This is a genomic window from Salinispora fenicalii (assembly GCF_000514815.1).
GTDB classification, from domain to species: domain Bacteria; phylum Actinomycetota; class Actinomycetes; order Mycobacteriales; family Micromonosporaceae; genus Micromonospora; species Micromonospora fenicalii.
In genome coordinates, this window is record NZ_AZWQ01000028.1 from 1 (window position 1) to 92,036 (window position 92,036).

Here is a 92,036-nt window from a genome sequence, read left to right on the forward strand (position 1 = left end):
GTCAAGGCCAGACCGGTCACCCCGGCCAACCCCACCGCCCACCACCGCCACCGCGACCTCCCCCGACCCCCAACCGGCCGCACCGGCCCCTGAGACTGGCCCTGGTCCTGATAACTCATCGTGAACCCGATGTCCTTCCCCCGTGAGCGACAAGGACCCGCCACCCGCACCACGGGGGCCGCCCTCGGCTACCAGACGGCGGTAGCAGCCACCCGCAACCTAAACCGACAGAAGACTTATAAAGACATGAACACGAAGAAAATGACTAAAACGGTCACACTTGCTTGATCATTAGGGGATGCAGCTCACAGCCCGGACCCGACCGGCGCCACCTCGCCGCGGCACCTTCCTGATGACCCGGCTCCCGGGCGACCGAGGGGATGCTGGGCCAAGGGGACCTAATTCCGGGTGCTTCAGCGACGCTTCGTTCGCTACTGTCCTGCCCTGTGGCAAGCACGAACCTCCGCACCGAACGCCTCGCACTTCGGCCGGTGCGCGACGAGGACATCGACCGCATCCTGGAGTACCGCAACCTGCCGGAGGTCAGCCGCTGGCTGCTGCGTACCGAGGTTGACCGTGCCGACTTCCGGGCGGCCTGGCGACGCGGCGCAGCAGACCCCAACGACCGCAGTGTTGCGGTGACCCTCGACAGCGTCGTCATCGGAACCGTCTCGCTCTACGTGCGGGACGGCATGGGGCAGCCCGGCATGCCGCCGGGGACAGAAGCTGAGATCGGCTACATCTTCGACCCGAATTACGGTGGCCACGGCTACGCGACCGAGGCGGTCAGCGCGATGCTCGCCTACTCGTTCGACCGGTTGGGCGTACGCCGGATCACCGCGGGCTGCTACGCGGACAACCTCCCCTCGGTCCGACTCCTCGAAAAGCTCGGCATGCGGCGGGAGCAGCACGGCGTCGGCGACTCCTGGCACGCCGAGTTGGGCTGGGTGGACGGCTACACGTACGCCCTGCTGGGCGACGAGTGGCGCCTCCGGCCGTAGCCCCTCCTACCCCATCGGCTGTTCGGAGCTCCGACGAATCGTCACCGGCACCTCACCGCGGCGGTAGTGGACGACCGCGAACGGCCACGCCGCTCGCAGCCACGCCCCCACGATCTCGGTCAGCGGACCATCCAGCTCCGCTCGCGCGGCGGACACCCAGGACGAGGCCGCCACCTCCTGCTCCCCCGTCGGCGATGGCTCGAAATACACGCAGCCGACCACGTCCCCAGTGGCGATCTCGATGACCGAGTAGGCGAAATCCACCCGCTGTCGCGACCGCTGCGCATGCCCCACCAGGTCCTCGCGGTTCTCGGCGAGCGTCATCCCGGCCGCTGGCGGCCAGCCCTGGTCGAATCCCGGCGTTGACCGGATATGCGCGATGCTCGACATCCAGGCAGCGTGATCGGCCTCGTTGTGCTGTGGCCCAAGCAACTCGAGCCGCAGCCCCTGGGAAACGAACACATCCGGTACCGCGAAGGAAGCCGCGACGAGCGGTAGGTCGGTCATCTCCGGAGCCTAGCGCTCCGCTCGCCGGCCGGCAGTGCAGCCGGCCGGCCGGCCGATCAGTCAAGGCAGGTTGGAACGTTCACGCAATTGTTTGGTCGGTTCTTGGCCACTGTGGTGCCGGTAGCGGTGGAGAGATCGACCGTGCCGCCCACCTCGTTGAAGATGCCGCCGCCGTCGGTGCCGGCGGCGTTCTCGACCACCTTCGTACGCAGCAGGGTGAGCGTGCCGGTTGCTGAGTTGTAGATTCCGCCACCGGACTCGGTGGCCTGATTACCGGTGACCTTGGTACGCAGTAGCGTCAACGTGCCGAAGTTGCGAACGCCGCCACCGTTTACTCCGACATTGTTCTTGATGACGCTGTCCTCGATGAGCACGGGCCCACCTTGCAGAAAGATCGCGCCCTGGCCACCGCCGGTTGCGGTGTTGTTGACGATGGCGACCCGGGACACCGTGAGCTGTACCGGCGCACCGGTGATGGCGGAGCCGCCCGCGCCCGTTGTCGTGTTCTTCTCGAAGCGCGTGTCGGCGATGGTGCCGGTCGTCCCACCAAGGATGAAGATGGCTCCACCTTCGGCGGCCTGGTGACCGACCAGCTCGCTCCGGGTAACGGTCAGGTGATTACTGGCGGTCAGAGCTCCGCCGGTCAGTGCGGTGTTCGCCTCGAACCGCGACTTGTCGATGAAGATTGCGCCGATACTGAAGATCCCGCCACCGATGTTGGCGGCGGTGTTCCTACTGACGACCGAGTGTTCGATGTGGAGAACGCCGCCGATATTCCCGATCCCGCCGGCGTCACCCTCACTGGACACATTTTCGATGATCTTGCTCTTCTTGATGGTGGCACCGCCACCTGGGTTGATGAGGATCCCGCCGCCGTCAGTGTCGCCGGATATCTTCCCACCGGTAACGGTGAGGTGGTTCAGGGTGAGCCGACCGTTGGCCTCGACGGTGAGGATTCTGAACTCCTCGGCTGCGGCGGAGCGCTTGAGGGTGGTGTTCTTACCGCCGTTGAGGGTGATGGGAGTGGTGATCGCGGGCAGACCGGCACCGTCGAGGTCAGCGGTGAGCAGATAGGTGCAGTCCGGGGCGAGGTCGAGCACGGCACCACCCTGGGCGTTAGCTTCGGTGATCTCGGCGATCAGCCGATCCGTGTCACAGGGCACCGGCGTACCCTTCGACTTTCCGAGCTGGCCATCGGCGACGGCGCGTCCGGCAGCGTCCACGCCGAGGAGGGGGATACCGGTGGTGACGGCGGCGGTAAGTGCCAGGCCGGCCGCTCCGGCCAGCCCGGCAATCCACCACCGTGACCTCGCCCGACCTTCGTTGGGATACTCCGAGCTGACTCCGGTCGTGTGGCACTGATGGTTCATCGCGGTGTTGACGCCCTTCCCCGTGAACGACGAGGAGCCCGAAGGCGCGGGTGTTCCTCGGCTACCAGGCCGGCGGTAGCAACCACCCGCACGCTAGACCGACATTGACCCCAAGCAGCCACAATTACGAAATACCTACTCAATCCGGGCAAAAGCACCTAGTCCGAGAACGGCGCTGCCGCGCACCCGCACAGAGCCGGGATGCAGACGGAACCACGCGGCGATGGTCACCGGCATCAGGAGGTAGCCGAACCGGGTGGCAGGCGCCAGGCAGATGGCCACAGCTAGGGCGAAGGCGAGCCGGTCGGCGGCGGCGAGCAGCGTCCGCGGTGGCCTCCCCACCAGCAGGACGGCGACAGCCACCGCGGCCGAGGCGAGCAGCACCAGGGCGATCAGGCGCCCGCCCGGCAGCAGCGTGGCGACAAGGTGCCCGGGCAACGGACTCCCGGCAGGCGAGGCGACCTGACCCGCTCCCAGCGGATAGCGCAGAACCTGCTCGACGAAGGCACCCGGCGAGACGAGGAAGCTCGGAACCGTCAGGACAGCGAGGACCGCAGCGGCCGCGGCGCCCGCGCCCGCCGCGGCCCGTCCGCCCCGCCGTACCGTGAGCAGGACCAGCACCACCGCCAGTACGGGCCAGGCCGTCCACTTCATCGCGGCTGCCGCACCGGCGGCCAGCCCGGTCGCCGCGGGACGGCCCGCGGCGGCGGTCGCGAGGGCGAGGCACATCAGCGCCGTGACCGGCAGGTCAATCCCCCCGGTGGCCAGTGGCAGAGCCAACAACGGAAATGCGGCCAGGAGGGCGAGGGCCCGGGGAGCGCAGTGACCGACGGTGATCCGGGCGGCCACCACCAGGGCGAGACCGAAGACCAAGGCGAAGCCCCAGCGGGCATCGGTCAACGGGCCGTCACCGAACAGGGCGTAGGGCAACCCGAACAGCGCCATCGCCGGCAGGTACGGGTTGTAGTCCTCAAGCTGGGATGGCTCGGGCAGGTACGGGCTGCCGGTGTGCAGCAGCAGCGCACCGGAGTGGTGCACAACATCGACCTCGAGCTGCCCCTGTCGATGCGTGACCAGCCACACCATGGGTACGACGGCCACACCCACCACCGCGACGAACGGCGCAACCCGGCGCAGCCCCCTCGAGGCACCGGCGGCCAGAGCCCCGGCCACGGCGTAGCCGATGGCCGCGCAGAGCCCCCAGACCCGGTGCGGCCCCTCGTCGGTGACCACGGCCAGGAGCAACGCCGCCACGGCGCACCCCGCCCACAGCAGCGGCCACGGCCCGGGTCCGGCCCGCCCGAGTGACCGCCGCCGGACCACGGGTGCGGGAAGCGGGTGCGGGAATAGCGGAGTTCCAGTCATTCACTGCGCCTTCCACATCGGAGTACCGCCAGTCTCGGAAGGCCACGGGATCGGGTCGTCACTCCAGAGTGCGATCTTCGGTCTCAACCCGGGGTTTGATGCCGGTGCCACAGATCAAACCCGACAGTGACGCGTCTGGTGCGGCGGCATCAGGAGAATCGGCGCATGTCCCGACCCCGCCGCCCCACACCTGGCGGACGTACCACGTCGGCCCTGGCACCCGGCCGCTAGCGCAAACATGATCGCTGCGGTGGCGGTCGGGCCTTTTGAGCGCCGACCTTTCACGCTCCGGGCCTTCTGACGGTCCGGGCCTTCTGACGGTCCGGGCCTTTTGACGCTCGGGGCCGGCAGTGCTCGACGCGGGCGCGGGATAGACGGAGCGCCTACGATGCGGGAATGACAGCGCCGACCGGACAGCCTGTGGACGAGTTTCTCGCCACCCTGCCGAACGAAGACCGGCAGGGTGACGCACGCCGGCTCATCGCGCTCATGCGCGAGGTCACCGGGGAGGAGCCGGCGATGTGGGGGCCGAGCATTATCGGCTTCGGTCGCTACCACTACCGATACGCCAGCGGCCGTACCGGCGACAGCGCTCTCGCCTGCTTCTCGCCGCGCAAGCAACACATCGTGGTCTACCTCATCGGTGGCTTCGAAGAACGACACGCATCAACGCTGGCACGGCTCGGCCCGCACAAGACCGGTAAGGGCTGCCTCTACCTGAAACGCCTCGACGACGTCGACCTGGCCGTCCTACGCGAGCTCGTTGACCGCTCCACCCGGGTACGCAGGGGCATCGACCGCGCTAGTTGCTGACCGTCCTACACATGCCCATGGGCTGGTAGTGAACCCCTGGGGGATACCGGGGCCGTTGAGCCGGGTTCGGGGCGGCGACCGCCGCCAGCACCACCGCAGCTACGGCAGGGGCCACGTACTGCGGCTTCGTCCTCACTTCCCCATCCCTGGATCCAGCATCACCACCCCGTTCGCGGTGTTCGTTCCCACCGTAGGCGCCGGCAGCCGTTGGCCCATCGGGTGTAAGTCAGTGGTATCCCTTACCAAAGTGGGATCACCGGGTCACTCAGGACAGCGTCAAGAGTGATCGATGCCTTCGAACAAGGCGACGGACGCGACTCCTTCGCATCGGGCAGCGGATGGCGGGCAGCACCCGACCCTAGAGCCTCATTCGAGTACATCCTTCGCGTTCTCACCAGATCATGTACTTTTGTCCGTTTAGCTCAGCCTGATTGCTACCGCCTACCTGGTAACCGAGGGCAGCCACCACACCGGCCTCAGCTGCACCTCGCCCACAACGAGGGAAGGACAACGACACCGCAATGATCAATCCACACCAAAAGCCAGACCAATCCGGCGTACGCCGGACCAGGTCACGATGGTGGTCTGCTGGGCTGGCGGGGGTGACTGGATTGGCCCTGACCACCGTCGGCATCGCCGCCACCCCCGCCGCCGGACGCAGCCTCCCCGTCCCCGACGACCTCCCCTCCACCGACCGCCACCACGCCGATAGGGGCAGCAGGGGCGCCCCCGTCCCCTGCGACGCCGACGCCCTGATCGCCGCCATCACCCTCGCCAACGCCCGCGGCGGCGCCACCCTCGACCTCGCCACAGACTGCACCTACCTCCTCACCGCCGACATCGACGGCGCCGGACTCCCCGCCATCGCCACCCCCATCACCCTCAACGGCAACAAACACACCACCATCGAACGCGCCGCCGCCACCGACCAATTCAGGATCCTCACCGTCAACACCGGCGGCAACCTCACCCTCAACAAACTCACCATCACCGGCGGACACACCCCCGACGACGGCGACGGCGGCGCAGTCCTCGTGGATGCCGGTGGCACCCTCACCACCAACCACAGCACTATCACCCGCAACATCGCCGAAAACGACGGCGGCGCCATCGCCAACAACGGCACCACCCGCGTGAAGCAATCCACCATCGAACGGAACGCCGCTAGCGGAGTCGGCGGAGGTATCGTCAGCGCCGGCCTCCTCGACGTCAACAAGTCCCGCCTAAACGCCAACACCGCATTCGTCGGAGCTGGAGTCTCCAGCGTGGGCACAGCCCACATCGAGCACAGCGGCATCACCGCCAATCACGCCGCGGGCTCAGTCGGCGGCCTCCTTATGAGCGGTGGAACCGTCACGAATACTAAAATTACCGATAACACAGCGCTAGAGGTTGGCGGCGTTCTCGCAAACACCGACACACAGCTCACCCTCACCTCGGTAACCCTCGCCGGAAACACCGCCACCGGTGGCCGTGGTGGCGGCCTAGCAATAAACTCGGGCGCCTCCGTTGTCATTGCGGAAAGCGTCGTCGCAAACAACACCGCCGATCGCGACGGCGGCGGCATCTACAACCTCGCCGAGATAGTAGTGCGCAACACCAAGGTCACCGGCAATCAGAGCGGCGACCAGGGTGGTGGCATCTACTCCGACGAATCGGCCACCCTTTTCGACACGAAGGTTGTCAAGAACATCGCCATCACCGAAGGCGGCGGCATCTTCAACGAGGGGGGCGGGACGGTCGAATTGAACACCGCCACCGGCACCATCGTCATCAAGAATCGACCGGACAACTGCGTCAATGTTCCCGGCTGCGCCGGATAGAACACAATGCCGGAGCGGGGGAAGGAAAGCGACACCGCGATGACCAATCCACACCACAAGCCCGAACCAGTCCACCCCAGCCCACGCCGGGCCAAGTCACGATGGTGGTCTGCCGGACTCGCCGGAGTGACCGGCCTAGCCCTCACCACCACCGTCGGCATCGCCGCCACCCCCGCCGCCGATGCCGTCGGACCCGCCCCCACCTCCGCCGACCGCCAGCACAACGAAGGCAAGAACGACAACAAAGAAGAGAAGGGAAAGACACCCGAGGGCACCCCCGTCCCCTGCAACACCGACGCCCTGATCGCCGCGATCACCCTCGCCAACGCCCGCGGCGGCGCGGTACTCGACCTCGCCAAAGACTGCACCTACCTACTCACCACCGACATCGACGGCGCCGGCCTCCCCGCCATCACCACCCCCATCACCCTCAACGGCGGCAAACACACCACCATCGAACGCGCCGCCGCCACCGACCAATTCAGAATCCTCACCGTCAACACCGGCGGCGACCTCACCCTCAACAAACTCACCATCACCGGCGGACAAACCGCTCCTGGCGCCCCAGGGGGTGGCATCCTCGTAAACCCGGGCGGTGAGCTAACCGCCAAACACAGTGAATTCGTCCGCAACATCGCCACCTTCAGCAACGGCGGCGGCATCGCCAACCTCGGCACCACCACAGTCAAGGACTCCACCGTAAGCCGTAACACCGCCGCAGCGGGTGGCGGCATCTTCAACAGCGGGCTCCTCACCGGCGAGGAAGTTCAATTCACCGACAACGGCGTCACCGGCTTCGGTGGTGGAATTAGCACCCAAGGCGGGACCACCGAGGTACGGGAAAGCACCTTCATCCGAAACCGCGCACTTGGCGGGGCGGGAGTTGGCGATTCCGGTGGCGCCCATACCACCATCGCCCGGTCCACCTTCACTAACAACAGTGCCAGCGCCCTCGGTGGTGGCATATTCATTGACGGGCAGCTGATCCTACGAGAGGCCACCATTACTAACAATAACGCTCCTACCCAGGGCGGCGGCGTCGTGATTCAGGACATCGCGGGAGAATCTTCTGCTGTGATCGAGGACACCAAGATCAGCAATAATACCACCGCAGGTGGTGGCGGAGGAATCATTAATGTCTTCGCACCGCTGGTCCTACGAGACTCCACGATAGAAGGCAATCAAGCCGACACAGGCGGTGGCCTTCTCAACCTCTTCAACAGCACGTCCACGCTCTTCAACACCGCCGTCGTCAAGAACATCGCCGTCACCGACGGTGGCGGGATCTTCAACGACCCCACCGGCATGGTCATTCTGAACAGCTTCACCGGCACGGTCGTCATCAAGAACCGGCCGAACAACTGCGTCGATGTTCCTGGCTGCCCGGGCTGACCCACCTCCGAGCATCACGAGGCTTCCGCCCCCGCCATCCACCCCTGGATAGCGGGGGCGGAGCCCTGCACCACCCCCGGGCGTGACCTGCACGGGAAGGGCGAAACACGAAGCCCATTTAGGGGGCTTGCTCACGTTTGTGCCTGATCAAACCTCTTTGTCCGTTTGACTGGGCGTGGGTTGCTACCGCCTGCCTGGTAGCCGAGGACAGCCACACCGGCCTCAGCTGGCACCTCGCCCACGACGGGGGAAGGACAACGACACCGCGATGACCAATCCACACCACAACCCCGAACCAGAGAACCCTGGCACCAGACTATGCCCGCTGGGAGACCCAGGCCGCCGGAGCAGGTCACGATGGTGGTCTGCTGGGCTGGTCGGGATGACCGGCCTAGCCCTCACCACCACCGTCGGCCTCACCGCCACCCCCGCCGCCGAGGCCGTCGGACCCGCTCCCACCTCCGCCGACCGCCAGCACGACGAAGGCAAGAACGACAACAAAGGGAAGGAGAAGACACCCGAGGGCACCCCGGTGCCCTGCGACACCGACGCCCTCATCGCCGCGATCACCCTCGCCAACGCCCGCGGCGGCGCTGTGCTCGACCTCGCCAAGAACTGCACCTACCTCCTCACCGCCGACATCGACGGCACCGGCCTACCCACCATCACCACCCCCATCACCCTCAACGGCAACAAACACACCACCATCGAACGCGCCGCCGCCGCAGACCCGTTCCGCATCCTCACCGTCAACACCGGCGGCGACCTCACCCTCAACAAACTCAAAATCACCGGCGGTCAATCCCGCCCTGGCTTTTCGGGGGGCGGCATCCTCGTCAACCCGGGCGGTGAGTTAACCACCAAACACAGTGAAATCGTTCGCAACATCGCCACCTTCAGCAACGGCGGCGGCGTCTCCAACCTCGGCACCACCACCATCAAGGACTCCACCGTAAGCCGCAATGCTGCCGCCCAGGCTGGGGGCATCAACAACACCGGACTACTGAACATAAAGAGGTCCGCGATCACCCACAACACCGCCACCTCACTCGGCGGTGGACTTTTAAGCAGGAACGGCACCGTCGATATCTCCGAAAGCACGATCGCCGCCAACCAGGCCGAAACAGGTGGGCTGCTTCTGATCGACGGCACCAGCACCGTAACCGACACCCACATCACCAAGAACACGGCGAGGTTAGTCGGAGGTGTCGGCGTATCAGCGGGGCAGCACACACTCCGGAAGGTCACAATTGACTACAACACCGCGACCGCCGACGGCGGTGGAGTGTTTGTCGATGTCGGCACCCCCCTTGTCATCGACGACAGCATCATCGCCAACAACACCTCCGACAGTAACGGCGGCGGAATTGAAAACGTCGGTGAGACCGTGCTACGTCGCACGAAGATCGTTAACAACCGGGCGGGCAATAACGGTGGGGGCATCTTCAACCAAACCTTTGGCACGCTCACTCTCTATGCGACCAAGGTGGTCAAGAACACCGCCGCCAATAACGGTGGGGGGATCTTCAACCAAGCGGGGGTGGTGGAGCTGAACACGGCCACCGGCACCGTTGTGATCAAAAATCGGCCCAACAACTGCGTCGACGTTCCCGGGTGCGCCGGGTAGCGACCCGATCGCACCGGCCCAGCTGGGCCCGTTCCTACCACTTCGGCAGGAACGGGCCCGCTGCTCCTGGTCACGCTGGACTGACCGAGGGGAGACTTTGACAGGCCGATGCGGGTCACCCGCCAACCCGACTGTGCACCCAACTTCGCCGGCACCGCCTTGGCGAGAGCAGTGGTGTGGTCTGGCTCGGGTGGCCATCACCGACGGTTTCGTCCGTTGCCGAGACAACGGGGTCATCAACCGCCGGCGATCTAAAGTGATCATCGGCTGGTTGTACAGCGAGGAGTGAGTCGGGAGCACCACCACCGAGGGCGTTCGCAACTTGGCCGTGCCGGCTGCACGGAAGGTCGCCTGAGGGAGATTCCCGTATCGGGCGCTGACCGGCGAGCGTTGACTATATGTTCCCTTAAGGGTGTTTTTCCACATCTATGCGAGGTCGTTGGTTGACAATCATGCTGTCCAAACAGCGGTCTTTGTCGGCGTGGGGGTGGAAACGATGCAGAGACTCTGCCGTTGGGCCGGCCGTCGAGCGGGCCGAGTGGGTCAAGTCCTCGTCGGCTGGTGCATTTTGATGCTGGCGGTGACAGTCACGCCGGCGGTCGCCGCGTCGCCCGTAGCCGCGCAGAACGCTCCAGCACCAGCCGCCGTCGGCTCGGACACCGTCCTCACCTGGGGCGAAAACTCCTTCGGTCAGCTGGGTGACGGGACCACCTCCCAACGCAGCACACCAATCGCGGTCGACCTGCCTGCGGGAACCATGATTACCGCCGTCGCCGGCAGCGACGCCAACAGCTTTGCGTTGACCTCCGCCAGCACCGTTCTCGCCTGGGGCAGCAACTCCTCCGGCGAGTTGGGAGACGGGACCAACACCGACAGCACCACACCCGTGGCCGTCAAGCTGCCGCCGGGAACCACTGTCACCGCCATCGCCGCTGGCACCTTCCACACTCTGGCCTTGTCCTCAGCCGGCACCGTTCTTGCCTGGGGCGGCAACTTCTCCGGCGAGTTGGGAGACGGGACCAACACCGACAGAAGCGAACCCGTACCTGTGAGCCTGCCGCCCGGCACGACGATCACCGCCATCGCCGGCGGCCGAGGCCATAGCTTGGCGTTGACCTCCGCCGGCACCGTCCTCGCCTGGGGCAACAACTCCTCCGGCCAGCTAGGCAACGGCACCAACACCGACAGCTCCACACCCGTCAACGTCAACCTGCCCGCAGGAACCACAGCCACCGCCATCACCGGCGGCGGCCGCCACAGCCTGGCGTTAACCTCCGCCGGCACCGTCCTCGCCTGGGGCAACAACTCCTCCGGCCAGCTAGGCAACGGCACCAACACCGACAGCTCCACACCCGTCAACGTCAACCTGCCCGCAGGAACCACAGCCACCGCCATCACCGGCGGCGGCCGCCACAGCCTGGCGTTAACCTCCGCCGGCACCGTCCTCGCCTGGGGCAACAACTCCTCCGGCCAGCTAGGCAACGGCACCAACACCGACAGCAGCATCCCCGTCAACGTCAACCTGCCCGCAGGAACCACCATCACCGCAATCACTGCCCACGACGGTTCCCACAGTTTGGCGTTAACCTCCATCGGCACCGTCCTCGCCTGGGGCAACAACTCCTCCGGCGAGTTGGGAGACGGCACCAACACCGACAGCAGCATCCCCGTCAACGTCAACCTGCCCGCAGGAACCACCATCACCGCAATCGACAACGGCGACGACCACAGCATGGCCCTGGTGGCACCACCGACATCCACCACCGCACTGCAGTTCACACCAGCAAACCCGAGACCAGATCAGGACATCGCCCTCACCGCCACCGTCACCTGCAACGTCGGCACCGCCACCGGAACAATCACCTTCCGCAGCAACAGCACCGCCCTCGCCACCGTGCCCCTGACCGCCAGCAGCACCGCCACCCACACCACCACACTCCCACCCGGCACCCACACCCTCACCGCCCACTACACCAGCACCAACACCTGCCCCAACAGCCAATCCCCACCCACCACCATCACCATCACCCCACCATCCGACGAACCCAACGAGCCCGACCTACCCATCACCGGCCCCAACCTCACCACCACCACCGGCACCGCCGCCCTGTCCATCCTGGCCGGCGTCATCCTCAGCTACACCGCACGCCGACGCCCACCGCACCGAGCCACCTAGATACAAGGCACCACCAGCCCACACCACCACCCTCCCGCCCGCCAACCAGTACGGCTGGACGCGGTCGGTCCCGCCACCCGGTACGCGGCGCGGGCCGGCGCCTACTCCCCACTGCACAATCAGCCGACGGTCATCTTCGACAGCCGTCCGCTGCTGACTCCGTTGGCAGCGGGCGAACCGCCGCCGATGGTGGCCATCCACGCCCACCCCTATCTCTGGAGGCGACGTGAAGCCTGCAACCGATCCAGGCTGCGGCCCCAGCCAGGACGGATCACGACGTCGACGCCACGCCCTGACCGCGATGCGCTGGAGCCGCGCTCCGCCCACCCCGTCGGTAGACTGGCTCGGCCCGTGAGCAGCCAGGATCCCCGGATAGATCAGAAGAGCGCCCGTGCAGGTATCCCAAGCCCTGGACGTGATGACTGCCATCCTCCGGGCAGCCGAGCACCCCGACATCGTGTCGGTGTCGCGCTACGGCGCCGATACCCAGCCCGGCGGACAGACGCCCGCGGGGATCAAGGTCAAACACCAGTCCGGAACCGCCGCCATGCTGTGGGCGGGCGTACCACCCCGTGACGCCACGCCGGCTGCCCACCGAGCCGCTGCCGCCGATGCAGCGCGCCGCTCGAATCCTCGTGCTCGCCCAGCAACTCCTGGATGTCGCCCGGCCCGAGGTGTTCACCTCATGGGAGCTGTGCCAACAGCCCAGCGTAGAGGTTCGGGTCGCCGCCGCGATCCGCATCGCGGCCGTGACGGGTCGGTGATCTGCCTCCGAGCTACCGCGGCATCCGGGGGGCACGTCCGAGCCCGAGACCGACCCGTATCCGGACTACCAGATCCCCCAGGGAGTCCAGTCATGGCATCGTCTCAATGCTCCGCATGCGGAGCCCGCGTCGGTGTAGGCCCAGGTAGCTCCTGCCCACCGCATCAGGCGATGGCACCTGCCCCGGTTCAGGACAGCCCACCGTGTAACAAAGGCGACCCCGCTCTCCCCGATCGGGAGGAGGGCGGGGCTTTGTTTCTATTCGGGCTGGTGTGATGGTTGGCGTCGGCGTGTGGCGTAGATGAGGATGACGCCGGCCAGGATGGACAGGGCGGCAGCGCCGATGCCGGCGGTCGTGTTGGGGCCGGTGATGGGCAGGTCGGGCTCGTCGGGCGGTGGGATGGGTAGGTCGGGCTCGTCGGGCGGTGGGTTGATGGTGACGCTGACGGGTGTGGACTGGCTGTTGGGGCAGGTGTTGGTGCTGATGTAGCCGGCGGTCAGGGTGTGGGTGCCGCCGGGCAGTGTCGTGACGTGGGTGGCGGTGCTGCTGGCGGTCAGGGGCACGGTGGCGAGGGCGGTGCTGTTGCTGCGGAAGGTGATTGTTCCGGTGGGCGTGTCGACGTTGCAGGTAACGGCGGCGGTGAGAGCGACGTCCTGACCCACGGTCGGGTTTGGTGGGGTGACCTGCAGGGTGGTGGATGTTGGTGGTGCGACCAGGGCCAGACTGTGCCCGCCGCCGGCGGCGATGGTGGTGATTTTGGTGTCCGAGGGTAGGGCCACGGCGATGGGGTCGAGACTGTTGGTGTTGTTTCCGGTGCCCAACTGGCCGGAAAAATTGCTGCCCCAGGCGAGAGCAGCGCCGGTAGACGTCGATCCCAGGCTATGGAAGAAGCCGCCGTCGTTGGTGGTGATTGTGGTGTCCGGGGGCAGGTTCACGATCACGGGTGTGTCGCTGTTAGTGGTGGTTCCAATGCCCAATTGGCCCCTACTGTTGCCGCCCCAGGCGAGGGCGGTGCCGGTGGAGGTGACCGCCAGGCTGTGGGTGAAGCCGGCGGCGATGGAGGTGATCGTGGTGGTGCCCGGGGGGAGCGCCACGGCGATGGGTATGAGGCTGTCGGCGTTGTTTCCGGTGCCCAACTGGCCGTTGCTGTTGCCGCCCCAGGCGAGGGCGGTGCCCGTGGAGGTGATCGCCAGACTGTAGGAGCTGCCGGCGGCGATGGCAGTGATTGTGGTGCTCGGGGGTAGCGTCACGGCGATGGGTTCGAGGCTGGTGGCCGTCGAATTGTTGCCCAACTGGCCGTTGCCGTTGCCGCCCCAGGCGAGGGCGGTGCCGGTGGAGGTGATCGCCAGACTGTGGTTGGTGCCGGCGGCGATGGTGGCGACTGTGGTGCCTGGGGGCAGGTTCACGGTCACAGGTGTGTTGCTGTTGAAAGTGTTTCCGTTGCCCAGTTGGCCGACGTTGTTTGCCCCCCAGGCGAGGACGGCGCCGGCGGAGGTCAACGCCAGGCTGTGCCCGTGGCTAGCGGCGATGGCGACAACCGTGGTGCCCGGGGGCAGCGCCACGGTGATGGGGACGGAGCTGTTGTTGTTGTTTCCGTTGCCCAGTTGGCCGAAGTTGTTTTCCCCCCAGGCGAGGACCGCGCCGGCGGAGGTCAACGCCAAGCTGTGGCTGTCGCCGCCGGCGACGGCGGTGACCGTGGTGTCCGGGGGTAGGCTCACGGCCACGGGTGCGTTGCGGTCGCTGGTGCTTCCATCGCCGAGTTGGCCGACGTTGTTTGCCCCCCAGGCCAGAATGGTGTCCGAGGCGACACCGGACGGTGTGGCTGAGCCGGGTTGCGCGACCGCAGGCCAGACAGCGGCCCCCTGCATGACGGTCACCGCCAACACCAGAATGCACCAGCCGGAGATCGCCCGGCCGACCCGGCCCACGCCGGCGCTACGGCCTGGCCGCTGGCAGAGTCTCTCCATCGTTCCTACCTCCGAGCAGGCAAAACCGCCAATAGGACAGACGCTAGTGTCAACCACTCATCCCGCATAAATGCGGAGAAACGCCCTGAAGTTGACATCCAGCTAACTCCGGCGGGCGACACGGATAAAGAAACGGCGGCCGAGGGGGTTGTCCAGCAGGCCGTGTCAGGCGATTCCCATCCGGTCGGGAAGATCGAATTTACGAACGTCTCTTGGTGATGGCGCTCCCGAGGCGCCACCACCACCAACGGGTGTTGCTGGTTCGGTGCTGTCACCGCTGTCGGACGGCCGGCTGCTCGTACTTCGGTGCGGCCGGCGTGCCGAGCAGGACACCCAGCCACGGCCAGCGGGCCTCGGCCGCTCTGACGAGGGACCCAGGCCATGACTACGACGACTGGAAGGACTTACTGGCAACGACTGACGTACGAGACGCCCGCATGACGGGCGTCACGCACCGCAACAAACCTGTTGATCGCACTCCGCGACGAGTCCGGCCCAGCTGCGTGACAGGGTGTCGCCTTGGAGGTCGTCCAAGAGATCTTGGGGCACTCCGATATCCGCGTCACTCGCGGGTACTCGCACATGGCGTCCGCGATGGCCAGGGACGCTACGAAGCGTATCGGCCAAACCTTGTTCCCCAAGGGTGATGCACCCTGATGTACACCCTTGATCTTGGCACTGATCAAGACAAAGGGCCCGTGACCTTGGCCTTTTGCCTGGTCACGGGCCCTTCGTTGTCCCGAGCCGCCTGACGGAATCGAACCGTCGACCTACGCATTACGAGTGCGTCGCTCTAGCCGACTGAGCTAAGGCGGCAACGATCAGCAAGTGTACGCCACCCGGCCGGATCCACCGATCGGGATCCCCCACCGCGACCGCACGACCGCGCGGCCGAGAGCGGCACCTTCCCGATCCGGACCACCGAAACCGACGTTCTCCAGACAGCGCTGCCGACCCGACCACACTACGCTGCGCAGATGACGGACGACCATGCTGCTGGCTTCCCCGACCAGCATCCCCCTCCGCACGGGTCGGACGGCAACGGTGACCAGGGCGAGACGGGCCCGGGCCGGCGGGCCGCTGGTCCGGTCCCGGCGCCCGCGCCACCGCCGAGTGGCCCGCACGCCAGCGAGGCGGCCGGCGGCGAACCGGCGCACCGCCCACGCAGCACCGACCCGCTCGAGCTGGGCTTCACCCCACGCAAACCGGTGCCGTGGCTGGCGCCGCTCCTGCTGATTCGGACCGGTCTCCGGACGCTGCTCGCACTGCTGTTCGGCGCCTACCTGGACAAACGGGAACTACAGCACACCTTCGACGCGACGGTGACCCGGCAAGTCGGGCCGGACGGTGGGCTCTGGCTGGACTACGTCGCCGACCTTGGTGATGGCTTCGACGCCACATACTCGGTGGCGTACCTGCTGGCCCAGCGGGAGCTGACGGTGGACGGGCACCGACTGCCCCGGGCGCAGGTACTAGTGATGGGGGGTGATCAGGTCTACCCGTCGGCGGCCTTCGACACATATGAGGACCGGTGCAAGGGCCCTTACCAAGCGGCGTTGCCGGTCACCCCACCCGAACAGCCCACGCTCTTCGCGATCCCGGGCAACCACGACTGGTACGACGGCCTCACCGCGTTCCTGCGCCTCTTCGTCCGGTCCCGGGATCGACACTTCGGCGGCTGGAACACCGCGCAGTCCCGGTCGTACTTCGCGGTGGAGTTGCCGGCGGACTGGTGGTTGTTCGGCCTGGATGAGCAGTCTGGCTCATACCTGGACGACCCGCAGCTCAGCTACTTCGACTCGGTGGCGGAGCGGCTGGGGCCGCAGAGCCGGGTGATCCTGGCCGTCCCGATGCCGACCTGGGTCAAGGCCACCACGAAAGACCCCTCGGCGTACGACTCGATCGACTACTTCATTCGCACCATCGTCGCGCCGACCGGGGCCCAGGTACGCCTGCTCATCTCCGGCGATCACCACCACTACGCCCGTTACGTGGGGCCGGACCGTCAGCTGATCACCTGTGGTGGCGGCGGCGCGTACCTCTATCCGACGCACCTGTTGCCCCAGCGCATCGAGGTCCCGCCGAAGGAGACGCTGGCGCGGCGGGCGAGCGCCCCGCACTCCTACGAACTGGCGGGATGCTACCCGGAGGCGGCGCAGTCCCGACGGTACGCCTGGGGCATCTTCCCGCGGCTGCCGTGGCGCAACCGGGGCTTCGCCACGCTGCTCGGCGCCTTCTACACGCTGCTGATCCTGTCGATGGTCGGCGTATGCACAACCCACAACGACACCCAGCTACGACTGTTCAGCGTTCCGTTGGTGGCGATGCTGCTGGTGACCCTGACCGCGACGGTCCTTTTCGCCGAGGCGCCCGGTGCCATGCAACGACGGCTCCGGCACTGGCTGCTCGGCCTGGGGCACGGCCTGGCCCACCTGGGATTGGCGGCCGCCGGCACCTGGCTATGGTTGGCGCTGCCGTTCCACGACTGGCCGTGGCCGTTGTCGGTGATCACCGCGGCCATCTTCTTCGGCTCGGTGGGCGGGCTGGCGGCCAGCCAGCTGGTGGCGGCGTACCTCCTGGTGGCGAGCGCCTTCGGGGTCAACGGCAATGAGCTCTTCGCCGGGCAGGGGATCGAGGACTCGAAGGGCTTTATCCGCATGCGCATCACCCCGGACGGGACGCTGACGATCTACCCGATCGGGGTGGATCGGGTGAGCCGTCACTGGCTAATCAACCCCGACCACTCCGCCGAATCGTCATGGCTGGTCCCGCATACCCCGCTGAAGCCCCGCCTGGCCGAGCCCCCGGTGGTCCTGCACTGAGCCACCGGCCGCCGCTCACGGAGGCAGCCGTAGTCGCAGCCGGTTCCAGCCGCGGTCGTAGTCGCGCCGCGGTAGCGCTCAGCCGCGGTAGCCGCGCCGCGGTAGCGCTCAGCCGCGGTAGCCGCGCCGCGGTAGCGCTCAGCCGCGGTCGCGCTCAGCCGTGGTCGCGCGCCTCGTACGCCTGGCGCGATCCGCAGACGTCGGAGAGCGCGCATCGTCGGGTGGATCCGTCGGCAATCTGCCGGACGGTGACCGTCTCGCTCGGGGGATGGCGGGACACGACCTTCGCTGTGCCCGCTGGTGTCTCGACTCGCTGACCCGAGGCGGGGTAGGCACCGCTGTCGGAGTACAGCGGATGCTCAAACTTGAGGCAGCACATCAGTCGGCCGCACGCGCCGGAGATGCGCAGCGGGTTGAGGGGCAGATCCTGGTCCTTGGCCATCCGGATGGTCACCGGCTCGAAGTCGGTGAGGAAGGTGGCGCAGCACAGGTCCCGCCCGCAGGAGCCGATGCCGCCCTGCACCCGGGCCGAGTCGCGGGCGGAGAGCTGACGCAGCTCGACCCGGCAGTGCAGGGTCGCGCCGAGGTCCCGGACCAGCGCCCGGAAGTCCACCCGGTGCGGGGCGGTGAAGTAGATCGTGCTTCGCTCGCCGCCCTCCGTCGCACCGCGCACGTGGTCCACGGCGACCACCTTCATCGGCAGGTCGTGCTCCCGGATCAGGCGTTTCGCCGCGACCTTCGCCTCGGCTCTGCGCCGGCGCAGCAGCTCGTCACGGCGCAGATCTTCCGCCTGGGCCAGCCCGGCCAGGCGGGGGAATCCCTCGGTGTCGTCGGAGGTCCACTGGGCGGCCCAGACGCACTCGGCCACCTCCGGCCCCTCGTCGGTGGGGACCAGCACCTTGTCGCCGACCTGAGGCCGAAACTCGCCCGGATCGAGGTAGTAGAGGCGCCCGTACCGGTTGAAGCTGACCGCGCAGAGCATGCCCATACCCTCACCCTACGTCGCTGTCGGGCCCGTCCTGGGCCGCTGCTCTCGGCCAGTGCACGGTGCTCACCAACCGACGTGGGTCGGGGTGTCGTACCGGGGCGTTGGGATAACCGGTGCCCGCCAGGGGGATTCGGCCAGGCTGGGCCCCCACTGCCGCAGCAGTGTCTCCACCCCGTCGTAGGCAGCGGAGAGCACCGCCAGCACCCGCGCGGCGATCTCGGCCGCCTCGACCTCCGCCGCGAGGTACGGCACCGAAACCGCGGGGGACTGCGAGGCCGTGAGGGACGCCGACGTCGCGGCGACCACCGCCACCGCCTCGGCCGAGCCCAACACTCCGGCCAGGGTCCGGGCGAGCGTACGCCGGCTGCCCTCGATCCAGTCGGCGAGGGCGTCGGCGTAGCCGGCAGTTGACTCCAACCGCCCCACCAGGCTCTCCGGCCCCTCGTCGAGGTGGCTCAGCAGCGCCGCCCGGTACTCCCCGAAGGCGGTCGCGGCGGTGCCGGACCAGCGCACCGGTTCGGTGAGCGCGGCGGAGACCTCGTCATAGCCCCGGACCAGCTGACGCACCGACCGACCGGCATCGGCGAAGGCCACGGCGGGTAGCTCCAGGAAGCTCTGGACCGCCGCACCGGGAAGCACCTGCATGCGGCGCAGCAGCGGCCAGACCCGGTGCCCCTCCGGGGCGCCGGTGGCGAGCAAGGTGTCGACCCGACGCAGCAAGTCAAGGCCGGGCTCGGCGAGTCTGTCCAGTGGGTCCATCATGTCTCCCCCAGGAACTGCCAACGAGCGTCCTGGTCGGCCTCGACATAGTTGTCGGCGGCGGACCGGACAGCGGCTGCCACGGCGGCCAGCCGCTGGGCAGCCAGGCGGGCCTCGCGGGCACGGTCACCGGTGGCGGCCGTCCACTGCCGGTGCAGGGCCCGGCCGAGCTCGCCGGGACGCCCCGCCGCATCGCCGCCGAAGGCGACTGCCGGCGGATCAGTGGCCAGCGCAGCCTGGGAGAGGTTGGCCAGGGTATCGCTCGCCGCCTCCAGCCGAACGGCGAGGGAGCGCAACGCCTCCATTCAAGCCCCCGTGAGCGGACGGTAGGCGGTGAAGGTCTCGTTGTGCAGCTTTTCCCGCGCCCACTGCGCGGCATCGGCTGCGGCGGCCACCGCTGCCTGCACGGACCCGGCGACGTCACGGGGTTGGCGGTTCTGCAACGTGCCGAGGAACCGCACGTCGGTGATCCGCCCCGCCGCGGTGACCACCACCTCGACCAGCCCGTCCGGCGAGCGAACCGTGACCTCAACCGTCCTCACCGCCTGGTCGAACTCGGCCTGTAGGGACTCGATCCGGCGGTAGCGCCGCACCGCCTCCTCAATCCAGGCCTCGTCGATCTCCCCCGGCGGCATCGGCGTCCTCCCGCACTGGCATAACTCAGCGTCGCCCCCGCGTCACCATGGCACACCGGACCGTACCGCACCGAAGTGGAATGTGTCGATGCTGTGGAACAGTCCCGCCGGCAGGGCAAGAGGCCGTCTGGTCAGCCCTTCCAGAGGGCGAGCATCATCGCCTCGACGGCGATCCGGGGCTTGACGTTCGCCTCGATCGCGGCCCGGCAGGCCAGGACCGCCTCCAGGCGACGCAGCGCGCCGTCGGCATCCCACTTGCGCGCCCCCGCCTCAGCGACCGCGGCAGTGTCGGTGTGTACCGGTTCGACCGGAGCGTCCAGCGCCATCGTGAGTGCGTCGCGGTAGAAGCCGGCGAGGTCCACCAGCGCCCGGTCCAGGGCATCCCGCTGCGCCCGAGTGGCCCGGGACTTCTGCCGCCGCTCCAGCTCCTTGACCTGACCAGCGGCGCCCCGAAACGCGCTGGCCGCTCGCCGGCCGGTGCCGCCCGCGCCGAGAGCCGTCTCCAACGCGGCCCGTTCGGCGGCGTCGGTGTCTGCCACCAACGCCGCGGCCTCCGCCTCGGCGGCTCCGATCAGTGCGGCGGCGGCATCGATCGCCGCACCCACCCCGGTGAGCTGACGGGGTACCGCGAGCACCGCCTCCCGGCGGGTACGCGCCTGTGGGTCCCGGGCCAGCCGCCGGGCCCGCCCGACGTGCCCCTGGGCCGCGGCGGCCGCCCAGTCCGCCACGTCGGGCTCGACGCCATCCCGCCGAACGAGCACCTCGGCGACCGCCGCCGGCGCGGGCTGCCGCAGGGGTACGACCCGGCAGCGCGACCGGATGGTCACCGAGATGTCGTCGGGGTGGATGGACGGCGCGCAGAGCAGGAAGACCGTTCGCGGGGGCGGCTCCTCCACCGCCTTCAACAGGGCGTTGCCGGCGGCCTCGGTAAGCCGGTCCGCGTCCTCGATGACCACCACCTGCCACCGCCCGCCGGAGGGGGTACTGGCGGCGCGGAGCACCAGGGCGCGCATCTCGTTGACGCCGATGGAGAGCCCCTCTGGTACCACCAGCCGGACATCGGCGTGGGTGCCGGCCATCGTGGTGTGGCAGCCGGCGCAGGTGCCGCAGCCACTGCCATCCTCGCACTGGAGAGCGGCGGCGAAGGCTCGCGCGGCGACCGACCGACCCGACCCGGGCGGCCCGGTGAAGATCCAGGCGTGCGTCATCCCCGCCCCCGGTTCACGCTCCGCCGGCTCGGCCGCACCGGCCTGCCCCGGGTCGCTCCCGGCGGCGGGAGCCGAGTCGCCACCAGGGGCCGGATCCGGATCGCCACCGGAGATCGGAGCCGCGTCGCCACCAGAGGTGGGAGGCGGGTCAGCCGAGTCGGTCTGAGCCGCCAGATCGGGCCGCCCGGCACGGAGCACGGCGGCGGCGTCTGCGGCGGCCCGCCGCAGCACGTCCACCGCCTCGCCCTGGCCGACCAGGTCGGCGAAGACGCCTGACATCAGGTCCGACGCTCCATCGTCACCAGCTTCGGGTCGGATAACTCGGAGTGGACCGCGGCGTCCGGCCCGCTCCCCGCCGGCGGGTTCTGCCTACTCACCGTGGGTGCGTTCGCCGCTGGCCCACTCACCGCCGGCGGGTTCGGTCCGCCGGCCTGGGCGCCGAGCAGTTCGGTGACCCGCCGAGCCACCTCGTCACCGATCTCGTCGGTTGGCCGGGCGGCATCCAGCACCAGGTAGCGCTTCGGATCGGCGGCGGCAAGGTCGAGGAACGCGTACCGGACCCGTTCGTGGAAGCTGACCGACTCGGCCTCCAGGTGGTCGGGGGGCCCGCTCCGGGCAGCCACCCGGGATAGCCCGGCATGCGGATCAATGTCCAGGAGCACCACCAGGTCGGGCTTGAGCCCACCGGTCGCCCAGGAGGAGAGCCACGAGACCTCGTCAACGGGGAGCGTCCGCCCCGCGCCCTGGTAGGCCAGGGATGAGTCGATGTAGCGGTCGCTCGCTACGACGGCGCCCCGGAGCAGCGCCGGCCGCACCACGGTGGCCACGTGATGGGCCCGGTCGGCGGCGTAGAGCAGCGCCTCGGCGCGGGGGGAGGGCACCTCGGAACCCGGCTGGCCGAGCAGCAGGGACCGGATTCGCTCGCCGACCCCGGTGGCGCCGGGCTCGCGGGTGACCACCACATCCCGCCCCTGGTCCCGCAGTTGCGCGGCGAGCAGGGCGAGCTGGGTGGACTTGCCGGCTCCCTCGCCCCCCTCGAAGACCACGAACAGCCCAGCGGAGGCGAACGGCTCGGCCGGCGTCAGCGGTCGCCCGCGCATCGAACCCCACAGGTCGGCCAGGACGGGAACGCCCTTCTTGTCGTCCATCTGCCCGAACGCACTGACTCCAGCGAAGATGCCCGCCAACCCCGCGGCGAGCAGCAGCAGCCGGGTAGACGAGATCGAGATCCCCAGATTGGCGATTTCGAAGCGGCGGGAGCCACCAACCCCGGCGAGCAGGCTACTCAGCGCGATGGCCAGGATCAGCACCAGCCGGGTACCGATCTGCACCACCGCGAAGACCCGCCCCCGCACCTCGTCGGCGATCTCGCCACCGAGCAGCGTGGTGCCGGCGAGGAAGGCCATGCCAGCGCCCGCGCCGACCAGGACCGCACCCACCATCGCCATGGAGAGGTGGATGGCGAAGGCCAGGGTCATCACCGCGGCGCTGGCGAGCACGATGCTCATGCCGAACCAGCGCCGCCGGGACATCTCCTTGACGATCATCGGGCCGAGCCCGATGCCGATCGACAGGCCGATGAAGATGGCCCCGAACAACAGGTAGAAGGCGGCGTCACCGGCACCGAGCGAGTTGGCGAAGAAGCGGGCCGTGCCGATCACGATGCCACCGCCGGCGAAAGCGCCGAAGATGCCCAGCACCAGACCCCGGACCAGCGGGGTCTGGCCGATGAACCGCCAGCCGTCCTTGAACTGGCGCAGCATGCTCTGCTCGGTCTGGTCCCGCTCGGCAGCGGGGCCCTGGCTGATCTCCCGGATGCCGTACGCGACCACCACGGCGGTGGCGAGCCGGGAGAGCGCGTTGAACCAGAGCGCGAGCTGGGCCGGCTCGGCCCAGTCCGGGGCGGTACCACCGGTGGCGGCCCGGACCACGCCGTCCAGTGCGGCGAGGACGATCGCCGCGACGACCGGGGTGAGGCCGTACGTGGTGATCAGCGTGAGCTGGTTGGCCGCTTCGAGCCGGGCCCGCGGGATCAGGTTCGGGACCGCGGCCTCCTTGGCCGGAATCCAGAGCAGGGTGATCGACTCGATCAGGAACGTGGCGATCGTGGCCCACCCGACCACCACCGCGCCGCTCGCGCCCAGGACGGCGACCAGCGGAATCGAGGCGAAGAGCAGGAACCGCAGCAGGTCGCAGATGACCATCGTCCAGCGGCGGTCGAACCGGTCGGCGAAGACGCCGGCGACCGGGCCGAGGACCAGCGCCGGCAGCAGCCGGATCGCGATGACCGTGCCGAACGCCGCGCCCTTGGCGGTGCTTCCCTCTACCTGAGAGGCGGCGAAGACGGAGGTGGCGAGCAGGCCGAACCAGTCACCGAACGAGGCGGCACCGAGCACGATCCAGAGCCGCCGGAAGGGGCGGATGCGCAGGACCGAACGGATCGCGGCATAGCCCGAGTGGTCGGGTTGGCTAGCCGGCGCCGCGGTCCCGGACGGGCCCGCCGGTCCGGATCCGGCGGCGGATGACGAACCCTTGGCCGACTCGCCGTTCTGCTGGCTTTTGATGGCCGTACCTCCACGTGGCGACCCATTACTGGGCGGTCTCGGTGCAACACTCTAGCCCTGGCCCGATGGCATCCCGCTATGACATTCCCCTGCTCGCCGAGCCTAGGCAGGGGTGTCCACCGCCCGCAGCCCGCCCGCGGCGAGGTGCTTGGGCATCGACCCCGGTGCGGCTAGCGTGCACCACGTGGCCCCCGACACCGCGGAACTGCGCGCCCGACTCGACCGCGCGACCGCCCACCTCGACCCGCCGTACGCGGTAGTTGATCTCCGGGCGTTCGACGCCAACGCCACCGCCCTCGCCGAGCGCGCCCGCGGTAAGCCGGTCCGCCTGGCCAGCAAGTCGGTACGCTGCCGGACACTGATCTCCCGGGCCCTGGCAACCCCCGGCTGGGCGGGCGTGTTGGCGTTCACCCTCGCCGAGGCGCTCTGGCTGGTCCGCCGCGGGATCACCGACGACGTGGTGGTGGCGTACCCCGCGACCGACCGGGCCGCCCTCGCCGAACTGGCTGGTGACCCGGCGCTCGCCACCGCGGTGACCCTGATGATCGACGATCCCGCTCAGCTCGATCTGGTGGACGCCGTCCGCGCCCCAGGTCGCCGACCCGAGCTGCGGGTCTGCCTGGACCTCGACGCCTCCTGGCGACCGCTGGGTGGGCGGCTGCACCTCGGGGTGCGCCGCTCGCCGGTGCATGATCCACGGGCGGCCGGCGCGCTCGCCGCCACCATCGCCAACCGACCGGGATTCCGGCTGGTCGGACTGATGGCGTACGAGGCGCAGATCGCCGGAATGGGTGACGCACCGCCGGGGCGGGCGCTGCTCGGCGCGGCGATCCGACTCGTTCAGCGCGGGTCGTACCGGGAGCTGCTGGCCCGCCGAAGTGCGGCGGTGGCAGCGGTCCGTGAACACGCCGAACTGGAGTTCGTCAACGGTGGCGGCACCGGCAGCCTGGCCGTCACCAGCGCCGACCCCGCGGTCACCGAGGTCGCCGCGGGCTCCGGGCTGTACGGACCAACGCTCTTCGACACCTACCGGGCTTGGCGCCCGGCCCCCGCCGCCTTCTTCGCCTGCGCGGTGGCCCGCCGGCCAGCGCCCGGCTACGCCACCGTGCTCGGCGGTGGCTGGATCGCCTCGGGGCCGGCCGAACGCAGTCGCCTCCCCCGCCCGGTCCTCCCGGCCGGCCTCCGGTTGGTCGGCGCGGAGGGCGCTGGCGAGGTGCAGACTCCGCTGACCGGCCGCGCCGCCGACACGCTCCGGATCGGCGACCGGGTCTGGTTCCGGCACGCCAAGGCCGGCGAGCTCGCCGAACACGTCAACGAGCTCCATCTGGTGGAGTCGGAGACCGTCGGGACGGCCGCCGCCTCGTACCGCGGTGAGGGGTGGGCCTTCCTCTGAGGGGGCCGCACCACCGACGCCGGGGCCGGAGCCCGCCGCCCGGACCGGCTACGGACGATCCGGGCGGCGGGCTCTGATCAGGCTGGCTGGGCGGCCTCCACCGGCCGGTCCACGCCCCCCCGAGCGTCAACCTGGCGGTACAGGTACTCCCGAATCAAGGCCTTCGCCTCGACCAGCACCCGGTCATCGCCCTCCTGCCGCCGGCGGAACGCCAGCTTTATGAGCGCATCAGCGCCCTCGACCGCGATCTCGAGATGGAACTGGAGCTCCGGGACGTCGGTGAGTCCGAAGCGCTCGGTGAGGACGCGGGCCAGCTGATCCGCGATCACCCCGTTGTTGTCCCGCTGCTCATCGAGCAGGTGCAGGTCGACCACGTCGCCGAAGTGCAGGGTACGAAACCCGGGAACGGTGCGGTGCATCGTGATGTACTCGTCGATCGCCGCGTCAACCCCATCCCACCAGTGGGTCAGGTCGTTCGAGGCGAACCTCTCGTCGAGCCGCTGGAGATAGGACTCCATCGTGCGCAGGGTCAACGCCTGCACGATCGCCCGCTTGTCCGGGAAGAACTGATAGACCGACCCAATCGCCACCTCGGCGCGCTCGGCGAGCAGCGTCGTGGTCAGCCCCTCGTACCCCACCTCGTCGACGAGCTCCGCACAGGCGTCCAGCATTCGCTGGACGCGAGCGACACTTCGACCCTGCACCGGTACGCGGCGCAGCGGCCCGGTCGTGGCGGCTGGTGTAGACACTCGCCACCCCCCTTCGACGGATGAACATATCTGCACGTCACGAGTCCGTGACTACCGGTACAACGAGCGGAACTCGATTGCGGTATTTACCAGGCACAACGTTCCTGATATGAAGTCACTTCATATTCACTTCGAGGAGCGTCCATGGTCGCTACCAAAGGCTCCGTCAGTGCCTGGTCCAACTGGGCCGGCAATCAGCATGGCACCGCCACCAGCGTGCTACGCCCCACCTCAAGCGCCGAAATCGCGAATGCGGTCCGGGCCGCCGTAACAACCGGAGAGCGGATCCGCCCGGTCGGCAGCGGCCACTCCTTCACCCCCGTCGCCCTAACCGACGATGGTCATCGGATGGAGCTGACGGGCCTGGCCGACGAGGTGCGGGTCGACCTCGACCGCCGGCTGGTCACGGTACCCGCCGGCACCACGCTGCGCACCCTCAACCGACTGCTCGCCGGATACGGCCTGGCCCTGCCCAACCTCGGTGACATCGACGCGCAGACCGTAGCCGGCGCGATCTCGACCGGCACCCACGGCACCGGCACCCAGTACGGTTGCCTATCCACCTTCGTCACTGCACTCACCCTGGTCACCGGCGTCGGCGAGGTGCTGCACTGCTCCGCCGACGAACACCCGGATGTCTTCGCCGCCGCCCGGGTCTCACTCGGTGCCCTCGGCGTCCTGGTTGACGTCACCCTGAGCTGCGTGGACGCATTCGTGCTGCACGCCCACGAGCGTCCCGCCCCGCTGGCCGGAGTGCTGGCCGAGTTGCCCGAGCTGGTAGAACGGCACGACCACGTCGAGTTCTACTGGTTCCCCTACACCGATCGGGTCCAGGTCAAGAGCAACGACCGGGTGCCCGTGAACGATCGCCCGCTGCCGCACTGGCACCGCTGGCTCAACGACGAGTTCCTGTCCAACACGGTTCTCGCCGGGGCCTGCCGGCTCGGCCGGGCCGTACCGGCACTCGCCCCCAGCATCAGCTCCGTCGCCGCGCGGGTGCTCACCGAACGCCGCTACACCGGCCCCTCCGACGCGGTCTTCTGTAGCCCACGTCGGGTCCGCTTCGTCGAGATGGAGTACGCGCTGCCCCGCGAGGCCCTAGCCCCGGCTCTGGCCGACCTACGTCGGATCGTGGACCGGCTGCCGGTCAAAGTCCTCTTCCCGGTCGAGGTCCGGTTCAGTGCCGCCGACGATGTCTGGCTCTCGCACGGCTACGGCCGGGACTCCGCGTACCTCGCCGTCCACCAGTACGTGGGGATGCCGTACGAGCCGTACTTCCGCGCCTTCGAAGAGCTGGCCGAAGGGCTTGGTGGCCGGCCGCACTGGGGCAAGCTGCACTGGCGCGACGCAGCCTCCCTGGCCCCCGCCTACCCCAAGTGGGACAGCTTCCAGGCTGTCCGCGACCGGCTCGACCCACACCGGGTGTTCGCCAGCGAACACCTGTCCCGCGTTCTCGGCTGATCGCACCCGACCCGACCCGCCTCGGCTGACCGCATCCCGGGCGCCCGTCCCGCCGCCTCGGCTGACCGCACCCCCGGCCCCTCCCGCCGCCTTGGCTGACGGCGGGCCGGAGGATGCGTCACTCGGCCGCGCTGCCCGCCCGCTTCGGCTTCGCCTGCTTGGCCGCGGTGCTCTTCGCCGTCGCCGTCTTTTTGGCCGCCTTGGTCGCCGCGGCGGTCTTCTTCGTCGCCGCAGCTTTCTTGGCCGGCGTCGCCTTCTTGGCCGGCGCGGCCTTCTTGGCCGCCTTCTTCCGCGGCGCCGGGCCCTTCGCCCGCTTCTCGGCGAGCATCTCCGACGCCTGCTCCAGGCTCAACGCCTCCGGCGTCTGCCCCCGCCGCAACGAGGCGTTGGTCTCCCCATCGGTCACGTACGGTCCGAACCGGCCGTCCTTAATGACCAGCGGCTTCTCCGTCAACGGGTCGGCGCCCAACTCCCGCAGCGGCGGCGCGGGAGCCCGACGCTGCCGGGTCTTCGGGGCGGCCAGCAGCGCCAGCGCCTCGTCCAGCGTGACCGTGAACATCTGCTCTTCGGACTCCAGCGACCGGAACTCCTCGCCCCGCTTCACGTACGGGCCGTAGCGGCCGTTGTTGGCGAAGACCTCGTTGCCCTCCGGGTCAACGCCGACCAGCCGAGGCAGGCTCAACAGCCGCAGCGCCTCGCCGAGGGTGAGGGCGTCCGGCGACTGGGAACGCAGCAGGGACGACTTGCGCTCCCCACTGGCAACATAGGGGCCGAACCGACCAGACTTGAGCAGAATCGGCTCGCCGGTGGCCGGGTCCTCTCCGAGCTTGCGCTCACCGCCGCCACCGAGGAACAGCTCGTGCACCTTCTCCGGGGTCAACTCATCGGGGGCCAGCCCCTCCGGAATCGGAGCCCGATCGCCCTGACCAGCGCCCTCCTCACCGTCGGCGGCGGCGGCCGCTTCCCCCGGCAACTCCCGCTGCAGGTACGGCCCGTAACGGCCCACCCGGACGACGACCGGCCGCCCGTCCTCATCAGTGAAGAGCGGAATCGAGTTGACGCTCCGCGCGTCGATCTCGCTCAGGTTCTCGGTGACCAGCTTCTTCAGCCCACCGGAGCGGGCAATGTCCTGGTCCCCGGCGCCGTTGGTGGTGCCGAAGTAGAACGCGGTGAGGAAGTCCACCGCCGCGTGGTCGCCACCGGCGATCTCGTCCAGCTCGTTCTCCATGCTGGCGGTGAAGCCATAGTCGATCAGGCGCGGGTAGTGCCGCTCCATCAGCCCGACCACGGCGAAGGCCAGGAACGACGGGATCATCGCCTGGCCACGCTTGACGACATACCCCCGGTCCTGGATGGTCTGCATGATCGACGCGTAGGTGGAGGGGCGGCCGATGCCCAGCTCCTCCAGCGCCTTGACCAGGGACGCCTCGGTGTAGCGGGCGGGCGGCTGGGTGTGATGCCCCTGCGCGGCGAGTTGCTCGCCGGTGAGCGGCTGGTCCTTCACCAACGTCGGCAAGCGCCGCTCGGCATCCTCTGCCTCGGCGTTCTCGTCGTCGCTGGACTCCACGTAGGCACGGAGGAAACCCGGGTCGGTGATGGTTTTTCCGGAGGCGCCGAAGTCCGCCTCCTCACCGGCCGCCGTGACGGCACGGATCCGCACCGAGACGCTGGAACCCACGGCATCGGTCATCTGCGACGCGATGGTGCGCCGCCAGATCAGCTCGTAGAGCTTGTACTCCTCAACCGACAGCTCGTTGCGCAGCTCACCAGGAGTGCGGAAGGTGTCACCCGCGGGGCGGATCGCCTCATGCGCCTCCTGCGCGTTCTTCACCTTGCCGGTGTAGCGACGCGGCTCCGGCGGAACGCTACGTTCCCCGTACAGCTCGACGATCTGCTGCCGAGCCGCGGTGATGGCGGTCTCCGACAGGTTCACCGAGTCGGTACGCATATAGGTGATGTAGCCGTTCTCATAGAGCCGCTGCGCGGTGCGCATCGTCTGCTGCGAGGAGAAGCGCAGCTTGCGGGCCGACTCCTGCTGCAGCGTCGACGTGATGAACGGCGCGTACGGGCGGCGACGGTACGGCTTCTCCTCGACCCGGGTGACCGTGAACGGCCGATCCGCCAGCCGGGCAGCCAGCCCCTGGGCCCCACCCTCGTCCAGGTGCACCACGCCGGCGCCGGGGCGGACCCGCCCGGTGGTCGGCTCGAAGTCCTTGCCAGTAGCGATCCGGTCACCGTTGAGCGCGACCAGGGTGGCGTTGAAGGTCCGGGGTCCCTCGCCGGGCTGTTCGGCGGCGAGCGTGGCGAGGATGTCCCAGTACTCGGCGGTGCGGAACGCCATCCGCTGCCGCTCCCGCTCGACCACGATACGAGTCGCCACCGACTGCACCCGGCCCGCCGAGAGCTTCGGCATGACCTTCTTCCACAGCACCGGGGACACCTCGTAGCCGTACAACCGGTCGAGGATGCGACGGGCCTCCTGGGCATCAACCAGATCACGGTCGATCTCCCGCGGATTCGCCACAGCGGCCCGGATCGCCGCTTTGGTGATCTCGTGGAAGACCATCCGCTTGACCGGAACCTTCGGCTTGAGCGTCTCCACCAGGTGCCAGGCGATCGCCTCGCCCTCCCGGTCCTCATCCGTTGCCAGGAGGATCTCGTCAACCTCCCGGGCCAGCTTGGTCAACTTGCTGATCTGCTGCCGGCGGTCGGACGAGACGACGTAGAGGGCGTGGAAGCCGTTGTCGACATCGACGCCGAGCCGGGCCCACGACTCACCCTTGTACTTCGCCGGCACATCGGCGGCGTTCCGCGGCAGGTCGCGGACGTGCCCGAAACTGGCCTCCACGACGTACCCCGGGCCGAGGTAGCCCGAGATCGTCTTGGCCTTCGCCGGGGACTCGACGATGACCAGGCGGGTGGTTCCAGCATTGCTCGGCACGTCTCTCTCCGACCTCACTTCCGCATCACGACCGCTGTGGCGCCCGGTACGAGGCGCATTGACCCCGCCGATACCCCAACAGTCCGGATGTCCAACGTAACGCGTCGTCCGGGATTCCGGTTTCGTGGGCGACCAACACCGGAGGGACCCGACCCGGCGTCACCGTACACTGCCCGTAGACCTGACCACCGCTTCCCGTGACGAACAGGACCCAACGCACCCGGTCGGGGCAGCGGTGTCATCGGGGGAAGCCGCCGCGCGATCCATCCGACGCCGCAGTCGTGTCCCGCTGTTCAACCGCGGTGCGGCCAGGCCGCACGGGGCACGGTCGGGGGCGGGTCGCCGACCAGTTCGGCGAAGCGGTTCAGCAGTCGGCGTCCGGTGATCCGGTAGGCCGGGCCATCCGGGCCCGGTTCCGGCACCGCGGGCAACCCCACCGCGGCGAGCGCCGCCCCCACCGGCACCACCCGCTGGTCGGCGGCCGGCCCAAGGCGAAGCAGGACATCGGAGTCGGCCATTGAACCGGCCGCGACGAGCCACAGCCGTAACCCTCGCCCATCCAGATAGAAAGCGTCGGGGGGGCGCTTCGCCGGGCCCTGCAGCCACGCCGCAACGAGCGGCTTCAGCACCCTCGTGTACGCCGTCCGCACGGTGTGCCGTCCACCGCCCACCGCCGCCCAACTCGTGGGGAGGCGTCGCGCCTCCAACTCGGCGACCAGCACGTGCACCCGCCAGGCATCGTCAACCACCACGGCCAGGCGGGCGGTACCCCCCATTACGGAGACCTCGGCGGGCCCGGCCAGCAGGCCGGCCAGGTCGGCGACGGCGGGTTCAGCGGCCTCGGCGCCGAAGAAGGCGAGCTGACGACCCGCGTCGTTGGTTCGGCCGGCGGCCATCCCCCGACGCGCTGTCCGGTCGGTGTCGCCTCGGGTGGCGGGCGGGGCCAGCTCGGGCGCCGGGAATAGCCCCGGCGCCGCCTCCCCGTCCACCGGCCCGGTCAACGGCACTCGGAGACCTCGGCGAAGGCGCGTCTCAGCTCCTCCGAGTTGAGGTTACTGGCGTCCAACGCGCTGGCCTCGTACTCCTGGTTCAGGGTCTGGACCGCATCCCGCACCCCGTCGTAGAAGACCGGGGGCTGGCTCGTGCTGAGGCGGTCGATCGAGTCCCGGGCCGTGGAGTACGCGTCCCGCATCTGCGCCAGCGACGTGCGGAATCTCGCGGACACCTCGGCGCCCTGCTCCGCATTGGGGACGCCGGCCTGCTCTACCCGACGCCGCGCCGTCTCGCTGGCCCGCGCCGCCCCGTCGAAGAGCCGCACGAGGTTCTCCTTGGCCTGAGCCGGACTAGTCTGGGCAGTCATCTGCTGGTCGGTACTACTGGTGAGCTTCCTGATCTCAGCTCGCCAGGGGGTCAGGGCGGAGCAGACCGAGGTCGCCCACGCCCCGGGACTCGGCCCACCTCCGCACCCGGCGGTCAGGACAACCGTAGCCAGCATCGCCGCCAGCCTTCCGGCTGCCGCCCGGCACACACGCATGCGTTGCAGCGTACGGTGTCGCGCTGCGTTGTACTGCGATCAGGTTCGCCGGACGCAGACGCGCCGGCCCGACCGCAGCTTTCCGCACCCGCCGCCCTCCCGACGTGGGCCGGGAGGGCGGCGGGTGCGCTGCGGTGCGGACTGTCAGGCGCGGACCGCCGCTGGACGTTGCTCCGAGCTGCCCGTGCCCGACCCCGGGTCAGACATCGATACGCCCTGGCGCTTACTGAACACCACGGAGGCGACAATGATCAGGGTCGCGACCACGGCGATCGAGATCCGCAGCCCGGTGTTGCGGTCGTCGCCCACACTCCAGGCCACCACGGCCGGCGCGATCAGCAGCGAGACCAGGTTCATCACCTTGATCAGCGGGTTGATCGCCGGGCCGGCGGTGTCCTTGAACGGGTCACCGACGGTGTCACCGATGACGGTCGCGGAGTGCGCCTCGGAACCCTTACCGCCGTACGCGCCATCCTCGACCATCTTCTTGCTGTTGTCCCAGGCGCCGCCGGAGTTGGCCAGGAAGACGGCCATCAGGGTGCCGGCACCGATCGCCCCGGCCAGGTACGACGCGAGCGCGCCCGGTCCGAGCCCGAAGCCGACCGCGATCGGCGCCAGGATCGCCAGCAGACCGGGGGTCATCAGCTCCCGCTGCGCGTCCCGGGTGCAGATGTCGACGACCTTGCCGTACTCGGGGCGCTGGCTGCGATCCATGATCCCGGGCAGTTCCCGGAACTGCCGGCGAACCTCCATGACCACCGCCCCGGCCGAGCGGGACACAGCGTTGATGGCCAACCCGGAGAAGAGGAAGACCACCGCGGCGCCGATGATGAGACCGACCAGGTTCCGTGGGTTCGCCACATTCAGCGAGTTGAGGATCTCGCCGCCGACGTCGGTGATGCCCGCGTCGGCGTACGCGATGCGCAGCGTGTCGGTGTACGAGCCGAAGAGCGCGGTCGCAGCCAGTACCGCGGTGGCGATCGCGATGCCCTTGGTGATCGCCTTGGTGGTGTTACCGACCGCGTCCAACTCGGTCAGCGTGCGGGCGCCGTCCGCATCGATGTCGCCGGACATCTCCGCCACGCCCTGGGCGTTGTCCGAAATCGGACCGAAGGTGTCCATCGCAACGATGACGCCGACCGTGGTGAGCAGCCCGGTACCGGCCAACGCGACCGCAAACAACGACAGCGTGATGGAGCTGCCGCCGAGCAGGAAGGCGCCGAAGACGCCAGCCCCGATCAGCAGCGCCGAGTAGACCGCGGACTCCAGCCCGACGCCGATGCCGGCGAGGATGACGGTGGCCGGGCCGGTCTGTGAGCTGCGGCCGATGTCCTGCACCGGACGACGGTCGGTCTCGGTGAAGTAGCCGGTCAGCGCCTGAATCGCGGCAGCCAGCACGATACCGATGATGACCGCGCCGATGGCCACCACGCGCGGGTTCTGGTCAACGTCGGTCAGCCCCTGCGTCAACTCAGCGAAGCTGGCCGGCAGGTACGTCCAGGCCGCGATGGCAACCAGTACCGCGGAGATGAGCGCGGAGGCGTAGAAGGCCCGGTTGATAGCGGTCAGGCCGGAGCGATCCGAGGTGCGCAGCCGGGTGATGAAGACGCCGATGATCGCGACGATCACCCCGATGCCAGAGACGATCAGCGGGAATACCAGTCCCTGCTCACCGAAGGCGGCCCGGCCGAGGATCAGCGCGGCGACCAGGGTCACCGCGTACGACTCGAACAGGTCGGCGGCCATGCCGGCGCAGTCGCCCACGTTGTCGCCCACGTTGTCGGCGATGGTCGCGGCGTTGCGTGGATCGTCCTCGGGGATTCCCTTCTCCACCTTACCGACCAGGTCAGCGCCGACATCGGCGGCTTTGGTGAAGATGCCGCCTCCGACCCGCATGAACATGGCGAGCAGCGCGGCGCCGAAGCCGAAGCCTTCCAGCACGGTCGGGGCGTCGCTCCGGTAAAAGAGGACGACCAGGGCCGCGCCGAGGAGACCGAGGCCGACGGTGAGGAAGCCGACGACGCCACCGGTGCGGAACGCGATCCGCATGGCGGCCTCCCGGCCACCCGTCCGTTCCCGGGCTGCGGCGGCGACCCGCAGGTTGGCCCGGGTTGCCAGCCACATGCCGGCGCCTCCGATGAACGCGCTGAAGAGTGCGCCGATGACGAAGAAGGCCGATCGGCCGATCTTCACCGCGGTCTCGCTGCCGTCGGTCTCGTGCACCGGCAGCAGGAAGAGCAGCAGCACGGCGACGATTACAAAGATCGCCAGGGTACGGAACTGCCGGAGCAGGTACGCCGAGGCGCCCTCCTGCACCGCACCCGAGATTTCCTGCATATTGGTGGTGCCCCTGCCGGCGGCCAGCACGGTCCGTGTCAGCGCGGCGGCAAAAGCCAGCGCCACGGCCGCGATCACGGCGGCGAGAACCACGTACGTGACATTGCTCCCGGTGAGGGAGATCCCGCCGCCCTCGGCGGCCAAGGTGTCGGACATCTGTGTCCTCCTGTACCGAACGCTCGCGCCGACCGTGGAGACGCAGGGCCGACGCCTGGATGCGGTGTCGCAAGCACGCGCCAACCCACCGAGCGGACCAGCGATAGAGCACCGTTCCCGCTGGCTGCGGAAGGGTTCACTTGCTGACAACCCGGGTACTGTAGCCCTCCGCAGTGTCAGAGGTCACATCTAGTGGTCATCGTGTCGGAATGATCTTCGTCGCTGTGTTATGAGAAAAATTCTGATATAGCGAAGCGCCAATCGAGATCAAGGGGACAACTAGCCCGGCCCCCACCCAGGTCCAGGGCAAGGCTGCCCCCGCAGAGATCCGGTGTGACCAGGTCGGGCGAGCCGGAACCGGGCGAACTCAGGCCGGACAACGGGTCAGGCCGAACAACAGGTCGGGGCGGACAACAAGGTCGGGGCGGGATCGGGCCCGGCCGGAGCCGGATCTGGCCGGTTGGAGCTAGCGACCTGGTGACGCGCCAGCACGCTCAATGGCCGACCGGCCACACCATCCGCACCTCGGTGCCGACACCCCCGTCCGCCGGACGCACCAAGAGATCATCGACAAAGCCGGCGAGCAGCGCGAATCCGACGCCGGTGGTCAACGCGTCCTCGCTGAGTGATTCCCGGGCCAGTTCGTGCGGCGGTAACGCCGCAAGGTCGGCTCCCGCCTCGAGCGGCGCCCGGTCCACCACCCGGACGGCGTACGTCCCGTAATCGGACATCTCCATCCGCACCGGGTCAGGCAAGTTGTGCTGCTGGTGCAGCGCCACCGCCCGGGTGCACGCCTCACCGATCGCCAGTCGCACCTCGTCCAGCAGGCCCTGTCGGACCCCCGCGCGGCGCGCTACGGCGACACCGACCAGCCGCGCCGTGCGAACATGCACCGGCGCAGGCGAGAAAGAGAGACGGACCACGGCCATCACGCGCCGGTCGCCGCGTCAACCGTCGGATACAGGGGGAATACCTGGTCAAGCGCGGTGATCCGGAAGATCTTCAGCAGTGGCTCCCGGTCGCAGACCAGAGCGAAGGAGCCACCGGCGGTCCGCAGCCGTTTGAGGGCACCCACCAGCACACCAAGCCCGGTGGAGTCGAGGAACTCGACTCGCCCCAGGTCAACCACGACGTGCTCAGCCCCGGCATCGATCAACTCGAGGAGTCTTTCCCTGAGCTGCGGGGCGGTGTAGACATCCACCTCACCGCCGACCACGACCACCGCAAACTCCCCCACGGTGCGCGTCGCCAGCGACAGCTCCATCAGACCCTCCTCGCAAGAGCCGTAAACTCTCCACGGGCATTCAACCATCACCGCCGGTGATACTGGCTACCACCAGTGCCCCATCCGGCAGGCGCTTCACCCCTGACCAACGCTACCCATCCCCGAACACCCGTGCGAGGTGCAGACGTGACCTCCGACAGCCCGGCACCCCGGCCGCGGCGCCCCGGCCAGCCGCCATCACCCGCGGCTGCCCGTGCCGCAGCCCCCGGGCCGTCCCCGGCCGAGCTACTGAGCCAGCTACGCGCCCGGCATGACACCGACCCGGTAACCCACGTCGAACGGGTACCCGCTCGCGCCGGCAAGCCCGCGCCGTGGCCCAGCTGGGTCCCGACGGACCTGCACGCGGCGTTCGCCCGGCAGGGCGTGGACGCACCGTGGCAGCACCAAGCCGAAGCCGCCGACCTCGCCCACACCGGCAACCACATTGTCGTCGCCACCGGCACCGCGTCCGGCAAGTCCCTGGCCTACCAGCTACCGGCGCTGTCGACGCTGCTCACCGACCCCCGCGCCACCGTGCTCTACCTCGCGCCCACCAAAGCACTCGCCGTTGACCAGCTACGGGCCATCACCGAGCTGGAGCTGGACGGAGTGCGCCCCGCCTGCTACGACGGAGACACCCCCCGCGCCGAACGGGAATGGATCCGGCAGCACGCGCGGTTCGTGCTGACCAACCCCGACATGCTCCACCACGGCATCCTGCCCGGTCACGCCCAGTGGACGAGGTTCCTCCGCCGGCTCGCGTACGTGGTGGTCGACGAGTGCCACAGCTACCGGGGCGTCTTCGGCTCGCAGGTCGCGCACGTGCTGCGCCGGCTACGCCGACAGTGCACCCGCATCGGCCGTACGCCGGTCTTCGTGCTGGCCTCCGCCACCTCGGGTGACCCGGCCGCGACAGCCGAACGGCTCACCGGCCTGCCCGTGGCGGCGGTCACCGCAGACACCTCGCCGCGCGGCGGAGTGACCTTCGCGCTGTGGGAGCCGCCGACGCTGCCCGCCTCGACCGCCTCCCCCGACGACACCGACCTCGCACCGGTACGGCGATCCGCGCTGCGGGAAACCGCCGACCTACTCGCCGACTCGGTGGCCGCGGGGGTCCGTACGCTCGCCTTCGTCCGGTCCCGACGGGGAGCCGAGGCGGTGGCCGCCAACGCCCGGCGGGCCCTCGACGACGCGATATCCGGCCTGGGTAGCCAGGTGGCCGCCTACCGCGCCGGCTACCTGCGCGAGGAGCGCCGCGAGTTGGAACGCTCCCTGCTCAGCGGTGAACTGCGTGGACTGGCCTCCACCAGCGCCCTCGAGCTCGGCGTTGACCTGGTCGGGCTCGACGCGGTGCTGATCTGCGGCTATCCCGGCACCCGCGCCTCGCTCTGGCAGCAGGCCGGGCGGGCCGGGCGTTCCGGCCAGGAGGCGTTGGCGGTGCTGGTGGCCCGGGATGACCCGCTGGACAGCTACCTCGTCCACCACCCCGAGGCCGTCTTCGGAACCCCGGTCGAGGCGACCGTGCTCGACCCCACCAATCCGTACGTGCTCGGGCCGCAGCTCGCCTGCGCTGCAGCCGAGGCGCCACTCACCCCGGCCGACCTGGACCTGTTCGGGGATGGTGCGAAAGAGGCGGTGGACGCCCTGGTCGAGGCCGGTGCGCTCCGGCAACGCCCCACCGGGTGGTACTGGCACCACCGAGAGCGCCCCCAGGTGGAGCTTCGGGGCGGAGACGGCGCACCGATCTGCGTGGTGGAGACCGCGACCGGACGGCTCCTCGGCACGGTCGACGGCGGGTCGTCGCACTTCCTGCTGCACCCCGGGGCGGTCTACCTACACCAGGGCGTCTCGTACGTGGTCGATACCCTCGACCTCGCCGACGGGTGCGCGCTGGTGCATCCCGAGGAGCCGGACTGGTCCACTCACGCCCGCGATGTCACGTCGCTGTCGGTGGTGGCGGTCCGGTCGTACGTGGACGCCGGGCCGGTCGGGCTCTTCCTCGGTGAGGTCGACGTGACCAGCCAGGTGGTGTCCTACCAGCGACGCCGGATCGCCACCGGCGAGGTCATCGACACCCGCCCCCTGGACCTACCGACCCGGGAACTGCGGACCGTGGCGGTGTGGTTCACGCTCTCGCCGGAATCACTCACTGCAGGCGGAGTCGACCCGGCCGACGTGCCGGGTGCGCTGCACGCCGCCGAGCACGCCGCGATCGGGTTGCTGCCGCTGACCGCCACCTGCGACCGGTGGGACATCGGCGGGTTGTCAACCGCAACGCACCCCGACACCGGGGCACCGACCGTCTTCGTCTACGACGGCCACTCCGGCGGGGCCGGCTTCGCCGAGCGGGCGTACGGGACGGCGGCGACCTGGCTGCGGGCGACCCGAGATGTGGTCGCTGAGTGCGGCTGCGAGTCCGGCTGCCCGTCCTGCGTCCAGTCCCCGAAGTGCGGTAACGGCAACAACCCACTGTCCAAGCCGGACGCGGTCCGGGTACTCGACGTCGTCCTGGCCAACCTGCCGGCCGGAGCGGTTCGGGCCAGCCGGGCGTCCTGAACGCCGGCAGGCCCGGCTTCCCGTGCACCAAACGGCGCGCAGAACTCCAACTACTCCCCCGCTTCCGACCACTCCCTGTCTCAGCCACCTCCTGCTTCGACCTCGCCCCGAGGAACCGGAGGGAAGTTCATGCACTCTGACGCGCTCCAGGCCCACCAGCAATTCCACATCCGCCAGTGAATCCGGATGATGGTCAACCAGTACGAGGTCCACGCCGTCGCGCCGGACGGCTCCGAGGGGGGCCTGCTGGCATTCGCCCAGCAGAAGCGGCTCGCTTTCGAGGAACAGGTGATCATCTACACCGGGACGTCGGCTCCGGCAGCTTGGCGCTCCCCCGGCACTCCCGCGTCCACCGCGGTAAGCGGGCGGGCCGGGGTGCGCGTGCGCTCAGCCACGTAGCGGGCCAGCCCGGGCCCGCCCGGTCGCGGCCCGGACCAGGCCCGGCAACACAGCGGCGGTCACCTCCACGGTGACCAGCAGATCCAGCCCGTCGAGCCGGCAGTCGACGAGCCGGCCACCATTTGCTGTCACGATCGCTCGGGCCGACTGGCATGCGGTAGTGACGCCGAGAACAGCGTCCGCCGCGCCGGCGAGTGCACCCAGGTCCGCCGCGACCCCTGCCTGCTGCCGGGCCACCCGGGCCGCACCTACCGCCGCGCCCGCCACTCCGAAGATGACGAATGCGACGCCGACCGCGAGCAGCAGGACCGTGGCACCGCCCCGGTCGCCACCAGCGAATTTCCGCCGCCTCCTCGCCTGTCGCCCGCGGTCCCAACCGAGCCCCCTCGTCCCGGCTGGCGGCATGTTGGCCCCGCTTTCACCGCCGATCACCCGCCCACTCCGGCTCCGCCGGCGACAGCGTCGACCGGCGGGAAAGGCTCAGGGCCGGGTTCGACCGCGGCCACGGTCGTCGCCGTGACCATGAGTCGGGGCATCTGCGCCCCGAGAGCCCGGACCGGGGCGCGAACAGTGACGCGTACCCGCTGCCCGTCTTTGTCGATCGACACTTCGGCTCCCGGCGGGGCTACCGCGCGGACCACGGCCCACGCATCTGCACCTCGTGCTGCCGCGATCGCCGCCTCCCGGGCCGCGTGCAGACAGGCGCCCTTGGTGCCCACTGCGTCGACGGCCGTCAGACCAACGAAGAGGAGCAAGAGCAGCGCCGGCAGGCCGGCCGCCAGTTCGGCGGTAAAGGAGCCCCGGTCTCGGCCGGCCCACCGGCACCGCCTCACTGAAGCGCCCGGTCGATGACAGCAGTCAATGCGGCCTGCACGTTGTCAGAGGTGAGCACCTTGAGCAGGAGCCCGGCGAAGGCGACTGCGGCGAGCGTGCCGACGGCGTACTCGGCGGTGTTCATCCCAGCGTCGCCTCGAAGCCGGGCGGTGATTCTGCGCATGTCCATGGTCCTTTCTCGAATTTTGGTCAGAGCACGTCACCGAGAACGGCGACGACCACCGGCACCAGGCCGGCGAGTATGAAGGCCGGTAGGAAGCAGAGCCCCAACGGCAGCACGATCAGAACCCCGGATCGGCGGGCTGTCGCCTCGGCTGCCATGGTCCGGTCGGCCCGCAGATCCTCGGCGAGGCGGGTCAATGCACCGGCCAAGGAAGCCCCGCTGGTTGCCGAACGGAGCGCAGCGCCGACGAGGCGTTCGGCTCCGGGCACCGCGGCAAGCGTTGACCAGGCCTCCGCAGGCTCCGCTCCGAGACGAAGAAGACGCCCGACTCGGGCGAGTCGCTCCGCGAGGGGCCCGTCGAGCGCCTCCGCCACCGCCAGTACCGACCGGTCGACCGGGGCGCCGGCGCGCATCGCCGACGCGAGCAGGTCAGCGGCGAGCGGCAGGGCCGCACGCTCCCGTCGGCGCCGTTCCCGGACGGCCGGTGACTCGATCCGACGCAGCAGGCGGTCGAGCAGCACCGCGACGGGTGGAGCGCCGAGCAGGCCCGGCACTCCACCGACCAACACAGCGAGTGCCACGGCGACGAGCACTGCGACAAGCCGGATCACATCCCGCTGGTGGCGGTACTCTGCGGGGGTCTCACCCGCCGGTCTGATCAGCGGCGGACCGGGCGGCATCCGGTCGAGGTCACGCAGCCGACGGATCGGACGACGCCGCCTTGATCCGAGTCTGCCCAGTGAGGCTGGCACGGCCCGAGGCCCGGCGGTCAGCACCGGCGGGATCATCCGATCTCCCCGCCGCGGACCGTGGTGAGCCGCTCCGCCCAGAACAACCCGGCGACCTGGAGCATCACCGCGAGGACCGCGCAGCTACCGCCGACCGCGGAGTGCAGTAGCACCGCGACCGGGTCGACACCGATGCCGTATCCCAGACCAATGCCACCGAGCGGAAGCGCCGCGAGCAGCCAAGCGGTCGCCCGCGCCCCGGCCGCTTGGGCCGCCGCTGCGGCCCGGCCTCGGTCAGCGGCACGGGCGTCCACGTCGATCCGTTCCAACAAATCGGCGAGGGGTGCGCCGGTGCGATCAGCGAGCCGGAGAGCCGCCCGGATCAGGATGCCGCCCGACCCTCCGGCCGCCGGCAGCGCCGTGGACTGTCCCACCGGTAGACCGGCCCGCAGGTCGGCAGCGAGATCACAGAGTTGGTCGAGGTGACGGCGGCGGAGCTGGTCGGCCTGCCGGGCCGCCCGTCGCCGCAGCAGCGCCCGGACACCCAGCGTGCCGTACGCACCGGTGACGACGGCCGCGACCGGACCGCCCAGCAGGGCGCCCACGGCGGCGGTCAGGACACCCGAGAGCAGCAACGTACGCCGCGGCGCCGCCGATAGGGGGTGGCGTCTCGCGGAAGTCGGCGGTGCCCCCGCCACCTGTGCGGTGGAGGCCGAACCATCTCGGCGGCCACCGGAGATCGGGAAAGACGCCCTGCTCGGACGTCTCGAGTCACGCCGGGACGGCGGCCCCGACGAAGGGTCCTGCCCCCGCTGCTGGGGACGGGCCAGCGCCGGTTTGGACCACCCCACGTCCCGCTCCGCCCCGAGCCCACGCCGGGGCGGCGGGGTACCGTGCCGCAGACTGGCGACCCAGGTCACAAGTGGGTCATCAGCGGCACCCGGGCCGCCGGGGGGCTGGGCGCGATGACGGGCAAGCCCGGCCAACGACCAAGCCACGACGACCGTCAGGGCGACCAGGAGCAGCGGTAGCAGGAGCTGAGCCGAGGTCATCCCACACCTGCCGGACCGGGCCAGGGCCCCCGAAGGATCGGTGGTACCGCTACCTCCCGCTCACCCAGCAACTCAGCCAGCATCCGGGCCGCCGGGCCGGGGCCGCCGTCGCGGTCCCAGGCCGGAACCGCCCTGACCAGCCGATCAGGGCCTTCCGGCAGGAGTAGACAGATGGAATCCAGCGCCCGCCCCCGGTCCGCGCGACGGACATGCAGCACCACCTGTAGTGCCGCCGCCACCTGAGCGTGCAATGCGGGCCGGGGCAGTCCACCGAGGAGACCGAGTGCCTCGAGCCGGGCCGGCACATCCGAGGGGGCATTGGCGTGCAGCGTCCCGGCACCGCCCTCGTGACCGGTATTCATCGCCGCCAGCAGGTCCACCACCTCCCGGCCCCGGCACTCGCCAACGACGAGGCGGTCCGGTCGCATCCGTAGCGCCTGCCGAACCAGGTCGGTCAGGCCCACCGCGCCGATACCCTCCACATTGGCTGTGCGGGCCTGCAGCCCAACGACATGTGGATGTGCGGGGTGTAGCTCAGCCGCGTCCTCCACCAGCACGATCCGTTCCGTGCCGGGAACCAGGCCAAGTAGCGTGTTAAGCAGTGTGGTTTTGCCGGAACCGGTGCCGCCGATCACGAGGTACGCGAGCCGGGCCGCCACCACCGCTGCCAGCACCGGGGCGACTGCCCGTGGTACGGCACCCTGACCGGCCATCTCGTCAAGCGTGAACGGTCGTTGCCGGAAGGTCCGCAGGGACAGGTATGGACCGTCGGTGGCCACCGGTGGCAGGACCGCATGTAGCCGGGTGCCGTCGGCGAGCCGCGCGTCAACGTACGGCGAGCCCTCGTCCAGCCGTCTGCCCGCGCTGGCTGCGAGTCGCTGCGCGAGCCGGCGGACGTCGTCCACCGAACCCACCGGCACGGCGACCTCTCTCAGGCCCTCCCCTCGATCGACCCAGACGTGAACGTTGTTGACGAGAACATCGGTGATGCTTGGATCGGCCAACAGCGGGGCCAGCGGGCCGGCGCCCACCAGGTCGTCGTGCACTCGGTCGGCGAGGCGGAGCAGCGTGGTGTCGCCGAGCACCGCGGCGGCCGGCTCGGCGCGTACGGCGGAGACGATCGCCGCCGGGGTAACCGGTGCTGACGAGGACGCGATTCGTTGTCGGACTCGCGCCGCGAGACCGTCGTCCGCCGCGGTCATGCCGCCCCCGGCGCCGCACCGGTCAGTTCGTTGAGGAGTCGTTGGCACAGGGCGGCCAGTGGGCCCCGCCCGTCCGCCGCCGGCGCTTCGCCCCGTTCCAGGCCGCGGCCGAGCGACGGCTCCAGACGCACCGTGCCGGCCAACGGCAACCCAAGCGTCCGCGCGAGCTCGGTGGCCTTGAGCCGGCCAGGGGCGGGTCCACGGACGATCAGGGAAAGGTCGGCACAATGTGGGGCGGCGGCGCTGATCACCCGAGCGGCAGCAGCGGTGGCGCGGAGTTCGGCGGGCACCACGACGAAGGCCCGGTCGACCGACTGTAGGGCGGTCACCGCCGCGTCATCCAGGTGACGGGGCAGGTCAACTACGATCACGTCGCGAGCCCGCCGGGCAGCGTCGAGGGTCGCCGCCATCGCCACGGCCGGCAACGACCGAAGATCACCCCGGTCCCATGAGAGGACCACCAAGTCGCCCCGGCTGGGTAGAGCCCGCACCAGCGACGAGGCGTCCACCCGGCCGTCGGCGTCGGTCAGCGCGGGCCAGCGTAGTCCGCCCAGTTGTTCCCAACCGAGCACCAGGTCCAGCCCGCCCCCGAGCGGGTCGGCATCAACCAGCAGCGTCCGCAGCCGGGAGCGGGCCGCCGTGACCGCGAGCCCGCCAGCCAGGACACTGGCGCCAGCACCGCCCCGTCCGCCGAGAATGGCGACGGCCCGGGCGGCTACCGGGTCAGGTTGCTCCGGGCCACACTCGGCGAACCGGTCGACCAGCCAGGGCTCGGCGGTGGGCAGGACAGCCACGAACTCGGCACCCATCAGGTCGGCCACGTCCCGGCCCGGATCGAGGCGCCCGACGTGGCCGACCAGCACCAACCGCTGCCGGTGTGGCAGCCGCGCCCGCAGGCATGGCTGCGCCTGGTCGCTGCCGACCAGCACTAAGGGCGCGGGGGACCAGCGGGATCGGGCGGCCATCGGGTCCGGTGCGAGGTCAACCTCAACGCCACCGGCCGCAGCGAGCCGCAGCAGGTCGTCCAAAAGCACATCGTCGGAGGTCACGAGGAGGGGCAGACGGCGCGGGGGTGGTACGGCGGGGCGAGGTGGCATCACGGCCTCCAGCAGTCGGCTCGGGCTTCGCTGGTCTGGAAGCCTGCGCGGCCCGGCTGACCCGAGGGCGGCCCGGGCCGCCGACCTGTGGACGAGGAAGGCACCTGTGGACAGAGTCCGCCGGAATAGTTGATCTGCTATGCCCGCAGCGCCTCAGCGGCGTCCGACCCCGCGGTCGTTGCCGGTGCCGGCGGCTCTGTTCAGGACAGTGCCGGCTCCGGGCCTCCGCTATGGTCCGCGGGTGAGCCCTACGTCGAATCGTGCGCACACCGTCCGCAGCCTCGGTACCATGGCCCTGGTCGCCGGCCTCCTCACCTCGGCCCTCACGCTGTCGAGTAGCAACGGGTCGACGGGGCCGCACATCCTGGCGGGTCTTCTCGTTGCCACCGGAATCGGGCTGCGGATCGAAGCCGCGATCAGCGGACCTCGGGCGTAACTACCCGAGCCCCGAAATCCGCCCGCCCGCGCCGCCTCGGCAGCTCCCTCCGCTGCTGTCACACCAAGTCGCGGGGCTTCCTACCGCAACTGTCAGGGAAGCCGCTATGGCTCAAGACCAACTATCGGCCTCAGTGTGGTGACGCCACGTGAGTGTCGGCGCCGCGCTGCAAAGGGACGACCCCCGTCGGGGGGAGACGGGGGTCGTCGGGGTCCGGCTCCGGGGGGGTCGAGCCGAACCGCTCAGCGGTCACGGGGGGGTGCAACCGCCGAGGGTCTGTCGGTTGTCTGAAAGATGAGCGCCTGTTGTGTCGACAGTCTGCCTGAGTGAACCTGGCTACGTCGAGTGGTGCAGCCTCCACTCCCTGCTAAATCTTCCCGCAGAGTGTGATCGCGGTCACGCAGAGCAGGCCTGTAGCCGCACATGTCGCACATCCGAGGGGTTGACGGACCCGGGCCCCCGCAGACGATAGACCATCGGGCTAGACTTGCGCGCCGTGGGCCGAAGCGCCGCTTTTTTCGATCTGGATAAGACCGTCATCGCCAAGTCAAGTGCGCTGGCGTTCGGTCGGCCGTTCTACCGGGATGGCCTGATAACCCGACGAGACGTTGTCAAGTCGGCGTACGCGCAGCTGATGTTCCGGCTGGGCGGATCCGACGAGCAGACCATGGCTCGGACCCGGGACTACCTCGCCGCGCTCTGTAAGGGCTGGCAGGTGGAGCAGGTCCGCCAGATCGTCGCGGAGACCCTCCATGAGCTGATCAACCCCTATGTGTACGCCGAGGCCGCCGCCCTGATCGAGGAGCACCAGGCCGCCGGTCGGGACGTCGTGCTGGTCTCAGCCTCTGGGGAAGAGATGGTCCGGCCAATCGGGGCGCTACTCGGGGTGACCGATGTGATCGCCACCCGGATGGCCGTCGTGGATGGCCACTACAGCGGGGAGATCGAGTTCTACGCAGCCGGCCCGGCCAAGGTAGACGCGGTGGGCGAGCTGGCGACCGAGCGAGGTTACGACCTCACCGACTCGTACGCCTACTCGGACTCGTACACCGACCGGCCGTTGTTGGAGTGCGTCGGCCGCCCGACCGCAGTCAACCCGGACCGCCAGCTACGCAAGCTCGCCGCGGAGAACTCCTGGCCGGTGCTGGAATTCCGGCACCCGATCCCACTGGGGCGGCGGCTGCGTGATCGCCCCGCCATGCCGGTCGCCGCCGCCGCACTCGGCGTCGGGGTTGGCGTGGCGATCGGCATCGCCTGGTACGGCCGGCACCGCCGGACCCGAACCACCACCCCAGCCACCTGACCCGGCGCAGCTGCCCGTTGCGGCGGTTCGGGTCCGGCAAGTCAGCCGAGGAAGGCTATGGGGTCGCAGCGAGCACGTCATCACCGATCCCGGTGAGCTGGTCGGCACCCACCTCGACGGCGCTCAGGTAGTGCCGCAGCCAGGAGCGAAGCCCGTCCGGAGTTCCGGTGGCGAAGGCCCCGGCCGAGCCGACGTACTCCGGCTCCCGTTCCCGATGGCCGACGTCCACGGCGAGTAGGCCCCGCGGGTCAACACCCCGGGACATCAGCACCAGCCGGGCGGCACCCCGGGCAACCACCCCGGACGGGCCGGCGAAGGGCCGCAGGTTCAACAACTCGCCGTGGACAACCGCGGCGAGCACTAGTGGTGGTGCCTTACTTCCCCCGGCTACCAGGGCAGCCAGCCCGTCCAGCCGGGCCGCCACAACCGGGTCGGGCACGGGGCGCCCCAGGTTGGTCTCCGGCACCAGCTCCCGCGCGGCGAGCACGTGCAGCTTCGCGAGCGCCTGCCGGGGTGCCTTCGGCCAGAGGTCGGTCAGCCCGGGTAGCGCCCCGGCGACCCGCAGCGCGCCCTGCAGCACCGGTTCGGTGACGGTGCCGGCACGCACTTCCTCGCGTTCGTGGGCGTGCCCCTCAAGGGCGGCGCTGGCCACCGCGCAACGGAGGCTTACCTCCGCGGCCACCTGACCGCCGTGCCGGCGCAGGGCGCGGTGCCGCAGCGCCTGGTCGAAGCGCTCGCGGGCCCGTTCCACGGCAGCGGCGACATCGGCGAGGGCGAGCAGCGGAGCGAGCGGGTCATCGGTCACCCCGCCACGCTATCGGGACCACCGGTGCCACCGACCAGTGCCGTGCCATCCGCGCTGCGGTGCCATCCGCCGGTGCTATGCCGTCCGCCGGCGCTATGCCGTCCGGCGCGGGGAGGCTCCGTTCGGCGCGATCCGTTGCCCTCGACAGTCGCCTACGTGCGGCCGGCGGGCTAATCTCTGCACCGAAACGCAGGTCACCCCAAGCGACGAGGGAGCAGGCATGAGCGAGGCATTGGCCAACCTGTTGAACGAGACGCGCCAGTTCCCGCCGCCGGCCGAACTCGCCGCGAACGCCAACATCACCAGCGAGGCGTACGCCGCGGCGGACGCCGACCGGCTGGCCTTCTGGGAACAGCAGGCTCAGCGCCTGACCTGGACGAAGCCGTGGGACCGGGTACTCGACTGGTCGAAGCCGCCATTCGCGAAGTGGTTCGTCGGCGGTCAGCTCAACGTGGCCTACAACTGCCTGGACCGGCACGTCGAGGCCGGCCGGGGTGACCGGGTGGCGATCCACTGGGAGGGCGAGCCGGGTGACACCAGGACGATCACCTACGCGGAGCTACAGAAGCTGACCTGCCAGGCGGCGAATGTGCTGACCGAGCTCGGGGTGACCGCCGGCGATCGGGTGGCGATCTACCTGCCGATGGTGCCGGAGGCCGTGGTGGCGATGCTGGCCTGCGCCCGGATCGGCGCCACCCATAGCGTGGTCTTCGGCGGCTTCTCCGCCGACGCGTTGACCAATCGGATTCAGGACGCCGCTGCGAAGGTGGTAGTCACCGCCGACGGCGGCTACCGGCGGGGCCGGCCCTCCGCGCTCAAACCGACGGTTGACGCGGCGGTATCGAACTGCCCGTCGGTGGAGCACGTGCTGGTGGTTCGCCGCACCGGCGAAGAGTGCGCCTGGTCGGCGAAGGACCGTTGGTGGCACGAGACGGTCGGGCGGGCGTCGGTCGAGCACCAGGCAACCGCCTTCGACGCCGAGCATCCGCTGTTCATTCTGTACACCAGCGGCACCACCGCGCGCCCAAAGGGGATCCTGCACACCACCGGCGGCTACCTGACTCAGGCTTCGTACACGATGCACGGAGTCTTCGACCTCAAACCAGATACTGATGTCTACTGGTGCACCGCCGACGTCGGCTGGGTCACCGGCCACTCGTACATCGTGTACGGCCCGCTCTCCAACGGCGCCACCCAGGTGATGTACGAGGGCACTCCGGATACCCCGCACCGGGGTCGGTTCTGGGAGCTGGTTGACAAGTACCGGGTGACGATCCTCTACACCGCCCCGACTCTCATTCGCACGATGATGAAGTGGGGTGAGGAGATTCCCGCCGGGTTTGACTTGTCCTCCCTGCGCCTGCTGGGTAGCGTCGGCGAGCCGATCAACCCCGAGGCCTGGATGTGGTACCGCCAGCATGTCGGAGGAGGCCGCCTGCCCATTGTGGACACATGGTGGCAGACCGAGACCGGCGCCATCATGATCTCTCCGTTGCCCGGCGTGACCCACGCCAAGCCGGGGTCGGCGATGACTCCGCTACCGGGGATCAACGGCGATGTGGTGGACGACCAGGGTCAACCGGTGCCCAACGGCGGCGGTGGCTACCTGGTGCTTCGGGAGCCGTGGCCGTCGATGCTGCGGACCATCTGGGGCGACGACAACCGGTTCGTCGAGACGTACTGGTCGCGCTTCGGCGCCGGTGCGGGTGTCGGCGATGACTGGATCTACTTCGCCGGGGACGGCGCCAAGAAGGACGACGACGGCCACATCTGGCTGCTCGGTCGAGTGGATGACGTGATGCTGGTGTCCGGGCACAACATCTCCACCACCGAGGTGGAGTCGGCCCTGGTGTCACACCCCTCGGTGGCCGAGGCGGCCGTGGTCGGCGCGACCGATCCGACCACCGGGCAGGCGATCGTCGCCTTCGCCATCCCCCGAGGCAACGCCGAAACTGAGGGGACGGCGGGGGCTCAGCTCATCGCGGACCTGCGTGACCACGTCGCGCGCACATTGGGGCCGATCGCGAAGCCGCGGCAGATCATGCTCGTGCCGGAGCTACCGAAGACCCGCTCCGGCAAGATCATGCGACGGTTGCTGCGGGACGTCGCGGAGAACCGGTCCCTGGGGGACGTCACCACGCTGCAGGACTCTTCGGTGATGGAGCTCATCGCCACCGGCATGGGAGCCGGCAAGGGTGAGGACTGAGCCAACCGCACCGACAGTGCCCGCCAGCGGCGCGGGTCTCCGGGGCTTAGCTGACCGGTAGGTATGTGACGCCGGAACACTTCACCAACAACTTCTTGCAACAAAGTGTCCGGACACTCTTCCCCTCACCTGCCACTGCTGTCTATCTTCACCTGTGGTTCCACATGTGGGATCACCTCACCGGCCCATGCCCCCGCTGGGCCGGTTTTCCTTCACACCCGGAGGTACCGCGTGCGCAAAGTCGCAGTGGGTCTACTCGGGCTCTCGCTGACGGCAACGGGACTGGCGGTCGGACCGTCCGCCAGTGCCGCGCCGAAGTTCCAGCAGCCGACACCGGCTCCATCGGCCGCAGAGCCTGCCCATGTTGATCACGACCTGCCCAACCCACTAGAGGAGAAGCGACGGGCGCTGCGCCAGGAGGGCCTGAGCAGCGTCCTCTCCGGCGAGGCGGCATCGCAGCGAGTCAACGGCAGCACTGTCGTCAAGGTCGGTGAGACGGCCGGCGGTTCCGCGACCGCCCGTGGTAACCGCGGCAAGAAGGACCAGTACGTCGAGCTCTCCCGGGAGAGTACGGATCGGATCTTCGTGATCCTGGCCGAGTTCGGCAACGAGCGGCACCCGGACTACCCCGACCAGGACACCGCCCCCACCTGGCCTGGTCCGGCACGGTTCGACGGTCCGCTGCACAACGAAATCCCAGAGCCCGATCGGACGCTGGACAACTCCACGAGCTGGCAGGCGGACTACAGCGCCGACTACTTCCGGACGTTGTACTTCGGCGAGGCGGACGGCGACGAGTCGGTAAAGCAGTACTTCGAGGCCCAGTCCTCGGGCCGATACAGCATCGAGGGCACGGTCACCGACTGGGTCAAGGTCCAGTACAACGCGGCCCGCTACGGCCGTTCCCTGGATGACCCGACCGACGCCAACGGTGACGACCCGGCGGTCTGCGGCGGCAGCGTCTGCACCAACGTCTGGAGTCTGGTGCGGGACGCCGCGAACCAGTGGGTCGCCGACCAGAAGGCCGCTGGCCGTACCGACGCGGAGATCGCCGAAGACCTTCAGGCGATGGACCAGTGGGACCGGTACGACCACGACTTCGACGGCAACTTCAATGAGCCGGACGGCTACATCGACCACTTCCAGATCGTCCACTCCGGTGGCGACATGGCCAACAGCGACCCGCACCAGGGCGAGGACGCGATCTGGAGCCACCGGTGGTACGCGTTCGCGTCCGACCAGGGCCGCACCGGCCCGCCGAACTTCCCGGCGGGTGGCACCCAGATCGGCGACACCGGCATCTGGATCGGTGACTACACGATCCAGCCGGAAAACGGCGGACGCAGCGTCTTCTACCACGAATACGCCCACGACCTCGGCCTGCCAGATGACTACAACGTCCTCAGTGGAGGCGACAACAACAACGAGTACTGGACCCTGATGGCCCAGAGCCGGCTCGGCGCCAAGGGCGACGGTGGCATCGGCGAGCGCGGCGGTGACCTGGGTGCCTGGAACAAGCTCCAGCTCGGCTGGCTCGACTACGAGGTGGTCGTCGCGGGGCAGAAGCGCACCATGACCCTCGGCCCACAGGAGTACAACTCCAAGAAGCCGCAGGCCGCTGTGGTCGTGCTCCCGAAGCGGGAGTACGAGTTCGACAACGGTGCGCCGTTCGCCGGCACGAAGCAGTTCTTCTCCGGCAACGAGGACGGCCTCAACAACACGATGACCCGGACGCTTGACCTCACCGGGAAGTCGTCGGCCGCGTTGACGATGAAGGGCCGCTACAGCATCGAGGCCGACTACGACTACCTCTTCTTCGAGGTGTCGGAGGACGGTGGCGACACCTGGACGCCGCTGCCCGGCACCGCCGACGGCACGCCGTTCAAGGAGATCTCCCCCGGACGGTTCGCCCTGGACGGTAGTAGCAACGACGAGTGGGTCGACGTCAACCTCCCGATGGATGCCCAGGCCGGCAAGTCGGTCCAGTTCCGGCTGCGCTACCAGACCGACGGTGGCGTCTCCGAGGGCGGCTTCTTCGGCGACGAGATCACGGTCACCGCCGACGGCGAGACGATCCTCAACGACGGTGGGGAGACCGGTGCCGGCGACTGGGCCCTGGCCGGTTGGAGCATCACCGAGGAGAAGTACACCCAGCTCTTCGACAACTACTACATCGCCGGTCACCGGTCGTACGTCTCGTACGACAAGTACCTGAAGACCGGGCCGTACTACTTCGGGTATGCGAACACCCGCCCGGACTGGGTGGACCACTACGCGTACCAGGAGGGTCTGCTGATTTCCTACTGGAACACCCGGTGGGCGGACAACGACACGTTCGCGCACCCGGGTGAGGGGCGCAACCTCTACATCGACTCGCGCCCGCGGCCGATCTACAACCTGACCGGTGAGCCATGGCGGGCCCGGGTCCAGGTGTACGACGCGCCGTTCAGCCTCGAGAAGGCGGACTCGTTCACGCTGCACATCGACAGCCAGCCACAGTACATCCGGGGCCAGGCCGCGCAGCCGCTCTTCGACGACACCAAGAAGTACTGGTACGAGGAGCTGCCCAACCACGGGGTGAAGCTCCCCGCCACCGGCACGAAGATCGAGGTGCTGAAGCAGAAGGGCACCTCCATCAAGGTTCGCTTCAAGTAGCGAGCACCGCATAGCAGCGATGCCCGGGCCGGTCATCGGCCCGGGCATCGCCCTTCCCAGACCCGGCACCGGATCCCGACCCCAACGCCGACCGAGACCAACACCGACCGACGCTGATGCCGACTCCGATGCCGACAAGAGTTCGACTCCAGGCTCGCTCCGCCACGCGTCCGGCCCGGTTATGACCCGGGCCTTAGGCTGTGGCACATGACCGAGCAGCGTGACGGGGCCCTTGACGAGTCCTGCGTCCTGGTTGAGGGGCCGTGGACGCACCGGTTCGTCGGCGCCAACGGCAGCCGGTTCCACGTGGTCGAGGCCGGAACCGGCCCGATGGTGCTCTTCCTGCACAGCTTCCCGGAGCACTGGTGGGCGTGGCACGACATGCTACCGGCGGTCGCCGACGCCGGGTTCCGGGCAGTAGCGGTCGACCTACGCGGCTACGGCGCGAGCGACAAGCCACCCCGGGGATACGACGGATACACCTTGGCAGGTGATGTCGCCGGGCTGATCCGGGCGCTGGGCGAACGCTCCGCCACCGTAGTGGGCGCCGGTGCCGGCGGGCTGCTGGGCTGGACAGCGGCCTCATTCCACCCGACGTTGGTCCGCCGACTGGTGGTGCTCGGTGCCCCGCACCCGCTACGGCTCCGGGCCGGGATCTTCGCTGATCCGCGCGGCCAGTTCGCCGCCTCCATGCCGACGCTGCTGTTCCAGCTGCCGCGCTACGAACACGTGCTGACTCGCGACGACGGAGCGGCGGTAGCGGAGATCCTGCGCCGCTGGGGCGGGCCGCGCTGGGTGCACAGCCCGGAATTCGAGCCGTACGCGACCCGGTGCCGGACGGCGATGCAGATCCCACAGGCGGCGTTCTGCGTCCTGGAGGGCTACCGGTGGGCCTTCCGGTCAGCGCTACGGCTGCGCGGCTACCGCTTCGTCCGGCTCATGCAGAAGCCCCTCGTCACGCCGACCCTCCAACTGCACGGCGCACTCGACCCGGCAGTCCTGCCACGTACGGCGCAAGGCTCCGGCCGGTACGTGGTGGCCCCGTACGAGTGGCGCCTGCTCGACCAGGTCGGGCACTTCCCGCACGTCGAGGCCCCGGAGATCGTGCTCGGTGAGATCCTGCGCTGGGCGAAGTCCTAGCTGGCCGACGCTAGACGCGAAGCTCCCGCAGGTCGCGAACCTCCGCAGCCGGCGCCCAGCCCTGGTAGACGCCGAAGTCGAATGCCTCGAGACCCATCGCCTCAGCGACCGGCCAGCGCCCACCCGTGTACTCGACCCGCAGCCAACCGTCGTGCTCGCCCAACACGATGAACGGCTGTCCCTGCCAGGTGCAGGCGGTGCGGACGTAGATCAGCTCGTCAACCTCGACGGCTGGCACGACGCGTAGGTGGCGGCCGGGGCGTACCTCGGTGAAGCCCTCGCCTGGATCGGGCTGGTAGAGCCGGACGTCGTCGCCGTCCGGGCTGGCCTGGTATTCGCGGTCCCGCCAGCGAGCCACGTACCCGTCCCGTGTCACCCGGCACCCGCCTGTCGCCACCGCAGCGCGTCCACATCCAACGTGGCGACGAGCCGCTCGGTGCCGTCAGCGCCGATCCGCCACAGTTGGGTGCCGTGCGGCAGCCGGGCACTGTCGACCTTGAACTCCGCCACGACATCGCTACTCTCGCCCGGCGCGAAGCCGTTGCCACGGAACGGCGGCCGTTCGATCACCCAGCCCTCCATGGCCCGCATCGCGGCTTCGCTCTGCCCGCCGTACGGGATGCGGTAGAGGCTCGGCCGAAACGCCGGCCACCGCAGTACGTAGATCTGCTCGGCACTCCGCTTGAAGGGGGAACCGGGGTAGCCCAGACCGAGCGCATCGTAGAGCTGAGCCGGGGTGTTCAGGTGTGCCAGCTCGCCCGCCCGGTGCACGAATCCGGAGACACGGTCGTACCCCCGGTCGAGGTAGTAGGCGAGCTGGCTGGTGGCCACCGCCTTCTGCATCAGGACGGGGCTCGTGGACTCGGGGCTTGGCGGCCGGTCGGCCGGTGCGGATGGGTCGGCCGGCGCCGACGCGGCCGGTGCCGCCTCTGGCTCTGGCCGATCCTCACCTAGGCCCACCTCCACCGCCCAGTTGGCGAGCCCGACGATCTGCTCGCCGGGCATCTTCGTACCGATCGGGGTTCCCGGGTTAACGGCGAACGACCACGACCGGTCCGGCCAGCGCTGGATGAGCTGCACGAAGCGGACTTGGATGGTCTCGATGGTCCCGGCGGTGTGGTCGGCGAGCCGCTCCGGGGAGGTGTAGACGACCACGGACACCGATCCGTCCAGCTCCTCGGTCCGCCAGACGAACCCTGCCCCACCCGGCCGGCTACCCGGTGCCGAGTCGACTGCCACCGGAAGCAGCACCTGGGCAAGCAGCAGTGTCGACAGGAATGTGTCGGTGTTGCCGCTGGTGGCCGCCGTGGCCAGATCCGCCTCGACCGCGTTGGCCGGTTCGAATTCCGGCGGCACGGAGGTGGGGCTCGGGGCAGGCGTCGAGGTCGGGGGTGGGGCCGGGGTCGGGGGTGGGTCACCTACTTCCGCCACGCTAATCCGCATCGTGGCCTCGACTGGATCGCCACCGACGCGGAGCACCGGGTTGCCGCCGATCGGAGCCGTGACGCCGCCGACCGGGGCCGTGACGCCGCCCGCTGGGACCGTGATCGTGTCACCGACGGGGTCCGCACCCGCCGCTACCGATATCGGTCTTGTCGCCGATATCTCGTCCGAGCTGGCGGCGGTCAGGTTCCGAGATTCGACGACCGTCCCCTCGATCACTGTCGGAGGAGGAGTGCGCCGGGGTAGCGAACCGGAGCCCGGTTCGGCGATCGGGGTCGGCTCCGACTCCGCCGAGGTAGGCCGGGGCGGGGAGGGCGCTGCCGCCGCAGCAGTGCGGCGCGCGTACTGCCGTAGTGTCGCTGGGTCGGGCACCGGAAAGCGGACGGTCCGGGCCTCCTCTGCCGTCTGCGACGGAGCCAGCCCGTGTGCTGCCTCGTCGGGCGAGGCAGCACCGTCCTGGTTGACCCGGGTCGTGGCTCGGTCCGAGAACATCGGCGACGGGGCCGGCGACGGTTCGCTGGCCGGTCGGCGACGCGGGAACTGCTGGGCACCCCGAGTAAGGCGCGACGGTCGGACACTCCGCTCGTCTCGGTCGCTACGGCCCGCAGCCGGTTCGAAGAAAGACCGGCGGCTGGGGGGCTGCTCGGGGAGGTCCCGGGGTTGCCCTCGTGGGGGTGCGGCTCCGTCGGCGGGTTGGTGGCCAGGGCCTGGCCCGGCCGGGCGAGCCCGGGGGGCCACCGGTTCCCCACCGACGGCGCGGCCGGCGTCCATCACCGGCCGCCGAAGGGCGGCCGCACGCAGGTCGGCTGGGGTACGCAGCGACGCACCCGAAGACGACACGGAGGGGGACGGCCGCAGGGGGACGACTCCCTCGGGTGTTTGGCCAGCCCGCGGAGCGCGGTCCTGCCCGTTCACCCCGGCGGCCGGCTCCGCTTCCCGGCGTCCGAAGGGACGGGGTCGGAGGTAGGTCTCGTCGTGCTCCAGCCGGGCCCGAGTCCCCATGGCGCGACCGGGCAGGCGGACATCGCCCCGGGAAAGCTGGGCTACATACCAGGCCGGCAGGTAGCCCTCGATGGGCAGGCCCGGGTTCACCGCCAGCCACCACTCGTGGTTAGGCCAATGGTCGGCGAGCTCAGCATAGGCGGCTCGGCGGTTCGCGCCCGCGTGCTCACCGAGACAGGCGCGCAGCGCGGCGACCGAGGTGAACGCCAGCACATGGGTTCGGCCACCGGTGGTCCAGGTGCCCCAGTTCATCGGTGCCTGACCGGCCAGAGCCTGCGCGGAGACGGGTAGCAGCAGCTCCGTTTGGGCCAGGACACGGAAGTATCGTTGCTGGTCGTTGGCGCGCAATGCGTCACGCAACGTCACCTCCGCCTCGGTGGCCGGCTCCCAATCGGTCAAGGCCAGCCCTCCTCCCGGCGATAGCGCATGCGTATGAGATACAACCTACAAGGTGCCACAAGATCACAACGGCCTGGCCGTACCGGATCGTTGCGAGCGATAGCACCCCGCCTCGATACCGATACGATACGGAGTCGGTCGATGTCGCAGAACCCGTCGCACCCCCACTCGCCGCTTCTTCGGCGGCCACGCTCGCGTGGCTCGCACGGGGGGTGGGCAGGCCCAGACCCGCGGGTTCCAGGCCGAGGTTTGCGGGCCCGACAGGACCCGAGCCTTCCCAGGAAGAACAGTCCGTGGCAGCATTCTCCGCCATGGGTTTCCTGAAAGGGCTCTTGATCCGGTTAGGCACCACAGCGGTCGCCTTCTGGCTGGCCACGCTCCTGATTCCGGGCATCACGCTGGATGCGAAGTCAGCCACCGAGACGGTCACCACGCTGATCCTCGTCGCCGCGATCTTCGGCGTCGTCAACGCGGTGCTCCAACCGATTATCAAAACCGTAGGCTGCGGCTTCTACCTCCTCACCCTCGGGTTGATCGCGCTGGTCGTCAACGGTCTGCTGTTCCTGCTGACCAGCTGGATCGCCGGTGAAGCCGGGCTGCCCTTCGACGTCGACGGGTTCTGGCCGGCCGCCGTCCTCGGCGCACTCTTCGTCGGCGTGGTCACCTGGCTACTCGGAGCCATCTTCGACCGCGACTAGCCGCGTTGCCCCGGGCCCCGACTGGCACCCGCATCGGCCCGGCCCGGGGCATCGGCCCGCGCCCTCGACGACCGCCCCTGCCTTGATCCACGCGTTCCGCGTCGTCGACCTCGCCGGGGTTCGGGCAGCAGGAAGTTCAGCTTCGGTTCACATTGCTGCACACTGAAGGCAATCGTCTCCTCCTAGCCTCCGGCGAGTACGCCTGCCATCCGCTGACCTCGGCGTACGCCATCGAAATCAGGAGGCTCCTCCACATGAGCGACCGTCCTCGGCTGCTCCCGCTGCTCGGCTCCATCCGCCACGGCAGTCGTGACGCTATGACCTGTCTCTACCGGTGTGGTAACGCCTGTGACCACCCGGTGCCCAACACCTCGGACAACACCTACTTCGGCGACCTGGTGGACGCCGAGGTGTCCCGCCGTGGCATGGTCCGCGCCGGCACGGTCGGTGCGCTGGTCCTGGGCTTCGGCGGCGCCGGGGCGCTTGCCGGCAGCGGCGCTGCTGCCGGCGCCACCTCCGCTCCGGTCACGCCGGAGGCGACCGAGTTCGCCGCCCCGCTCGGCGGGGTCGGCGACGGGAAGCTGACCTTCAAGCCGGTCCCACCAAACACCCTGGACAGCTTCATCGTGCCGAACGGCTACGACCACTCGGTCGTCATCCGCTGGGGCGACGAGGTGGTACCGGGCGCACCCCCGTTCGATCTGCACAAGCAGACGGCCAAAGCGCAGGCCCAGCAGTTCGGCTACAACAACGACTTTGTCGGTGTGCTGCCGCTGGGCCGGAAGAAGGCCCTGCTCGTGGTCAACCACGAGTACACCGACGAGAACCTGATGTTCCCCGGGTTTACCGACGTGGACTCGCTTAGCGTCGAGCAGCTGAAGGTCGCGATGGCTGCGCACGGCATGTCCGTGGTGGAGCTGGAGCGGGTACAGGGCACCGGGGAGTGGCGCCCGGTCAAGTCCGGTAAGCGGCCGTACAACCGCCGGGTGACCGCCTCGAAGACGAAGTTCGAGCTGACCGGTCCGGCCGCCGGCTCGGAGTGGCTCAAGACCGCGGCTGACCCGAAGGGGCGCACGGCCATCGGCACGTTGAACAACTGCGCCGGCGGGGTAACCCCCTGGGGGACGGTGCTCTCCGGCGAGGAGAACTTCAACCAGTACTTCATCGGCGGCGACGGCGCGCCGGAGGAGCTGAAGCCGAAGCTGGCCCGGTACGGCGTCAACACCACCGACCGATACCCGAGCGGGAACCGGAAGTGGGACCGCGCCGACGAGCGCTTCGACCTGACCGAGCACCCACACGAGGCGCACCGGTTCGGATGGGTCGTCGAAATCGACCCGTACGACCCGGAGAGCCGGCCGCGTAAGCACACCGCGCTGGGCCGGTTCAAGCACGAGGGCGCGAACGTCATCGTGGCGAAGAGCGGGCACGTGGTCGCGTACATGGGCGACGACGAGCGGTTCGACTACCTCTACAAGTTCGTGTCGGAGAAGAAGTTCAAGCAGGGCAGCTCCTGGCGCGCGCGGGAGCACAACCTGACCCTGCTGGAGTCGGGCACCCTCTACGTCGCCAAGCTGGAATACACCAGCGCCGACGAGATCGACGGCTCCGGTGAGCTTCCCAGCGACGGCGCGTTCAACGGCCGCGGTCGGTGGATCAAGCTGGTCAGTGGCAACCGCTCGTACGTCGAGGGTATGACCGCCGCCGAGGTGCTCACCTTCACCCGGCTCGCCGCGGACCAGGTCGGCGCGACCAAGATGGACCGGCCCGAGGATGTCGAGGCGAGCCTGCACACCGGCAAGGTGTATGTGGCGCTCACCAACAACTCCCGGCGTGGGGTCGACAGCAACCCGAAGGCGGACGAGGCCAACCCGCGTAACGCCAACCGCCACGGCCACGTGCTGGAGCTGGTCGAGAAGCACGGGGACAACTCTGCGGAGAAGTTCACCTGGTCGCTGCCGATCGTCGCCGGCGACCCGGCGGACTCCTCGACCTACTTCGCCGGGTACGACAAGACGAAGGTCTCCCCGATCTCCTGCCCGGACAACCTCGCCTTCGACGCCACCGGCAACCTCTGGATCTCCACCGACGGCAACGCGCTGGGCAGCAATGACGGTCTCTTCGCGACACCGATCGAAGGCCCGGAGCGCGGCCACCTGAGGCAGTTCCTCACCGTGCCCATCGGCGCGGAGACCTGCGGCCCGTTCATCACCGGGGACAACCGCTCGGTCTTCGTGGCGGTGCAGCACCCGGGGGAGATCTCCGGCGCCTCAATCGAGAACCCCGCCTCCACCTGGCCGGACGGCGACTACGCCAAGCCAGGTGTAGTGGTCACCTGGCGCCTGGATGGCGGCCCGATCGGTAGCTGACCTCTCAGCTCCCCCTCGGTCCCCTCCGGGCGCGGACGGGCCCTCTCCCCAGCGTGGGTGAGGGCCCGTTCCCCGTTACCCCCGATCCACCCACCCACCGCATCCGGTCAGGTGTCGTGGACGAGGCAATCGGCGATGCTCCGGGCGGTGGCGAGCAGCTTCGCCCGAACGACCCGGGCGGAGGTCATCATCTCGCTGGCCGGCAAGGCACAGGCGAGCGCCACCCGGCGCTCCACGTCCTTGTCGGCGTTCACCAACACCGCCGCGCAGGCCACTCCCGGCCGGTACTGCCCCAGTTCCAGCTGCATCCCCCGCCGCTCGCCAGCCGCGAGGTCGGCCTCGAACGCCTCGATGGTGGTCAGCGTCCCGGTGGTGAATGGACGCATGCCATTCTCCCGCAAGTAGCGCAGCCGCTGTTCGGTCGTGAGCGTCGCGAGCAGCGCCTTACCGAGCGCGGTGGCGTGCGCCCCCTCGTCGAAACCGGGAACCAGGTCCTCCAGGTAGGGGGAGCGTGGGCCTTCGGTGGCGGCCGTAATGGCGATCTGGCCACCGATGAACCGGCCCAGGAAGTGGCTGTACCCGGTGTCGAGGACGGCCCGCCGCAGGGACTCCCCGACCGCCGGCGGCCCGCGGAAGGCGCTGACCAGCTCGCGGTAGCGGTCGGCTATCTCCAAGCCCACGATGTACGTGCCGTCCTCGCGCCGGATCACATAACCCTCGTACGCCAGGGTGCGGACGAGGTGGTAGGTGGTTGCCACGGTTAGCTCGCACCGTCGCGCGATCTGTTTGACGGTCAGCCCTTTCGGGGCACGACCGACTGATTCGAGCACTCGTAGCGCACGGGACACGCTTCGGATGAGATCCGAAGGTTCCGCCAAGGGGTCGCGCACAACCACCTCCGCAGCCGGGGGCTTACACCATATGAAATACAGGACCGGTCGGAAACGCCTGTTCGGGTAGAGAACACCAGATCGTCATCCACCGCTAGTGATGAGATGGTCACTTTCGGATGACATTGAGGAGTTTGGACCCCGAAACCGACCGGCGCCGGGGACGCCGGCTCCCCGGGACACCACCACTGGTTCAATGGATGCGTCAGCCGAACCGGGAGGCTGCAGCCAGACCCGAGCTGCGGCAGCCAGACCGGGACACCGCAGCCAGTCCGTGAACTGGTCGCGCAGATACGTCAGCTGGTCCGGTCCGCGATCTGGTCGCAGAGAAGTTCGAGCGCCTGCCGGGCCGGGCCCCACGGCAACGGCGCAAGTTGCGCGCGCGCCTGCTCAGCGCGGCTACGGACCGTCTCCCGGGCCCGCTTCAACGCCGGGCTCTCCCGGAGCAGTCCGAGCGCCTCGGCGTGCAGGTCATCATCGGTCAGCGGGCCGACCGCCAGGACTTCCCGGAGCCGCACCGACGAGGCATCAGCGTCGTCCGAGGCGAGGGCATACAGCACGGGAAGGGTGGGGATACCCTCGCGGAGATCAGTCCCGGGCGTCTTGCCGGAGCGCTCCGCCTCACTGGAGATGTCCAACAGGTCGTCCGAGAGCTGGAAGGCGACCCCGATCGTCTCGCCGTAACCGGCCAGCGCCTCAGTATGCGTCGGACTAGCCCCGCTGAACATCCCACCGAACCGGGCCGCGGTAGCGATCAATGAACCGGTCTTCTCGGCGATCACGTGCAGGTGGTGCGCCACCGGATCTACCCCGGGACGCGGCCCCACAGTCTCCGCGATCTGGCCGTGCACCAACCGGGCAAAGGTCCGCGCCTGCAGTCGGACAGCTTCGGTGCCCAGGTCGGCGGAGATATCCGCGGCGCGGGCAAAGAGATAGTCACCGACCAGAATGGCCACCGAGTTCGTCCACCGCGAGTTGGCGCTCGGGGCACCTCGACGCACCAGCGCCTCGTCCATGACATCGTCGTGGTAGAGCGTGGCCAGGTGGGTGAGCTCCACCACCACAGCGGCCGGCACCACCTCTTCCCGAGTCGGATCCCCGAACTGGGCGCCGAGCGCCACCAGCAACGGGCGGAACCGCTTGCCACCGGCCTCAAGGAGGTGCCGGGCGGCCTCAGTGACGAACGGATCGGCGCTGACGACATCGTCCCGCAGCGCAGCCTCGACCCCCGCCAGCACTTGAAGCGCCGAATCCGGGAGCCCCGCGTCGGCTGGATGCAACCCGACGGCACCCCACTGACCCGCACCGCCCCGGCCGGAACGACTACCCACGCCGGTGGCACCCGAAAGCTTGTCAGCCGGATTCACCACGCCTCCCACCATGCCACACCAGTACCGTCAGCCCCGGGCGGGGATAACCCAAAGGGCGCACCGAATGCGTCCATGACCTCTGAGAACAGCCCCGGGGCCGGCACGGAGGTCACGTGCCGGCCCCGAACTAGCGGTGTCACCGCACGAACTCTGCGGCTCCTGCGGCGAGATCGAGCAGCGGCTGCGGAAACACGCCGAGCACCAGGGTGGCGACCACACCGATGGTCAACGCGGCCGAGGTCAGCCAGCCCGGCACGACGACGGCGGGCGTGGACTCACCGGGCTCGGAGAGCCACATCAGCACGACCACCCGCAGGTACGGGAAGGCGAGCACCATGCTGGTCAGCACACCGGCGATCACCAACCAGCCCTGACCGCCGTCGAACGCCGCGCTGAAGACCGCGAACTTGCTCGTGAAGCCGCTGGTCAGCGGGATTCCGGCGAAGGCGAGCAGGATGAAGGTGAACAGCCCGGCGTAGAAGGGCGAACGCTGGCCCAGACCCGCCCAGCGGGACAGGTGGGTGGCCTCGCCGTCGGCGTCCCGGACCAGGGTGACCACGGCGAACGCGGCCAACACCGAGAAGCCGTAGGCCACCAGGTAGAACATCGTCCCGGAGACCCCGTCGCTGGTCGGCGCGAGCACCCCGACCAGCAGGTACCCCGCGTTGGCGATCGAGGAGTACGCGAGCAGCCGCTTGATGTCGGTCTGGGTGACCGCCAGCACCGCCCCGACGAGCATGGTCAGCACCGCCACCACGCCGAGGACCGGGGTGAAGTCCCAACGGGCTCCCTCGAAGGCGACGTGGAAGACCCGCAGCAGGGCGCCGAACGCGGCGACCTTCGTACAGGCGGCCATGAAGCCGGTAATCGGGGTGGGCGCACCCTGGTAGACATCCGGCGTCCAGACGTGGAACGGCGCGGCACCGGCCTTGAACAGCAGGCCGATGGCAATCATCGCCATACCGCCGAAGAGCAGCACCGGGCTGGACGGGCTCTCCGCGACTGCCGCGTGGATGGTGGCGAAGTCAACCCCCGCCGACCGGCCGGGAATACCAGCGGTGAAGCCGTACACCAGCGCGACGCCGAAGAGGAAGAACGCCGAGGCGTACGCGCCGAGCAGGAAGTACTTCATCGCCGCTTCCTGGCTCAGCAGCCGCCGGCGGCGGGCCAGGGCGCAGAGCAGGTAGAGCGGCAGGGAGAGGACCTCGAGCGCGATGAACATGGTCAGCAGGTCGTTCGCCGCCACAAAGATCAGCATGCCGCCGACCGCGAAGCTGGTCAGCGGGTACACCTCGGTCGCGCCCGGAGCCCCGTCGGCCTGCCGACGGTCGTCCGCCGACTCGGCGGTCACCGCCGCCTGAGCCACGAACGCCCCACCGCGCTCGACCGTGCGCTCGCCGATGAGCAGCAGGGCCATCGCGGCCAACACCAGAATCGCGCCCTGCAGGAAGAGCGCCGGCCCGTCAATGGCGATCGCCCCACCGATGGTGATCAGACGATCATTGGCGTTCAACACCACCATGGTCAGCGCACCGAGCACCGCCAGCAGCGCCACCGCGAGCTGCACCACGTGCCGCCGGCGGCGCGGCACGAACGCCTCGACCAGGACACCGACCAGAGCGGCGCCCAACAAGATGAGCGTCGGCGCGAGCGCCGCATAGTCGATCGGTGGAAGCTTCAGCTCGCTCACCGGCTCGCCTCCTGTGGAGTTCCGGCCGACGGGGCCGGGTCAGTCTTGCCGATATCCTGCATGGTCGCCTGGACCGCAGGGTTGATGACATCCGTGACCGGCTTCGGGTAGAAGCCGAGCAGCAGGATCAGCGCGACCAGCGGGGCCACGACGACCTTCTCCCGCAGGTTCAGGTCCCGCTTCATCCCCTCGACCTCGGTCAGCGCCGGGTTGAGCGTGCCCTGGGTAGTGCGCTGCACCATCCATAGCACGTACGCGGCGGCCAGGATGACCCCGAGCGTGGCGATCACCGCCACCGGCTTGTTCACCGAGAAGGTACCGATCAGCACCAGGAACTCGGAGATGAACGGCGCGGTACCGGGCAGCGCCAGCGAGGCGAGACCCGCGAAGAAGAGCACCCCGGCCAGGAGCGGAACCATCTTCCCGGCGCCGCCGAAGTCGCTGATCAGCGCGGAGCCGCGGCGGGCGACCAGCATCCCGACCACCAGGAAGAGCAGACCGGTGGCGAGCCCGTGGTTGACCATGTAGAGCACCGCACCGGTGGCCGCCTGGCTGGTGAACGCGAAGATGCCGACCCCGATGAAGCCGAAGTGCGCGATCGAGGTGTACGACACCAGCCGCTTCAGGTCGTTCTGACCGATCGCGAGGAGCGCCGCGTAGATGATGCCGATCACGCCCAGCGCCAGCGCCCACGGCGCGAACCACTTGGCCGCGTCCGGGAACAGCGGCAGGCAGTAGCGCAGCAGACCGAACGTCCCGACCTTGTCGAGCACACCGACCAGCAGCGCGGCGGCACCCGCGGGGGCCGCGCCACCGGCGTCCGGCAGCCAGGTGTGGAACGGGAAGAACGGGGCCTTGATCGCGAAGGCGATGAAGAAGCCGAGGAAGAGCCAGCGCTCGGCACCGGTGGAGATGTCCACCTCCGACAGCGCCACCCAGTCGAAGGTCTTTCCGCCGACCACCCAGAGGCCGATCACCGCGGCGAGCATGAACAAGCCGCCGACCAGCGAGTAGAGGAAGAACTTCACGGCCGCGTACTGCCGCTGGTGTCCGCCGTAGCTACCGATGAGGAAGTACATCGGCACGAGCATGACCTCGAAGAACACGTAGAAGAGGAAGACGTCGGCGGCGGCGAAGACGCCGATCATCGTGCACTCGAGCACCAGCAACAGTGCGAAGTAGGTTGGCACCGACCGCTTGGACGACTCGGCGTCGTGCCAGGACGCCAGAATCACCAGCGGCACCAGCAGCGCGATCAGCATCAGCATGACCAGCGCGATGCCGTCGGCGGCGAAGGTGAAGTTGACGCCCCAGTTCGGAATCCACGGATAGGACTCGCGGAACTGGAACCGGTCACCACCGGTCTGCCAGGTCACCCACATGACCACCGAGAGCGCCAGCACCAGCAGCGACCAGCCGAGCGCCACCTGTTTGGCCAACTCCGGCCGGCGGCGGGGCAGGACGGCGACCACCAGGGCACCGACCAGCGGCGCCACGGTGAGCACCGAAAGAAACGGGAAGTCGGACATTACGCGGCCTTACCTCCGTCGTCACTGTGCGGTCCGCCGACGGCGGCCACCGCGGGGTTCCCCGACCGCCTCCTGAGGTCGATCACACCAGCCACCCCGCCTCGACGGCCAGGAAGGCCGCCACCACCAGCAGGGCGCCAGCCAGAATCGAGGTGGCGTACGACCGGACGAAGCCGGTCTGCAGCCGCCGGAGCCGACCCGAGCCACCGCCGACGCCGGCGGCGAGGGCGTTGACCAGTCCGTCGATGCCCCGGTTGTCCAGGTAGACCAGCGCCCGGGTGAGGAAGATGCCCGGCTTCTCAAACACCGTCTCGTTGACGGCGTCGGTGTAGAGGTTCTTCCGGGCGGCGGTGACCAGCACCCCGGCCGGCTGCGGCTCGGTGGCCGTGCCGCGCCGGAACAGGAACCACGCGAGCCCGGCGCCGAGCACGGTCACCCCGATCGACAGGATCGTGATGGCGAGGTGTGAGAGCACCGTCTCGTGTGCGGCCTCCGAGCCGCCGCCCAGTCCGGCGGTCGCCTCCAGCCACTCGGGGACCGGCCCGACCATCAGGGCACCGGCGCCGATCGAACCGACCGCGAGCAGGATCAGCGGGATCGTCATCAGCTTCGGCGACTCGTGCGGGTGGTCGATCTCCTCGGTCCAGCGAGCCGGGCCGTGGAAGGTGAGCACGAACAGCCGGGTCATGTAGAACGCGGTCAGGCCGGCGCCGAGCAGGGCCGCCATGCCGAACAGCCAGGCCGTCCAGTCGTCTCGCTCGAACGCGGCCACGATGATCGGCTCCTTGGAGAAGAAGCCGGAGAACGGCGGCAGGCCGATGATCGCCAGCCAGCCGGCCATGAAGGTCAACCAGGTGATCTTCATGTACTTCGCCAGCCCGCCGAAGCGCCGGATGTCGACCTGGTCCTTCATCCCGTGCATCACCGAGCCGGCGCCCAGGAACATGTTGGCCTTGAAGAAGCCGTGCGCCAGCAGGTGCACGATGGCCAGCGCGTACGCCGCGCCACCGAGGCCGACGCCGAGGAACATGTAGCCGATCTGGCTCACCGTCGACCAGGCGAGCACCCGCTTGATGTCGTCCTTGGCCATGCCGATGATGGCGCCGAGCAGGAGCGTCAGCGCGCCAACGCTCACCACGATCAGCTGCAGCGTCGAGTTCGCCGAGAAGATCGGGTTGGAGCGGGCGATCAGATACACACCCGCGGTGACCATGGTGGCGGCGTGGATGAGCGCCGAGACCGGGGTCGGGCCCTCCATCGCGTCCGGAAGCCACGCCTGCAGCGGAAACTGGCCCGACTTCCCGGCCGCACCGAGCAGCAGGAGCAGGCCGAGCAGCAGGACCGTGGTGGCGGTCAGCGAGCCGACGCCGGTGAAGACCTCGTCGTACTGCGTGGTGCCCAGGGTCGCGAACATGATGAAGATGCCGATCAGCAGGCCGGCGTCGCCGACCCGGTTCATCAGGAACGCCTTCTTACCGGCGGTGGCGGCGGCGGGCCGCACGTACCAGAAGGAGATCAGCAGGTACGACGCCAGCCCGACGCCCTCCCAGCCGAAGAAGAGCATCACGTAGTTGTTGCCGAGCACCAGCAGGAGCATGGCGGCGACGAACAGGTTGAAGTACGCGAAGAACCGCCGCCGCCCCGGGTCATGGGCCATGTACTCCACCGCGTACAGGTGGATCAGGGAGCCCACCCCGGTGATCAGCAGTACGAAGACCGCTGCCAGCGGGTCGAAGAGCAGACCGAAGTCCACTCGCAGGTCACCGACCGCGATGAAATCCCAGAGGCTCAGCTCAACGGACCGGTTCTCCAGACCGCGGAGCTGGAAGAAGTAGGTCAGGCCAAGCAGGAACGCGACACCGACCGACGCGACACCCAGCCAGTGCCCCCACCGATCCGCCCGACGGCCGAGCAGCAGCAGGACCGCCGCGCTGACCAGCGGGATCGCCACCAGCAGCCAGACACTGCCGAGTAACCCTTCGGCGGTCGCGTACGTGACGTCGCCCACCGGCTCGACGGGGGCTTTCGCCAGAATCTCCATCACCGCAGGCCCCTCAGTACTTCAGCAGGTTGGCGTCGTCGACGCTCGCCGAGCGCCGGGTCCGGTAGATCGCCATGATGATCGCGAGTCCGACCACGACCTCGGCCGCGGCCACCACCATCACGAAGAACGCCATGATCTGCCCGTTCAGGTCACCGTTGATCCGGCTGAAGGTGACCAGGGTCAGATTGGCCGCGTTGAGCATCAGCTCAACACACATGAACAGCACGATCGCGTTCCGCCGGACGAGTACCCCGGCGGCGCCGATGGTGAACAGCACCGCGGCGAGGACCAGGTAGTAGTTCGGCTCGACCGAGAAGAACTCGTTCACTTTTCGGTCCCCTTCAACGTCGTGTCCTCGGCGGTCAGCTCGCGGACCGGCAGGATTTCCGGGGTGCTCTGCTCGGCCAGTCGCCCGTCGGGCAGGCGGGCCGGCGTGGCGACCGACGATGAGGTGGCGAACACGCCGGGCCCGGGCTTCGGGCCGGGGTAGTTACCGGGGCGGAATCGCGCCTTCATGGTGGCGGCCTGGTCCATCCGGTCCTCCCGGCGTCGCTCGAGGTGCGCCAGCACCATCGCACCGACCGCCGCCGTGATCAGCAGCGCCGAGGTCAACTCGAAGGCGAGGACGTACTTGGTGAACAACAGCCGGGCGATGCCCTGCACGTTGCCCTCGGCGTTGGCCGCGGTGAGCCCGGCGGCGGTGCTGTCGGCCAGTGCCCGGTACATGCCGGTGCCGACGAGCCCGGCGAACCCGACGCCGAGCACGAGCGCCGCGACCCGCTGGCCGCGCAACGTCTCGATCACCGAATCCGAGGCGCCGCGGCCCACCAGCATCAGCACGAAGAGGAACAACATCATGATCGCGCCGGTGTAGACGATGATCTGCACCACGCCGATGAACGGCCCGGCCTGGATCACGTAGAAGACGCCCAGGCAGAGCATCGTCATGACCAGCATCAGCGCCGAGTGCACCGCGTTGCGGGCGGCGACCATGCCGATCGCGCCGATCAGCGCCAGCGGGGCGAGGACCCAGAAGGTGACAGCCTCACCTCCGGGTACCGAACCCGCCGCGGCGAGCACCGTCTGCGTGGTCATGCTCCGTCTCCCTTGTCCGCCCGTTCTGCGGCCTGGTCGGCGCCGGGGAACTGCACACCGGGGTGCTCGCTGATCCGGTAACGGCCGGGGCCCATCGGCGAGCGCTCCGCCCCGGCTGAGGTGCCCGGGTTCTCCAACGCGCCGACGTAGTAGTCCTTCTCGCTGTCGCCCAACCGCATCGGGTGCGGCGGCTGCTCCATTCCGGACAGCAGCGGCGCCAGGAGCTGTTCCTTGGTGAAGATCAGGTCCTGGCGGTTGTCCCGGGCCAGCTCGTACTCGTTGCTCATGGTCAACGAGCGGGTCGGGCACGCCTCGATGCAGAGTCCGCAGAAGATGCACCGGGCGTAGTTGATCTGGTAGACGCTGGCGTACCGCTCACCCGGGGAGAAGCGCTCCTCCTCGGTGTTGTCGCCACCCTCCACGTAGATCGCGTCCGCCGGGCAGGCCCAGGCACACAGCTCACAGCCGATGCACTTCTCCAGGCCATCCGGGTGCCGGTTGAGGATGTGCCGCCCGTGATAGCGCGGCGCCGCGACCGGCGGCTTGAACGGGTAGTCGGTGGTGACCACCTTCTTGAACATGTGCGAGAAGGTGACCCCGAAGCCCTTGAACGTTCCGGAAATCGCGCCCATGTCACACCTCCCTGGAGTCCGTGTCGGCGAGGTTGGCCGGCTCCCGCTCGGCGACCATGCGCTGGGTCCGCGGGCTCGGTGGTACCTGAAGGTCCAGCGGCGGCAGCGGGAAGCTGCCCGGCGGCCGGTTGTTGACCTCCTCGGCCAGCGTCGGCTTCGGCGCCGACTGACGGCTCGGCCAGATCAGGGTCACGAGCAGCACCACACCGGCGATGACCCCGTAGAGCATCAGGCGGTCCGCTCGCTCCCAGCCCTGGGTCTTCAACCAGGCCGCCAGCACCAGAATCCACACCAGGTTGAGCGGAAGCAGGACCTTCCAGCCGAGGCGCATGAACTGGTCGTAGCGAAGCCGGGGCAGGGTGCCCCGCAGCCAGACGAAGACAAAGACGAGGAGGAGGACCTTGCCGAAGAACCACAGCATCGGCCACCAGCCGGAGTTCGCCCCATCCCAGACGCTGATCGGCCAGGGCGCGCGCCAGCCGCCGAGGAAGAGCGTCACCGTGAACGCCGACATGGTCACCATGGCGACGTACTCAGAGAGCATGATCAGCGCGAACTTCAGCGAGCTGTACTCCGTCATGAAGCCGGCGACCAGTTCGGACTCCGCCTCGGGCAGGTCGAACGGGGCCCGGTTGGTCTCCCCGACGATCGCGATGAAGAAGATGACGAAGCTCGGGAAGAGCAGGATCGCGTACCAGCCGGGCGCCGCGAGATCGAAGCCGAAGAACTCAAGCTGGGGACGTTCTCCCTGGGCCGCGACGATCCCACTGGTCGACATCGTGCCCGAGAGCATGAAGACCGCCACGATGGAGAGGCCCAGCGCGACCTCATACGAGATCAGCTGCGCGGCGGAGCGCAGGCCGCCCAGGAGTGGGTAGGTCGACCCGGAGGCCCAGCCCGCCAGCACCACGCCGTAGACCGCCATCGACGAGCAGGCCAGCACCAGCAGCACCGCCACCGAGACATCGGTGACCTGCAACGGCGTCTTGTGCCCGAAGATGCTGACCATCGGGCCGAAGGGCATCACCGACAGCGCGGTGACCGCACAGACCACCGAGATAACCGGCGCGAAGAAGTAGACGACCTTGTCCGCGGAGCGCGGCAGGATGTCCTCCTTGAAGGCCATCTTCATGCCGTCCGCGAGCGTTTGGAGCAGGCCGAACGGGCCGAGCTGGTTGGGGCCCGGTCGGACCGCCATCCGGCCGACGACCCGCCGCTCGAACCAGACGCCGAGCAGCGTGGCCAGCAGGCCGAACGCAAACGCGAAGACAATTTTGATCAGGACCAGCCACCACGGGTCCTGACCAAAATCGGCCAGCGTCGGTTCCTGGGCGAGGAAGGTCACTGTGCCCACCTTTCGGTCGCGACTGCGGGGCTAACCCGCCCCACTCGTGCTCTCCCCACCCTCACTGGACACCACCGGAGTTGAGGAGCGGGCCCGGGCGGCCGGACGCGTCGGCGGCGACCGGCGCGTCGGACTGCGGGGGAACGGTCGAGCCGGTCGTACCGGCGGAGATCCGCACGACCGCGCCGGCCCCGACGCCAAGGCTGCGGCGGAGGGTCGATCCGGGCGAGTTGGTGGGCAGCCAGACCACGCCGTCCGGCATCTCGGTCACCACCACCGGCAGGGTGACGCCGCCTCGTTCGGTACCGACAGTCACTGCGTCCCCGTCGGCGACACCGATCGACTCCGCCGTGCTCGGGGCCAGCCGGACCACCGCCGGGCGGGCCGTACCGCCGAGGTGCTCGTCCCCGTCGGTCAGGGTGCCCAGGTCGATCAACTGGTGCCAGGTGGCCAGCACCGCCTCACCGGCGCCCGGCTGCGGTACGGCCGGCGGGGCCACCGTCGGCGGGGCCGGCTTCGTGGTCTGGGTACGCGGCAACTCGCCCAGCTCCCGGCGAATGGCCGACACATCAGCGGTGCCGAGCCGCACGTCCAGCTGCGCGGCGAGCGCGTCCAACACCCGGCCATCGGTCATCGCGGCGGTGTTCAGTACCGCCTCGAAGGGGCGCAGCCGCCCCTCCCAGTCCAGGAAGCTTCCCGCCTTCTCCAGCACCGGGGCGACCGGGAGGACCACGTTCGCCCGCCGCGCCACCGCACTGTTACGCAGCTCGAGGCTGACCAGGAAGGGCACCGCATCCAGCGCCTGCTCGGCCAGTCGCGGGTCGGCCAGGTCTGCCGGGTCGACGCCGGCCACGACCAGGGCGCCGAGCTTGCCGGCGCTCGCCGCCACGAGGATGGCGTCCGTGTCCCGCCCGGCCTGGCTCGGGATGGTTCCGGCCGGCACGTCCCACGCCTCGCCCAGCTCAGCGCGGGCGGCGGGCTCGGTGACCAAACGGCCGCCGGGGAGCAGGTTCGGCAGGCAGCCCGCGTCCACCGCGCCCCGGTCGCCGGCACGCCGCGGCACCCAGGCCAGCTTGGCGCCGGTACGCCGGACCACCTCCGCCGCGGCGGAGAGCCCGCCCGGGGTCGTGCCCAGCCGCTCACCGACGAGCAGAACCGCCCCCGGCTTGCTGAGCGCCTCGGCGACCGTCGCGTGCTCGGCGAGCACACTCGCCTCCTCGCCCGGCACCACCCGGGCCAGCTTGGCCCCAAGCTTCTCCAGGCCACGGGTGGCGAACGGCGCGATGGCGTAGACCGTCAGGTTCTTCTTCAGGTGCGCCTTGCGCAGCCGCAGGAAGAGGATTGGGCACTCCTCCTCCGGCTCCAGGCCGGCCAGCACCACCGCGGGGGCCTGCTCGATGTCGGCGTAAGTGACATCGGTGACTCCGGCGACCGAGCTGGCCAGGAAGTCGGCCTCCTCGCGGGAGACCGGCCGGGCCCGGAAGTCAAGGTCGTTGGTCTGCAGCGCGACCCGGGCGAACTTCGCGTACGCGTAGGCGTCCTCGACGGTCAGCCGACCGCCGGTGAGCACCGCCGTACCCGACGCACTGTCGCGGGCGGCCCGCAGCCCTTCGGCGGCGACCGTCAACGCCTCGCTCCAGGAGGCCTCGCGTAACTCGCCGGTACGCTCGTCCCGGACCAGCGGCGTGGTCAGCCGGTCGGTGGCGCGGGCGTACTGGAAGCCCCAGCGGCCCTTGTCACAGTTCCACTCCTCGTTGACCGCCGGGTCGTCGCCGGCCAGCCGCCGCAGCACCTTGCCCCGCCGCCAGTCGGTGCGCTGGGCGCAGCCGGCCGAGCAGTGCTCGCAGATGCTGGGGCTGGAGACCAGGTCGAACGGGCGGGCGCGGAAGCGGTACTGCGCGCCGGTCAACGCCCCCACGGGGCAGATCTGGATGGTGTTACCGGAGAAGTACGAGTTGAACGGCACGTCGCCGGTGTCGCTCTCCGTGTCACCGTACGCCTCGTCCCGGTAGATGTTGATCTCCTCTGCCGACGAACGGTTCATCAGGTCGATGAACTTGTCGCCGGCGATCTCTTCGGAGAACCGGGTGCACCGCTGGCAGAGCACGCACCGCTCGCGGTCGAGCAGCACCTGGGTGCTGATCTCCAGCGGCTTCTCGTACTCACGCTTGTGCTCGTGGAACCGGGAGTCGGTGCGGCCGGTCGACATCGCCTGGTTCTGCAGCGGGCACTCGCCGCCCTTGTCGCACATCGGGCAGTCGAGCGGGTGATTGACGAGCAGCAGCTCCATCATCCCCTCCTGCGCCTTCTTGGCGACCGGGGAGGAGAGCTGCGTCTTCACCACCATTCCGTCAGCGACGGCCTGGGTGCAGGAGGCGACCGGCTTGCGCTGCCCCTCCACCTCGACCAGGCACTGCCGGCAGGCCCCCACCGGGGCCAGCAGCGGATGGTCGCAGAACCGGGGGATCTCGACGCCCATCTGCTCGGCCACCCGGATCACCAGCTCCCCCTTGGGCGCGGTGACCTCAATACCGTCGATGGTGAGCGTGACCGTCTCGGTCTGCTTGGCTACGTCCGTCATCAGTGGGCCCCCACCAGCTGCTTGTCGGAAAGCTTCGGTGCGGTCCGGCCCTCGATGTAGTCGAGGTAGTCCTGCTTGAAGTACTTCAGCGAGGAGGTCACCGGGCTGGTGGCACCGTCACCGAGGCCGCAGAACGAGCGGCCGAGAATGTTGTCGCAGGTGTCCAGGAGCGTGTCCAGGTCCTCCTGGGTGCCCTGGCCGGAGAGGATCCGGCGGTAGACGCGGACCATCCAGTAGTTGCCCTCCCGGCACGGGGTGCACTTGCCGCACGACTCGTGGTGGTAGAACTCCAGCCACCGGTACGTCGCGTAGACCGGGCAGTCCTGGTCGGAGAAGATCTGCGTCGCCGTGGTGCCGAGAATCGACCCCGCCGCCGCCACCCCCTCGAAGTCCAGCGGCACGTCCAGGTGGTCGGCGGTCAGCAGCGGCGTCGACGAGCCGCCCGGCGTCCAGAACCGCAGCGAGTGCCCCGGCTGCATCCCACCGGCCAACTCGATCAGCTCGCGGAGCGTGACACCCATCGAGCACTCGTACTGACCTGGGTTCACGACCCGGCCCGAGAGCGAGTAGATCATCGGCCCGGAGGACTTCTCCGTGCCCATGCTCCGCCACCAGGCGGCGCCCCCCAGAACGAGGTACGGAACCGAAGCGATGGTGCCGACGTTGTTCACCACCGTCGGGCTGGCGTACAGACCGTGCGTCGCCGGGAACGGCGGGCGCAGCCGCGGCTGGCCGCGGAACCCCTCCAGCGAGTCCAGGAGCGCCGTCTCCTCACCGCAGATGTACGCCCCGGCCCCCGAGTGCACCACCAGGTCCAGGTCGAAGCCGCTGCCAAGGATGTTCTTCCCGAGGTAGTTCCGGGCGTACGCCTCCTGCACCGCGTGCCGCAGCCGGCGGGCGGCGTGCACCGCCTCGCCGCGGATGTAGATGTAGGCGCGGTTGGCCCGGATCGCGTACGACGCGATGATCACACCCTCGATCAGGGAGTGCGGGTCGTGCGTCATCAGCGGCAGGTCCTTGCAGGTGCCCGGCTCGCCCTCGTCCGCGTTGACCACCAGGTAGTGCGGTCGGGTCGGGGCCTTGCCGTCCGGCTCCTGCGGGATGAACCCCCACTTGAGACCGGTCGGGAAGCCCGCGCCGCCCCGGCCGCGCAGCCCAGAGTCCTTGACCAGCTGGATCAGGTCATCCGGGTGAGCACCCAATGCCTTGCGCAGCGCGGCGTACCCGTCCAGCCGCTCATAGGTCCCGATCCGCCAGGCATCCGGCGACAGCCAGCGCTTGGTGAGCACCGGCGTGAGCTTGGCCAGCGTCTCCGGCCGAGGAGTGGTCACTGGTCTGCGCCCCTTTCGTTCCCGGCTGGGGAGCCCGCCGTATCTCCCATGCCCGCCGCTGCGTCCTTCAACGAGCGTTCCTTCACCGGCGCCTCGTCCCCCGCGGGCTTGGCATCGCTGGCGGGTTTGGCGTAACCGGCCGGCCGGCTCTCCTTGGCCGCGCCAGCCGAAGCGGCGGCGGGCTTGGCGGCCTCGGCCTTCGCCTTCGCCTCGGCGGCGGCCTGCTCGGCCTCGGCCTTACTGCGGATCGGCGTGTTCGGGTCAAAGCCGGTGACCGCGATGCCGTGCTCCTGCGCCAGCCGCAGCCCGCGCACGGTCGGCTCGCCGGGGCCCCCGTCGGCGACCGCGTCCGCACGCTCGTCGGCGAAGCCGGCGAGCTGAAGCGACATCTCCTTCAGCTGGCAGAGCCGAGCCCCGCGACTCGGCGTCGGCCGGCTACCGGCACGCAGCTCGTCAACCACGCCGACCGCCGTCTTCGGGTCCACGTTGTCGAAGAAGTCGTAGTTGACCGTCATCACCGGTCCGTAGTCGCACGCCGCCAGACACTCGGCGTGCTCCAGCGTGACCGTGCCGTCGGCCGTGGTCTCCTCGTGCCCGACACCGAGGTGCTCGACCAGAGCGTCGTACACCTCCTGGCCGCCCAGCACGTTGCACATCGTGTTGGTGCAGACGCTGACCAGCCAGTCACCGGTCGGCCGCCGCTTGTACATCGTGTAGAACGAGGCGACCGCGCCGACCTGGGCCTTGTTCAGCCCCAGCACCTCGGCGCAGAACGCGATGCCGGCCGGGGAGACATACCCCTCCTCCGACTGCACCAGGTGCAGCAGCGGCAGCAACGCCGAGCGGGACCGATCGGCCGGATACCGAGCAATGATCTCCCGGGCCCGCGCCCGGGTCTCCTCGGAAAACACGGTCATCGGTGCCCCCTTTCCGTTCGCGACTGCGTCACTCACCGGTCACACCCGCCCATCACCGGGTCCAGCGAGGCGCCACCGGCGATCACGTCGGCGATCAGGCCGCCCTCGGCCATCGCCGGCAGGGCCTGGAGGTTGACGAAGCTGGGCTCCCGGTAGTGCACCCGGTACGGCCGGGTCCCCCCGTCGGATACCGCGTGCACACCCAGCTCACCCCGGGGCGCCTCGATGCCCACGTACACCTGGCCGGGCGGGACCCGGAAGCCCTCGGTGACGAGCTTGAAGTGATGGATCAGCGACTCCATCGACTGCCCCATGATCTTCGCCACGTGCTCCAGCGAGTTACCCATGCCGTCGACCCCGATGGCGAGCTGCGCCGGCCAGGCGATCTTCCGATCCGCCACCATCACCGGGCCCGGCCGGAGCCGGTCCACCGCCTGCTCGACGAGCTTCAACGACTCCCGAATCTCGGCGAGCCGGACCAGATACCGGCCCCACACGTCACCATCGGTGTGGGTCGGCACGTCGAACTCGTACGTCTCGTAGCCGCAGTACGGCATCGTCTTGCGCAGGTCCCAGGCGAGGCCGGCGGAGCGCAACACCGGGCCGGTCACGCCCATCGCGAGGCAGCCGGTCGCGTCGAGCACCCCGACGTTCTGCGTCCGCTCCAGCCAGATCGGCTGACCGGAGAGCATCTTCTCGTACTCCGCGAGCTTCTTCGGCATCAGCTTCAAGAAGTCACGGATCTTGGCGATCGCCTCATCCGGCACGTCCTGCGCCACTCCACCCGGGCGGACGTACGCGTGGTTCATCCGCAGCCCGGTGATCAGCTCGAAGATCTCCAGGACGTACTCCCGCTCCCGGAAGCCGTAGAGCATCATGTTGATCGCGCCCAGCTCCATGGCCGTGGTGGCCACCCAGACCAGGTGCGAGGAGATCCGGTTGAGCTCCATCATCAGGACCCGAATGGTGGTCGCCCGCTCGGTGATCTGCTCCTCGATGCCGAGCAGCTTCTCCACCGCCAGCGAGTACGCCGTCTCGTTGAAGAGCGGGGCGAGATAGTCCATCCGGGTCACGAAGGCCGAGCCCTGGACCCAGTTCCGGAACTCCATGTTCTTCTCGATGCCGGTGTGCAGGTAGCCGACGACCGAGCGGAGCTCGCGGACCGTCTCGCCCTCCAGCTCCAGAACCAGCCGGAGCACCCCGTGCGTGGACGGGTGCTGCGGACCCATGTTGACGACGATCCGCTCGTCGTTGATCGGGTCAGTGCCGGAGAGGACGACATCCCAGTCCCCGCCGGTGACGGTAAAGACCTTGCCCTCGGCGGTCTCCCGCTCGGTGGCGTAGTTGGACGCGCTCACTCTACCTGCCCTCCGTTCCCGACTGCGGGGCTCGCAAGCTCACTCCTCGCGCTCACCGTCCCTGCCCTCCGTCCGCGACACCGGGGCTCGCAAGCTCACTCACTGGTACGACCTCCGGCGGTCCGGCGGCGGGATTTCGGCGCCCTTGTACTCGACCGGCACGCCGCCCAGCGGATAGTCCTTACGCTGCGGGTGGCCCTCCCAGTCGTCCGGCATGAGAATCCGGGTCAGACCGGGGTGGCCGTCGAAGATGATGCCGAACATGTCGTACGCCTCCCGCTCCTGCCAGTCGGCGGTCGGGTAGACGCTGGTCACGCTGGGCAGGTGCGGGTCCTCGGCGGAGACCGCAGCCTCTAGTCGGACCTGACGCCGGTAGGTCATCGAGGTCAGCTGGTAGACCACGTGCAGCCGGCGGGCGTCGGCGCCCAGGTAGTCCACCCCGGAGACCGACGAGAGGAGCTCGAACCGGAGCGAGAGGTCGTCCCGCATCACCTGGCAGACCTCGGCGATCCGCTCCGGGCGGATGTGCAGGGTCAGCTCACCCCGGTCAACCACGACCTTCTCGATCGCCTCGCCGAAGGCCGGGTACGCCTCCTCCAGCGCATCGGTGACCTCGTCGAAGTAGCCGCCGTACGGCCGCGTGGCCGCCTCGATCGGCCGTTGCGGGCGAACCAGCCCGCCGTAGCCGGAAACGTCGCCGGTGCCCTGGTCGCCGAACATCCCACGCCCGGCGGGGCTCGACGGGGGCAGCTCAGCCGGAGCGCCGCCGGTGGCCCCGGCCGGGGTAACCGGTACCGGCACGCCGCCGTCGTCCGTCCTGTCCTGGGGTGCGCTCATGTCACCGGCCCTCCGTTCACGACCGTGGGGCTCGCAAGCTCAGTCACTTTTTCAACCCCTCGTACTGCTGCAGGTGGGGCTGGGCCTTCATCCAGTTCTCAATCCGCAGCTGCTCCTCGCGACCCTCGCGGACGGCCTTCGTCCACTCGGCGCGGCGGGCCTTGTCGCTGCGGTACGACGACGGCATCGACCCGTAGGGCACGATCGGCACGTCGCCGCGGGCCTTGCGGGCCTCCAGCATCTTGCGGCCGTTCGGGCCAAGGGGCTCATGCATGATCTTCTCGCGGAGTTTGAGGACCGCGTCGATGAGCATCTCGGGCCGGGGCGGGCAGCCGGGCAGGTACATGTCCACCGGCACGACGTGGTCAACGCCCTGGACGATCGCGTAGTTGTTGAACATGCCCCCGCTGCTGGCGCAGACGCCCATCGACAGCACCCAGCGGGGCTCGGCCATCTGGTCGTAGATCTGCCGGAGCACCGGGGCCATCTTCTGGCTCACCCGCCCGGCCACGATCATCAGGTCCGCCTGTCGGGGCGAGGCCCGGAAGACCTCCATGCCCCAACGGCCCATGTCGTAGTGGGGGCCGCCGGCTGCCATCATCTCGATGGCGCAGCAGGCGAGGCCGAAGGTGGCCCCCCAGACCGACGACTTACGCGACCAGTTGACGAACTTCTCCACCGAGGTGAGCAGGACACCGGCGGGGAGCTTCTCCTCGATACCCATCTACGGTTCCTTCCTCAGTCCCAGTCCAGGCCGCCGCGCCGCCACACGTAGGCGTACGCGACGAGGACCGCGACGATGAACAGGACCATCTCCACTAGGCCGAAGATCGGCAGGGCATCGAACGAGACAGCCCAGGGGAAGAGGAAGATGATCTCGATGTCGAAGACGATGAAGAGCATCGCCGTTAGGTAGAACTTGATCGGAAACCGGCCACCGCCGACTGGCTGCGGGCTCGGCTCGATTCCACACTCGTACGCCTCAAGCTTGGCCCGGTTGTAACGGCGTGGGCCGGCGAGGCGGGCGGCTGCCACGGAGAACAGCGCGAACGCCGCGGCGAGGGCGAACAACCCGATGATCGGTATGTAAGGCGAGAGCGACATCGTTTCTCCTGCTCGTCCTTCCCTGCCCTCGATGCTGGACAAATATCACACTATTCACATCCCGGTCAGCGATTGCCGGCGGGGTCAAAACACACCGCGATCCAGATCGCGTCACACAGCTGGCGCCGCCTTCGTCATCGCGTTGATGACCCGGTCCATCGCGTCCCCGTCGCGCGGGTCGGTCAGGTTGGCCAACAACTTGAGCACGAAGCGCATCAACGTCGGGTGCGGCAGGCCGTACTTCGTGGCGGCCCGCATGATCTCGGGGCGACCGATCAGCTTCACGAAGATGCCGCCGAGCCGGTAGTAGCCACCGAACCGGGTCTTCAGCTCCGCCGGGTACGCCATCAGCGCGCGCTCCCGCTCGACGCCGGCCGGACGGGCGAGCGCCTGCACCGCGATCTCCGCGGCCAGTTCCCCCGACTCCATCGCGTACGCGATGCCCTCGCCGTTGAACGGGTTGACCATGCCGCCGGAATCACCGACGAGCAGCGTTCCGCGCGAGTAGTGCGGCACCCGGTTGAAGCCCATCGGCAGCGCCGCGCCGAGGATCGGTCCCTCGGCAGTGGCCTCGTCCGCGATCCCCCACTCCTCGGGGGTGTTGGCGAGCCAGTCGGTGAGCAGCCGCCGGTAGTTCGTCTTACCGAAGGCGGAGGAGGAGTTCAGGACACCGAGCCCGACGTTCACCCGGCCGTCGCCCAGCCCGAAGATCCAGCCGTAGCCGGGCAGGAGCGCGTCGCTGCCCTTGCGGCGCAGCTCCAGCCAGGACTCGAGGTAGTTGTCGTCGTGCTTGGCCGGGCAGCGGTAGTACCGCCGGACCGCCACGCCGAGCGGCCGGTCATCCCGCTTGGCCAGCCCGAGGGCGAGCGGGAAGCGGCCGGAGACCCCGTCCGCGGCGACCACGAGGGGCGCCCGGAAGGTGGCCGGCTCCTGCTCCGGGCCGACCGCTGCCTCGACCCCGACCACCCGGCCGGCACGGTCGAATACCGGGGCGGTGACCTCAACCGCGGTACGCAGCTCGGCACCGGCGGCGACGGCGCGCTGGGCGAGCAGTTCGTCGAAGTCCAGCCGGGGACGCACCAGGCCGTAGTTGGGGAAGCTGGCCAGGTCGGGCCAGTCCAGTTCGAGTCGGAGGCCACCACCGACGACCCGCAGGCCACGGTTACGCACCCAGCCCGCCTCGACCGAAGTATCCACGCCCATCCGTACCAGCTGGCGCACTGCGCGCGGGGTCAACCCGTCGCCGCAGACCTTCTCCCGAGGAAACTCGGTCTTCTCCAGCAGCAACACACGGACGCCGTGCTGGGCCAGGTGGTACGCGGTCGCCGAACCACCTGGGCCTGCGCCCACGACGATCACCTCGGCGTCGTTCTCCGTGGTCATCCGCACCTCCCCTCCCGCACGCTCGTGAAAACGTTCACAAGCCAGACGGTATGGAGTCTATGACCGGCCAGGTAGCGGCTGCGTATTAGGGGTACCTAACTTGCTGGAAACCTGCCGGTCAGCGGCGGCAGCGGCGATGTAGCGACGCAGTTCGGCACGAATCACCGTCTACGCAGCGGTCCTGACCCGAGACACACGGGCACCGCTGTCACGGCCGGAAGGCCCGGTGCAGCGCCACAATTCCGCCGGTCAGATTGCGCCAGGCCGCCCGGTGCCAGCCCGCTGACCCGATCCGCTCCGCCAGCACCGCCTGATCCGGCCACGCGCGGATCGACTCCGCCAGGTAGACATACGCGTCCGGGCTACTCGCCACCGACCGCGCCACCGCCGGCAGCGACCGCATCAGATACGACAGGTAGATCGTGCGGAAGACGGGGTTGACCGGGGTGCTGAACTCGCAGACAACCAGCCGGCCGCCGGGCTTCGTGACCCGGGCCAGTTCCCGCAGCGCCGCGTCCGTGTCCTGCACGTTGCGCAGCGCGAAGGAGATGGTCACCGCGTCGAAGGTGGCGTCGGCGAAGGGCAACCGCAGCGCGTCCCCCGCCAACAGGGGCACCTCAGGGCGGGTCCGCCGGCCCGCGGCCAACATTCCCAGGGAGAGGTCGGCACCGACCGCGTACGCCCCTGAGCGGGCGAGTTCCCCGGTCGAGACACCGGTGCCGGCGCCCACGTCCAACACCCGCTCGCCGGGCCGCAGGCCCAGCGCGGCCCGGGTCGCCCGCCGCCAGGACCGGTCCTGCCCGAAGGAGAGAACAGTATTCGCCAGGTCATAGCGGGCGGCCACGCCGTCGAACATCGTGGCGACCTCGTGCGGCTGCTTGTCCAGGCTGGCGCGCTGGCCCTGCGATGTACTCACCCCTCCACTGTGCCAGCCGTCGCACCTCCCGCCGGGAGGGCCCCCTACCAGGCCATCCGCGCCGCACACCACACCACGAGGGCGGGGTGGCCGTCGGCCCGCCCCGCCCTCGTCGACACTGGCTGTCAGTCGGTGTCCCGCTCCGACCCTGGGTTCACCAGGACAACCTTCCGTCGCCGCGAGAGCAGCAGCAGCGCAGCGCCGGCCAGCAGCACGACCGCACCAACGCCACCGATCAGGCCGACCTGCACCCCGGTGACCGGCAAGCCGCCGCCACCACCAGAGCCGCCCGGGGTATCCGTGGCGGTCGGGGTAGCTGTGGCGGTCGGGGTAGCTGTGGCGGTCGGGGTTGCCGTGGCGGTCGGGCTCGGCGAACCGGTGGGCGTGGGGCTCGGCGTGGAGAGGTTGACGAAGACGTCGAACTGGGCCAGCCCGTCGTCGGGGTCGGTCTCCGCGAACGCCCGGCGCTGCTGGTCGGAGGCGATGCGCGGCGTCGCCTCCGATGCACCGGAGGCGAGATCGAGACCCACCGAGTAGAGGAAGCCCGGGCGGAGGACCGGCTCGGTCACATCGGCGTCGACCTGCACCCGCACCGGCGCGGTGTAGAACTCGCCGGGGTCCAGCACCGCGCCGGAGTCGGTGCAGTGCACCTGCGCCAGGCCGCCGAGACCCGACTCGGCACAGCCCGCCGGCAACTCCGCGAAGGTTACGCCGGCCGGCAGGGTAAGCCCGTAGGCGATACCGGTGGCCGAGCGGCTGCCGTGGTTGTACACGGCCCAGTCCAACGGCGCGGTCTCGCCCGGTCGGACCGGCGTCCGTGCCGACTCACCGCTGTCGTCGCCGTCGACCTCCACGTCGGCGTAGACGTCCTGCACCCAGCTGGTGAGGTCGTAGCCGGGCTTGGCGACCGTGATGTCGTGCTCGATCTCGTTGTCCTCCGAGACCGGATCTGGGGTGGCCGAGGTCACGGTGATGACCAGGTGGCCAGCGGCACCGCGCTTACCGATGGAGAAGAGCGGGATACCGAAGTCTTCGGTGGTGCCGGCGGGCAGGTCGCCGAGGAGGCAGCTGAACGCGGTCCCGGTGGCCTCGCAGCCCGCCGGCACGGCCACGCCGACCTTGTTTTCCTTCAAGTTCGCCGTCTCGACGGTTACCCGCACGGACTTCGCGTCAGCCGTGCTGCGGGTGTTGTTGATCTGGATCTTGAAGGGCTTAGCTCTGGCCTCCTCGACACCCTTGGCCAGCTCAGAACTGATCGGGATCAATGCCAGGTCGGCCTGATCAGCGGCGTGCGCCGGAGCGGACACACCGATGCTGCCGGCCGCGACGAGCAGGGCGACCGCCCCGACCCGGGCCAGCGACGGACGGTGAAGCAACATCATCGATCCCCCTGAGGGTTCGGAACACGAGTTTCGAAAACGAGCGGAGGCCCGCCACCCCTCGATCGGGGTGGGGCGGCCGGGCAGTCTCACCCGGACCCGAAGCACCGGGCCGGGATATTAACGGGCGATGATCACGCTGGCTAGCCCGCCGCGTGGGCATGCGGACGTTGCCCTCGCAGCCAAGTCCAGGGATTGTCCGGAATAGCGGGGTTCGTCATCCACAATGTGGACCATCACATCGACGAACAGGTCACCGAACTCAATACCTTCGGCCTACACCCTCGCGCCATCCAGCACCACACTGGCGCCGTTACCGAAAGGCTGGGTAGATCAGCCGGCGTCAACCAGTGGCAGCGTCTTCCCGGCGCCGCCGCCGGGCAGCGCGATCGATGAGAAGTGCGACACCACCCGGTCATCCTGCGGGTCGTCGGCGGGAGTGCGGTGCACGGCGAGGCGCCGGTAGTGGGTGTCCCGCTGGGCGGGGATCCGGTCCGCCGACCGAATCATCCCGATCAGGTCGTGCAGGTTCGAACGGTGCCGCGCTCCGGCCGAGGAGATCACGTTCTCCTCCAGCATGATCGAGCCCAGATCGTCAACCCCCATGTGCAGCGCGAGCTGGCCGACATCCTTGCCAGTGGTGAGCCACGACGCCTGGAGGTGCGGCACGGTCTCGAAGAAGAGCCGGGACACCGCTACCAGCCGCAGGTACTCCAGGGTGGTGGCCTGGGTCCGGCCCTTGAGGTGGTTGTTCTCCGGCTGGTAGGTCCACGGGATGAACGACCGGAAGCCCCGCGTCCGGTCCTGCACGTCACGGATCATCCGAAGGTGCTCGATCCGCTCGGTGGCGGTCTCCCCGGTACCCATCATCATCGTCGCGGTCGACTCGACGCCCTGCTGGTGGGCAAGCTCCATCACCTCGAGCCAGCGCTCACCCGACTCCTTCAGCGGCGCGATCGCCTTCCGCGGCCGGGCCGGCAGCATCTCGGCGCCGGCGCCCGCGATCGAGTCCAGGCCGGCCGCCTTGATCCGAGTGATGGCCTCGGTCAGCCCCACGCCAGACACCTTCGCCATGTGCAGGATCTCGCTCGGGCCGATCGAGTGAATGGCGAGCTGCGGGTAGGCCCGCTTCACCGACGAGAAAAGCTCCTCGTAGTACTCCACCCCGTAGTCGGGATGGTGCCCACCCTGCAGCATCACCTGGGTGGCGCCCAGCTCGACCGCCTCGCCGCAACGGCGCAGGATCTCCTCCGTCGGGTGCGTCCAGCCCTCCCGGTGCTTGGGCGCACGGTAGAAGGCACAGAACCGGCACGCTGTCACGCAGACGTTCGTGTAGTTGATGTTGCGGTCGATCAGGTACGTGACGATGTTGTCCGGGTACCACCGCCGACGTACCGCGTCGGCCGCCTCACCCAGCGCATGGAGAGGCGCTTCGGTGTAGAGCAGCAGGGCCTCCTCAGGCGTGATCCGCCCGCCGTCCGCACCGCGCTGCAGGATGTCGTTGATCTCCCGGCTCACCGTCACGCTCCCGAGCCTACGTCGCCCCGGCGCAAGCGATGACGAGCGGTCACCGGCGATGTGAGCTCTCCGGCCGTTGACCCGCCGCCACCCGGGTAGCCGACCGTCCGCGGCCGGCACCGCCCACGGGCTCAGGCATCGTAGTCAACCGTGAGCCGATCGGTGGTCGGGCTGGACTGGCAGGTGAGAACGTAACCCGCTGCCAGCTCGTCCGGCTCCAGCGCGTAGTTGCGGGCCATCGTCACCTCGCCGGCCACGACCTTCGCCCGGCAGGTCGAACAGACGCCCCCCTTGCACGCGTACGGCAGCTCCGCGCGGACCCGCAGCGCCGCGTCCAGCACCCGATCCGCCCGACCCATGGTCACCGTTGACGAACGCCCGTCCAGGACGATCGTGACCTCGGTACCCGCCTCCGGCTGGTGCTCTGGGCGGCGTACCGGCTCCGGGGGAGCATCCACGTGGAAAAGCTCGGCGTGCACCGCGGCCTCCGGAACACCCCGGGCGCTCAGCACCCCCTGGGCATCGGTCACCAGCCCGTACGGGCCGCAGAGGAACCACTCCTCGATCGCCTCGCCCGGCACGATCGTGTCCAGCAGCCGACTCAGCCGCTCGGCGTCGATGCGGCCGGAGAGCAGGGGGGACTCGCCCCGCTCGCGGGAGAGCACATGGACCAGGTGCAGCCGGGTCGGGTACCGGTCCTTCAGGTCGGCGAGCTCCTCGGCGAACATCACGGTGTTCGCCGAGCGGTTGCCATACACCAGAGTGAAGCTGCTGTCGGGCTCAACGGCCAGGGCCGTGGTGACCAAGGAGAGCACCGGGGTGATGCCGGAGCCGGCGGCCACCGCCCCGTAGGCGCGTACCCGGTCCGGCCGCAACGCGGTGGTGAAGTGGCCAAGCGGCGGCAACACCTCGACGGTGTCACCGCCGCGCAGCGCGCCACAGGCGTACGCGGAGAAGGCGCCGCCGGGGATCTCCCGGACCCCGATCCGTAGCAAGCCCCGCTGGGCCAGATCCTGGGGCGTCGAACAGATCGAGTACGAGCGCCGCACCTCTTCGCCCTGCTCCGTCGTCCGGCGCACGGTCAGGTGCTGGCCGGGAGCAAATGCGAAGGTCGCACGCAACTCGTCCGGTACGGCGAAGGTAACCGCCACCGCGTCGGCGGTGAGCCGATCGACGGTGGCCACGGGCAGCGGGTGAAAGACCGGCCGACGACGGGTCGGCCGGGTGATCGTGACAGTCACAGTGCCTTCAGGTGGTCGAAGGGTTCAGTACAGGTTCGGCAACGTCGTAAAGCCTTACACGCGGTCGAACCGAAGCGGCTGATCTGCTCAGTCTCCGGGGATCCGCACCAGGGGCAGCGGACGGTCAGGGTCAGCGGCACCGGGCCGGCGGGGCGGACCGGGTCGGGTGGGGCGATGCCGGCACGGGCGAGTTTGGCCCGCCCCGCCTCGGTGATCCAGTCGGTGCTCCACGGCGGCGTGTAGACGGTACGGACCTCGGCCTGCGGGTGGCCGGCGGCGGCGAGCGCGCGACGGATATCGGCCCGAATCACATCCATCGCCGGGCAACCGGTGTAGGTGGGGGTGATAGTGACCACCACCCGACCGGTGGCCGGCTCCTGGTCAACCGAGCGCAGGATGCCGAGCTCTTCGATGGTGATCACCCGAATCTCGGGATCCACCACCGCGGCCACCGCGGCCCGGGCGGTCGTCACCAGGACGCTCCGGGATGAGCGCGGTGCAGCACCTGCAGCTCGGCGAGCAGGTAGGACAGGTGCTCGGTGTGCACGCCGTTCCGGCCGCCGGCCGGCATCCAGGAGGTCTCGGGTGCCGTCAACGTGGCCTCGGCGAGCACCCCGGCGACGACAGAGTCGAAGTCGGCGCGCAGGGTGGCCGGGTCGACCGGCGCGGTCGGGTCCGGAGTGAAGAGCTCGTGCGTGTACGGCCAGACCTCGTCGACCGCCGCCTGCATCCGGCGATGCGACTCGTCGGTGCCGTCGCCGAGCCGCCGCACCCATACCGAGGCGTGATCCAGATGGTAGGCCGACTCCTTACGCGCCTTCGCCCCGATCGCGGCCAGCCGCTCGTCGCCGCAGTCGGCCAGCGCGGTGTAGAGCGGCACCTGGTACGCCGCCAAGAAGAGCAGCTTCGCCATGGTCAGCGCGAAGTCACCGTTGGGGAGCTCGGCCAGGAGGCAGTTGCGGAACTCCCGATCGTCGCGCAGGTACGCCAACGCGTCCTCGTCCCGCCCGGCTCCCTCCACCTCGCCCGCGTAGGTCAGCAGCAGGCGTGCCGCCCCAAGCTGGTCGAGGGCGATGTTGGACAGGGCGATGTCCTCTTCCATCTCCGGCCCGCGGGTGCACCACTGGGCCAGCCGCTGGGCCGCGACGAGCGCGTCGTCGGCGAGGCCCAGGACAAAGTCGAAGCGGTTCGGGACAGCCATCGGGGCGGCCGCGGTCTGCACGGCCCCTGGCCCGGTCATTTCGGCATGCGCGGTCACAGGTGAGCAGCCCCCTCCGGCACCTCGTAGAAGGTCGGGTGCCGATAGACCTTGTCGGCCGCCGGGTCGAAGAAGGCGTCCTTCTCGTCCGGGCTCGACGCGGTGATGGCGGCGGCCGGCAGCACCCAGATCGACACCCCCTCCTGTCGCCGGGTGTAGAGGTCCCGGGCATTGCGCAGCGCCAACTCGGCGTCGGCCGCGTGCAGGCTGCCGACGTGGGTGTGTGCCAGCCCGCGCCGGGCCCGCACGAAGACCTCCCAGAGCGGCGCCGGCGGAGCCCCACCCGGCTGGCCGGTCGGCTCGCTGTACTCGCTCACGCCACCTTCTCCTTCTGACTCGCCTGCTCCTTCTTGTGCGCCTGCTTGGCCGCGTACGCGGCGGCGGCTGCCCGGACCCAGGCGCCCTCCCGGTGCGCCTGGCGGCGATGCTCCATCCGCTGCCGGTTACACGGACCCGCCCCCTTGATCACCCGTATCAACTCCGCGTAGTCGGGCTGGGTGAAGTCGTAGGCACCGCGCTCGTCGTTCCAGCGCAGCGCCGGGTCGGGGAGGGTGAGGCCAAGGACCTCGGCCTGGCCCACGCACATGTCCACGAACCGCTGGCGCAGCTCGTCGTTGGAGAAGCGCTTGATCTTCCAGGCCATCGACTGGGCGGAGTGGGTGGAGTCGGTGTCTGGCGGCCCGAACATCGCCAGCGACGGGTACCACCAACGGTTCACCGAGTCCTGAGCCATCTCCCGCTGGGCCGGGGTGCCGTGGGCGAGGGTGTAGAGGATCTCGTACCCCTGCCGCTGGTGGAACGACTCCTCCTTGCAGATCCGGATCATCGCCCGCGCGTACGGCCCGTACGAGCAGCGGCACAGGGGCACCTGGTTGACGATCGCCGCGCCGTCCACCAGCCATCCGATCGTGCCCATGTCGGCCCAGGTGAGAGTCGGGTAGTTAAAGATCGAACTGTACTTCTGGCGACCGGCCAACAGCAGGTCAACCAGCTCGTCCCGGCTGATCCCGAGGGTCTCCGCGGCGGCGTAGAGGTAGAGGCCGTGACCGGCCTCGTCCTGCACCTTGGCGAGCAGGATCGCCTTGCGCTTGAGGGAGGGGGCGCGGGTGATCCAGTTGCCCTCCGGCTGCATCCCGATGATTTCGGAGTGGGCATGCTGGGCGATCTGCCGGATCAGGGTCGCGCGGTACGCCTCCGGCATCCAGTCCCGCGGCTCAACCTTCTGGTCAGCGGCGATGACCTCGGCGAAGTAGGCGGCCGGATCCGCACCAGCGGCACCGTGCCGCCCACGCTCGGCCGCCTCCCGTAGCGCCGTCTCGGCCGCCTCAACCTCGCCGAGCAGGCCGCCGGAGGTGTCGTCGGCGGGAAAGTCATTCCCATACATACCCCAAGTGTTACAGCTCGACACACCAATCTCTAGGGGGTGTAACAGGTTTCCCGGTAAGGGAGACCCACCCAAACCAGTCAACGCCCCTATGACCCGAGTCACAATCCATCCCTAAATATGGGTAGAAATCATCCTGGTCTGCAACTCCCGCCATTTATGACGCAACTTAACCGCGGACGAGTCTCGGCGCGGCGCGGATCCAGACGTAGACTTCCCGCGGTCACACCGACCTGCTGCCGGCGATCGTTTACGTAGCTGAGGCCACCCCCACCTCAACCACGCCGATCCCTCCCCCGGCCTTGCGAGCCGGCCCCCTGACCCCGACATCTGGAGTTCACCCAGTTATGCGTCCCCGGTTGCTAATCATCATGGCGGTCGTCCTCGGAATTGCTTTGATCATTCCCGCTGCATACGCCCGCCTCGACGATGGCGGCACCGGCACCGGCACCGAGGCGAGCGTCCCCACGCCCGCCCCCTCCCCGCCCCTGCCCCCTCCCCCGCCGACCCTGGCCTACGCGCCGGTGTCCGTGCCCTTCGAGGGCGAGTTCTTCTCCTGGGCGCTGATGGACCGCCAGACCAACACGATCTCCGGTGCGGAGAACCTCGCTGAAACCAGCTCCACCGAGTCGATGATCAAAGTATGGTTCGCCGCCGACTACCTGAACCAGCTCGGTGACGAGTCGCTCTCGAAAGGGATGCGTTACGCCATCAGCACCCTGATCCGGGACAGCGACGACGACGCGGCGAACCTGCTCTATCGGGAGGTCGGCAGGTCGGCCACGATCGACCGGATGATCAGCACCTGCGGCCTCACCGACACCAAGCCCGGCACCGTGCCGGGCTACATCGGGTGGTGGAGCTTCACCCAGATGTCCCCCCGGGACGCGGTCCGCCTCGGCGACTGCATCGCCGACGGCACGGCCGCCGGGCCGAGGTGGACCGATTTCCTGCTGGATGAGATGAGCCAGGTCCGGGGTACGACCGCCACCGATGACCAGACCGCGCGCTCCGGAGGCGGCCGCTGGGGGATCATCGACGGCCTACCCGAGTCGATCACGAGCCAGAGTCCGGTCGGCATGAAGAACGGGTGGACGGCGCTGAGCTACGACGGCAACTGGCACGTCAACTGCCTCGCGGTGAACGACCAGTGGAGTCTCGCCGTGATGATGCGGTACCCGCAGCAGAACGGGCTCGACTACGGCGCCCAGACCTGCGCGAGTGTCGCCACCCAGCTCGTCACTCCGCAGCCCGGCGCCGCCCTGAAGGTGCCGCAGCAGCCGACCGGGGAGGACCACTGATGCCCCGCCAGCCCGACGCGCGGCCAGGCGGCACCTCACTGCTCAAGGTGGCCGCGATCACGGCCGTCTTGATCGGCTTCGTGCTGGCCTCCCTCCGCCTGCTACCCGGCTCACCCTTTGCTTCCGATGCGGTGGCCCAGTGGGGCGAGAGTCCAGCGCAGGAGCAGTCCGGCGGCCCCGCAGAGCCGGCCCAGCCCACGCCATCGCCGAGCCCGACCCTCGAGCCACTACCCTTCGCGGCGAACGATCTCACCGGCCTGGACATCGACGGCTGGTACGCCTGGAGCGTGCTGGACCGCCGTACCGGTGAGATCATCGGCTCGGAGAACATGGCCGAGACCAGCACCACGGCTTCGATGATCAAATCTTGGCTCGTCGCCGATTACCTGCGCCGCACGGTGGAGGCCGGCAGGACCCCGACCGAGACCGAGCTCGCCGATGCCACCAAGATCATCCGAGACAGTGATAACACCCGTACCCAGGAGTTCTACAACAACCTCGGCAGGTCCGTCTCCATCGAGCGCCTGCTGTCCCTGTGCGAGCTGACCGACAGCAACGTCGCGGAGGACGGCGGCTGGAGCCGGACCGAGCTGTCCCCGCGGGACACCGCCCGGCTCGGTGAGTGCATCGCCGACGGCAGGGCCGCTGGCCCGGAGTGGACGGACTGGCTCCTCGAGGAGATGCGGCTGGTCCGGGGCGCCGGCGACTTCGGCATCCGCAAGGTGTTCCCGTCGGCTGTCAGCGAGACCATCGCCATCAAGAACGGCTGGGTGGACCGCACCCGCGAGCAGGAGAACCACGTCAACTGCCTGGCGATCGGCGACACCTGGACGATGGGGGTAATGCTGCGCTACCCGGTCGCGCAGGGCTACCAGTACGGCATGGACAACTGCCAGAAAGTTACCGAGGCCCTGCTGGCCGACCCACTCTGACCGACGACCGCGCCGCGAGTTGGTCAGCTGACAAAGCGGGCCGGGCCGTCGGCGGGAAGCTCGGGGACGGCGCCGGCGGCAGCGGCCCGGCGGGCGAACTCGCGCAGCCCGGCGACCTGGCGATCACCCAGGCTGAAGTCCAGCGTACGAAAGTAGGTCGCCAGCGTCTCCGCGTCGAAGCTCTCCCAGCGGGCAGCCGCCGCGGCCACCTGGTCCAACTCCGCCAGGCAGAGGTCCCGGGACCGCAGGAACGCCTCGTGCACCTCCTTGACCAGGCCGGGATGCGCGGCGGCGAAGTCCCGGCGGACCGCCCAGACGGCGAAGACCATTGGCAGCCCGGTCCACTCGTGCCACGCCTGGCCGAGGTCGGTGACGGTGAGGCCCCGGGACGGCGCTTCCAGGAGAGCCCGCAGCGCCACATCGCCGATCAGCACCCCAGCGTCCGCCTCCAACAGCATCTGGGTGAGATCCGGCGGGCAGCGGAAGTACTCGGGCCGCACCCCGTACCGCTCGGCGAGCAGGAGCTGAGCCAACAGCACTCCGGTCCGCGAGGTCGACCCGAGCGCGACCCGACGCCGGTCGAGCTCGGCCAGCGGGCGGGTCGAGACGACATTGACCGAGAGCACCGGCCCGTCACTCCCCACCGCGAGATCGGGCAGCAGCAGCAGGTCGTCGGCGTTACGTAGGTACTCCACCAGGGTGATCGGGCCGATGTCCAGATCACCGGCGACCAGGGCGGCGCTCAACCGATCCGGCGAGTCCTTGTGCAGGTCAACGTCGATCAGGGCGCCCGATCGCATCAGCCCCCAGTAGATCGGTAGGCAGTTCAGGAACTGAATGTGCCCGACCCGAGGGCGCGCGACCGGCTCTACCATGCCCCGACCGTATCGCCGCCACCGCGCACCGCGATGCCGGGTCAGGGCCGAAGTGGCCAACACCGCAGCCAACGCCGGATCCGGAAGTCATGCGCTATCTGGGCCGGCCGCCAGGGGCCCGGCAGCGTGAGTCACGCCGGGGCGGGCACCCCAGCACCAGCGGCCTGGTCGAGCGCATCGGTGGCGAGCGCTTCGGGCAACGGGCGAGCGTGCAGCACCGTCAACCGGGTCACCGCGCGGGTGAGCACGACGTAGAGCCGGTGCAGTCCGCGGGGTTCCGCGTCCACGATCTCGGCCGGTTCGACGACGATCACGTGGTCGTACTCCAAGCCCTTGGCCAGCGTCGCCGGTACCACGGTGACGCGCCCACCCGCCGGGGCGTCGAGTTCCCCGGGCTCTTCGCCGGCCGCGCCGAGGGCGGTCCGCAGCTCGTCGAGGTGCCGGTCAGCGGCGATCACCCCGACCGACCCGGGTAGGGAGCGGGTCGCGGCCAGCTCCGCGACCACCTCGGCGGCCAGGTCGTCCACCCGGCGCAGGACGAGACTGCCGTCCGAACGCAGCGACACCGCTGGGGGGACGTTCACCTCCAGGGCGGGCAGGAGTCGGTTGGCCAGCGCAACCACCGCCTCCGGTACGCGAAACCCGGTGGTCAACGGCACAACCGCCGCGTCCGGCTTACCCAGGTGCCGCAGCGACTCCCTCCAGTCGGTCGCCGCCCACGGCGCCGTGCCCTGGGCGAGGTCACCGAGGAGCGTGATCGACCCGTGTGCGGTGCGCCGGGCGATGGCCCGACACTGCATCGGGGAGAGGTCCTGCGCCTCGTCGATGATGATGTGGTGCAGGCTCGGCTCCCGCTCCAGGAGCCCGGCGGCCTCGTCGAGCAGCACCAGATCGGCGCTGCTCCACCGGACGCTGCGGACGCTCCGGAAGCGCCGGGGCCAGCGCAGCGCCTGACACTCGGCCTCGGTGAGGATGCCCTCGGCGGCGCGGGCCAGCGCCTCCGCGTCGCTGAGCAGTTCGAAGACGAGCGACTGCGGCGTCACCGCCGGCCAGCAGGCGTCGAGGAACTCGACCACCGGTTTGGCCTTCCCCATCCGCCGTTGCCACGGCTCCCCCGGTGACTCGCCGGAGCGCGTCTCGGCCTGACGTTGCAGCAGACCGACGACCCGGGCGCGGACCCGTTCCCGGCCGAGCAGGTACGCGGGATCCTCCCGCCGGGTGTCGTCAACCAGGCGGGTGAGCACCCCCGGATCGATGCGCCACCGATAAGCACCGTCGGATACTTGGATCGCGGAATCAGCTCGGCCCAGCCGGGACCAGAGCGCTCGCCGCAGCACGGTCGCCATCCGGGGGTCGTGCTTGACGGCCTCGGCCTCGACCAGGTCACCACCGGAGACGGGTACCCGGCCGATGAGCCCTTCCAGGGTGGCCTGCCGCACCTCCAGCTCACCGAGCGCGGGCAGGACCGCCGAGATGTAGCCGAGGAACGCCGGGTTTGGCCCGAGAATCAGCACACCGGTACGCCGAAGCCGTTCCCGGTGCAGATAGAGCAGGTACGCGGCCCGGTGCAGACCGACGGCGGTCTTGCCGGTTCCGGGCGCCCCCTGTACGCAGATCGAGGTGTCCAGGTCGGCGCGAACCAACTCATCCTGCTCGGGCTGGATCGTCGCGACGATGTCGCGCATCGGCCCAACTCGAGGGCGTTCGATCTCCTCGATCAGGATCTTGCTGGTGGTGCCGAACTCCTCCCCCTGGTCGAGGCGTTCGTCTTCGAAGCTGGTCAGGTCGCCGCCGGCGAACCCGAACCGACGACGGGTCCGTACGCCCTGCGGGTCACGGGCGCTGGCCTGGTAGAAGGCGCGACTGACCGGCGCTCGCCAGTCCAGCACCAGCGGCTCACCGAGTTCGTCGGTAACGTGCCGCCGTCCGATGTGGTACCGGCCGGTCACCGGGTCCGCTCCCGGCTCAGCGGCGGCTCCCGGCTCGGTGGCGCCGTCGAGGTCAAGGCGGCCGAAGAACAGCGGCGTACGGGGGTCGTCGGCGAGCTCGGCCACCCGCCGGGCCAACGCCACCCCGAGGGTCTCGGCGGAGAAGGGGTCCCCGGCGATCTTCGCACCGACGGCGTACATGGCTTCGGCGTGCTCGCGCATCGCGTGCAGGGCGGCCCGCGACGCGGTCATGTGCGCGCGCTCGGCGTCGAGTTCAGCGGTGAGTTCAGCGGTGTGGTCGGCGGTGTGGTCGGCAGGCATGGCGGCGGTTCCTCCGGGTCGACAGGGTGACCTGGCCGCCCGGCCACCCACGTCGGGTACCGGCTGTGCCTCGGCGCGGCGCGAGAGCGCACGGATCGACCAGCCTAGCCCCTCCGACCAGTCCCATCGACGGATATTCGGCAGGCGGAACCCTGCCGGACATCCGTCGACTGCCGTCGGGAAGGTAAGGGCTACGGCCCGATGCCCGCCGGTCAGGCGAGCACCGGGTCTCGTCTGGCAGCCGTCAAGCCTGTTCCGATCGGAAGCCGCCGAATCGCACTATGAGAAGCTGTACGGTTGGGCGGAGAGCAGGACCTGGGTCCAGCCGGAATCGGTCACCTTGCCCTGCCCGTACAGGTCTCCGCCGTCGTTGTCGTACGGGTTCCGGTCGCCGTACCGGTGCAGAGCGCCGTCGCTGGTACGGCCGAAAAACGTACCGGCGCCGGGGGACAGCAGGTGGGTCATGTTCTGCCAGGTGCTCGACTTGAGTTCGCCGGACACCCAGCTACCCACCCCATTAATCTTGTAGGACATCAATCGGCCATCCGAAACCGTACCGAGAATCCAGTCCGGCCCAGTTGTAGTCAGCGTCTTGAGAGTGAAACCGCTGTCGATCGTCGCCCAGTTGACGATATGACTGCCAGACGGCTTCGTCGCGGTCACGTCGTAGCGTTGCAACACCCCCGCCGAAGTGAGTCCATATAGCCGCCCAGCACCGTCATAGGAAAGATGAGTATGCGTCCATCCGCCACTACGAATCTTGACCGGTGCATT

Annotated in this window: 74 protein-coding genes, 1 tRNA gene and 2 pseudogenes; 21 read left to right on the forward strand and 56 right to left on the reverse strand. The window is 69.3% G+C overall.

What is annotated here, in order from left to right; all coding sequences use genetic code 11:
• The first annotated feature begins 446 nt into the window (after positions 1-446).
• Complete coding sequence (locus B116_RS0115365) at positions 447-1,001, forward strand: GNAT family N-acetyltransferase (protein ID WP_027660589.1); 555 nt, start codon at positions 447-449, stop codon at positions 999-1,001.
• 6 nt (positions 1,002-1,007) lie between these two features.
• On the opposite strand, the gene B116_RS0115370 is transcribed toward B116_RS0115365, so the two are convergent.
• The 3 genes from B116_RS0115370 to B116_RS0115380 form a co-directional block, all read right to left on the reverse strand.
• Positions 1,008-1,508: a hypothetical protein gene (locus tag B116_RS0115370; protein WP_018724512.1), complete on the reverse strand. Its 501-nt coding sequence runs from the start codon at positions 1,506-1,508 to the stop codon at positions 1,008-1,010.
• 56 nt (positions 1,509-1,564) lie between these two features.
• On the reverse strand, positions 1,565-2,878 hold the full coding sequence (locus B116_RS0115375) for a right-handed parallel beta-helix repeat-containing protein (protein WP_082312821.1): 1,314 nt from the start codon (positions 2,876-2,878) through the stop codon (positions 1,565-1,567).
• Between the two features lie 135 nt (positions 2,879-3,013).
• The gene (locus tag B116_RS0115380; RefSeq protein ID WP_027660591.1) at positions 3,014-4,132 is read right to left on the reverse strand and encodes a glycosyltransferase 87 family protein; all 1,119 of its coding nucleotides are present in this window, start codon (positions 4,130-4,132) and stop codon (positions 3,014-3,016) included.
• Positions 4,133-4,639: 507 nt separating this feature from the next.
• Between B116_RS0115380 and B116_RS0115385 the strand changes: the two genes are divergently transcribed.
• The 6 genes and pseudogenes from B116_RS0115385 to B116_RS25170 all read left to right on the forward strand — a co-directional run bounded on the left by B116_RS0115385 (position 4,640) and on the right by B116_RS25170 (position 12,976).
• Positions 4,640-5,056: a DUF1801 domain-containing protein gene (locus B116_RS0115385; RefSeq protein ID WP_027660592.1), complete on the forward strand. Its 417-nt coding sequence runs from the start codon at positions 4,640-4,642 to the stop codon at positions 5,054-5,056.
• 521 nt (positions 5,057-5,577) lie between these two features.
• Positions 5,578-6,879, forward strand: coding sequence for a right-handed parallel beta-helix repeat-containing protein (locus B116_RS0115390; protein WP_033667650.1), 1,302 nt, complete (start codon positions 5,578-5,580; stop codon positions 6,877-6,879).
• A gap of 39 nt (positions 6,880-6,918) precedes the next feature.
• Positions 6,919-8,271, forward strand: coding sequence for a hypothetical protein (locus tag B116_RS0115395; RefSeq protein WP_027660594.1), 1,353 nt, complete (start codon positions 6,919-6,921; stop codon positions 8,269-8,271).
• Between the two features lie 268 nt (positions 8,272-8,539).
• Entirely contained in the window at positions 8,540-9,898 is a 1,359-nt protein-coding gene (locus B116_RS0115400; protein WP_027660595.1) for a hypothetical protein, read from the forward strand.
• 496 nt (positions 9,899-10,394) lie between these two features.
• Entirely contained in the window at positions 10,395-12,074 is a 1,680-nt protein-coding gene (locus B116_RS0115410; protein WP_027660596.1) for an RCC1 domain-containing protein, read from the forward strand.
• A gap of 391 nt (positions 12,075-12,465) precedes the next feature.
• Positions 12,466-12,976 (forward strand): annotated as a pseudogene (locus B116_RS25170) (hypothetical protein).
• Between the two features lie 119 nt (positions 12,977-13,095).
• On the opposite strand, the gene B116_RS0115425 reads toward B116_RS25170, so the two are convergent.
• On the reverse strand, positions 13,096-14,805 hold the full coding sequence (locus tag B116_RS0115425) for an RCC1 domain-containing protein (RefSeq protein WP_027660597.1): 1,710 nt from the start codon (positions 14,803-14,805) through the stop codon (positions 13,096-13,098).
• 742 nt (positions 14,806-15,547) lie between these two features.
• Positions 15,548-15,621 (reverse strand) — tRNA-Thr (locus B116_RS0115430).
• A 161-nt stretch (positions 15,622-15,782) separates the two neighbouring features.
• Here B116_RS0115430 and B116_RS0115435 point away from each other — a divergent pair.
• On the forward strand, positions 15,783-17,627 hold the full coding sequence (locus tag B116_RS0115435; RefSeq protein WP_027660598.1) for a metallophosphoesterase family protein: 1,845 nt from the start codon (positions 15,783-15,785) through the stop codon (positions 17,625-17,627).
• A 154-nt stretch (positions 17,628-17,781) separates the two neighbouring features.
• Here the strand turns inward: B116_RS0115435 and B116_RS0115440 are convergent, their stop codons facing one another.
• The 6 genes from B116_RS0115440 to tmk all read right to left on the reverse strand — a co-directional run bounded on the left by B116_RS0115440 (position 17,782) and on the right by tmk (position 23,613).
• Positions 17,782-18,615 (reverse strand): PSP1 domain-containing protein, encoded by an 834-nt coding sequence (locus B116_RS0115440; RefSeq protein WP_027660599.1) that lies wholly within the window; start codon positions 18,613-18,615, stop codon positions 17,782-17,784.
• 63 nt (positions 18,616-18,678) lie between these two features.
• A complete protein-coding gene (locus tag B116_RS0115445; protein WP_027660600.1) occupies positions 18,679-19,374 on the reverse strand; it encodes a hypothetical protein in 696 nt (231 codons plus the stop codon).
• Positions 19,374-19,679: a hypothetical protein gene (locus tag B116_RS0115450; protein WP_027660601.1), complete on the reverse strand. Its 306-nt coding sequence runs from the start codon at positions 19,677-19,679 to the stop codon at positions 19,374-19,376. Before B116_RS0115450 ends, B116_RS0115445 begins: the two co-directional genes overlap by 1 nt.
• Positions 19,680-20,009, reverse strand: a complete 330-nt coding sequence (locus B116_RS0115455) for a YbaB/EbfC family nucleoid-associated protein (RefSeq protein WP_018720735.1) — start codon at positions 20,007-20,009, stop codon at positions 19,680-19,682.
• Between the two features lie 131 nt (positions 20,010-20,140).
• Complete coding sequence (locus B116_RS0115460; RefSeq protein ID WP_027660602.1) at positions 20,141-21,496, reverse strand: DNA polymerase III subunit delta'; 1,356 nt, start codon at positions 21,494-21,496, stop codon at positions 20,141-20,143.
• Positions 21,496-23,613, reverse strand: coding sequence for a dTMP kinase (tmk, locus tag B116_RS0115465; RefSeq protein ID WP_018720737.1), 2,118 nt, complete (start codon positions 23,611-23,613; stop codon positions 21,496-21,498). The genes B116_RS0115460 and tmk overlap by 1 nt, the downstream gene beginning before the upstream one ends.
• Positions 23,614-23,956: 343 nt before the next feature.
• Here tmk and B116_RS0115470 point away from each other — a divergent pair, with 343 nt between their 5' ends.
• Positions 23,957-25,174 (forward strand): amino acid deaminase/aldolase, encoded by a 1,218-nt coding sequence (locus tag B116_RS0115470; protein WP_397540767.1) that lies wholly within the window; start codon positions 23,957-23,959, stop codon positions 25,172-25,174.
• A gap of 77 nt (positions 25,175-25,251) precedes the next feature.
• Here B116_RS0115470 and B116_RS0115475 read toward each other — a convergent pair whose 3' ends face one another.
• Positions 25,252-25,845: a TetR family transcriptional regulator gene (locus tag B116_RS0115475; RefSeq protein WP_018720739.1), complete on the reverse strand. Its 594-nt coding sequence runs from the start codon at positions 25,843-25,845 to the stop codon at positions 25,252-25,254.
• Positions 25,846-26,067: 222 nt separating this feature from the next.
• On the opposite strand from B116_RS0115475, the gene B116_RS0115480 reads away from it, so the two are divergent.
• Complete coding sequence (locus B116_RS0115480) at positions 26,068-27,384, forward strand: D-arabinono-1,4-lactone oxidase (RefSeq protein ID WP_027660604.1); 1,317 nt, start codon at positions 26,068-26,070, stop codon at positions 27,382-27,384.
• Between the two features lie 118 nt (positions 27,385-27,502).
• Here the strand turns inward: B116_RS0115480 and topA are convergent, their stop codons facing one another.
• The 6 genes from topA to B116_RS0115510 all read right to left on the reverse strand — a co-directional run bounded on the left by topA (position 27,503) and on the right by B116_RS0115510 (position 35,616).
• Positions 27,503-30,325: a type I DNA topoisomerase gene (topA, locus tag B116_RS0115485; protein WP_027660605.1), complete on the reverse strand. Its 2,823-nt coding sequence runs from the start codon at positions 30,323-30,325 to the stop codon at positions 27,503-27,505.
• Positions 30,326-30,618: 293 nt separating this feature from the next.
• Positions 30,619-31,332 (reverse strand): hypothetical protein, encoded by a 714-nt coding sequence (locus B116_RS0115490; protein WP_027660606.1) that lies wholly within the window; start codon positions 31,330-31,332, stop codon positions 30,619-30,621.
• Positions 31,323-31,859 (reverse strand): hypothetical protein, encoded by a 537-nt coding sequence (locus B116_RS0115495; protein WP_026321437.1) that lies wholly within the window; start codon positions 31,857-31,859, stop codon positions 31,323-31,325. The genes B116_RS0115490 and B116_RS0115495 overlap by 10 nt, the downstream gene beginning before the upstream one ends.
• A 144-nt stretch (positions 31,860-32,003) precedes the next feature.
• Positions 32,004-34,352: a sodium-translocating pyrophosphatase gene (locus B116_RS0115500; RefSeq protein ID WP_018720744.1), complete on the reverse strand. Its 2,349-nt coding sequence runs from the start codon at positions 34,350-34,352 to the stop codon at positions 32,004-32,006.
• A gap of 494 nt (positions 34,353-34,846) precedes the next feature.
• Positions 34,847-35,281 carry an ATP-binding protein gene (locus tag B116_RS0115505; protein ID WP_018720745.1) on the reverse strand — a complete coding sequence of 145 codons (435 nt, stop codon included), beginning with the start codon at positions 35,279-35,281 and terminating at the stop codon, positions 34,847-34,849.
• Positions 35,281-35,616 (reverse strand): STAS domain-containing protein, encoded by a 336-nt coding sequence (locus B116_RS0115510; RefSeq protein ID WP_018720746.1) that lies wholly within the window; start codon positions 35,614-35,616, stop codon positions 35,281-35,283. Before B116_RS0115510 ends, B116_RS0115505 begins: the two co-directional genes overlap by 1 nt.
• A gap of 147 nt (positions 35,617-35,763) precedes the next feature.
• Here B116_RS0115510 and B116_RS0115515 point away from each other — a divergent pair, with 147 nt between their 5' ends.
• Both B116_RS0115515 and B116_RS27850 read left to right on the forward strand, forming a co-directional pair.
• A complete protein-coding gene (locus B116_RS0115515) occupies positions 35,764-38,172 on the forward strand; it encodes a DEAD/DEAH box helicase (RefSeq protein ID WP_018720747.1) in 2,409 nt (802 codons plus the stop codon).
• A gap of 186 nt (positions 38,173-38,358) precedes the next feature.
• Positions 38,359-38,571 (forward strand): hypothetical protein, encoded by a 213-nt coding sequence (locus B116_RS27850; protein ID WP_027660607.1) that lies wholly within the window; start codon positions 38,359-38,361, stop codon positions 38,569-38,571.
• On the opposite strand, the pseudogene B116_RS0115525 reads toward B116_RS27850, so the two are convergent.
• The 7 genes and pseudogenes from B116_RS0115525 to ssd form a co-directional block, all read right to left on the reverse strand.
• Positions 38,560-38,947 (reverse strand): annotated as a pseudogene (locus B116_RS0115525) (Rv3654c family TadE-like protein). The gene B116_RS27850 and the pseudogene B116_RS0115525 sit on opposite strands and share 12 nt — an antisense overlap.
• A gap of 52 nt (positions 38,948-38,999) precedes the next feature.
• Positions 39,000-39,404: a TadE family type IV pilus minor pilin gene (locus tag B116_RS0115530; protein WP_018720749.1), complete on the reverse strand. Its 405-nt coding sequence runs from the start codon at positions 39,402-39,404 to the stop codon at positions 39,000-39,002.
• Positions 39,401-39,574: a DUF4244 domain-containing protein gene (locus tag B116_RS26755; RefSeq protein WP_018720750.1), complete on the reverse strand. Its 174-nt coding sequence runs from the start codon at positions 39,572-39,574 to the stop codon at positions 39,401-39,403. Before B116_RS26755 ends, B116_RS0115530 begins: the two co-directional genes overlap by 4 nt.
• A gap of 20 nt (positions 39,575-39,594) precedes the next feature.
• Positions 39,595-40,356 (reverse strand): type II secretion system F family protein, encoded by a 762-nt coding sequence (locus B116_RS0115540; RefSeq protein WP_027660609.1) that lies wholly within the window; start codon positions 40,354-40,356, stop codon positions 39,595-39,597.
• Positions 40,353-41,348: a hypothetical protein gene (locus tag B116_RS0115545; protein WP_027660610.1), complete on the reverse strand. Its 996-nt coding sequence runs from the start codon at positions 41,346-41,348 to the stop codon at positions 40,353-40,355. The genes B116_RS0115540 and B116_RS0115545 overlap by 4 nt, the downstream gene beginning before the upstream one ends.
• Complete coding sequence (locus B116_RS0115550; protein WP_027660611.1) at positions 41,345-42,550, reverse strand: TadA family conjugal transfer-associated ATPase; 1,206 nt, start codon at positions 42,548-42,550, stop codon at positions 41,345-41,347. The genes B116_RS0115545 and B116_RS0115550 overlap by 4 nt, the downstream gene beginning before the upstream one ends.
• A complete protein-coding gene (ssd, locus tag B116_RS0115555; RefSeq protein WP_026321439.1) occupies positions 42,547-43,599 on the reverse strand; it encodes a septum site-determining protein Ssd in 1,053 nt (350 codons plus the stop codon). Before ssd ends, B116_RS0115550 begins: the two co-directional genes overlap by 4 nt.
• Positions 43,600-43,888: 289 nt before the next feature.
• On the opposite strand from ssd, the gene B116_RS0115560 reads away from it, so the two are divergent.
• On the forward strand, positions 43,889-44,083 hold the full coding sequence (locus B116_RS0115560; protein WP_027660612.1) for a hypothetical protein: 195 nt from the start codon (positions 43,889-43,891) through the stop codon (positions 44,081-44,083).
• 496 nt (positions 44,084-44,579) lie between these two features.
• Complete coding sequence (locus tag B116_RS0115565; RefSeq protein WP_018720756.1) at positions 44,580-45,386, forward strand: HAD family hydrolase; 807 nt, start codon at positions 44,580-44,582, stop codon at positions 45,384-45,386.
• 55 nt (positions 45,387-45,441) lie between these two features.
• Here B116_RS0115565 and B116_RS0115570 read toward each other — a convergent pair whose 3' ends face one another.
• Positions 45,442-46,191 (reverse strand): Fic family protein, encoded by a 750-nt coding sequence (locus B116_RS0115570; RefSeq protein WP_027660613.1) that lies wholly within the window; start codon positions 46,189-46,191, stop codon positions 45,442-45,444.
• 220 nt (positions 46,192-46,411) lie between these two features.
• Between B116_RS0115570 and acs the strand changes: the two genes are divergently transcribed.
• From acs to B116_RS0115585, 3 genes are all read left to right on the forward strand, one after another.
• The gene (acs, locus tag B116_RS0115575) at positions 46,412-48,397 is read left to right on the forward strand and encodes an acetate--CoA ligase (RefSeq protein WP_018720758.1); all 1,986 of its coding nucleotides are present in this window, start codon (positions 46,412-46,414) and stop codon (positions 48,395-48,397) included.
• Positions 48,398-48,643: 246 nt separating this feature from the next.
• On the forward strand, positions 48,644-51,052 hold the full coding sequence (locus tag B116_RS0115580) for an immune inhibitor A domain-containing protein (protein WP_027660614.1): 2,409 nt from the start codon (positions 48,644-48,646) through the stop codon (positions 51,050-51,052).
• 207 nt (positions 51,053-51,259) lie between these two features.
• The gene (locus B116_RS0115585; RefSeq protein ID WP_027660615.1) at positions 51,260-52,192 is read left to right on the forward strand and encodes an alpha/beta fold hydrolase; all 933 of its coding nucleotides are present in this window, start codon (positions 51,260-51,262) and stop codon (positions 52,190-52,192) included.
• A 10-nt stretch (positions 52,193-52,202) separates the two neighbouring features.
• On the opposite strand, the gene B116_RS0115590 is transcribed toward B116_RS0115585, so the two are convergent.
• Both B116_RS0115590 and B116_RS0115595 read right to left on the reverse strand, forming a co-directional pair.
• Positions 52,203-52,568 carry a hypothetical protein gene (locus B116_RS0115590; RefSeq protein WP_018720761.1) on the reverse strand — a complete coding sequence of 122 codons (366 nt, stop codon included), beginning with the start codon at positions 52,566-52,568 and terminating at the stop codon, positions 52,203-52,205.
• Positions 52,565-55,036: an SseB family protein gene (locus B116_RS0115595; RefSeq protein WP_027660616.1), complete on the reverse strand. Its 2,472-nt coding sequence runs from the start codon at positions 55,034-55,036 to the stop codon at positions 52,565-52,567. The genes B116_RS0115590 and B116_RS0115595 overlap by 4 nt, the downstream gene beginning before the upstream one ends.
• Before the next feature lie 311 nt (positions 55,037-55,347).
• On the opposite strand from B116_RS0115595, the gene B116_RS0115600 reads away from it, so the two are divergent.
• On the forward strand, positions 55,348-55,734 hold the full coding sequence (locus B116_RS0115600) for a phage holin family protein (protein ID WP_018720762.1): 387 nt from the start codon (positions 55,348-55,350) through the stop codon (positions 55,732-55,734).
• A 254-nt stretch (positions 55,735-55,988) separates the two neighbouring features.
• Positions 55,989-58,103 carry a PhoX family protein gene (locus tag B116_RS0115605; RefSeq protein ID WP_027660617.1) on the forward strand — a complete coding sequence of 705 codons (2,115 nt, stop codon included), beginning with the start codon at positions 55,989-55,991 and terminating at the stop codon, positions 58,101-58,103.
• A gap of 107 nt (positions 58,104-58,210) precedes the next feature.
• Here B116_RS0115605 and B116_RS0115610 read toward each other — a convergent pair whose 3' ends face one another.
• From B116_RS0115610 to paaA, 25 genes are all read right to left on the reverse strand, one after another.
• Entirely contained in the window at positions 58,211-58,993 is a 783-nt protein-coding gene (locus B116_RS0115610) for an IclR family transcriptional regulator (RefSeq protein ID WP_027660618.1), read from the reverse strand.
• Positions 58,994-59,289: 296 nt separating this feature from the next.
• Positions 59,290-60,375 carry a polyprenyl synthetase family protein gene (locus B116_RS0115615; protein WP_027660619.1) on the reverse strand — a complete coding sequence of 362 codons (1,086 nt, stop codon included), beginning with the start codon at positions 60,373-60,375 and terminating at the stop codon, positions 59,290-59,292.
• Positions 60,376-60,499: 124 nt separating this feature from the next.
• Complete coding sequence (gene nuoN / locus B116_RS0115620) at positions 60,500-62,053, reverse strand: NADH-quinone oxidoreductase subunit NuoN (protein WP_018720766.1); 1,554 nt, start codon at positions 62,051-62,053, stop codon at positions 60,500-60,502.
• Positions 62,050-63,582, reverse strand: a complete 1,533-nt coding sequence (locus tag B116_RS0115625) for an NADH-quinone oxidoreductase subunit M (RefSeq protein ID WP_018720767.1) — start codon at positions 63,580-63,582, stop codon at positions 62,050-62,052. The genes nuoN and B116_RS0115625 overlap by 4 nt, the downstream gene beginning before the upstream one ends.
• Before the next feature lie 82 nt (positions 63,583-63,664).
• Positions 63,665-65,623, reverse strand: coding sequence for an NADH-quinone oxidoreductase subunit L (gene nuoL / locus B116_RS0115630; protein WP_027660620.1), 1,959 nt, complete (start codon positions 65,621-65,623; stop codon positions 63,665-63,667).
• A 13-nt stretch (positions 65,624-65,636) separates the two neighbouring features.
• The gene (nuoK, locus tag B116_RS0115635) at positions 65,637-65,954 is read right to left on the reverse strand and encodes an NADH-quinone oxidoreductase subunit NuoK (protein WP_012015253.1); all 318 of its coding nucleotides are present in this window, start codon (positions 65,952-65,954) and stop codon (positions 65,637-65,639) included.
• The gene (locus tag B116_RS0115640; RefSeq protein WP_018720769.1) at positions 65,951-66,721 is read right to left on the reverse strand and encodes an NADH-quinone oxidoreductase subunit J; all 771 of its coding nucleotides are present in this window, start codon (positions 66,719-66,721) and stop codon (positions 65,951-65,953) included. The genes nuoK and B116_RS0115640 overlap by 4 nt, the downstream gene beginning before the upstream one ends.
• The gene (gene nuoI, locus B116_RS0115645) at positions 66,718-67,353 is read right to left on the reverse strand and encodes an NADH-quinone oxidoreductase subunit NuoI (RefSeq protein WP_027654735.1); all 636 of its coding nucleotides are present in this window, start codon (positions 67,351-67,353) and stop codon (positions 66,718-66,720) included. Before nuoI ends, B116_RS0115640 begins: the two co-directional genes overlap by 4 nt.
• A gap of 1 nt (position 67,354) precedes the next feature.
• Entirely contained in the window at positions 67,355-68,698 is a 1,344-nt protein-coding gene (gene nuoH / locus B116_RS0115650) for an NADH-quinone oxidoreductase subunit NuoH (protein WP_018720770.1), read from the reverse strand.
• Positions 68,699-68,759: 61 nt separating this feature from the next.
• Entirely contained in the window at positions 68,760-71,279 is a 2,520-nt protein-coding gene (locus tag B116_RS0115655) for an NADH-quinone oxidoreductase subunit G (protein ID WP_027660621.1), read from the reverse strand.
• On the reverse strand, positions 71,279-72,610 hold the full coding sequence (gene nuoF / locus B116_RS0115660) for an NADH-quinone oxidoreductase subunit NuoF (protein ID WP_018720772.1): 1,332 nt from the start codon (positions 72,608-72,610) through the stop codon (positions 71,279-71,281). Before nuoF ends, B116_RS0115655 begins: the two co-directional genes overlap by 1 nt.
• The gene (gene nuoE / locus B116_RS0115665) at positions 72,607-73,527 is read right to left on the reverse strand and encodes an NADH-quinone oxidoreductase subunit NuoE (RefSeq protein ID WP_027660622.1); all 921 of its coding nucleotides are present in this window, start codon (positions 73,525-73,527) and stop codon (positions 72,607-72,609) included. The genes nuoF and nuoE overlap by 4 nt, the downstream gene beginning before the upstream one ends.
• A 32-nt stretch (positions 73,528-73,559) precedes the next feature.
• Positions 73,560-74,885: an NADH-quinone oxidoreductase subunit D gene (locus tag B116_RS0115670; RefSeq protein ID WP_018727603.1), complete on the reverse strand. Its 1,326-nt coding sequence runs from the start codon at positions 74,883-74,885 to the stop codon at positions 73,560-73,562.
• Between the two features lie 99 nt (positions 74,886-74,984).
• On the reverse strand, positions 74,985-75,722 hold the full coding sequence (locus tag B116_RS0115675) for an NADH-quinone oxidoreductase subunit C (protein ID WP_027660623.1): 738 nt from the start codon (positions 75,720-75,722) through the stop codon (positions 74,985-74,987).
• A 43-nt stretch (positions 75,723-75,765) separates the two neighbouring features.
• The gene (locus tag B116_RS0115680) at positions 75,766-76,446 is read right to left on the reverse strand and encodes a NuoB/complex I 20 kDa subunit family protein (RefSeq protein WP_018720776.1); all 681 of its coding nucleotides are present in this window, start codon (positions 76,444-76,446) and stop codon (positions 75,766-75,768) included.
• 14 nt (positions 76,447-76,460) lie between these two features.
• Entirely contained in the window at positions 76,461-76,826 is a 366-nt protein-coding gene (locus B116_RS0115685) for an NADH-quinone oxidoreductase subunit A (protein ID WP_018720777.1), read from the reverse strand.
• 111 nt (positions 76,827-76,937) lie between these two features.
• Positions 76,938-78,209, reverse strand: coding sequence for a geranylgeranyl reductase family protein (locus tag B116_RS0115690; protein WP_018720778.1), 1,272 nt, complete (start codon positions 78,207-78,209; stop codon positions 76,938-76,940).
• 208 nt (positions 78,210-78,417) lie between these two features.
• Entirely contained in the window at positions 78,418-79,125 is a 708-nt protein-coding gene (locus B116_RS0115695; protein ID WP_018720779.1) for a demethylmenaquinone methyltransferase, read from the reverse strand.
• 125 nt (positions 79,126-79,250) lie between these two features.
• Entirely contained in the window at positions 79,251-80,507 is a 1,257-nt protein-coding gene (locus B116_RS0115700) for a COG1361 family protein (protein WP_027660624.1), read from the reverse strand.
• Between the two features lie 330 nt (positions 80,508-80,837).
• Positions 80,838-82,028: a cyclic dehypoxanthinyl futalosine synthase gene (mqnC, locus tag B116_RS0115705; RefSeq protein ID WP_018720781.1), complete on the reverse strand. Its 1,191-nt coding sequence runs from the start codon at positions 82,026-82,028 to the stop codon at positions 80,838-80,840.
• Positions 82,029-82,153: 125 nt separating this feature from the next.
• Positions 82,154-83,263, reverse strand: a complete 1,110-nt coding sequence (gene paaE / locus B116_RS0115710) for a 1,2-phenylacetyl-CoA epoxidase subunit PaaE (RefSeq protein WP_027660625.1) — start codon at positions 83,261-83,263, stop codon at positions 82,154-82,156.
• A complete protein-coding gene (gene paaD, locus B116_RS0115715; protein WP_018720783.1) occupies positions 83,260-83,736 on the reverse strand; it encodes a 1,2-phenylacetyl-CoA epoxidase subunit PaaD in 477 nt (158 codons plus the stop codon). The genes paaE and paaD overlap by 4 nt, the downstream gene beginning before the upstream one ends.
• Positions 83,733-84,503: a 1,2-phenylacetyl-CoA epoxidase subunit PaaC gene (paaC, locus tag B116_RS0115720; RefSeq protein WP_397540764.1), complete on the reverse strand. Its 771-nt coding sequence runs from the start codon at positions 84,501-84,503 to the stop codon at positions 83,733-83,735. The genes paaD and paaC overlap by 4 nt, the downstream gene beginning before the upstream one ends.
• 14 nt (positions 84,504-84,517) lie before the next feature.
• Positions 84,518-84,838 carry a 1,2-phenylacetyl-CoA epoxidase subunit PaaB gene (gene paaB / locus B116_RS0115725; RefSeq protein ID WP_018720785.1) on the reverse strand — a complete coding sequence of 107 codons (321 nt, stop codon included), beginning with the start codon at positions 84,836-84,838 and terminating at the stop codon, positions 84,518-84,520.
• Positions 84,835-85,905 carry a 1,2-phenylacetyl-CoA epoxidase subunit PaaA gene (gene paaA, locus B116_RS0115730; RefSeq protein WP_018720786.1) on the reverse strand — a complete coding sequence of 357 codons (1,071 nt, stop codon included), beginning with the start codon at positions 85,903-85,905 and terminating at the stop codon, positions 84,835-84,837. The genes paaB and paaA overlap by 4 nt, the downstream gene beginning before the upstream one ends.
• Positions 85,906-86,252: 347 nt before the next feature.
• On the opposite strand from paaA, the gene B116_RS0115735 reads away from it, so the two are divergent.
• Both B116_RS0115735 and B116_RS0115740 read left to right on the forward strand, forming a co-directional pair.
• Positions 86,253-87,206 carry a serine hydrolase gene (locus tag B116_RS0115735; protein WP_027660626.1) on the forward strand — a complete coding sequence of 318 codons (954 nt, stop codon included), beginning with the start codon at positions 86,253-86,255 and terminating at the stop codon, positions 87,204-87,206.
• Complete coding sequence (locus B116_RS0115740; protein WP_027660627.1) at positions 87,206-88,138, forward strand: serine hydrolase; 933 nt, start codon at positions 87,206-87,208, stop codon at positions 88,136-88,138. The genes B116_RS0115735 and B116_RS0115740 overlap by 1 nt, the downstream gene beginning before the upstream one ends.
• A gap of 23 nt (positions 88,139-88,161) precedes the next feature.
• Here the strand turns inward: B116_RS0115740 and B116_RS0115745 are convergent, their stop codons facing one another.
• From B116_RS0115745 to B116_RS0115755, 3 genes are all read right to left on the reverse strand, one after another.
• Positions 88,162-89,013, reverse strand: a complete 852-nt coding sequence (locus B116_RS0115745; RefSeq protein ID WP_018720789.1) for a menaquinone biosynthetic enzyme MqnA/MqnD family protein — start codon at positions 89,011-89,013, stop codon at positions 88,162-88,164.
• Positions 89,014-89,144: 131 nt separating this feature from the next.
• On the reverse strand, positions 89,145-91,262 hold the full coding sequence (locus tag B116_RS0115750) for a HelD family protein (protein WP_027660628.1): 2,118 nt from the start codon (positions 91,260-91,262) through the stop codon (positions 89,145-89,147).
• Positions 91,263-91,541: 279 nt separating this feature from the next.
• Positions 91,542-92,036 (reverse strand): tachylectin-related carbohydrate-binding protein (locus B116_RS0115755; RefSeq protein ID WP_027660629.1); only part of this gene is annotated, 495 nt, incomplete at its 5' end.

What these genes read in the sequence shown, in the direction of transcription:
- B116_RS0115450 (WP_027660601.1), bottom strand. Translation starts at nt 19,679, where the DNA reads ATGGAGGCGTTGCGCTCCCTCGCCGTTCGGCTGGAGGCGGCGAGCGAT.
- B116_RS0115400 (WP_027660595.1), top strand. Translation starts at nt 8,540, where the DNA reads ATGACCAATCCACACCACAACCCCGAACCAGAGAACCCTGGCACCAGA.
- nuoL (WP_027660620.1), bottom strand. Translation starts at nt 65,623, where the DNA reads ATGGAGATTCTGGCGAAAGCCCCCGTCGAGCCGGTGGGCGACGTCACG.
- B116_RS0115675 (WP_027660623.1), bottom strand. Translation starts at nt 75,722, where the DNA reads ATGAGCGCACCCCAGGACAGGACGGACGACGGCGGCGTGCCGGTACCG.
- B116_RS0115700 (WP_027660624.1), bottom strand. Translation starts at nt 80,507, where the DNA reads ATGATGTTGCTTCACCGTCCGTCGCTGGCCCGGGTCGGGGCGGTCGCC.
- B116_RS27850 (WP_027660607.1), top strand. Translation starts at nt 38,359, where the DNA reads ATGATGGTCAACCAGTACGAGGTCCACGCCGTCGCGCCGGACGGCTCC.
- B116_RS0115505 (WP_018720745.1), bottom strand. Translation starts at nt 35,281, where the DNA reads ATGGCCGTGGTCCGTCTCTCTTTCTCGCCTGCGCCGGTGCATGTTCGC.
- paaC (WP_397540764.1), bottom strand. Translation starts at nt 84,503, where the DNA reads ATGACCGGGCCAGGGGCCGTGCAGACCGCGGCCGCCCCGATGGCTGTC.
- B116_RS0115425 (WP_027660597.1), bottom strand. Translation starts at nt 14,805, where the DNA reads ATGGAGAGACTCTGCCAGCGGCCAGGCCGTAGCGCCGGCGTGGGCCGG.
- B116_RS0115625 (WP_018720767.1), bottom strand. Translation starts at nt 63,582, where the DNA reads ATGTCCGACTTCCCGTTTCTTTCGGTGCTCACCGTGGCGCCGCTGGTC.
- B116_RS0115600 (WP_018720762.1), top strand. Translation starts at nt 55,348, where the DNA reads ATGGGTTTCCTGAAAGGGCTCTTGATCCGGTTAGGCACCACAGCGGTC.
- B116_RS0115585 (WP_027660615.1), top strand. Translation starts at nt 51,260, where the DNA reads ATGACCGAGCAGCGTGACGGGGCCCTTGACGAGTCCTGCGTCCTGGTT.
- B116_RS0115540 (WP_027660609.1), bottom strand. Translation starts at nt 40,356, where the DNA reads ATGATCCCGCCGGTGCTGACCGCCGGGCCTCGGGCCGTGCCAGCCTCA.
- B116_RS0115615 (WP_027660619.1), bottom strand. Translation starts at nt 60,375, where the DNA reads ATGGTGGGAGGCGTGGTGAATCCGGCTGACAAGCTTTCGGGTGCCACC.
- B116_RS0115410 (WP_027660596.1), top strand. Translation starts at nt 10,395, where the DNA reads ATGCAGAGACTCTGCCGTTGGGCCGGCCGTCGAGCGGGCCGAGTGGGT.
- B116_RS0115745 (WP_018720789.1), bottom strand. Translation starts at nt 89,013, where the DNA reads ATGGTAGAGCCGGTCGCGCGCCCTCGGGTCGGGCACATTCAGTTCCTG.
- B116_RS0115375 (WP_082312821.1), bottom strand. Translation starts at nt 2,878, where the DNA reads ATGAACCATCAGTGCCACACGACCGGAGTCAGCTCGGAGTATCCCAAC.
- B116_RS0115440 (WP_027660599.1), bottom strand. Translation starts at nt 18,615, where the DNA reads ATGGGCATGCTCTGCGCGGTCAGCTTCAACCGGTACGGGCGCCTCTAC.
- B116_RS0115605 (WP_027660617.1), top strand. Translation starts at nt 55,989, where the DNA reads ATGAGCGACCGTCCTCGGCTGCTCCCGCTGCTCGGCTCCATCCGCCAC.
- B116_RS0115735 (WP_027660626.1), top strand. Translation starts at nt 86,253, where the DNA reads ATGCGTCCCCGGTTGCTAATCATCATGGCGGTCGTCCTCGGAATTGCT.
- acs (WP_018720758.1), top strand. Translation starts at nt 46,412, where the DNA reads ATGAGCGAGGCATTGGCCAACCTGTTGAACGAGACGCGCCAGTTCCCG.
- B116_RS0115690 (WP_018720778.1), bottom strand. Translation starts at nt 78,209, where the DNA reads ATGACCACGGAGAACGACGCCGAGGTGATCGTCGTGGGCGCAGGCCCA.
- paaA (WP_018720786.1), bottom strand. Translation starts at nt 85,905, where the DNA reads ATGTATGGGAATGACTTTCCCGCCGACGACACCTCCGGCGGCCTGCTC.
- B116_RS0115370 (WP_018724512.1), bottom strand. Translation starts at nt 1,508, where the DNA reads ATGACCGACCTACCGCTCGTCGCGGCTTCCTTCGCGGTACCGGATGTG.
- B116_RS0115550 (WP_027660611.1), bottom strand. Translation starts at nt 42,550, where the DNA reads ATGACCGCGGCGGACGACGGTCTCGCGGCGCGAGTCCGACAACGAATC.
- B116_RS0115655 (WP_027660621.1), bottom strand. Translation starts at nt 71,279, where the DNA reads ATGACGGACGTAGCCAAGCAGACCGAGACGGTCACGCTCACCATCGAC.
- nuoI (WP_027654735.1), bottom strand. Translation starts at nt 67,353, where the DNA reads ATGGGCGCGATTTCCGGAACGTTCAAGGGCTTCGGGGTCACCTTCTCG.
- B116_RS0115510 (WP_018720746.1), bottom strand. Translation starts at nt 35,616, where the DNA reads ATGGAGCTGTCGCTGGCGACGCGCACCGTGGGGGAGTTTGCGGTGGTC.
- B116_RS0115685 (WP_018720777.1), bottom strand. Translation starts at nt 76,826, where the DNA reads ATGTCGCTCTCGCCTTACATACCGATCATCGGGTTGTTCGCCCTCGCC.
- B116_RS0115460 (WP_027660602.1), bottom strand. Translation starts at nt 21,496, where the DNA reads ATGTCAGGCGTCTTCGCCGACCTGGTCGGCCAGGGCGAGGCGGTGGAC.
- B116_RS0115435 (WP_027660598.1), top strand. Translation starts at nt 15,783, where the DNA reads ATGACGGACGACCATGCTGCTGGCTTCCCCGACCAGCATCCCCCTCCG.
- B116_RS0115455 (WP_018720735.1), bottom strand. Translation starts at nt 20,009, where the DNA reads ATGCCGCCGGGGGAGATCGACGAGGCCTGGATTGAGGAGGCGGTGCGG.
- B116_RS0115385 (WP_027660592.1), top strand. Translation starts at nt 4,640, where the DNA reads ATGACAGCGCCGACCGGACAGCCTGTGGACGAGTTTCTCGCCACCCTG.
- B116_RS0115680 (WP_018720776.1), bottom strand. Translation starts at nt 76,446, where the DNA reads ATGGGTATCGAGGAGAAGCTCCCCGCCGGTGTCCTGCTCACCTCGGTG.
- B116_RS0115480 (WP_027660604.1), top strand. Translation starts at nt 26,068, where the DNA reads ATGGTCGCTACCAAAGGCTCCGTCAGTGCCTGGTCCAACTGGGCCGGC.
- B116_RS0115500 (WP_018720744.1), bottom strand. Translation starts at nt 34,352, where the DNA reads ATGTCCGACACCTTGGCCGCCGAGGGCGGCGGGATCTCCCTCACCGGG.
- B116_RS0115390 (WP_033667650.1), top strand. Translation starts at nt 5,578, where the DNA reads ATGATCAATCCACACCAAAAGCCAGACCAATCCGGCGTACGCCGGACC.
- B116_RS0115740 (WP_027660627.1), top strand. Translation starts at nt 87,206, where the DNA reads ATGCCCCGCCAGCCCGACGCGCGGCCAGGCGGCACCTCACTGCTCAAG.
- B116_RS0115640 (WP_018720769.1), bottom strand. Translation starts at nt 66,721, where the DNA reads ATGACCACGCAGACGGTGCTCGCCGCGGCGGGTTCGGTACCCGGAGGT.
- B116_RS0115545 (WP_027660610.1), bottom strand. Translation starts at nt 41,348, where the DNA reads ATGACCTCGGCTCAGCTCCTGCTACCGCTGCTCCTGGTCGCCCTGACG.
- B116_RS0115750 (WP_027660628.1), bottom strand. Translation starts at nt 91,262, where the DNA reads ATGCCTGCCGACCACACCGCCGACCACACCGCTGAACTCACCGCTGAA.
- B116_RS26755 (WP_018720750.1), bottom strand. Translation starts at nt 39,574, where the DNA reads ATGGACATGCGCAGAATCACCGCCCGGCTTCGAGGCGACGCTGGGATG.
- B116_RS0115495 (WP_026321437.1), bottom strand. Translation starts at nt 31,859, where the DNA reads ATGCGTGTGTGCCGGGCGGCAGCCGGAAGGCTGGCGGCGATGCTGGCT.
- B116_RS0115445 (WP_027660600.1), bottom strand. Translation starts at nt 19,374, where the DNA reads ATGGACCCACTGGACAGACTCGCCGAGCCCGGCCTTGACTTGCTGCGT.
- B116_RS0115395 (WP_027660594.1), top strand. Translation starts at nt 6,919, where the DNA reads ATGACCAATCCACACCACAAGCCCGAACCAGTCCACCCCAGCCCACGC.
- nuoE (WP_027660622.1), bottom strand. Translation starts at nt 73,527, where the DNA reads ATGACCGTGTTTTCCGAGGAGACCCGGGCGCGGGCCCGGGAGATCATT.
- B116_RS0115475 (WP_018720739.1), bottom strand. Translation starts at nt 25,845, where the DNA reads ATGCTGGACGCCTGTGCGGAGCTCGTCGACGAGGTGGGGTACGAGGGG.